This is a genomic window from Nocardiopsis sp. LOL_012 (assembly GCF_048060475.1).
GTDB lineage: Bacteria > Actinomycetota > Actinomycetes > Streptosporangiales > Streptosporangiaceae > Nocardiopsis.
In genome coordinates, this window is sequence record NZ_JBHMIV010000001.1 from 115,344 (window position 1) to 229,120 (window position 113,777).

Sequence of the window (113,777 nt, forward strand, 5' to 3'; positions counted from 1 at the left end):
CCCCTACACCGAGACGGCGCTGGCGGCGCCCGTGTCGGACTCGGACACCGACCTGCGCGACTACGTCCGCCGACACACCCAGACGCTCTACCACGCGGCGGGAACCTGTGCCATGGGCAAGGTGACCGACGCCGAGTTGCGGGTCATGGGGGTCGACGGCCTGCGGGTGGCCGACGCATCCGTGATGCCCCGCCTGGTGCGCGGCAACACGAACGCACCGACGATCGCGATCGCTGAGAAGGCTTCCGATCTGATTCTCGGCGGCTCTCTTCCTTCTCGGGAGAAGATTTCTGATCAGGTGCGATGAGTGGTCAGCAATCCGTGAGAAGAGCCTGGAGTGCGAAAATGGATACGATTATTTTTGCGAATTCAGGCATTATGTGCGCTGATCCGACCAGGAATCCGACCAGGAAAAAGAATAACCCGTCCGGTGTCGGATAATTCTTTTCCAGTTCCCTTTTCGCTTGGATGCGTGTCAAGACCCACCCTCATGATGGGAGCAGTGCTCGTGACGATCTCCCCAACGAAACCAACACAGCCGATACCCGCCCGTGAACTGGAGGAACTGGACCGGCGTCACCTGATCCACCCCCTCCTGCCGGGCGGCGCCAGTGAACGCTGCGTCGTCGTGCGCGCCGAGGGCTGCACCGTGTGGGACGCGGACGGCAACCGACTCCTGGACGCAGCGGGGGGCGGCAACTGGCTCTCGCACGTAGGCCACGGGCGGCAGGAGATCGCCCGTGCCATGGCCGACCAAGCCTCCGCACTGGGATACTTCACCAGTTTCGCCGAGTTCTCCAACGACAAATCCGTGCGTCTTGCCCAGCGTCTGGTCGAGCTGGCCCCCGAGCCCTTCGACCGGGTGTTCTTCACCTGCGGGGGATCCGAGGGCGTGGACACGGCCGTCAAGGCGGCCCGCACCTACCACCACCGCAGGGGGGAACCGGACCGCACCTGGATCATCGGCCGGAACATGGGCTACCACGGTTCCAGCTACGGCAGCGGGACCATCACCGGCTTCGACCTGATGCACGAGGCCATCGGCCCCAACCTCCCGCACGTGGAGAAGGTCTCGCCCCCCTTCCCCTTCCACCCCGAGATGTACGGCGGAGAGGACGTCACCGACTTCCTGGTGGCCGAGCTGGAGCGGACCATCGATCGGCTCGGGGCGGGCAACGTGGCGGCCATGATCGGTGAGCCGGTCATGGCCGGCGGTGGTGTAGTCGCTCCTCCGCCGGACTACTGGCCCAGGGTGCGCGAGGTCCTCCGCCGCCACGGCATCCTGCTCATCGCCGACGAGGTGGTCACCGCCTTCGGTCGGACGGGCGCGTGGTTCGACTCGGCGGAGCGGGGCATGGACCCCGATCTCATCGTCACGGCGAAGGGGCTCACCAGTGGTTACGCCCCCCTCGGGGCGGTCCTCATCAGTCGGGAGATCGGTGAGGTGCTCAACAGCGGTGAGGGCTTCGTGCACGGCTTCACCTACTTCGGACACCCCGTCTCCTGCGCCGCCGCCCTGGCCAACCTCGACCTGATCGAGGGGGAGAAGCTGCTGGACAGGTCACGGCTGATCGCCGACTGGTTCCGGAAGGGGCTAGCCCCCGCCGAAGGGCTGGCGGCCGTGGGACAGGTCCGCGTCGAGGGCGCGATGGTGGGGATCGAACTCGTCGCGGACCGCGCGACGCGTGCTCCTCTCCCGATCGAGGCCGCGGCGGGCGCGGTCGCTGAGATCCACCGCAAGCACGGCGTGGTTACCAGATTCTACGGTCCGGTCATCGTCATGGCGCCGCCGTTGGTCATCGAGGAGGACGAGGTCGCGCGAGCCTCACGTGCGGTGGTCGAGGTGCTGTCCCGGCTGGGGAACGACGGCGTCCTCTCCCCGTCCGCGACGTGACCCGACCATACCGCCTGTGAGCCCCGGGCCCGGAGCCCTCACAGGCACCCGGGACACCTCACACCCCGGACTGGCACGGTCTACGGCCCCGGTGGCGACCCAAGCGCCCACCGGGGCCGTAGGCGTGTCCGCCTGGAGTGGGAGAAAAAGTCCGCGATCCGGCCGCACGGGATGTCGAGATTCCCGCGCGGGCTCCGACGTGTTCCACGAAGGAGGCCCTTCGGGAGCACGAGCCGTACCCGGCTCTGCCGGGCCTAGCGACGAATCGAGGAGAGGACCCATGTACGAGGAAACGGCTCCGCGCACCGCCGTCGGCGCCGGGCGCAGGGAATGGACCGGACTGGCGGTGCTGGCGCTTCCCACCCTGCTGCTGTCGGTGGACGTCAGCGTGCTCTACCTGGCGCTGCCGCACCTGAGCAGGGACCTGGGTCCGAGCGCCACGGAGCAGCTCTGGATCATGGACATCTACGGCTTCATGATCGCGGGGTTCCTGATCACGATGGGCACCCTGGGCGACCGCGTCGGGCGGCGCCGACTGCTGCTGACGGGGGCGGCGCTCTTCGGCCTGGCCTCGGTGCTGGCCGCCTACTCCGTCAGTGCGGAGATGCTCATCGCCGCGCGGGCGGCACTGGGGATCGCGGGTGCCACCCTGATGCCCTCGACGCTCGCTCTGATCAGCCACATGTTCACCGACCCCCGCCAGCGAGGCCTCGCCATCGGAGTGTGGATGAGTTGCTTCATGGGCGGTCTGGCCATCGGCCCCGTGATCGGTGGGGCGATGCTGGCCTACTTCTGGTGGGGGTCGGTGTTCCTGCTGGGTGTGCCGGTGATGCTCCTGCTGCTGGTCACCGGACCGTTCCTACTGCCCGAGTCCCGTGCCGACGACGCCGGGCGGCTGGACCCGGCCAGCGTCGTTCTGTCCCTGGCCACCATCCTTCCGGCGGTCTACGGCTTGAAGGAGTTCGCGGCCAACGGGGTCGAGGCCCCGCTGATCCCCGGCGCCGCCATCGCGGTCGGTGTGCTCTTCGGTGTGCTGTTCGTGCGTCGGCAGCGGCGGCTGGCGAACCCGCTCGTGGACCTGCGCCTGTTCTCCAGCCGCGCCTTCAGCGCCGCCCTGGCCGTTCTCCTGCTCGGCTCGGCCGCATACGGCGCGATCATGCTCTTCGTCAGCCAGTACCTCCAGCTCGTCGAGGGGCTCTCACCCTTCCGCGCCGGCCTGTGGCTGATGGTCCCCGCCCTGGTGATGGTGCTCGCCTCGATCACCGCGCCGATCATCTCGCAGCGGGTGCGCCCGGGAACCGTCATCGCCGTGGGGCTCCTGGTCTCGACCGCCGGGTTCCTGCTTCTGAGCCAGGTCGGCCCAGTTTCGGCCCTGGCGTTCACAGTGGTCGGTTTCACCTTGGTCAGCATGGGTGTGGGGCCCTTCGGTGCCTTGGGGACCGACATGGTCGTCGGCTCGGCCCCGGCCGACAAGGCGGGCTCGGCCGCGTCGATGTCGGAGACCGGCAACGAGCTGGGAATCGCTTTGGGAGTGGCACTGCTGGGCAGTGCGGGTACCGCTGTCTACCGCTACCAGATGGCGGACGTGCAGGCCGCCGACGCGCCGGCGTCGGCCCTGGAGTCCGCCCGCGAGAGCCTCGCGGGCGCCGTGGAGGCGGTGGCCGACCTGCCGGCCTCGGTCGTGGCGGATCTGGCTGACCCCGCGCGTGCCGCGTTCGCGGACGGAATGAACACGATCGCGCTGCTGAGCGCCGCCCTCTTCGTGGTCCTGGCGGTGGCGGGCTGGGCCGCCCTGCGCCACGTCCCACCCATCGGTGAGGACGGGCCCGCGGACGGCGGCGCCGAGCCCGCCCCGGAGGGCGGCGACCATGCCGTGGAACGGCCCCGCCCCGCCGTGGACTGAGCCGGGCGCCCGCACCACCCCCACCCCCATTCGACCCGTAGGAACACCGGAGCGCCGTAGCGGCGGCACGACGAACAGGAGGATTGAGGATGGAGCTCCCGGAGATCGTCACCCGAGAAGAGTGGCTCGCAGCCCGAAAGGAGCTTTTGGTCAAGGAGAAGGAGGTCACACGCGCACGGGATGAGGTCAGCGCCCGTCGCCGGGCGCTGCCCATGGTGCGTGTCGAGAAGGAGTACGTGTTCGAGGGGCCCGAGGGAAGGGTCGGACTGGTCGACCTCTTCGAGGGCCGCGGTCAGCTCATCGTGCAGCACGCCATGTTCGAGCCCGAGTGGGACGCGGCGTGCACGAGCTGCACCTCCGATATGGACGACCTGGGGCACCTGCCCCATCTGCACGCCAACGACGTCACGCTCGCCGTGGTGTCCCGCGCGCCGTTCAGCAAGATCCAGGCGTACAAGGAGCGCAAGGGCTGGGACTTCCCGTACTACTCCTCGGCCGGAAGCGACTTCAACTACGACTACCACGTGACGCTGGATGAGTCGGTCGCACCGGTGCAGATCAACTACCGGAGCAAGGAGGAGCACGAGGCCGCCGTCGGCCCCTGGGACATCTGGGGACGTGAGCTGCCCGGGGTGAGTGTGTTCCTGCGCGTTGGCGGGGAGGTGTTCCACACCTACTCCGCCTACTCGCGAGGGCTGGACGCGCTGCCGTTCGTGTTCAACTACCTCGACCTGACCCCGCTGGGGCGCCAGGGGATGTAGACGGCGCCCGGGGCCGTCCGGTCACGCCGGACGGCCCCGGGCGGTGCGGGGCCGGTCAGCCGCCACCGGTGGAGACAGTGGTGGTGAGACACACCGGCAGTTCGTCGTTGCCGTTCATGATGAACGTACTCTGGGGGCGCAGCTCGTTCGGGGAGACCGCCAGGGAGAGGTCGGGGAAGCGGTCGAACAGCGCGGAGAGAGCGATCTGGGCCTCCAGCCGCGCCAGCGGGGTTCCGATGCACCGGTAGACGCCGTATCCGAAGGCCAGGTGCTCCTTGTCCGCACGCAGCGCGTCGAACCGGTCGGCGTCCTCGCCGTGCAGGACCGGGTCGCGCCCAGCGGACGCGAAGCCGATGAGGACGGGTTCTCCGCGCGGGATGGTCACCCCGCCGATCTCGACGTCCTCCACGGGGAAGCGGAAGGGCAGATGGGCGACGGGCGCCTCCGTACGCAGGGTCTCCTCCAACACCTCGTTCCAGTCCACGCGCCCTTCCTTGAGGTGCGCGAGCTGTTCGGGGTCGGTCAGCAGGGCACGCGTCGCGTTGCAGATGAGGTTTTGCACCGGTTCGGTGCCCACACCCAGCATCAGGTTGAGGGTGCCCACGATCTCGGAGTCGGTGAGCCGCCCGTGCCCCGCCTCCTGGGCCTCGATCAGGCCGCTGGTGAGGTCGTCACCCGGCGACCGCCGCTTGGCCTCTACGAAGGCCTGGATGTCCCGCTGCCACTGCTCGACGTTGGCCGCGGCCTCCTCCGGGCTGAGCGTGGTGTCGACGTCGAGTTCCAGACCGCGGAGTATCGCGGGACGGGCCTCCTCGGGCACCCCGAACAGGTCGCAGATGACCTGTGCGGGCAGCGGGTGCGCGAAACGTGCCTTGAGGTCGACGGACTCGCCGGGCGGGGTCTTCTCCAGTTCGTCGAGGAGCTGTCCGGCCACCTCCTCCACGCGCGGTCGCATCGCCTCGACCATGCGCGGGGTGAACGCCTGGGCGACCAGTCTGCGCAGGCGGCTGTGGTCGCTGCCGTGCGCGGTGGTCATGTTGTCCATCTCCACCCAGCTGATCAGCGGGAAGTCGGGGCCGAGCTCGTCGGCGGCGTAGGCCGGCCAGTGTTTGCGCGGGTCCTTGGAGAACCGCCGGTCGCTCAGCGCCTCGCGGACACTCTCGTAACCGGTGATCGACCAGGCCGCGACGCCTCCGGGCAGCTCCACACGCGTGACGGGCCCCTGTGCGCGGATACGGCCGAGTTCGCCGTGGATGTCCTCACCGGTGGGGTCGATAACGACGGGGCAGCGGTCTTCCATCAATTCCTCCTGTAGCCGACGGGGATCTCTCATCTGCGAACCGTGTCCGCTACGCCCGCCAACGGGCGCCCGGCGGTCCGCTCCAGCCACCACTGCGCGATGAAAAGGTTGAGCATCCAGCCGAACCAGCGGGCCGCCTCGAAGAGGTAGTCGATGTCGAGGCTGGGAGAGATCATCTGGCCGGCCATGACGATGGCCAGACCCCAGAAGTTGAGGCCGGTCACGATGGCGAAGCTGTAGATCATCCACCTGCGGTGCTCGGTGAAGCGGCGCTGGCGCGCCCGCACGTGGCCGATCGCGGTGGTGAGCAGCCACAGGACCGCCGCGACGCCGACACCGATGGTGCCCGCGGTCGGATGGAACGGGACCAGGACCAGGCTGGACAGCCCTGAGGGCACGACACCGCCGAAGACGTAGACGCGCCCGCCCCACCGGTGCACCACGGGGTGGTTCCGGCGCAGCCATGGCCAGACCTGGAGGAACATGGACAGCTGGGCCACGATTCCGAACGCCACGTGCACGATGACCATCGGGTAGTGGAGTGAGAAGCCCTCGTTCAGGACGACCCCCGACTGGTCTGGGTCGAGGGTCAGGTACGGCGGCACCATGATGGCCAGGAACGCCGTCATCACGATCCCCAGCGAGACCATCCAGATCCACTGGCCCAGCGCCCCTCGCTGTGTGCGTGCCCCCGGTGCCCTGCGTTCCCGCTTCCCGGGGGCGGGACCGCGGGGGTCGGTCCCTTGGTGCGCCGTGTCCATGTTCTGCGTCATGGTCGGCCCTTTCTGTTCGGTGCGCTGAACGGGGAGGGCACGGCCTGGGCGCGCACGACCCGGCCTGGCGGGCCGGACCCTGGCCGGACACGGGCCTCAGTATCTCCGGCCCCCTTCGTGGCGAACGTCTTCTGGATTGCGCTGCGGAGGGGCCCGTCTTCCGGCCCGAGCCTGCGCAATCCACGAGACGCTGTGCCCGCGAACGACTCCTGAGAATGCAGTGGTGAAGACCGGCCGGACCAGAACTCGGTGGCGGCGGCTGACCCCTGTGGACCTTCGGGGCCGGGATCTCCCGCCGGGCGACGGAGCCACGGGCCGTGCCTGGTCCCAGGAACCCAGGGAAGGGAATGCGATGGGTGAGAACGCCGGCACCCGTGCGGTCGTGCTTGGGGGGAGCATCGCCGGACTGTTCGCGGCACGCGTGCTCTCGGAGGCCTACGACACGGTACTGATCGTGGACCGTGACACACTGACCGGGGTCGAGGGGCCCCGGCGCAGCAGACCGCAGGGACGCCACATCAACGCGATGCACGTCCAGGGGCGGGTCGTGATGGAACAGCTCTTCCCGGGCATCACCGAGGAGCTGGTCCGCGACGGCTGCCCCCGGGGGGACTACGCGGGCGACTGCCGCTGGTACTTCCGGGGCAGACCGCTCAAGCGCGAGGACATCGGCTACCCGGCCATCCCGGCGACCGCGCCGCTGATGGAACGCCACATCCGCGACCGGGCCCTGGCGCTGTCCAACGTCTCCTCCCTGGAGGGGTACGACATCGTCGACCTGCGCTCCACCGACGACCACAGCCGAGTCACCGGGGTGCGTGTACAGCCGACCGGAGGCGGCCCCCTCGAAGAGGTCGACGCCGACCTGGTGGTGGACGCGACCGGCCGCGGATCGCGGACCCCGGTGTGGCTGGAGCGGATGGGATACCCGCGTGTCACCGAGGAGCGCAAGAAGATCGGCCTGGGATACGTGACCCAGCACTACCGGCTCAACTCCGACCCCTACGACGGTGACCTGGCCATCATCCCGGTGGCCTCACCCGACCTGCCGCGCGGCGCGATCTTCACCAAGACCGACAACGGGCGCACGGAGCTGACCGCCTACGGTCTGCTGGGCGACCATCCGCCCACCGACCAGGAGGGCTTCTTCGAGTTCGTCAGGACGCTGCCGGTCCCCGACATCCACGAGGCCATCGTCCGGGCCGAGCCTCTGGATGAACCGGTGGCATTCCGCTTCCCCACCACCCTGCGGCGCCGCTACGAGCGGATGACGCGCTTTCCGGACGGCCTCCTGGTGACCGGCGACGCGGTGAGCTGCTTCAACCCGGTCTATGCGCAGGGGATGACGGTCGCGGCACTCTCGGCCCTGACACTGCGCGAACACCTGCACACCGGCGCCGCGCCCCAGCCCCTGCAGTACTTCCGCGACCTCGCCCACGACGTCATCGACCCGCCGTGGGAGATGACCAACACGGTGGATCTGAGCTTCCCGGGGGTCACCGGCCAGAGAACCCTCAAGGTCCGTATCGCGCAGATCTACCTCACCCTGGTCCAGATCGCCGCCACCCGTGACGAGAAGGTCACCACGGCCTACATGAGGGCGGCGGGGATGGTGGACCGTCCCGGAGCGCTCATGCGACCAGCGATGGCCCTGCGGGTTCTGCGCGGAGCCCTGCGCGGTCCCGCCAGGGGGGCCGCCGAATCCGAGCACAGCGAGCGCCCGGTCGCGGGGCAGCGGTGAACCCACCCGGCCCGATTCCTACGCGTGTCCCGGACCACGGGCGGGCGGCTCCGAGAGGAACCGTTCGCCCGTGCTCTGGGGCGCGGGCCACGAGGAGTGCGAGGTAACTCCGTATGCGTCCTTTCCGTATCGACGTCCCGCAGTCCGACCTCGATGACCTGCGCGCCAGAATCTCCGCGACCCGTTGGCCGCAGGAGTCGCCCGACCCGGGCTGGGCTCGCGGTGTACCCCTGGACTACTTGAGGGGGTTGGCCGACTACTGGCTCCGTGACTACGACTGGCGGGCGGCCGAGAGGAGGCTCAACGGCTTTCCCCAGTTCATGACTGAGATCGACGGGGTGGACGTGCACTTCCTGCACGTTCGCTCCCCGGTCGAGTCGGCGATGCCCCTCGTCCTGACCCACGGCTGGCCCGGTTCGGTGGCCGAGTTCCTGGAGGTGGTCGGCCCGCTGAGCGACCCGGCCGCCCACGGGGGGGATCCTGCCGACGCCTTCCACGTGGTGGTGCCCTCCCTGCCCGGCTACGGCTTCTCCGGGCCGGTCCGGGAGATCGGCTGGGACGTGCCGCGCGTTGCCCGTGCCTGGGCCGAGCTGATGCGGCGCCTGGGCTACGACCGTTATGTGGCCCAGGGCGGGGACTGGGGCTCGGTGGTCTCCCTCTGTGTCGGGGAGGCCGACCCCGAGCACACGGTCGGCGTGCACGTCAACATGCTCGTCACCTTTCCGCCTGCGGACACCAGTGCGGTGAGTGGTCTGGACGCGGCCGACCTGGCCCGGCTGGACTTCGCAGCGGGGTTCGAGCAGGACGGGATGGGGTGGCAGCGGATCCAGTCCACGCGCCCGCAGACCCTGGCCTACGCTCTGACCGACTCCCCGGTCGGGCAGCTCGCGTGGATCGTGGAGAAGTTCAAGGAGTGGACGGACTCGGACACCGCGCCCGAAGACGCCGTGGACCGGGACCACATGCTCACCAACGCCACGATCTACTGGCTGACCGCCACGGCGGGCTCCAGCGCCCAGCTCTACTACGAGTCCACCCACGGCAGTGAAGCGTTCGTGAGGACCTGGGGCGGCCCCTGGAAGCTCTCCGCACCCCTGGGGGTCGCGGTCTTCCCCGCGGACGCCGCGCTGCCAGTCCGCCGTTTCGCGGAGCGCACCCTGCCCACGATCAGCCGGTGGACGGAGTTCGACAGCGGCGGCCACTTCGCGGCAATGGAGTGTCCCGAGGCGCTGGTGTCCGACATACGGGCCTTCGTGCGTCCGCTCCGTTGAGTCCGGAGCGCCGGTCCGCTTCCACCGCCCGGCGCTCTGCTCAGACCTCGGCCCAGGCCGCCCGAAGCGGCCTGGGCCGAATGCGTAAGGGCCCTGCTCAGTCGGCCTTCTGAGGGCTGTTCTGGTAGGCGGCGAGCCGCCACCCCACCTCGGTCCGCACGGCCACCCAGGTGGCCCTGATGGCGCGCTCGTTGGAGACTTCGTCCTCACCGGGGGCCAGAACGCCTCCCTGGGTCACCAGGACGGCGGCGTCGGCTCCCAGCGCCCTGGCGCTGACCGGGGTCCCGGTGACCCGGGTGCCCTTGAAGGGGCCGGCGAAGGCGTTGGCCATGAATTCCCGGACCTCTTCCCGGCCACGGCAGAGCACCCCGGGCAGGATCATGGTGCATTCCTCGGCGAATACCTCGGAGAACGCCTTCGGGTCCTGGCCGGCCCAGGCGGCGACGATCTGCCCCGGGAGGCCCGCCACGTGTGCCGAGTCCTCCGCTGAGAGCCCAGGAATGGTGGCAGCGTCTGTACTGGTCATGTCTTCTCCCACTGAGTAATCGACAGATGTTCTCCTTCAATCGTGAACGTTGGGGGAGTTCTGCGGCGTCCTCTCGATTGCTGGGCCCGGAGGAATTTTTTAATTCTCATTTCCGGGTCTCGCAAGAATGGATATGGAGCTGTGCGGAGGCGAACGGGAACCTGAAAAGCGTTCCTGTCCTCACCCGATCTCCCGCACTGGAGGAGCCCCCTGATGCGGCTCATATACCGCATGGCGACCGTGGCGCTGGCCGTGGCACTCATCGGCGCCCTCGGCGTCCTGACCGTCCGGCCGGTCGCGAGTGAGCAGACGCTCACGGACCGTGCCGCACCCTTCGCCTTCGAAGTACTCGCCCTCAACTCCGAACCCGACGACGCCCGCTCCGAGCGGGACGTGGCACCCGCCCTGCACCACTTCCGGGGATGGATCTCCGCGGTGGGTGCGGGCGGCGCCCTGACGGACCTGCGGAACCTGGGCACGTCCTCGGACGTGTGCCTGGTCGACCCGCGCGACGACAGCGTCACCCTGCGCAACGCCCCCGGCAGCGGACAGGACGACTACCCCGTGGTCGAACTGCTGCCCGAGGGCCTGCCCTACGACCACACCATGGCCCCGATGGGCTGCGTCCCCGCCGACATGGACGAGGACGGCGACCAGGACCTCATCGTCTACTACTGGGGCCGCTCACCCGTCCTGTTCCTGAACACGGCCGACCCCGGGGCGGCCCCCGAGGCCGACGGCTTCACCGCCCACGAGCTCGTCGAGCCGATGCAGGTGTGGAACACCACCGCGCTCAACGTCGCCGACATGGACGGCGACGGCGGCCTCGACGTCCTGGTCGGCAACTACTTCCCCGACGGCGCCCGCGTCCTGGACCCCGAGGCCGACGACGAGACGCGCATGGAGATGCAGCAGAGCATGGGACTGGCCACCAACGCCGGCCGCAACCGCATCCTGCGCACCGAGCCCACCGGCGAGGCCGACGCCCCGCCCACCGTCACCGACGCCTCGATCGGCCTCCCCGAGCGGGCGATGAACGCCTGGACCCTGGCGATCGGCTTCCAAGACCTGTCCGGCAACGGCCTGCCCGACCTCTACCTGGGCAACGACTTCGGCAACGACAACCTCCTCGTCAACACCTCCACCCCCGGGAACGTGCGGCTGGAGCTGGTCGAGGGCGAGCGCGACCTGACCACCCCTAAGTCCCAGATCCTGGGCAACGGGTCGTTCAAGGGCATGGGGATCGCCTTCACCTACGTGGACGGCCAGGACCTGCCCACGATGGTCGTCAGCAACATCACCAGCCCCTACGCGCTCCACGAGAGCAACTTCGCCTTCGTGCCCGACGGCGAGGGCGCCGACCTGCTGGAGGGCTCGGTGCCCTTCGACGAGACCAGCGAGGAGCTAGGCCTGGCCCGCAGCGGCTGGTCCTGGGACGTCAAGGCCGGCGACTTCGACAACGACGGCACCGAGGAGCTGTTCCAGGCCACCGGCTTCCTCCAGGGGGAGAACACGCGCTGGCCCGAGCTCCAGGAGATCGCCATGGGCAACGACCAGCTGCTCAAGTACCCCTGGGTCTGGCCCTCCTTCGCCGAGGGTGACGACCTGTCCGGGCACGAGCACAACCCCTTCTGGGTTCTGGGCGAGGACGGACGCTACGACGACCTGTCCGGACCGCTCGGCATCGCCGAGCACGACGTCTCCCGCGCCTACTCCTTCGGGGACGTCAACGGCGACGGGCTCCTGGACGCGGTGGTCGCCAACCAGTGGGAGGACTCGCGCCTGTTGCTGAACACCGCGCCCGGCGCCGAGTCCGGCGTGGTGCTGCGCCTCGTGCGCCCGGGGGCGGCCGACGGCGCGCCCACCCCGGCGATCGGCGCGTCGGTCGTGGTGGCCGACGAGGGACACCCCCCGCAGATCCGCCAGCTCTACCCGGCCAACGGCCACGTGGGGGCCTCCGACTCCATCGTCCACCTGGCCGCCCCCGAGGGTGACCTGCCGATGACCCTGACCTGGCGGGACGGCCGCGGCGACACCCACAGCGCCGAGCTGGCGGTCGAGCCGGGGACCCACACGATCATGCTGAACGACGACGGAACGGCGGTTGTCCGATGACTGTCACCAGAGACGGCGGGCCCGCCACGGGTGCCGCCGGGGAGCCGACCGCGGCGCCCACCACGTCCGATCCCGCGCCGAAGCCGCCGGTGGACCGGCGCCTGAAGGCGCTGCGCATGTTCGCCACCTCCATCACCGTGTTCACCATCGTGGGGCACGTGTTCCTGGGGTTCGAGCAGTCGCCCGTCACCCCCATCGTCGCCGTCCTGTTCGCCTACGCCTTGGACCTCGGCCTGGAGACCCTGGACGCGCGGGCCGCCTGCCGGACCCCCGGGTACAGGGGCGGTGTCGGCGCCATGGTCGACTACCTCCTGCCCACCCACATCGCCGGGCTGGCCTGCGCGATGCTGCTGTGGGGGAACACGTCCCTGTGGCCCTATCTGTTCGCCGTGTCCATCGCTGTGAGCAGCAAGTACCTCTTCCGGATTCCCGTCAACGGACGCTGGCGGCATTTCCTCAACCCGTCCAACCTGGGCATCGCGGTCACGCTGCTGGTCTTCCCGTGGGTGGGCATCGCGCCGCCCTACCACTTCACCAACGACACCTGGGGGACCGTGGACTGGCTGATCCCGCTCGGGATCCTCATGGCCGGGACCATGCTCAACGCCAACCTCACCAAGCGGTGGCCGCTGATCCTGGGCTGGGTGGGCGGCTTCGTCCTCCAGGCCCTCCTGCGGTGGCTGTTCCTCGACCACATGCTGGTGGCGGCACTGGCGCCGCTGACCGGGGTGGCCTTCATCCTGTTCACCAACTACATGATCACCGACCCGGGGACGACCCCCGGCCGCCCCCGCAACCAGATGGTCTTCGGCCTGACCACCGCGCTCGTGTACGGCGTCCTGGTCAGCCTCCACGTGGTCTTCGGGCTCTTCTTCGCCCTCGTCATCACCTGCCTGCTGCGCGGAGCGGTCCTGGTCGCCGCGCCCTGGTTCGACCGCCGGACCGGGGCCGCCGAACCGTCGGCGCCCGAGCCCGCAGCGGCGGCCCGGGACGGGGGAGCGTCCTCATGACCGTCTCCGACGTACGCACCGGTCCCCTCCGCAGGGCCGTCGCCCCCCTGAACGCCCGCTGGCACCGGATCTCCCTGCGCGTGTTCATGGTCATCGTCCTCGCCCACTGGGCGGAGCACATCGTCCAGGCCGTCCAGATCTACGTCCTGGCCTGGCCCATCCCCGAGGCCCGCGGGCTTCTGGGCGTGCCCTTCCCGTGGCTGGTCACCTCGGAGTGGCTGCACTACGGCTACGCCCTGATCATGCTGACCGGTCTCATCCTCCTCCTGCCCGGCTTCGGCGGCAGGTCCCGCTTCTGGTGGCAGATGTCGCTGCTCATCCAGGTCTGGCACCACTTCGAGCACCTGCTCCTGCTCGTCCAGACCTTCAGCGGGGCCTACATCGGCGGCGCGGCGGCCCCCACGAGCCTGGTCCAGCTGGTCATCCCCAGGGTCGAACTCCACCTGCTGTACAACACGCTGGTCTTCATCCCGATGGTCGTGGCAATGGTCCGGCACACGTGGCCCACCGAGCGGGAACTGGAGGAGATGGACTGCGACTGCGCGGTCGAGGAGCGCGCGTGAAGGCCCGCGCGCGCCGGGGCGGCGCCTTCACGGTCGTCTTCCTCCTCGTCGCCGGGATGCTGGTCTACATGGGCGCCTCCAACATGGACCGCAGTATCCGGGCGGCCCGTGCCGAGGGGGAACCGGGCACGTTCACCGCCTCCCACGTCGACTGCGTCCAGCACCCGGGGCACGAGTCGTGCACCTGCTACGGCACCTACGTCCCCGACGACGGCGGGCCCGAGCGCGGCGACATCTACCTCTACGGGCGCGACCGGGAGACCTGCCTGATCGGCGAGCCCGACGAGGCCGTGGATATCGGAGCGGCCAGCCGCGTCTACGGCCCGGAGGGGTCGAACGAGTGGATGATGACGGCGGCCGTGATCATGGCCGGCGTCGCCATGGGCGGCTGGGCGGTCCGGGGGTGGTGGACCGGCGGCGAAAAGCGCGGGTGAGGGGGTGCCGCCGCGCCGTCGACGACGCGGCGGCACCCTCCTGACGCCCTAGGATGGCGGCATGCGATTCGCCAAGGGCCACGGCACAGAGAACGACTTCGTGATCCTCCCCGACCCCGACGGGGAGCTCGACCTCACGGAGGGGGCCGTCCGCCTGTTGTGCGACCGCCGCGCGGGCATCGGCGGCGACGGCGTCCTACGGGTGGTGCGTACCCGCGCCCTGGGCGAGGAGCTGCCCCCGGCGGCGCGCTCCGCCGAGGGGACGGAGTGGTTCATGGACTACCGCAACGCCGACGGCTCCGTCGCCGAGATGTGCGGCAACGGCGCGCGGGTCTTCGCCCGATACCTGCTGCACGCCGGACTCGTCTCGGGGGGCCGGTTCGGGATCGGGACCCGGGACGGCGCCAAGGAGGTCCGGATCGCCGACGACGGCGGCGTCACCCTCGACATGGGCCGGGTGCGCAGGGGCGGGTCCTCCTCGGCGAAGCTGGCGCGGCAGGCGGTGCACGGCGTCCGGGTGTCCGTGGGCAACCCGCACCTGGCCTGCGAGGTCGAGGGCCCCGTGGCGGGGGTCGACCTCACCGCCGCGCCGGAGCTCGACGCCGAGGCCTTCCCCGAGGGCGCCAACGTGGAGGTCTACACCCAGGCCGGTCCGGGAGTGCTGGACATGCGCGTGTACGAGCGAGGCTCGGGCGAGACGCGCTCGTGCGGCACCGGGATCGTGGCGGCGGCCGCGGCGGCCACCCCCGAGGGCGAGGGCGCCACGTGGCGGGTGCGCGTACCCGGCGGCGAGTGCACCGTGTTCCTGGACGCCGACGGTGCCCGGCTGCACGGCCCGGCCGTCCTCGTCGCCGAGGGGGAGACGTCCCTGGTGTGAGGCCCCTCAGGACTGGGAGGCCCCCTCGCGGACGATCCGGCGGTGGAACACGGTGAGCGCGCCGAGGGTGAGAGCCAGACCCGCCGCCGTGATCCCCAGGGCGTGGAGGGGTTCGAGTCCGCTCGTGGGGATGTACGCGGGCAGGGGCAGCACCGTGGGGTCCCGCAGCGCCCGGAGCGTGCTCGCCGTGGTCCAAGCGGCCCAGCCGACGAAGCCGAGGGCGATCGCCGCCTCCAGGGCCAGGAACCACCGGTGGACGGCGGCGAAGGACCACCCGCTGATGTGCCGGGTGAAGATGCCCTGGGCGCGTGTCCGGACATGGATCACGCACGCGGCGACACCGGTCAGCAGCAGCACGGCGATGGCCGCGACCAGGTTGAACGCCTCCGTGCGCAGCGTGGTCAGGGTGGCGGCGTGGTCGGCGACCGCGCGGCTCTCGACGGTGGGCACCGTGTTGATGTACTCGGCCGTCGCCGGGTCCCGCCGGGCCCGCTCGACGATGCCCGGGTCGGGGAACAGGAGCGCGGCGCGGCTCGCGGCGCCGACGTAACTGGTATCGGACAGGACCGCGCCGTTGGGCAGTACGAGGACCACCGGGTCGTGGAGCAGGGGCGGTGACGTGCCGGGGGCCGGGGGCCTGGACCCGTAGGTGAACACGGACTGTCCGTCGGCCAGGGGGAGCGCCTCGACCTCGATGCCCTCTCCGCCGGAGAGCGCCCCGACCCACGCGGGCGCCGCTGAGGCGATGTCCTCGCTGAACCCGGAGTGGCGCTCCGGGACCAGGGCGCGGACCGGACCGCCGGAGGGGGCGGCGCCGTAGCGTTCGCCGGAGGGGGAGAGGAGTTCCTCCGCCTCCAGGTAGGTGTCGTTGACCACGAGCAGGTCGAAGCCGGGGCGGTCGCTGCCCAACGGCAGGACCGACTCGGGTGGGACCTGGTCGGAGAGGATGAGGCCGCCGTCGGAGTCCACCCGCCGCAGCCAGGGGCCGAGCCGTTCGTCCATGGTGCCGTGCTCGTCGAGGCTGACGCTGCCGTTGACGGTGACGAAGGAGGTGTCCTCCGTTCGCGCGAACAGTTCCAGGCCGGCCTGTTGTTCCCGTACCGTCGCCGTGTGGTGGACGACGGCTCCGAGGACCCCCAGGACCAGGAGGAGGACGGGAACCCGCACCAGGTAGACGGCGGTGTTGACGGTCCGGACCGGGATGCGCCCCTTGAGGGCGGGCAGGACGGCGGTGAGGTGGACGGCGCCGAGCGTGGCGGCGTGGGTCGCCAGGGCTGCGGCGAGCAGGGGGATGAGCAGGGTCGCCGTGGTGAGGGCGTAGGAGTCGAGTTGGTTCCAGCCGTTGTAGAGGCCGAGCACGACCAGTACGGCCGTTGCCGCGGCGGGGAGCGCCACGGCCCACAACCGTGCGATCCGGACCAGGTCGCGCATGAGGATGCGGGCGTAGGAGCGTCCCTGGAGGCGCTGGACCGCGTAGTCCCTGGAGTCGAGGAGGACGCCGACGGAGGCCGAGGTGACCACCACGAGCAGTGCGGCGGCCAGGGTGTTGGACAGCGCGCCGCCGGTCAGGAGGAACCACTGGTCGGACTCGGTGGCACCGGGTGCCTGGGAGAGTCCGTGTTCGGCCAGGGCCTCTTCGAGGGCCCGTTCGCTCTCCGGTGGCCCGAAGAGGGTGTAGTAGCCCCGCGGGGAGGTACCGGTGTACTCCTCCAGGGGGTGGACGCTCAGCTCCATGGTACGGCCGAAGGTCGGGAAGCCGTCGGTGAGCCAGTCGGCCCTGGGGGAGTCCGGGGCGCCCAAGGCGAGGTACATGTGCCAGAGCGTGTCGGGTTCGTCCACGTCGGGGAAGGTGTAGCCGATCGCGGCGCCCTGTTCGGCGGCGACCCGTGTGAGGGTGGGGGCGACGTCGGCGGCCTCGGTGCCGCGGGGGTTCTCGGTGATCCACACGACGTCGGAGTGCTCGCCCGCGGTGGGCATCCGGAGTTCGGAGCCGGACAGGACGAGTGCGGAGATGAGGGCGGCGAGCAGGAGGAGGGCGACGTGGGCGAAGGCGGTGGTCCGGTGGGGCATGGTGTCCATGGTGGGGGAGGGGTGGCCCGTCGGCACGGCGTTGGGCCGACGGGGCCGGAACGGGAAGAGGCCTCAGCACAGGTTCCAGTAGGCCTCGTTACCGCCCCACCAGCGCGGGGGCGCGTAGGCCTGGGCGGTGTACCCGGGAAGCGTTGAGGGGGTCCGGTCGGTGTAGGTGCCGACCGCCGTCGCGCCGTGGCAGCGGGTGGAGTGGTGGTAGACGGAGTAGACGGTGGTCTCGGTGACACCGTGTGACCAGGTGCCGCCGCCGACGTAGGAGGTGGCGGCCGACGCGATCCCCGCGGCTCCGAGGCCGACGCCCGCTCCGATCAACAGGGTCACGGCGGCTTTCTTCAGAAGTTTCATGTGTCCCCTTCGAGGTGTCCGCCTTTGTGCGTTTTTGTCCCATGGCGGAACCCGAGGGAAGAATATACTTGCATGTGCATTTTTTCAATGGACTAAGTGGACCATTGTCCTGTGAATGGTCTGGGAAAAGGGTATCCTGTGTCCCATATGTGGAGGGTGTAGGACGTTGATCCTGGTCATGGTGCTGGGCATATTTCGGTCAGTCGTTAATTAGAAAAGAGCATATTTCAGAGATGGCGAAAGTCCTTTTCCTGGCGTGACGGTGGAAGAAGGGGGGTGGTGGGTGTCCGGGGTCAGATGCCGCCGGTGAAACGCCCCGGAGCGAGCCGGTGTCCTGGATCGAGGGAGTCCTTGACCGCGCGCATCAGTGGCAGGCCCGGCACCGTCCCCCACAGGTCGATCCCGGCCCCGTGCACGTCGGGTTCGGCGCGCAGCACCGTCGCCGACCACTCCGGCAGGGACCGCGCACGTGCCAGGACCTCACCGACCGCGGTGGCGCCGGTCCCCGGGGCGAAGGCCGCGTAGAGCGCGCCGCTGGCAGCCGACCCCCGGACGCGCACATCCGCGCCGACGGTCCGTGCCGACTCGCACGTCCGCGCGGCCGCCGCCACCGAACCGGCCGGGGGACCCGACAGGAACACCAGGGTGCCCCGTTCGGGGACCAGCCCCCACCCCTCCGGCAGCCGCTCGGCGACCTCGCCGCCGCCCAGCGCCGCCAGGGTCTCGGCGACGCGCGCGTCCATCCCCTCGGCCGTTCCCTCCAGGACCACGGCCAGGTACGCCCGGCCCCGCGAGGTCCGGTCCAGCACCACGGCGGAGGGCACGATCGTGAGTGCGCGCAGCGCGGCCGCCATCCGCTCCCCGCGCGCGGCCGAGGGAACCGGTGCGGTGACCGTTCGCAGGGCGGGCGGGGCGGGGTGCGTCCGGAAGGTGACCGACGCCACCAGCCCCAGGGTGCCCAGGGCCCCGGTGTGCAGCTTCGCCAGGTCGTACCCGGCCACGTTCTTGACCACCCGGCCGCCGGTGCGCGCCACCACCCCGTCCGCGCGCACCACGGTCATCCCGATCACCAGGTCCCGGAGGGCGCCGTGGAGGAGGCGTCGCGGGCCGCACACCCCGGTGGCGACCATGCCGCCCACCGTGCCGCCCGCGCGCACCGGGTCGACGGACAGCTTCTGTCCGGCCCCGGCCAGCACGTCCACGAGTTCGGACACGGGTGTCCCCGCCCCGACCGTCACCACGAGGTCCTCGGCGGTGTGCTCGATCCCCCTCAGGCCGACGGTCTCCACCAGCAGGTCCGCCGAGCGCGGCGGAGCACCCCAGTCCAGGGCGGTCCCCCCGCCCCGGAACACCGAGGCCGCACCGTGCCGGTCGGTCGCGGTCAGGACCCGGGCGGCGGCAGCGGTGTCGGCAGGACGCACCACCAGGGCGGGGACGACCCCGCCCACGGCGTCCTCCGGGCCGCCCAGGCGGACAGGGGCCCCCGATTCGGCCAGGGCCGTGCGCAGGGAGCCCTCGACGGGGGCGGGGTGATCGGGCCGCACGCGGATCCTCCGGTCAGAACTGGGTCGCCCGGCCGGACCCCACCAGCGGGTGCACGCCCCTGCGGACCCCCGGCCGTTCGCCGCACAGGCGCGGCGTGGGCAGGAGCTTGTCCGGGTTGGCGATGCCCCGCGGGTCGAACGCCCGCCGGAACCGGTCGAAGGTGTCGAGGTCGTCGGGGGAGTACATGCGCGGCATGGAGCACGCCTTGTCCGTGCCCACCCCGTGCTCGCCGGTGATCGAGCCGCCGTGGGCCACGCACAGGTCCAGAATGGCCGCGGACACCTCCTCGGCGCGGCGGTAGCCGTCGGGGTCGGCGTCGTCGAACATCACCAGCGGGTGCAGGTTGCCGTCCCCGGCGTGGAAGACGTTGGCCACGGGGACCCCGGTCTCGGCGGACAGGTCGGCGATCGCGCGCAGCACCCGGGGCAGGACCGTGCGCGGGACGACTCCGTCCTGGACGATGTAGGCGGGGCTCATCGCGCCGACCGCGTCGAAGGCCGCCTTGCGCCCCGCCCAGATCCGGGCACGCCCGTCGTCGGCGGCGGTGCGGGTGGCACGGGCAGCGTGCTCCGCGCACAGGTCCCGCACCCGGGCCAGGTGCGCGTCCACGTCCGGGGCGGGGCCGTCCAGTTCGACGATGAGCACGGCGGCGGCGTCGGTGGGATAGTCGGTGTCCATCAGCGCGTTGACCGCCTCGATGGACAGGGCGTCCATCATCTCGATGGCCGAGGGCAGCAGCCCCGAGGAGACGATGGCGCTCACCGCGGCGCCTCCGGCGTCGAGGGAGTCGAAGGCGGCCAGCAGGGTCACGGTCTTCTCCGGCAGTCGGGTGAGGCCGATGGTGACCTGGGTGACGACGCCGAGCGTGCCCTCGGAGCCGACGATAGCGCGGATCAGGTCGTAGCCGGGGGCGTCGGGGGCCTTGCCGCCGAGGCGGACGGTCTCGCCTCCGGGCAGCACCAGTTCCAGGCCGCGTACGTGGGTGGCGGTGAACCCGTACTTGAGGCAGTGCGCCCCGCCGGAGTTCTCGGCCACGTTGCCGCCCACCGAGCAGACCGCCTGGCTGGACGGGTCGGGCGCGTAGTAGTACCCGTGTGGCGCCGCGGCGGTGGTGACATCGAGGTTGGGGACGCCGGGTTCGACGACGGCGCACTCGTTGTCGGGGTCGATCTCGATGACGCGGCGCATCCGCGCCGTGCTCAGCAGCACGCCCTCGCGGTGGGGGAGGGCCCCGCCGCTCAGGCCGGTCCCGGCGCCCCGGGGGACGAAGGGCACGCCGTGCTCGGAGCACAGGGCCAGGACGGCGGAGACCTGTTCGGCGGTGGTCGGCAGAACGACCACGCCGGGCAGCGAGCGCCGGTGGGTGATGCCGTCGTGGTCGAAGTCGCGGCGCTCCCCGTCCCCGGTGAGGACCGCGTCGTCGCCGCAGGCCTCCCGCAGCAGGGGGATGAGCCTGGTCAGGGCCTCGGACATGGCGCCTCCCCGGGGCTTTGTCGTCTCGGCCGCCCCTCGCTTGCAACGTACGCCGGTGCTCGCGGCGGGGCAAGGAGGGCGCGGGGCCGCCCCCGTGGGGCGGCCCCGGCGCCTGCTACGGCATGCGCTCGTAGGCGGGCAGGGTGAGGAAGTCGGCGTAGTCGTCGGCGAGGGCGACCTCGGCGAACAGTTCGCCGGCCTGCTGGTAGAGGCCCTCGTCGAAGGCCTCCCCCAGGCTCTGGCGGATGGCGGCCATCTCCTCGTCGATGATCTGCTTGACGAGGTCGGCGGTGACCTTGGGGCCGTCGTCGAGCGTGACGTCGTTGTGCAGCCACTGCCAGATCTGGGAGCGGGAGATCTCCGCGGTGGCGGCGTCCTCCATCAGGTTGTGGATGGCCACCGCGCCGGTGCCGCCCATCCACGTCGCCAGGTACTGGAGGGCGACGTTGATGTTGCCGCGCAGGCCGGCCAGCGTGACGCCGCCCTCGGTCTTGTCGACGGCCAGCAGGTCGGTGGCGGAGACCTCGACGTCCGGGCGCTGCTTGTCGATCTGGTTGGGGCGCTCGCCCAGGACGCCGTCGAAGATCTCCCGGCAGACGGGGACCAGGTCGGGGTGGGCCACCCAGGAGCCGTCGAAGCCGTCGCCGGACTCGCGGGACTTGTCGTCGCGCACCTTGGCGAAGGCGTTCTTGTTGACCTCCTCGTCCTTGCGTGAGGGGATGAAGGCGGCCATGCCGCCGATGGCGTGGGCGCCGCGCTTGTGGCAGGTCTTGACCAGCAGCTCGGTGTAGGCGCGCATCATCGGGGCGGTCATGGTGACGGCGTTGCGCTCGGGCAGCAGGAAGCGGCGGCCGCGGGTGCGGTGGGTCTTGATGATGCTGAAGAGGTAGTCCCAGCGGCCCGCGTTGAGGCCGGCGGAGTGCTCGCGCAGCTCGTAGAGGATCTCCTCCATCTCGAAGGCGGCCGGGATGGTCTCGATCAGGCAGGTGGCGCGGATGGTGCCGCGCTCGATCCCCAGGCGCTCCTGGGCGAGGACGAAGACGTCGTTCCACAGGCGGGCTTCGAGGTGGCTCTGCATCTTGGGCAGGTAGAAGTAGGGGCCCTTGCCCTTGGCGAGCTGGCGCTGGGCGCAGTGGAAGAAGTACAGGGCGAAGTCGACGATGCCGCCGCTGGTGCGCTGGCCGTCGACCAGGATGTGCTTCTCGTCCAGGTGCCAGCCGCGCGGGCGCACGATCATGGTGGCGAGTTCGGAGTCCTCCTTGAGGGCGTAGCTCTTGCCCTGGGGGGAGGTGAAGTCGATCGTGCGGTCCAGGGCGTCGCGCAGGTTGAGCTGCCCCTGGATCATGTTCTCCCACAGTGGGGTGTTGGCGTCCTCGAAGTCGGCCAGCCAGATCTTCGCGCCGGAGTTGAGCGCGTTGATGGTCATCTTGCGGTCGGTGGGGCCGGTGATCTCGACCCGGCGGTCCTCGATGCCCGGGGCGGGCGCGGCGACCTTCCAGCTCGTGTCCTGGCGGATGTGCTTGGTCTCGGGGAGGAAGTCGAGGTCCTCGCCGGCCGAGATCCGCTCCTGGCGCTCCTTGCGGGCGGCCAGCAGCTCCTGGCGGCGCTCCTCGAAGGCGCGGTGCAGCTCGGCGACGAGGGCGAGGGCGTCGTCGGTGAGGATTTCGTCGAAGCGGTCGTGCAGCGGGCCCGTGATCTCGACCCCTGGCGTGGCACCCATGTCAAACCTTCCGCAATACGAAATAAGCTTCTATTATGTGGAAAAGATACTCTCTTGCTGGGGGGCGGTCAACGTGAATCGCGTGGTGGGCGGTGGGTTAAATTTCCCTCATGTAAATATTTTCGAATATTCTCTTGATGTGTTTTCCCGTTCGTGAGTATCCCATCGCCTGTGGGGGAACCCGGCCCCGCGCGCCGGGCGCGCACCGGCCGGGATAATGACGTGCCAGGACCGCTCCGAGGTGGGAACATCGATCCATCGGCCCCGGGAAGATCCGCGGCGGCCGGGACGTTGACCCACCTGGAGGGATATGTGAGTACTGCTGATACCCGCGGAAGAGCCCGCACCGGAGACGGAACCGACACATCCACCGGTGAGGACGTGTTCCGCGAGGCGATCACCGCCGAGGGGACGTCCGACGAGCCCGGCCCCGGCCGACGGGAGGCCCCGGACGACGGCCGGGGCGCCGGGCCGGAGAGCACACCCGACCGGGGTGAGATGGAGCTGGCCGAGCGCCACGCCCTGCGCCGTGTCCAGGGGCTGTCGACCGAACTCACCGACGTCACCGAGGTCGAGTACCGGCAGTTGCGCCTGGAGCGTGTCGTCCTCATCGGCGTCTGGACCCGCGGGACCCAGGCCGAGGCCGACAACTCGCTCACCGAGCTCGCGGCGCTCGCCGAGACCGCCGGGGCACTCGTCCTGGAAGGCCTCACCCAGCGCCGCCCCAAGCCGGACCCGGCCACCTACATCGGCAAGGGCAAGGCAGCCGAGCTGCACGACATCGTCGCCGCCACCGGAGCCGACACCGTCATCTGCGACGGAGAGCTCACCCCCGGCCAGTTGATCCAGCTCGAAGACGTGGTCAAGGTCAAGGTCATCGACCGGACCGCCCTCATCCTGGACATCTTCGCCCAGCACGCCCGCAGCAGCGAGGGCAAAGCCCAGGTCGAACTCGCCCAGCTCAACTACCTCCTGCCGCGGCTGCGCGGCTGGGGCCACTCGCTGTCCCGGCAGGCGGGCGGCGCCGGCGGAGGCGGGGGCAACGGAGGCGTCGGCCTGCGCGGCCCCGGTGAGACCAAGATCGAGACCGACCGCCGCCGCATCAACGACAAGATCGCCAAGCTGCGCCGACGGCTCTCCCACATGCGCACGGCCCGCGACGTCAAGCGCGACGTGCGGCGTACCCGCGAGGTGCCCTCGGTGGTGATAGCCGGGTACACCAACGCAGGGAAGTCCAGCCTGCTCAACCGGCTGACCGGCGCCGGGGTGCTCGTGGAGAACGCCCTGTTCGCCACCCTGGACCCCACGGTCCGCCACGCGCGCACACCCGACGGCCGCAAGTTCACGCTCAGCGACACCGTCGGGTTCGTCCGGCACCTGCCGCACCAACTGGTGGAGGCGTTCCGCTCCACGCTGGAGGAGGCCTCCGACGCCGACCTCATCCTGCACGTGGTCGACGGCTCCCACCCGGATCCCGAGGAGCAGATCCGGGCGGTCCACGAGGTGTTCGCCGAGATCGAGGCGGGCGACGTGCCCGAGCTCATCGTGGTCAACAAGGTCGACTCCGCCGCGCCCGACGTGCTCAAGGCACTACGGACCCGCTACCCCGACGTCGTCGAGGTCTCCGCCCGTACCGGGGAGGGGATCCCGGCCCTGGTGGACCGGCTCGCCGGCGCACTGCCTGAACTGGCACGCGAGGTCCGCGCCCTCGTGCCGTACTCGCGCGGCGACCTCGTCACCCGGGTCTACGAGGAGGGGCGCATCCTCAGCGAGGAGCACACCGGTGAGGGGACCCGGATGCACGCCTTCGTCCCCGAGATGCTCGCCGCGAAGCTGGAGGAGTACACGCTCAGCACCGCCTGACGCGCACCCGTGGCCGGGAGCGGCCGACACCCGCCAAGGGGTCGGCCGCTCCGTCGCGTTCCGGGGCGGCCCTGCCCGCTGATCGCGAACCGATAGTGAGGGAAACCCGTATTGGTCCGCAGGGGAGGTGTACACGGGGTCGGCGGATGGACTACGGTTTTCGCAAGCACACCGGCCGTCAACGGCCGCCGTCCTCCGACGGCCTGCATTCCCCCGCAGACACGGCCCCGCGGCGCCGCAGTCCCGCCCGGCTCCGTCTGATCGCCCCAGATACGAGGTCGCCATGTCCGCCCGTGTACCCCATGACCGAGCAACCGGTCCGCACCGGCGGGCCTGACGGGCGGGCACGCCTATGGCACTGGTACTGCTCACCAACATCGGCCGACTGTGGACCGGCACCGAGATGCTGACCCAGGCGGCGCTCCTGATCAACGGTGACCGCGTGGCCTGGGCCGGCCCGTCCGCGGAACTGCCCCACCGGATCCCCGGCGTGTTCGAGGACGTCACCGACATCGACGAACTCGTCAACATCGGCGGCGGACTCGTCACCCCCGGCCTGATCGACGCCCACTGCCACCCGGTCTACGCCGGGGACCGGTACGCCGAGGTCAACATGTGGGCCAAGGGCGCCTCCAAGGGCGACATCTTCGCGGCGGGCGGTGGCGTGTCCACCACCGTCACCATCACCCGCGGAACCGATCCCTGGACACTGTGCAACGCGGTCCGAGAACGCCTCCGCCACTGGGTGATCACCGGCACCACCACCGTGGAGGCCAAGACCGGCTACCACCTCACCCGCGACGGCGAACTCGCCGACGTGCGGCTGCTGCGCTCCCTGGAGGAGGAGCCCGGCATGCCCCGCCTGCACGTCACCTTCTTCCCAGCCCACGGCGTGCCACCCGAGTTCTTCGGCCGCCCCAGGGACTACGTCGCCACCGCCGCCTCCTGGGTACACGATGCCGCCGTCGTCGGTGCCGACGGAGTGGACGTGTACTGCGACAACCAGCAGTTCACCACCGAGGACGCCCGGATGCTGCTGAGCGCCGGCCAGTCCGCAGGGCTGCGCACCACCCTGCACGCCTGCTCGCGCCCCCGGCACGGCGCCGTGCGGATGGCAGCCGAACTGGGCTGCTCGTCGGTGGACCTGCTACACGAGACCGACGAGGAGGACATCCTCGCGCTCGCCACCACCAGAACGCCCGTGGTGGCCTGCCCCACCACGTCCCTGCACGAGCGGCGCACCCCGCCCGTACGCACCCTGCTCGACCACTCCGTGCCCGTCGGCCTGGGCACCGACCACAACCCAGGCCAGTCCGGGACCACGTCGATGCCGCTGGTCATCTCCCTGGCCGTGTCCATGTTCGCCATGACCGTCCAGGAAGCGCTGGGAGCCGCCACCTCCGGCGGCGCACGGGCCCTCGGCCTGCGCGACCGCGGGGTGCTGGCCCCCGGCGCCCTCGCCGACCTCGTGCAGTGGGACGCCGACCACGAGGGCGCGTTCGCGTGGTCGATGGGGCTGAACACCCTGCGCGTGTGGCAGGGCGGCCAGACCATCCACTAGCTGGGTTTCTTGGCCCCTCACAAGTTCGGACGGTGCTCGGGCGCCCAGGAGGCCGGCGTCTTCGTCGTCGCTACCCCCCCTTGCTCGTTCCTCGCTGCGGGGGAGACTCCTCCTGCAGACACCGGCGGCGCCCTCGCCCTGCTTCCGGCCGTGGCCTGTCGGCCGGACGCTCCCGCCCGTCACCCACCACCACCCTCAATCGACGCCTGGCGGCGCGGTTCTTGCCTGCTCGTCACCCACCACCACCCTCAATCGACGCCTGGCGGCGCGGTTCTTGCCTGCCCGTCACCCACCACCACCCTCAACGGACGGCTTCCGGCCGCAGGCCTCTCCCTCACCATCACCTGTCGGTCGGACGGGCGCGTTGGGGCCCTGCCCAGCGGCAAGGGCTATCCGCGGACGCCGCGGGCGCGGGCGATCTCGATGACCGCGCGCTCCAGCGCGTACTCGGGGTCGCGCCCGGCACCCTTGATCAGCGCGTCGGTCTCGGCCACCACACCCATCGCCCGGGCGAGCCCGGCGGGGCTCCAGCCCCGAGCCTGCTGCCGCAGGCTGCGCATCTTCCACGGCGGTATCCTCAACTGCTTGGCCAGGTCCGCCTCACCGATGCCCTTCGGGGGCCGACCCGCCGCGGCGACCCCCCGCACCGCACCGGCGAGCGCGCTGTTGATCAGCACCGGGGCGGTCCCCACCGCCAGGGACCAGCGCAACTGTTCGAGCGCCTCGGCGATCCTGCCCTCGATCGCGTGGTCCGCGACGGAGAACCCCGACGCCTCGGCCTTCCCCGAGTGGTAGCGGGCCACGGCCGCGGCGTCCACCCGCCCCTCGGTGTCGGCGACCAACTGGGTGCAGGCCGCAGCGATCTCCCGAAGGTCGGTCCCCACCGCGTCCACCAGCGCCTGCGCGGCGTCCGCGGTGATCTGCCGACCCGCGCCGGAGAACTCCCCCCTGACGAACGCCACCCGTTCGGGGCCCTTCGTCGGCCCCTTGCAGTCCACCCGCCGCGCACCCGCCTTCTGCGCGGCCTGGAGCAGCACCTTGCCCTTGGCCCCGCCCGCGTGCGCGATGACCATGTGCACGTCGTCGGCCGGAGCCTTCAGGTAGTCGACGACGGTCGCCGCCAGGTCCTTGACCAGGTCCTGAGCCGAACGCAGCACCACCACGCGCCGGTCGCCGAACAGCGAGGGCGAGGTGGCCTCGACCAGAGTGGACGGCCCCACCTGGGCGGGCATGAGGTCGTGGACGTCCACGTCGGGGTCGGACCCGCGGACCTCCGCGACGGCCGCCGCCACGGCGCGGTCGACGAGGAGCTCCTCGGTGCCGACGATGAGGGTGACGAGAGCGGGTGCAGGCATAACCCGAGGATGCCATGTCCCACCGACCGGCGGGGCGCGGTCGGCGCTCACCGGCCGGGAGAGGGACCCCGGGCCACAGCCCGGACCGCCCCGCCTCCGTGGACCACCGCCACGTCCCCGTCGCGGTCGGTGCGCAGGTTGACCCGCCCGATCCGCTCCAGCAGCCGCCACGTGTGCGGGGCCGGGTGGCCGTGCCGGTTGCCGACGCCCACCGAGGTGGCCGTCACCGCGGGCGCGGTCGCCTCCAGGAAGGCCGGGTCCTGCGTTCCCGCACCGTGGTGCGGAACGGCCAGGACGGTCACCGGCAGCAGGCCGGAGTCCGCTCCGGCGAGCAGCCGCCCCTGCGCGTCCTCCTCCACGTCCCCGGTCAGCAGGACCGACAGCGCTCCGCGGTCCGCCCGCACCACCAGGGACCGATCGTTGACCGAACCGGTGTAGGCGGGCGGCGGCCACAGCACCCGCAGCCGCCACGCGCCCGCACTCAGGGCCTGGCCGCGCCCGGCCTCCACCAGCTCCACTCCGGCCCGTACCAGGTCCCGGCCGGTGGGCGTGGCGGCGAACCCCGGCGGGGCCAGGGCCGGGCCGACCCGGCGGTGCCGCAGTACGCCCGCCACCCCGTCCACGTGGTCGGCGTGGTCGTGGCTGAGCACCAGCAGCGGAACCTCCCGCACCCCGAGGCGGTCCAGGCAGCCGTCGACCGCCTCGGGCTCCTCCCCGGTGTCGTACACCACGGCCGCACCGGGACCCGCCGACAGCACGAACGCGCTGCCCTGCCCCACGTCGCAGGCGGCGAAGGCCCACCGCGGCGGCGGCCATCCGTCCGGGACGCACCGGACGGCCGTGGCAGCGAGCAGCACCACCGCCACGGCCGCCGCCAGCCAGAGACGGACCCGGCCGCGCGCGACGACGAGGACAAGCAGAAGGGCGGCCAGCAGGAGGGCGCCCGTGGCGTCGGCCCGCCACGGCACCGCGCCGTGCGGCACCAGGGCCCCCGTGTGCGCCACCTGGGCGAGCCATGCCACCCCCCACCCGGGCGGATACGCCGCCACCGCCGCCCCGGTCGGCCAGAACCAGGCCAGGGCCGTGACGCCGAATCCGGCCACGGTGACCAGGGCCACGACCGGGGCGGCCAGGACGTTGGCGGGGACCGCCACCCACGACACCTCGCCCGAGAGCAGCACCAGTACGGGCGCGACCGCCACCTGTGCCGCCACCGCCACCGCCAGCGCCTCGGCCACCGCCACGGGCATGCGTCGGGCCCAGGCCGCCGACCAGGAGGGCACCAGCAGCAGGATGCCGCCGGTGGCCAGCACCGACAGGGCGAAACCGAAGGAGGCCGCCAGTCCCGGCGCGACGAACAGCACCCCGATCACGGTGGCGCCCAGCGCGCCCAGGGCCGCGTGCGGACGCCCGGCGGCCAGGGCCAGCAGCCCCAGCGACCCCATGAACGCGGCGCGGATCACACTCGGCTCTGGGCGGCACACCAGGACGAACAGCCAGATCATCAGCGCGCCGCCCGCCACCGCGCACCACGTGGGGGCACCGGTCCAGCGCGCCAGCCCCAGGACCAGCCCCGTCAAAACGGCGAGATTGGCCCCGGACACGGTCAAGAGGTGGGTCATCCCGGTCGCCCGGAAGTCCTCGGTGGTCCCCTCCGGCACCTCCGACACGTCGCCCACCACCAGGGCGGGCAAGAGGCCGCGCTCGGGCTGGGGGAGCCCTGAAGCGGCCTCCCGCAGGCCGGAGCGCACCCGTTCGGCGAAGGTCTGGAGCCCGCTGGGAGGACCGGTCTCCCGGGGCGGCCCGCGGACCAGGACGAGCGCCGAGGTCAGCGGGTCGTCCTCGGCGGGCAGGAAGACGCCCCGGGCCCGGAACGACTGCCCGGGCAGCAGCGCCCGCCACCCCTCGCCCGAGGCCAGGAGCACGACCTCAGCGTGGGCGGCGTGCGTTCGGCCGTCCTCCCGGACCCGGGAGGTCCGCGCCCGCAGCACCCACTCCGCCCGGCCGGGGCGCGCTGTCCCGGCCCGGGCCCGTGCGGTCTCCACCACCTCCGCCTGGAACTCCGCCGTCCGCTCCTGCGCGGCGGCCCGTGCCGTGACGCCGCCGGTCGCCCGGTGTACGTGCACACCCGCCACGGCGGCCACCGTGGCGGAGCACACCAGCACCGCCGCGACGGTGAGGGCGAGGTGCCCGCGCGTGTACAGCAGCGCCGCCGCGCCGCACCCGGCGGCGGCCGCGAACACCCACGCGGCCCACGGCTGGACCTGTACGGCCCCCAGTGCCGTGAGCCAGGTCGCCACGGCCGGAACCAGCAGTCTCAGGTCGCGCGGCCGGTCCAGTCCGAGGGCGTCCGTGCCGAGCCAGGCGGTCACCGCTCACCCCGCCGTGATGTGGGGGCGCAGGGTCTCCAGGGTCCGCTCCCCGATGCCGCTCACACCGGTCAGCGCGTCGACGCTGGGGAAGGGGCCGTGGGCCTCCCGGTGGGCGACGATCTCCCGGGCGATGACCTCGCCGATCCTGGGCAGTGTCTGCAGGGTTCCCGCGTCGGCGAGGTTGATGTCCACCGGCGGCCCCGCACCGGCGGTCCCGGCCTCGACGCCCGGAACGCCCACCAGGATCCGTTCGCCGTCGGCCAGCGGCCGGGCGAGGTTGACGGTGTCGGTGTCGGCCTCGGGCAGCGCGCCGCCGGCGGCCTCCACGGCGTCGGCCACCCGGGAGCCGGGCTCCAGGGTGTACAGGCCCGGATCGGCGACCTCCCCGCCCACATGGACCACGAGATCCTCCTCCGGCGCGGCTCCGCTGCCGTCGCCGGCGCCCGTCCCGGCCTCGCTCGGCACCGGCGAACCCTGGGCCACCACTTGCGCGGCCACCGGCTCGGGCCCCTCGCGCAGGGCCATCAGGGCGGCTCCCGCGGCGAGCAGCCCCAGGACGGCCAGGACGAGGACGGACCGCCTGCTCAGGGTGGCGTGGGCCGACCAGCGCCGGGAGATCCGCTCAAGGAGCGGCGGGTCCGGGGTGAACTCCTCGTACCCCGAGGGCGGGCGTTCCGGGGCACTGTCCCCGGGTCCGCCCCGGTCCGTGGCGGCGGACCGCCCCGGACGGTCCGCGTCCTCGGAGAGCGGCTCGCCGGATGGTGCGGCCACCGCGTACGGGGCCTCCGGCAGCGGCGGGAGGCCCTCCGGCCCCGGCGGTGCGGGACCGGACGGCGGTGGGGAAGGGCTCGGTGCGAGGGCGCGCAGCCGCTCGCACGGGTCGGGTGCCGAGGGGTGGCGCCGCGCGCGGCGCTGAAGGCTCATGACCACCACGGTAGGAAGACGCGTACACCGTGTCAGCACCCGGTTTCGATCTGTGGATAACTCCGGCCCGGTCCCGCGACGCCGGGCGGCCCCGTCCGGAGGATCCGCCCCGGCGGCCGGAACCGGCTGCTCCGGCCGCGACCCGGCCGGGCGCTCACCGCTCCGGACCGTGCCCGGAGCCGAGCACCCCGCGGTCAGGCGTGGGGGCCCCGCCCCGTGGAACACGAAAGGCCCGGTCCGGCGTGGAGCACGCCGGACCGGGCCGCACCGGTCCGTCCGTCAGGAGGCGGACTGGAGCTGGTGCAGGCGCTTGGCGATCGCGCTCTTGCGGTTCGCGGCCTGGTTCTTGTGGATGACGCCCTTGCTGTGCGCCTTGTCCAGTGCGCGAGCGGCGGTGCGCTGCGCGACGACGGCCTGCTCCACGTTCCCGGACTCGGCGGCCTCGCGGAACCTGCGGATGGCGGTCTTCAGCGAAGAGCGCACCGCCTGGTTCCGGACACGGGCCTTCTCGTTCTGCCGAATGCGCTTCTTCTGCGACTTGATGTTCGCCATGCGAAAACGTGCTCCAGTTGATCTTGGTCATCGCGCCGGCCGGACAGGCGGCCCCGCCCGCGGGCAGCCGTTCCGCGGGCGGCCGGCATGGACGCCGGCGCAGGGTGTGTGAGCAAGGGCTCAGATTCGAACGTGGACAGTCCGAGACACGGACTCCCAGTATGCCGCACCCGCCGGACCACTTCGTGCAACCGCTCCGGGCCACTGCGGTCACGGCACAGGGCGGCGGGCTCCGTGCCAGTGCGGCTCGTCCGCCCGGCCCTCGCAGCGGTCTCCAGGGCCTGCTCGTCCTCCCACCGGCGATCTACGGGGAGAGCCACTCCGAGGTGTAGGCCGCCAGGTCGTCGTCGCGGGTCTCGTCCGCGAGGTAGAGCGCCACCCCCAGGACCATCCCCTCCGGGGGCTCGGCACGCGTCAGCCCCAGACGGACACCGGACAGCGCGGTCTCCAGGGACTCGGAGGCGGCGCCGGGCCCCCACCGGCCGCTCCTGTAGGCGGGCAGGCCGAAGCGCACGGCGACCCCCTCCCGGTGGGCGAGCGCCGACACCCCCTCGGTCGCCTGGCGTACCATGAACCCCTCGTACAGCAGGCCCATCGGCATCCCCGAGTCCACGCCCGGCAGCACGACCTCGTCCGCGTGCCCGGTCACCCGGTCCAGGTACCCCTTGGACCAGTACTTCTCCTCGCGGCCGAACACGAACGACGGCACGCGCGCACCGGGCACCAGTTCGACGTGCTGGGCCTGTACCGACAGCACCGCCTCCTCGCCCAGCCCCTCGTCCACCATGCCCACCAGTTCGGGAAGGGACGGATCGTTGACCGTCACCGGCCTGATCTCCAGGTGCAGCCCGTCGAACCCGTCCGCGGCGACCGCGGGCGCCTCCGAGGCCAGTACCTCACGGGCGTCGGCGTCGAACCGGTCCCGCAGCAGCGACGAACCCGTCACCTGGTGCCGCAGCCACGCCAGCGCCCGCACGTCCGGGTATCCCCGCGCCAGCCACGACAGTAGGGCTCCGGTGTCGGGCACCCGTTCGACGGATCCGTCGGCGGCGATGTCCCCGGCGTGCACGTACACCGTGTCCACACCACCGGTGTCCAGAACCGCCGCCAGTGGGCCGGTGTCCTCCCACGAGCCCACCCACGCCGCGTCCGACCCCTGCGACACCGCCCACTCGGCGGGCCGCCCCGCGGCCTGGAAGCCCAGGAGCGCCCCCGCCCCCACCAGCACGGCCACGACCGCCGCCACCCCGGCCAGCACCCGGGTCATCAGCCACTTCAACGGACGGTTCCCCCCTCGGACGAGCACACGGGGGTCCGCCGCGCTCCCGAGGCACGCCGCCGCCCGCGCGTCGCATAGCCTGGAGCCGGTCCCGGACCCGCGCCCCATACTGTCGCACGCGCCGCGGCCGTCCACGGAGAGGGCGCCGTCCCGGCCGTGGGATGATGGACGCTGCCGTCGGCCCGAGCCGCGGCGGGGCGGGGCCGAGAACCCGCCCGCAACCCGGACCCGAAACCTGAACGGAGCACGGTGGCACAGTCGAAGCAGCCGAACTGGACCGATCCCGCGCTGATCCGCAACTTCTGCATCATCGCGCACATCGACCATGGCAAGTCGACGCTGGCCGACCGGATGCTCCAGATCACCGGTGTCGTCGAGGACCGCCAGATGCGCGCCCAGTACCTGGACCGCATGGACATCGAGCGCGAGCGCGGCATCACCATCAAGTCGCAGGCGGTGCGCATCCCCTTCACCGCCCTGGACGACAGCACCTACACGCTCGACCTCATCGACACCCCTGGCCACGTCGACTTCACCTACGAGGTGTCGCGCTCCCTGGCCGCGTGCGAGGGCGCGATCCTGCTGGTGGACGCCGCGCAGGGCATCGAGGCGCAGACCCTCGCCAACCTGTACATGGCGCTGGAGAACGACCTCACCATCATCCCGGTGCTCAACAAGATCGACCTCCCGGCGGCCCAGCCGGAGAAGTACGCCGAGGAGCTCGCCGGCATCATCGGCTGTGAGCCCTCCGACGTGCTCAAGGTCAGCGCCAAGACCGGTGAGGGCGTGGAGGACCTGCTCAACGAGATCGTCGTGCGCATCCCGGCCCCGGTCGGCGACGCCGATGCCCCGGCGCGCGCCATGATCTTCGACTCGGTCTACGACACCTACCGCGGCGTGGTCACCTACGTGCGCGTGGTGGACGGCCGCCTCGGGCCGCGCGAGCGCATCCAGATGATGTCGACCCGGGCCTCCCACGAGATCCTGGAGATCGGGGTCAGCTCGCCCGAGCCCAAGAAGTGCGACGGCCTGGGCGTGGGCGAGGTCGGCTACATCATCACCGGGGTCAAGGACGTGCGCCAGTCCAAGGTGGGTGACACCATCACCGCCCTGAACCGGCCCGCCGAAACCATGCTCGCCGGGTACCACGACCCCATGCCGATGGTCTTCTCCGGCCTGTACCCGATCGACGGCACCGACTACCCCGTGCTGCGCGACGCGCTGGAGAAGCTCCAGCTCAACGACGCCTCCCTCGCGTTCGAACCGGAGACCTCCGCGGCCCTGGGCTTCGGCTTCCGCTGCGGCTTCCTCGGCCTGCTCCACCTGGAGATCACCCGGGCCCGCCTGGAGCGTGAGTTCAACCTCGACCTCATCTCCACCGCGCCCAACGTCATCTACCAGGTGCGGATGGAGGACGGCACCGAGCACGTGGTGACCAACCCCAGCGAGTTCCCCGCGGGCAAGATCGACGCGATCCACGAGCCCATGGTCAAGGCGACACTGCTCAGCCCCGCCGACTACATCGGGCAGATCATGGAGCTGTGCCAGGACCGCCGCGGTGAGCTCCACGGCATGGACTACCTGTCCGAGGACCGTGTGGAGATGCGCTACACGCTGCCCATGGCCGAGATCGTGTTCGACTTCTTCGACGCCCTCAAGTCCCGCACCAAGGGCTACGCCTCCCTGGACTACGAGCCCACCGGCGAGCAGGAGGCCGACCTGGTCAAGGTGGACATCCTCCTCCAGGGCGAGGCCGTGGACGCCTTCTCGGCGATCGTCCACAAGGAGAAGGCCTACGCCTACGGCGTGGAGATGACCAAGAAGCTGCGCGAGCTCATCCCCCGCCAGCAGTTCGAGGTCCCGATCCAGGCCGCCATCGGTGCCCGCGTGATCGCGCGCGAGAACATCCGCGCCATCCGCAAGGACGTGCTCTCCAAGTGCTACGGCGGTGACATCAGCCGTAAGCGCAAGCTGCTGGAGAAGCAGAAGGAGGGCAAGAAGCGCATGAAGATGGTGGGCCGAGTGGAGGTCCCCCAGGAGGCCTTCATCTCGGCGCTGTCCACCGACGGGGGCGGCGACGACAAGGACAAGAAGAAGAAGTAGCCGCACGGCTGAGGGGCGTCCGCGCGCGGACGCCCCTCAGCCGTGGAACGGTGTCGGCGTCCTACCCCTTCACGGCCCCCGAGGTCAGGCCCTCGGTGATGTAGCGCTGGAGGAACCAGAACACCATCAGGGTCGGCAGGGACAGCATGATCGCCCCCACAGAGAACATCCCGAAGTTGGCGTTGCGCTGCGAGGCGACCAGTTGGTACAGGCCCAGCCCGAGCGTCTTGGCGTCGGTGTCGCGCAGGAACACACTCGCCAGCAGGAACTCGTTGACGGTGTTGATGAACACCAGTAGCCCGACGATCGCCAGGACCGGGGTGACCAGGGGAAGCATGATGCGGAAGAACACCTGCGCGTGCGTGGCCCCATCCATCTGCGCGGACTCGTCCAGCTCCTTGGGCACGGTGTCGAAGAAGCCCTTCATCAGCCACGTGTTGATGCTCAGCGCACCGCCCAGGTACACCAGCAGCAGCCCCCAGCGGGTGTCGAAGCCCAGTTCCGGCCGGTACTCGCCGATGGAGGAGAACATCAGGTACAGGGCGACGATCGCGAGGAACTGCGGGAACATCTGGATGACCAGCAGGCCGACGAGCCCCACCCTGCGCCCGCGGAACCGCATCCGGCTGAAGGCGTAGGCCGCCAGCGCCGACAGCAGGACCGTCACGGCCGCGTTGGCGAGCGCGAAGAACAGCGAGTTGGCGTACCACGTGGTGAAGGGCGTGTTCCGGAACAGGTCCAGCGCGTTGTCGGCGCTCGCCCCCGTGGGCCACAGTTGGGCGCTGCTCAGCGTGCCCAGCGGGTTGAGCGCTGCCGAGACCACGAACAGTACGGGGAAGACCGCGAAGACCGCGACCACCCACATGAACGCGTGGCGCCAGCCCAGGCGGGCGGCCCACAGCGCGAACCTGGTCGCCGCGGTACGCCGGTAGCGGGTCGCCGCCGGGTCGACGGTGTACGCCGTCATCGGTCCACCTCCATCAGGGCCTTGCTCCGCCGCAGGCTCACCACGGAGATGAGCGAGACGATGACGAAGATCATCACCGACAGGGCCGCGGCGTATCCGTACTGGGCGGTCGCCTCGTTGAAGGCCAGCCGGTAGGTGTAGGTGATGAGCAGGTCGGTGGCCCCGGCGGTGGAGTTCTCCGCCGATAGCGGACCGCCGCGGGTCAGCAGCCACACCGCGTTGAAGTTGTTGAAGTTGAACGCGAACGTGGCGACCAGGATCGGGCTCATAGCGACCATGAGCAGCGGCAGCGTCACGTGTCGGAAGGCCTGCCAGCGGCCCGCCCCGTCGATCTGTGCCGCCTGGGAGAGCTCGCGCGGGACGGCCTGGAGGGCCCCGGTGGCCACGAGGAACATGTAGGGGTAGCCCAGCCACACGTTGGCGAGGATGACCGCGGCCCGCGCGCTCCAGGCGTCGCCGAACCAGTCGATCTGGAGCCCGAGCATCCGGTTGATCAGGCCGAAGTCGGTGTTGAACATGTCCCGCCACAACAGGTACATGGCCAGCGAGCTCATGGCGTAGGGCAGGACCACCAGGATCCGGTACAGCGCCTTGCCACGCATCCTCGGCACGTGCAGGGTCATCGCCACGGCCAGGCCGACCACGAACACCAGGCCGGTCACGGCGACGGCGAAGGCGATGTTCCACGCCAGGATGCCGAAGAACGACGACGCGAAGGTCGGGTCGAACAGGAACCGGGCGAAGTTGTCGAAGCCGACGTTGACCTTCCAGCCCTGCGGGAGCCGGTCGCCCTCGGGGCCGTAGAAGGCGCCGCGCTCGTCGTCGGCGGTGTACACGGTTCCGGTCTCCGTGTCGGTGACGCAGTCGCACGAGGCGTCGTAGGAGCGGACCGCGGTCCCCTCGAAGGCCGTGGACAGCCCGCTGGAGCGGATGCCGGCGCCGTTACCCGTGGGGACGGCGAACTCCTCCAGTTCCGCGCTGCGCGCGTTGACCTGCGCCGGGGTGAGGACCGTGTAGCCGAAGGCCCCGGTGATCCTGCCCGATGCGTTCACGGTGGCCGTGGGGAGCGGGTCGAGCCCCTCCTCGTCTCCCGCGTAGGTCCGGCCCTCGGGGCCGGTGAGCAGGAACACCAGCGAGCCGGTCTCCGGGTCGCCCGTGGTGGCGACGGTGAGGGTGTACTCCTCCGAGTCGGGGGCGCGGGTCACGGACAGGGACTCGATGGAGGCGATCGCCTGCCGCTTGTCGACGCGGTGGCCGTCGCTCATGTTGGTGACCGAGGTGCTCATCGTGTAGAGCACCGGCAGGATCTGGAAGGCGACGAGGAACAGCACTCCGGGGAGCAGGTACTTCGCTGGGACGGTGCGTTTGGAGAGGTAGACGTAGTAGACGAGCGCCACCACGCCGACCGCCACGGCCAGGCCGAGCCAGTTGCCCGCGAGGTAGAGCGGGAGCACGGCCCACACGCCCAGGGCGGTGAACAGGCCCAGCAGGCCGATCTTGACGACTTGGGCGGTCAGCGAGGTCCCGGGTGCGAAGCGCCCTCCCGGGAGGGGTGGACGGGCGGGCGCCCCGGTGGGGGCGCCCGCGCTGTCGTGTTCGGAGGCCGCCACGACTACTCGCCGATCTGGTCGGAGATCGTCACGGCCGCGGACTCCATGGCCTCGGCGGGGTCGGTACCGCCGATGATCTCGGCCTGGGCCACGCCCAGCGGCTGCCAGGTCTCGCCCATCTCCGGGATGGAGGGCATCGGCATGCCCTCGGCGCCGGCCTCGGCGATCGCGCCGATGTTCGGGTCGTCGGCGGAGACGGTCTCCAGCGCCTCGGCCTGGACCGGGGTGCGCGGGTCGGCCGCGTACAGGTCCAGGATGAAGTCGGTGTCGGTGACGTAGTTGGTCACGAACTCCTCGGCGAGTGCGGTGTTGGCGCTGCCCTCGGTGACGAAGAAGGACTGGTAGCCGATGTAGGGGCTGGCGGGGCCGCCGTCCTCGAACCCGGGGATGGGGCTGATCGCGTAGTCGACTCCGGAGGCGTCGGCGTCGGCGATGTTCCAGGGCCCGGCGACGAAGAACGCGGTCTCCCCGTCGAAGAACAGCGCGGCGTCGTTCTCCGTGGTGATGGAGCGGCGCAGCACGCCCTCGCCGGCCTCACCGTACTCGGCGATCCTCTCCATGGCCGCGACCGAGGCCTCGGTGTCCACGCCGAGGTCGGCGGGGTCCCAGGTCCCGGTGTCGTCTTGCCCGAACAGGTAGCCGCCGGCGGAGGTGAACAGGGCGTTCATCCGGTAGGGGTCGCCCTCCTGGCCGACCGCCATGGACAGGACCTCGCTGACCTCGCCGTCCTCCTTGAGCGCGCTGCCGGTCTCCACGAGCTCCTCGAAGGTCCGCGGTGCCTCCGGCGCCAGCTCCGTGTTGCGCATGAGGAAGATGTTCTCCTGCGAGTACGGAACGCCGAAGAGCTGGCCGTCGTAGGTCATCGCCTCCAGGGAGGTGGGGTCGAGCAGGTCGGCCCGGTCCTGGGGGAGCTCGATCGGCTGTACCGCGCCGTTGCGCACCAGGTTGCCGGTCCAGTCGTGCGCTCCGATGAAGACGTCCGGCGCGTTGCCCGCCTGGTAGGCGTTGAGCACGTCGCCCTGCATGTCCTCGAAGGCCACGGCGTTGACGCTGACGTCGATGCCGTTGGTCTCGGCGAACGCGGCGGCGGACTGCTCCACCGCGTCGGCCCGCTCGGGGTCGGTCCAGATGACGAGGGTGCCGGCGGCCGCCTCGCCGCCGCTGTCGCCGGTGCCCTCGCCGCCGCAGGCGGTCGCCGCCAGGGCGACCGCGGTGATACCGGCGAGCGCCGATGCTGTACGGAGTCTCATAGGGGAGTCCTTCCGGGAGGCAGATGGGTGGGGTGCGCACACGGGACGCCCCCCGGCCGTCGTCAGTGTGCGCGGTGGTGTGACATTAGCAATTAATTGCAGGCTTTGAAAGGTCTTGCGAAACTCGATGGTAAAGATACGGAAACGCCCAGAAGCGGTCCGGTGTCCTCGGACCCGGACGCGTCTCCTGGACGTGGTGCCTACACGCTCAGCCACACCGTGGTGTCGGCGGGCAGCGTGAGGGAGCCCTCCGCAGGGGCGTCCACCGGGACGCTGCTCAGGAGCACCGTGCCCTCGGCCCCGATCTCCACCGGCTCCCGCCGCAGGTTGACCGCGCACCGGAAACCGGGTTCGCGCTCGAAGTGCAGTACGCCCTCGGGAGCGTCCAGCCAGGTCATCGTCCCGTCGCCGAGCGCCTCCAGCTCACGGCGCGTCCCTAGGGCGGCCGTGTACAGCTCCAGCGTCGAGCCCGGCACCCCCTTCTGGGCGGCCCGCGAGAGCTCGCCCCAGCCCTCGGGGACCGGCAGCCACGGCTCGGACCCCTCCGGACCGAAACCGCACGGCTCCGGCCCCCGCTCCCAGGGGAGCGGCACGCGGCAGCCGTCCCGCCCGCGGTCGGTGCGGCCCGAGCGCTCCCAGGTCGGGTCCTGGAGCGCGTCCTCGGGCAGGTCGGTGACCTCCGGCAGCCCCAGTTCCTCGCCCTGGTACAGGTAGACCGAACCCGGCAGCGCCAGCATCAGCAGTGTCGCGGCGCGCGCCCGGCGCAGCCCCTGCTCGCCCCCGCCGAAGCGGGTGACGTGGCGGTGGATGTCGTGGTTGGACAGCACCCACGTGGTGGCGGCGCCCACCGCGCCGTTGGCGGACAGGGACCGGTCGATCACCTCCCGCAGGCGGGCCGGGTCCCAGGGCGAGGTCAGGTACTCGAAGTTGAACGCCTGGTGCAGCTCGTCCGGGCGCAGGTAGCGGGCGACCCGCTCGGCGTCCTCCACCCACGCCTCGGCGACCAGCGCCCGGCCGCCCGGGTACTCCTCGACGAGCGCACGCCATCGGCGGTAGATGTCGTGCACGCCGTCCTGGTCGAAGTAGGGCAGCGAGGTGTCGCCGTCGAGGAGGCCCGCCTGGGCGCCCTCGGGCAGATCCGGCAGCGCTTCGTCCTTGACCATCCCGTGCGCCACGTCGATCCGGAACCCGTCCACGCCGCGCTCCAGCCAGAAGCGCAGGACGTCGTCGAACTCCTCGTGCACCTCCGGGTTGGTCCAGTCCAGGTCGGGCTGCTCGGCGTCGAACAGGTGCAGGTACCACTGCTCGGGGGTGCCGTCGGGACGCTTCAGGCGCGTCCACGCCGGGCCGCCGAAGATCGAGTTCCAGTTGTTGGGCGGCTCCTCCCCGTGCGGGCCGCCGCCGTCGCGGAACAGGTAGCGGGCGCGCTCGGGGGAGCCCGGTTCGGCGGCGACGGCCTCGCGGAACCACCGGTGCGCCGACGAGGTGTGGTTGGGCACGATGTCGATGATCACGCGGATGCCCGAGGCGTGCGCGGACTCCAGGAGGGCGTCGAAGTCCTCCAGCGTGCCGAAGCGCGGGTCGACGTCGCGGTAGTCGGCCACGTCGTAGCCCCCGTCGGCCAGGGGGGAGACGTAGAAGGGGGTCAGCCAGATCGCGTCGACGCCGAGCTCCAGGAGGTGGGGGAGGCGCTCGCGGATACCGGCGAGGTCGCCCTCCCCGTCGCCGTTGGAGTCGGCGAAGCTGCGTACGTAGATCTGGTAGATGGCGGCCTCACGCCACCAGTGCTCCCGGGGCTTCATGCAGGGGTTCCTTCCGTCAAGCATGTGAAATCTCTTGCGCAAGATTACCTTCTTCTTGCATCTCTGTGTCAGCGATTTCGGCTAGAGTTGCCCCATGGGTCCACGACTTGCCGACATCGCGCGGTACGCAGGCGTCAGCGAAGCGACGGTCTCGCGCGTGCTCAACGACAAAGCCGGGGTCGGCGGCGACACGCGCAAGGCCGTCCTGACGGCACTCGACGTCCTCGGCTACGAGCGGCCCGCACGGCTGCGGCAGCGCTCCGCAGGGCTCGTCGGGATGGTCATCCCCGAACTCGGCAACCCCGTCTTCCCGATGTTCGCCCAGGCCGCCGAGGGTGCCCTGGCACAGCGCGGCTTCACCCCGGTCCTGTGCACCCAGGCCCCGGGCGGGATCACCGAGGACGAGTACGTGGAGCTGCTGCTGGAGCGCAACGTCTCCGGCATCCTCTTCGTCTCCGGGCGCCACGCCGACACCACCGCCCCCCACGACCGCTACCGCACCCTGATCTCCCGGCGCCTGCCGATCGTGCTCGTCAACGGCTTCGCCGACGCCGTCGACGCCGCCTTCATCTCCTGTGACGACCGCGAGGCCGGGCGCCTGGCCGTCGACCACCTCGTTGCCCTCGGGCACACCCGGATCGGCCTCACCAGTGGACCGGAGCGCTACGTCCCGGTCCGGCGCAGGATCGAGGGGTACCGAGAGGCCCTGGCCCGCCACGGGCTCGACGGCGAGAACCTCGTGGAACTGTCGCTCTTCGGGGTGGAGGGCGGCCACGCCGCCGCGTGCGCCCTCATCGAGCGCGGCGTCACCGCCATGGTGTGCGGCTCCGACATGATGGCCCTGGGCGCTGTCCGCGCCGCGCGCCAGCGCGGCCTGCGGGTCCCGCAGGACTTCTCCGTGGTGGGCTACGACGACTCCCAGCTCATCGCGTTCACCGATCCGCCGCTGACCACCGTGCGCCAGCCGGTCAACGCCATGGCCCTGGCAGCCGTGCGCGCCCTGTGCGACGAGATCTCCGGGCACACCGTCTCCCGCACCGAGTACGTCTTCGACCCCGAACTCATCGTGCGCGGCTCCACCGCCGTCGCCCCCGGCCGCGCGGTCCCCGAAGCGACGGCCGTCGTGGTACAGGGGAGGGCCGCCGCCGGCGGCTGAGGCGCGGACGGCCCCGTCCGAGGCACGCCGACCCGTCGGTGACACTGGGTGCATGCCTTCCGTCGACCTCGGCGGCGACCCGGTCCCCACGACCGGGGAGCTGCCCGCCGCCTCTCTCGCCGAACTCGGCGACCGGCCCCTCGGCTTCTATGTCCACGTGCCCTTCTGCGTCACGCGGTGCGGCTACTGCGACTTCAACACCTACACGGCCGACGAACTCCTCTCGCGCGACGGAACGGCCACCGCCTCCCGCGAGACCTACGCCGACCAGGCCATCGGTGAGGTGGTCCTCGCCGACCGGGTCCTGACGGGGGAGCGCCCGCCCGTGAGCACCGTCTTCGTCGGCGGCGGTACGCCCACCCTGCTGCCCGCCGAGGACCTGGGGCGGATCGTCGCCGCGATCGGTGACCGGTTCGGTCTGACCGCCGACGCCGAGATCACCACCGAGGCCAACCCCGAGACCGTCGGCCCCGACGACCTGGCGCGACTGCGCGAGGCCGGGTTCACCCGCGTGTCCTTCGGCATGCAGAGCGCCCGCCCGCACGTGCTGCGCGTCCTGGAGCGCGGACACACCCCGGGGCGTCCGGAGCGGTGCGTGGAGTGGGCCCGCGCCGCCGGGTTCGAGCACGTCAACCTCGACCTCATCTACGGCACCCCGGGAGAGAGCGACGACGACTGGGCCGCCTCCCTTGAGGCGGCGGTGGCCGCCGGAGTCGACCACGTCTCGGCCTACTCGCTGATCGTGGAGGAGGGCACCCGCCTGGCCGCCCGTGTCCGCAGGGGTGAACTGGTCGAACCCGACGGCGACACCATGGCCGACCGCTACCTCATGGCCGACCGGGCACTCACCGGGGCGGGGCTCACCGCCTACGAGGTGTCCAACTGGGCCCGCGGCGACGCGGCACGCAGCCGCCACAACCTCCTGTACTGGGCCGGCGGCCACTGGTGGGGGGTCGGACCGGGCGCCCACAGCCACGTGGGCGGCACCCGCTGGTGGAACGTCAAGCACCCCGCCGCCCACGCCGCCAAGCTGGCGCGGGGCCAGAGCCCGGGACAGGCGCGCGAGGTCCTCACCGCCGACGAGCGCCGGTTCGAGCGCGTCCTGCTGGAGATCCGCGTGGCCGGGGGCTGCCCGCTGGACCTGCTGGAGGGGTCCGGCCGCGCGGCGGCCGAGCGGGCGGTGGCCGAAGGGCTGCTCGACCCCGCCGCCCACGCCGAAGGCCGCGCCGTGCTCACCCTGCGGGGCCGTCTGCTCGCCGACGCCGTGGTCCGCGACCTCACCTGAGGGCGGACACGACGAAGGCCCGGCACTCGGCCGGGCCCCCGATCGCGCGTACGCGTGCCTACTTCACCCAGTCGACGTTGAACGGGTAGGGCTTGGCCTGCTCGCCCCGGTTCACCGCCACGCCGCGCTGGATACCGCAGATGAGCGAGAAGACGAAGAGCCCCGCCCAGAGCAGGACGCCGATGAAGATGATCGACAGCACACTGGAGATCATGTACCCGATGAGCAGGAGGAGCTGGAAGTTCAGCGCCGCCGCCGACTCCTGGCGGACCCACGGGGACTGGTCCTTCTTCACCAGGTAGACGATCAAGGGAACGATGAAGCCGAGGATGCCGCCGCCCAGGTGGGCGAAGAAGGCCATCTGCCGGTCGTCGGAGCCGCCCTGCTGGGGCCCGTAGCCGGGCTGCGGGCCGTAACCGGGCTGGCCCTGCTGGGGGCCGTAGCCCGGCTGGGGCTGGCCCTGCTGCGGGTAGCCGCCCGCGGGAGGCGGGGGGTAGCCGCCGCTCTGGGCGTCGTATCCGCCGGTTCCCTGCTGGTAGCCCGGCTGCTGGCCCTGGTTGTAGGGGTCCTCGGGCGGGGGTGTGTTGGGGTAGGCCATGCGCATTCCTTCGTATGGACGGTTGGGGGCGTCCGGTGGGGTGCCTGCCAGAGCAGACGCACGCGCACCGTGAATCGGTTCCATGCGGTCCGCGTCACAAGCGGCCGCACGCCGAACTTTCCGTGGCGTCCGGGACCGGAACAGGGGCAGGGACGGTTCCACGGCGCCGCCGACGAGGGAAGTCCCTGTCGAGGGAAGCCTACAGGTGGGCGAAAGGGGCAGATGTCCTACTTGACCCAGTTGACGTTGAACGGATACCGGTACCACTCGCCCCGGTTGGCCGCCACCCCGCCGAGGATGCCCATGACCAGGCAGACGATGGCCACGACCGCCCACGTCAGCAGGCCGATCAGCACGAACGCCAGTACCCACGACACCACGATGCCGATGGTGACCAGGATCTGGAAGTTGAGCGCCTGCGCGGACTGGTCGCGGACGAACGGGGACTCGTCCCGCTTCACCAGGTAGACGATCAGCGGGACGACCCAGCCGAACCCGGAGAAGAAGAACCCGGCCAGCCCGCCGCCCAGGTGGGCGATCATGCCCATCTGCCGCTCCGACGCGTTCGGCTGTCCTGAGGTCGCCGACGAGGGTTCGGGCCCGCCCGGCGCGTACCCGCCCTGCGGCGGGGTGCCCGGCGCGTACCCGCCGGGCGGCGGCTCGTAGCCGGGACCCGGCTCCGGCGGCGGTCCGCCGGCAGCGGACCCGTTGCCGGGCTCGGGGCCGGGCCGCCGCCGGCCCCGGTCGTCGGGGTCCTCGGGAGGCGGTGTGTTGGGGTAGGCCATGGGGTGCCCCCTCCGTGTCCGGTTCCGCTCGGCCCCGGGCCGGGGTGCTACTTCAGGAGTCGGATGCTCACCGGGTAGCGGTACCACGTTCCCCTGTTGGCGCCGGAGGCGCCCAGGACCCCGAAGACGATCGCCACCACCCAGATCAGGGCGATGAACAGGGATCCCACCCAGGACAGCTCTGGGAAGAAGATACCCAGACCGATCAAGGCCACACAGGCGAACAGGTATGGGATCAGCAGGGTGAGCTGGAAGTTCGCCGCCTCCGACGCGTGATGGCGCACGACCGGGGATCGGTTCCGCTTGGCGAGGTAGATCGCCAGCGGCGGGATCCACCCCAGGAAGGCGATCACGAAGCCCGACAGGTGCGCGAGCATCGACACCAGGGTGCCGTCGTCGCCCGGCTGCCGCTGCCCGTAGGGGCCGGGCTGCCCGTAGGGCGGAGGCGCGGCCTGGGGGCCGCCCGGGAAGTCGGCCGGAGGGCCGGGAGGGAAGCCGGGGCCGGGGCCCTGCGGAGCGAACCCGGGCTGCTGGGGCTGGGGCGCCCACCCCTGGGGCTGCGGCGGGCCCTGCGGAGGCTGCCCCGGCTGTGGGGCGTACCGCGGCTGGCCGGGGTGGCCGTAGGGGGGCTGCGGCGGTACGGGCCGCCCCTGGGCGTCCTGCGGGGGAGCGAACGCGGGCTGTCCCGGCCGCTGCCCGGGATCGGGCTGCGGCGCGTAGGAGGGCTGGGGCGCGGACTGGGGGCCCGCGTCGGCGTGTGGCACGGCCGGACCGTACTGCTGCGGCTGCCCCGGTTGGGAGGCGGCCCCGGGCTCGTACGGGGACGGGGCGTTCGCGGGCGGCCCCTGGACCTGCTCGGGCGGCGGTCCGCCCTGCGGGTTCTCCGGGAACGGGGGGTTCGTCGGGGTCTCGCTCATGTTGTCCTTCGCTCCGCTGCTGTGGGGCGTGTGATGTCAGGGGATACACCGACGACCATGGGGCCGTGGTCCGGCGACGGCGCGGGCGGGCACCCGCGCCCCCTGCGATCCTAGGCCGGGTGCGGTCCGGTGACGAAGTCGATGAGCTCCTCCACCCGCCCCAGCAGCGAGGGCTCCAGGTCCGCGTAGGAGCGGACCGAACCGAGGATGCGCCGCCAGGCCTCACCCGTCTCCATCCGCCACCCGAGCGCGTCCACGACCCCCTCCTTCCAGGGGACGCCGCGCGGGACCTCGGGCCAGCGCGCGATCCCCACCGCGCGGGGGCGGACCGCCTGCCACACGTCCACGTAGGGGTGCCCGGCCACCAGCACGTCCCCGCCCCGGACCCGCGCGGCGATCCGGCTCTCCTTGGAACCGGGCACGAGGTGGTCCACCAGCACCCCCAGGCGGCGGCCGGGGCCGGGCGCGAACTCCGCCACGATCGCGGGCAGGTCGTCGACCCCCTCCAGGAACTCGACGGCCACGCCCTCCACGCGCAGGTCGTGGCCCCAGACCTTCTCCACCAGCTCCGCGTCGTGCGCGCCCTCGACGTAGATCCGGCTCTCCCTGGCGGTCCGCGCACGGGCGCCGCGCACCGCGATCGAACCCGACGCGCTGCGCAGGGGCCCCCTGGACGCGCCGTCCGGGCGCACCAGCGTGACGGGGCGCCCGTCGATGAGGAACGCGGCCGGGGCCAGGCCGAACACCCGGCGGCGCGCCGCCCGGTCCTCCAGGGTCACGGTCGCCTTGTCCCAGGCGACGACGGCACCGCAGAAGGTCTCCTCGGCCGTCTCCACGACCAGGTCCCGGCTCAGGGGCACCTCGCGGACTTCTCTCCTCTTCGGCCGCGGTCCGGCCGCCAGTACGTCGCGGCCGTAGCGGTCGGTTCCCTTGTTGGACACGGTCGTGCAGTGTACTGGTAGGGGTCCCCCCGCGGTGCGGACCACCGGCGGGGCGCCGAGCGGGTTTGCGGCCGGGCATAGAATTGGCACTGTGGACCACGGAGTGCCAGGGAGGTGGCGAGTTGCTGGATGAGCGCAAGCTCGCGGTCCTGCGTGCCGTCGTCGAGGACTTCGTCAATACCAACGAGCCCGTCGGCTCCAAGGCCCTCGCGGAGCGGCACCCCCTCGGTGTCTCCCCCGCGACCATCCGCAACGACATGGTCGCCCTGGAGGAGGACGGCTACATCACCCAGCCGCACACCAGCGCGGGACGGGTCCCCACGGACAAGGGCTACCGGCTCTTCGTCGACCGGCTCTCCTCGGTCAAGCCGCTCTCGGCCGCCGAGCGCAGGGCCATCGAGTCCTTCCTCACCGGAGCCGTGGACCTCGACGAGATCGTCACCCGCACGGTGCGGCTGCTCGCCCAGCTCACCCACCAGGTCGCGATCGTCCAGTACCCGTCCCTCACCCGTTCGTCGGTGCAGCACGTGGAACTGGTGCCCCTCGGCGGACCGCGGCTGATGATGGTCGTGATCACCGACACCGGCCGGGTCGAGCAGCGCGTCATCGACGGGTTGGGCGACATCAGCGAGAGCGCCGTCGACGACCTGCGTTCCATGCTGAACCGGGCCACCGCCGGGCGCTTCCTCAACGACGTCCCCCGCGTGGTGGGCGACCTGCCCGCCCAGGTCGACCCGGAGCATCGCGACATGGCCGTCGCGGTCCTCTCGGTCCTGCTGGAGAGCCTCGTGGAGCGGCACGAGGAGAAGATCGTCCTGGCCGGCACCGCCAACCTCGCCGCGGTCGACTTCGCGGCCAGCCTGCGGGACATTCTGGAAGCACTGGAAGAGAACATGGTCCTCATCCGTTTGCTGGGTGAGGCGAAGGACCCGTCGATGCTCACGGTCCGCATCGGCGCGGAGAACTTCCATGAGGGACTGCGGTCCACCTCCGTCGTATCGGCCGACTACGGCGTGGGAAACCAGTCGTTGGCCAAGATCGGCGTGGTGGGCCCCACCCGGATGGACTACCCCGGGACGATGGGAGCCGTCCGCGCGGTGGCTCGGTATGTCGGACAGATTTTGGCAGGACAGTAACTCAGTGGCCAGAGACTATTACCAGGTGCTCGGAGTGCGTCGCGACGCCTCCAAGGACGAGATCAAGAAGGCGTACCGGCGGCTCGCACGCGAGCTGCACCCGGACATCAACCCGGACCCCGCCACCCAGGAGCGCTTCAAGGAGGTGACCCAGGCCTACGAGGTCCTCTCCGACGAGAACAAGCGCCGGATGTTCGACATGGGCCAGGACCCCTTCGCGCCGGGCGGCGGCGGGGCCGGCGGTTTCGGCGGAGCGGGTGGCTTCGCCTTCGACGACATCATGAACGCGTTCTTCGGCGGCGGACAGCCCGGCGGCCGGGGGCCGCGCGAGCGGGTCCGGCGCGGGCGCAGCATCAAGATCCGCGTCGAACTGGACCTCGCCGAGACCGCGTTCGGGGTCAGCAAGGAGATCACCTTCCCCACCGCGATCCTGTGCGAGACGTGCCAGGGCGAGGGGACGGCGCACGGCTCGCACCGCACCACCTGTGAGATGTGCCACGGCCAGGGGGAGGTCTCCCAGGTCACCCGTTCCTTCCTCGGTCAGGTGATGACCTCGCGCCCCTGCCCGCAGTGCTCGGGGCAGGGCACCGTCATCACCGACCCCTGCGCCGACTGCGCGGGCGAGGGCCGGGTGCGCGAGAAGGTTACCCGGACCGTCAAGATCCCCGCCGGTGTCGACGACGGCACCCGTATCCAGCTCGCGGGCGAGGGCGAGGTCGGCCCCAACGGCGGACCGCGCGGCGACATCATCCTGGAGATCATCCAGAAGCCCCACCCCACGTTCGAGCGCCGGGGCGACGACCTGCACTGCACGGTGACCGTGCCCATGACGGCCGCCGCGCTGGGCGCCTCGTTCGCCTTCGACACCCTCGACGGCACCGAGAACATCGACCTGCGCCCGGGAACCGACTCCGGACACGTGATCACCCTGGCGAACAAGGGCGTCAACCACCTCGACGGCGGCGGCCGGGGCGACCTGCGCATCCGGGTCGACGTGGAGACCCCCTCCAAGCTGGACGAGGAGCAGGAGGCCCTGCTGCGCAAGTTCGCCGAACTGCGGGGTGAGGACAAGTCGCCGGGCCGGTTCAGCCCCGGGCACGGCGGGTTCTTCGCCAAGATCCGCGACGCCTTCAGCGCCAAGTGACACCGGCCCTCTTCCTGGTCGGCTCCGGTGAACTGGACGCCGGCCAGGTGGTCGTGTCCGGCCCCGAGGGCCGACACGCCGCCGTGGTCCGCCGGATCCGCGAGGGCGAGACCGTCGACCTGGCCGACGGGCGCGGGCGCCGCGCCCGGTGCACCGTGACCGGCGTCGACGGGGAGCGGATCGTCTGCCGGGTCGAGGAGCGCCGGGACGAGCCCGCCCCGAGGCCGCGCCTGACGGTCGTCCAGGCCCTGCCCAAGGGCGACCGCGGAGAGTTGGCCGTGGAGATGATGACCGAGGCCGGTGTCGACGCGCTCGTGCCGTGGGCGGCGCAGCGGTGCGTCACCCGCTGGAAGGGCGCCCGGGCCGCCAAGTCACTGGACAAGTGGCGCGCCACCGCCCGCGAGGCCGCCAAACAGGCCCGGCGGGCGCGGCTGCCGGAGGTCGCCGACCCCGCCGCTACCGGGGCGGTGGCGGACCTGCTGGCCGCGGCGGACCTGGGCGTCGTCCTGCACGAGGACGGGGCTCGGCGGCTGGCCGAGATCGCCCTGCCCGAGGGCGGGAACGCGGAGATCGTGCTGGTGGTCGGCCCCGAGGGCGGTTTCTCCGACACCGAACTCGACGCCTTCACCGAGGCCGGGGCGGTGCGGGCCCTCCTGGGGCCCACCGTCCTGAGGACCTCCACGGCCGGGGTGGCGGCGCTGTCGGTCCTCCAGGCGCGCACCGGCCGCTGGTAGCCGGGGCGGACCGGCCGGTCCGCCCCGCACGTCGGCTCCCCGCCTCAGGGAGCGATCGACCGTGCGCCGTCGTCGGAGAGGGTGCCCGCCGTGGCCGGCCCGGTCTCGGAACCGCCTTCGACGGGGTCCTCCGCGTCGTCTGTGGAAGTGTCCGATCCGCCGTCGGTGGCGCTGTCCGAGGGCTCCTCGGAGGCGGGGCAGCCGTCGCCGCCCGAACCGCCCTCCCCGTCCTGGTCCGCGGGCGTGTCCGTTCCGGTGGGAGGGCAGGTGGGGGAGGCTTCGGGAGCGGGCTCGGGAGCGTCTCCCGGGGCGCTCTCCTGCCCGGGCGCGGGTTCCGGGGACGGGGACCGCGTGGGATCGGCCGAGGGTTCGGGTTCCCCGTTCCCGGGGCCGGGGCTGGGAACGGAGACGTCGACGCCGGGCTCGGAGGACTCGGGCGGGGCGGTCGTGCCCTCGCGGTCGGCGCCCGCCGGCACGATCTCCAGTACCTGCTCGCGGACCTGGGGCGTGGAGAGGACGACGGAGGTGGCGATCATCACCGCGCCCGCCACGGCCGCCGCGGGCCGCAGCCAGGGCAGGCCGAACCACGCGGTGACTCGACGCTGCTCGGTGCGTTCGCGTATCAGGTTCAGTCCCTCGGCGGAGGGTCGGCACGAGTCCGCCTCCGCCGCGAGGATCGCGCGGAGACGGTTCTCGAACTCGTCGCTGGGGTCGGGCTGACTGGTCATGTCGTCTGCTCCAGAACAGAGCGCAGGGCGGAGATGCCACGCGAGGTGTGGCTCTTCACCGCCCCCTTGCTGATACCCATGGCGCTGGCGATCTGTGCCTCGGACAGGTCACCGTAGTACCGGAGCACGATCGCCTCCCGTTGGCGGGTGGGGAGCTTGCGCAGCGCCCTGATGACGGCCTCGCGCTCCAGCAGGTTCATGGCGCCGTGCTCCGCGCTGGGGGCGTCGGGCAGTGCCTTGGGTGCGTGCTTCTCCACGACGGCCCGGTGGCGCAGTACCGACCGCGCCTTGTTCACCACCGCCTGGCGGAGGTAGGACAGGGCCTTGTTGGGGTCGCGCAGACGGCGCCACGCGGCGTGCATCGCCACGAAGGAGTCCTGCACGACTTCCTCGGCGGTCGCGTGGTCCCGGACGAGCAGGGAGGCGAGGCGGACCAGTGGGCGGTAGTGCTCCCGGTAGAGCTCGGTCACCGCGTGGTCGGCGTCCCACTCCATGGAGAGCGGAGCCGTGGCGGCTCCGGCCACCATGGTTTCTGTCGTCACACCGGTTCGACGCACACCCTTGTCGCGGGGTTTACGAAAGGGCATACCTCATTCTTTTCCACGTAGACGTGCGTTCCGTTCCGAACACGATGGGGGGGCAGGGTCGGCGGGAGGCCGACGTGCCCGACGCGCACGGGTGCAAAGCCTATCGTGTCCGAACCGTCGGGTACGCGGTACCAGCGGATTTGGGGGCCTCTCCACCGGCTTGTCACGGGGCGGACCTGCGGCATCATGGGGTCCGCGACTTTTCCGAACGGGACGGGCTCGCACACGGCGCGCGGTCCCGGGAAAGCGAACCCACGGTGCCCTGACGGAGGTACGTAGATGGCTGAGGCCGACTGCCTGTTCTGCAAGATCGTGTGTGGGGAGGTGCCCGCGGAGATCGTCCGCGAGGGGGAGCGCGTCGTCGCCTTCCGCGACATCAACCCCCAGGCCCCCACCCATGTGCTGGTGATCCCGCGGGAGCACCACACCGACGCCGCCGCGGCCGCGGCGGCCGGGTCGGGCCTGCTCGACGAGGTCGTGCGGGAGGCCCACGAGGTGGCGAAGGCGGAGGGGATCGACGAGACGGGGTACCGCCTGGTGTTCAATACCGGCAGCGGTGCCGGACAGACGGTCTTCCACCTCCATGGCCACCTTCTCGGCGGACGCGGGCTGAACTGGCCCCCCGGATAGACGGCCGTTCCGGCCCGGCCGACCTCGAAAAAGCGATCGAGGTCGGCCGGGCCGCGTTGGTAGACTCGTGCCGTGGTCCGATGGGGCCGGTGAGCCGAGCGGGAAACCGGTGAAGGGCCAGGTCGGTGCCGGTTCCGGTACCACACGCAGGCGATCCCCGCCCACCGGGGCGGGGCCGGATCGAAGGGTGGGACGCTGGCCGCAAGGCCGCACCATGGCCGAGTCAACGCACACGCAACCGCGACAGGACACGCAGGTCAAGGTCGTGGTTCCGGACGAGCACACGATGGTCAGCCTGCTGGGCTCGGGGGACCAGCTCCTCAGGGCGCTGGAGCGGGCCTTCTCCAGCGACATCCACGTGCGCGGCAACGAGTTCACCATCACCGGGGAGCCCGAGGAGACCGCGATCGTGGTCCGCCTCGTCGAGGAGCTCATCGAACTCGCCAAGAGCGGAACGCACGTCACCCCCGACACCGTCGAGCGCATGGTCCACATGCTCCGCACACCGGGCACCGAGCGCCCCGCGGACGTGCTCACCACCAACATCCTCTCGAACCGGGGCAGGACCATCCGCCCCAAGACCCTCAACCAGAAGCGCTACGTCGACGTCATCGACCGGCACACCGTGGTCTTCGGCATCGGTCCGGCGGGTACCGGCAAGACCTACCTGGCCATGGCCAAGGCGGTCAAGGCGCTCCAGGAGAAAGAGGTCAACCGGATCATCCTGACCCGCCCCGCGGTGGAGGCGGGCGAGCGGCTGGGCTACCTTCCGGGCACCCTCTACGAGAAGATCGACCCCTACCTGCGGCCGCTCTACGACGCGCTGCACGACATGCTCGACCCCGACTCCATCCCCAAGCTGATGTCGGCCGGGACGATCGAGGTCGCCCCCCTGGCGTACATGCGGGGTAGAAGCCTGAATGATTCCTTCATCATCCTCGACGAGGCCCAGAACACCTCGCCCGAGCAGATGAAGATGTTCCTCACACGGCTCGGCTTCGGGTCCAAGATCGTGGTCACCGGCGACGTCACCCAGGTCGACCTCCCCGGCGGCCAGGCCAGCGGGCTGCGCACGATCGAGAACATCCTGCGTGACATCGATGACATCGCGTTCTGCCGACTGACCAGCGAGGACGTGGTCCGGCACCGGCTCGTCGGCCAGATCGTCGACGCCTACGGCCGCTACGACGCCGCGCGGACCGGCCGCCCCCGCGGCCCCTCCGACCGGCGCGGGCGGTCCGACGCCCCCGACGCGTCGGGCGAGGCACCGGCGTCGGACTGAGAGCATAGGGTCAGCGACACCCGGGCCGGCGGGGCCGTCGGCCCGGGCTCGCGTGCACCGGGCGGACCGGCCGTCCGGACACCACGATCCCCAAGCGAGGCAGAAACCGAAGATGAGCATCGACGTCGCCAACGAGTCGGGCTTCACCACCGTGGACGAGGCGCGGCTCTCCCGCCTGGCGCGGCACGTGCTCGACGCCATGCGCGTCCACCCGCTGGCCGAGCTGTCGGTCGTCCTGGTGGACGAGGAGCCGATGACGGACCTGCACGTGCGCTGGATGGACGAACCCGGCCCCACCGACGTCCTCTCCTTTCCCATGGACGAACTGCGCCCCGGCGGCCCCGGGCGCACCAGCGAACCCGGTGTGCTCGGAGACGTGATCATCTGCCCCCAGGTGGCTGAGCAGCAGGCCCGGAAGGCCGAGCACTCCACCGAGGCGGAGATCGACCTGCTGTGTACGCACGGCATCCTGCACCTGCTGGGCTACGACCACGCCGAACCCGACGAGCACAAGGAGATGTTCGGCCTCCAGGGTGAGATCCTCGCCGCCTGGCGCGAGCGCGAGGCCGCCGACGAAGGGGGAGCGGGGCGATGAACCTCGCCTCATCGCCAGGCGCGCTGCCGTCGGCCGCCGCGGACCCGGTCCTGTGGGCCGGCGTGTGCGCGGTGGCCGCCGTCCTCACGGCCGGGGCCGGGTTCCTGGCCGCCGCCGAGGTCGCCGTGACCAGGGAGGCCCCAGTCGGGGTGGCGGGTCCCCCCGCCGCGCGGGCCGCCCGCTCCCGCTGGGAACGCGTGTCCGCCGATCCCACCCGCCACCTCAACGTCCTGCTGTTCCTTCGCGTGGTCGCGGAGGTGGGCGCGGCCCTGTTCGCGGCCCTGGCCGCCGTGCTCCTGTTCGGGGTCGGCTGGCCCGCCTTCCTGCTGGCGCTCGCGGTCCTCGTGGTGGGCGACTACGTGTTCGTCGCGATCGCCCCGCGCATCCTGGGCCGCCAGTTCGCCGCGCCGATCTCCCGTGCCAGCGCCGCCGTCCTCCACCCCGTCCAGGTCGTGCTGGGACCGGTCGCCGAACTGCTGGTGGGCCTGGGCCGGGCGCTCACCCCGGCGGGCAAGGGCGACCGCGAGGGCCCCTTCAGTACCGAGGTCGAACTGCGCCAACTCGTGGACCTGGCCGAGCAGGGGGAGGTCATCGACCCCGAGGAGCGGCAGATGATCCACTCGGTGTTCAAACTCGACGACACCTCCGTGCGGGAGGTGATGGTGCCGCGTCCCGACATCGTGTTCACCGGACGCGACGCCGAGGCCGATGCCGTCCTGTCGCTGGCCCTGGCCAGCGGCTACTCGCGCATCCCCGTTACGGGCGAGGACGAGGACGACGTGGTCGGCATCGTCTACCTCAAGGACGTGGTGGACCGGCTGCACGACCGCTGGACCGCCGCGCCGGGCGAGGCGGGCGCGGGCCTGGTCGCCGCGGACGTGATGCGTCCCGCCACCTACGTCCCCGACACCAAGCCCATCGACGAACTCCTGCGCGAGATGCAGCAGCAGCGCAACCACGTCGCCGTGGCCATCGACGAGTACGGCGGCACGGCGGGGCTGGTGACCCTGGAGGACATCGTCGAGGAGATCGTCGGGGAGATCACCGACGAGTACGACCACGAGATCCCTCCCGTGCAGTGGCTGGACGCCGACCGGGTGCGCGTGACCGCCCGGCTGCCGCTGGGGGAGCTCGACGAACTCTTCCCCGACCACGACCTGGACGCCCCCGACGTGGAGACCGTCGGCGGACTCGTCGGGTTCGTTCTGGGCCGGGTGCCGGTGGGCGGCGCCCGGGCGCAATACGCTGGACTCAGACTCACCGTGGAGGGCCGCGGGGGACGGCGCAACCGGCTGACCACGGTGCTGGTCGAACGGCTGCCGGAGGAGACCGGCGGCCAGGACGAGGACGTAAGGAGCACGGAGCAGTGACGGACACGACGGGGCTGGGGCCCGAGGACGGTAAGCTCATCACCCTCGCACGGGCCTCACGGGCCCGCAACGCCGCGGCCGAGGGTGCGGCGGTGCGCGACGAGACCGGGCGCACCTACGTCGCCACGACCGTGGAGCTGCCCTCGCTCCGCCTCTCCGCCCTCCAGGCCGCCGTCGCGGCGGCGGTCTCCGGCGAGGCCGCGGCCCTGGAGGCGGCGGTCGTCGTGACCGCGGCGGGCGAACTGACCGAGGACGACCGCGCGGTCGCGGAAGACCTGAAGACCCAGGTGGTGGTGATCGCCGCCCCCGACGGGGTTCCCGCGAGCATCACCCGGCGCTGAGAAAAGACGACATGAACGACCTCGACCTGGAGAAGCTGCGGCTTCCGCTGGAGATGCCCCCCCATCCGGAGGGCTTCCGCAGCGGGTTCGCCTGCTTCGTGGGCCGCCCCAACGTCGGCAAGTCCACACTGATGAACGCGCTGGTCGGCCAGAAGGTGGCGATCACCAGCAACCGGCCGCAGACCACGCGGCGCACGGTGCGCGGGATCGTCCACCGGCCGGACGCGCAGTTGATCGTCGTGGACACGCCCGGCCTGCACAAGCCCCGCACCCTGCTGGGGGAGCGGCTGGACTCGCTGGTGCGGTCCACCCTGGTCGAGGTCGACGTGATCGCCTTCTGCCTGCCCGCCAACGAGCCGATCGGCCGCGGGGACACCTACATCGCCAGGGAACTGGCGGAGCAGACCGACACCCCGGTGGTCGCGCTGGTCACCAAGACCGACCTGGCGGGCAAGGAGGCCGTGGGGGAGCAGCTCATGGCGGTCAGCGGACTGGGGGACTGGGACGACATCGTCCCGGTCTCCGCGCGGGGCGGCTTCCAGGTCGACACCGTCGCCGACGTCCTGTGCTCGCACCTGCCGGAGGGGCCGCCGCTGTACCCGGAGGGCGACCTCACCGACGAGCCCGACGAGATGCTGGTGGCCGAACTGGTGCGGGAGGCGGCGCTGGAGGGCGTGCGCGACGAGCTTCCGCACTCCATCGCCGTGGTCGTGGACGAGATGAGCGAGCGCGAGAACACCAGGCCCGACAAGGACCTGGTGGACATCTACGCCTCGCTGTACGTGGAGCGCTCCAGCCAGAAGGCGATCGTCATCGGGTCGAAGGGGTCGCGCCTGCGCGACGTCGGCTCGCGGGCGCGCAAGCAGATCGAGGCCCTGCTCGGCCGGAAGGTCTTCCTCGACCTGCGTGTGCGGGTGGCCAAGGACTGGCAGCGCGACCCCAAGCAACTGCGCAGGCTGGGCTTCGACCAGCAGACCTAGCCGTGTTTCTTTGTCCCTCGCAGGCTCGGGACGTGCTCGGGCGCCAAGGAGGCCGGCGTCTTCGTCGCCCACCCGCCAGCCCGCCGCCGCCCTCAACGGACGCCTGCGGCGCGGTCCCTCCCGGCTCGTTCCTCGCAGTGGCGGAGACTCCTCCGGCAGAGACCGGTACGCCGCTCGCGCTGCTTCCAGACGTGGTCTGTCGGCGGGACGGCTGTGTTTATGGTCCTTCGCAGGCTCGCGCTCTAATGCCTTTGGGTGAGGTCGGCGGCCAGTGCGCGGGCGGCCTCCTGGACCAGCGGGGCCGCGCGCTTGACGAAGTCCCAGGTCACCCGCCGGTCGGGGCCGGAGACGGACACGGCCACCCGGGAGGGCGCGCCCTCCACCGGGGCCGCGACGCAGCGCACGCCGAGCTCCTGCTCGCCGTCGTCGATGGCGTAGCCGCGCTCGCGGATGCGCCGGAGTTCGACGGCGAACGCCTTGGGGTCGGTGATGGTGCGGTCGGTGGCCGCGGGCATGCCGGTGCGGTCGACGGTGGCCAGCGCCTCGTCCTCCTCCAGCTGCGACAGCAGCGCCTTGCCCACTCCGGCGGAGTGGGGCAGGACGCGTCGGCCGACCTCGGTGAACATGCGCATGGCGTGCGGTGAGGGCACCTGTGCCACGTAGACCACCTTGTCGCCGTCGAGCATGGCCAGGTTGGCGGTCTCGCCCAGGGCGTCGACCAGGCGGGACAGGTGGGGGCGTGCCCAGGTGCCGAGCATCTGGGCGGCCTTGTCGCCCAGGCCGATCAGCCGTGGCCCCAGGGCGTAGCGGCGCGAGGGCAGCTGGCGTACGTACCCGTCGCCGACGAGGGTACGTATGATGCGGTGGATGGTCGGCAGGGGCAGGCCGGAGGAGTCGGCGAGCTGGCTGAGGGAGGTCTCGCCGCCCGACTCCGCCATGATCTCCAGCAGGGTGAAGGCCCGTTCGAGGGACTGTACACCGCCGGGGCGCCCGCGCCCGCCGGTGTCCTCGGTGCGGGTCGGGGGGTCCGTCCGGGGGGTCTGCGAGGCTGGCACGAGTCCTGCTCCCTGTCGAAGGCCGCGTCAGGTCAATGGTGGTTATTCTGCGATACGAAAACCACATCCCATCACCTGAGTCTTCTATAGCACGGAGCGTCATGGCGGGGTAACGGATTCCGTGGACCGTGGCCCACCGGGCGCCGCAGAGAGGAGCAGTGACGTGGCAGTGGACGATCCCCTGTCCCCGGACGAGCTCGCCGCCGGGCTGGACACGCGCCTGGCCGAGGCCGACGCGCGGCTCGCCCGCGACTACCCCGGCGCCCCCACGCGGCGCCAGCCGGTGCACACCGTGTACGTTCCCGCCGACCGGGTCCGCCCCGGCCTGGCCGCCGACTGGGGGCGGCGCGCCCTGGCCGCACTCGACGAGTACGCGCCGACCGTCGACGACCTGGCCGCGGCCACCGGACTCAGCGGCCCCGCCGTCGCCGAGGTGCTGCCGCGGGTCCGCGCCAAGCTCGCCGACGAACCGGTGGAGGACCTGCGCGCCGACCTGGAGGACGGGTACGGCGCCCCCGGCGACGGGGTCGAGGACGCCGACGCGGTCGCGGTGGCCGAGGCCCTCGCCGCGGACGTCGCGTCGGGCACGGCCACCCCCACCTTCGGCATCCGCGCGAAGGGGATGGAGGCGGCCGGGCGCCGCCGCGGGGTCCGCAGCCTCACCCTGGTCCTGCGCACCCTCCTGGACCGGCTCGGGGCGCTGCCCGAGCAGTTCGTCCTCACCCTGCCCAAGGTCACGTCGGTCGAGCAGGTCGAGGCGATGGTCTGGCTGTGCGGGCGCCTGGAGCGGGGGCTGGGCCTCCCCGAGGGGAGGCTGCACTTCGAGGTTCAGGTCGAGACACCCCAGTCGGTCCTGCTTCCGGACGGGACCGCCGCCGTGGCCCGCATGATCGGCGCGGGTGGGGGCCGGGTGAGCGCCCTGCACTACGGCACCTACGACTACAGCGCGGCGTGCGGCGTCACCGCCGCCCACCAGGGACCGGCCCATCCGGTGGCCGACCACGCCAAGGCGGTCATGCAGGTGGCCGCGGCGGGCCGCGGGGTGTTCCTCTCCGACGGCGGCAGCAACGTCCTGCCGGTGGGGGAGCGCGCCGAGGTGCACCGTGCGTGGCGGCTGCACGCCGGGCTGGTCCGGCGTTCGCTGGAGCGCGGCTACTACCAGGGCTGGGACGTGCACCCGCACCAGTTGCCCACCCGCTTCCTGACCGTCTACGCCTTCTACCGCGAGGCGTTCGCACCCGCGGCGGCCCGGCTCCGGGACTACCTGGGGCCGGAGCGGGCGGGTTCGGCGGTGGTGGACGAGCCCGCCACCGCGCAGGCCCTGGCCTCGACGCTGGTCAACGGGTGGCGCTGCGGCGCCCTGGACGAGGACGAGATCGCCGCCGCCGGTGTGGACCCCGCACTCCTGCTGGGCCTGGCCACCCGTCGGGTGGGACAGGAGGAGGCGTGACCGCCTGCGAACTGGTCGTCCACGCGCCCCGCGCCGTCACCCCCGAGGGGGTGCGCCCGGTCACCGTGCTGGTGGGGGACGGGATCATCCTCGACGTGCTCGACTGCGACCCCGCCGAACCGTACGACTTCGAGGGGACCCGGCGCCGGTTCCCGGGTTCGAGGGAGATCGTCCTCGCCGACGACGAGGTGCTCATCCCCGGGCTGGTCGACTCCCACGTGCACGTCAACGAGCCCGGCCGCACCGAGTGGGAGGGCTTCGCCAGCGCCACCAGGGCCGCCGCGCTGGGCGGCGTGACCACGATCGTGGACATGCCGCTCAACAGCGTGCCGCCGACCACCACCGTGGAGGGGCTGGCCGCCAAGCGCGCCGCCGCCGAGGGCAGGGTGGCGGTGGACGTGGGCTTCTGGGGCGGTGCGGTCCCCGAGAACAGTGTTCCGGGGGCGACCGGGGTGCTGGAGGCCCTGCACGCCAGCGGGGTGTACGGGTTCAAGGCGTTCCTGTCGCCGTCGGGGGTGGCGGAGTTCGGTCACCTGTCGCCCGAGCAGCTGCGCACCGCGGCCGAGGCACTCGCCGGGTTCGGCGGGCGGCTCATCGTGCATGCCGAGGACCCGGCGGTGCTGGACGCGGCCCCGCCCGCCGCTGGGCGCGACTACGCCGCCTTCCTCGCCTCGCGGCCCGAGGAGGCCGAGCACGAGGCGATCGCGCTGGTCATCGAGACTGCGCGCCGCACGGGCGTGGTCGCGCACGTCCTGCACCTGTCCAGCGCCGGTGCGCTCCCGCTCATCGCCCGTGCCAGGGAGGAGGGCGTGCCGCTCACGGTGGAGACGTGCCCGCACTACCTGGTGCTGGAGGCCGAGGCGATCCCCGCCGGGGACACCCGGTTCAAGTGCTGCCCGCCCATCCGGGGCCGCGCCAACCGGGACCTGCTGTGGCGGGCGCTGGCGGACGGGTTGATCGACTGCGTGGTCAGCGACCACTCGCCCAGTACGCCCGATCTGAAGGACCTGGACACGGGGGACTTCGGGACCGCGTGGGGCGGGGTCTCCGGGCTCCAGGTGGGCTTCCCTGCGGTGTGGACCGAGGCCCGGCGCAGGGGGGTGCCGCTAGAGGACGTGGTCCGGTGGATGTCCTCGGGGCCGGCCCGGGTCGCCGGGGTGGCGGGCAAGGGCGCCCTCGCCCGGGGGTGTGACGCCGACTTCGCGGTGGTGGCCCCGGAGGCCCCGGTGCGGGTGGAGGCGCGCGGACTGGCGCACCGGAACCCGGTCAGCGCCTACGACGGCCTGGAACTGTACGGGCGGGTGCGCCGCACCTTCCTGCGCGGTGGGGAGATCGTCGCCGGGGTCGCGGCCGGGCGGCTGCTGGAGCGCGGCTGAGCGCGCGGTCCCGGGGGCGGTGCGCGCTTCCGGGACCGCGCTTTCTACCGTGGGACCAGTGGGAGAATAGTCCCTTTCCTTACCTTCTGGAGAAGCTTTGAGTGACTTGTTCCACCCCGTCACTATCGGCCGGTACGAACTGTCGAACCGCCTGTTCATGGCGCCGATGACCCGTTCGCGCGCCGACGAGCGCGGGCGCGTCGACGGCGTGGTCGCCGAGTACTACGCGCAGCGGGCCTCGGCCGGCCTGATCATCACCGAGGGCATCCAGCCCACCGTGCGCGGCCAGGGCTACATCCTCACGCCCGGACTGCACTCCCAGGAGCAGGTGGAGGCGTGGAAGGGCGTCACTGGCGCGGTGCACGACCGGGGCGGCCGTATCTTCGCCCAGCTCATGCACTCGGGCCGGATCGGCCACCCCTGCCTGTACGAGGACGGCGGGCTCCCCGTGGGACCCTCCGCCATCGCCTCCGGCCAGTCCCTCTTCGACGGCTCGGGGATGGTGCCCCACCCGGTCCCACGCGAGATGACCGCCGACGACATCCGCGAGGCGGTCGACGGCTTCGCCGCCGCGGCGCGCAACGCGGTCGCCGCCGGGTTCGACGGTGTCGAGGTGCACGGCGCCAACGGCTACCTCATCCACCAGTTCCTGGCCGACGGCGCCAACCACCGCACCGACGCCTACGGCGGCAGCGCCGCCGCGCGGGCCCGCTTCGCGGTGGAGGCCGTCGACGCCGTGGCCGACGCGATCGGGGCCGACCGCACGGGCCTGCGCATCTCCCCGGGCAACACCTTCAACGGCATCACCGAGAGCGACCCCGACGAGCAGTACCTCACCCTGCTCGCGGCGCTGGCGCACCGCACCGACCTGGCCTACCTGCACATCATGGAGACGGGCGCGCGCGAACTCACCGAGCGGCTGCGCAAGGAGTGGAAGGGCACCCTGGTCCTCAACACCGGCTCCAAGATGGACACGGCCCCCGCCGCGAAGGTCTTGGAGGAGGGGCTGGCCGACGCGGTCGCGCTGGGCACGGCGTGGCTGGCCAACCCCGACCTGGACGCCCGGATCAGGGCGGGCGGGCCGTTCAACGAGCCGCACCGCGCCACCTTCTACGGCGGCGACCACCGCGGTTACACGGACTACCCCACCCTGGCCGGAGCCTGAGCCGCCGGCGGTCCCGGGCCCGCCCGGGACCGCGGCCCCGCTCCGGTGTCCCCCCGGAGATCACCTTCGGTAGTTCCTCTTGTCCATGAGCAGGTTCAGGTCGACCGAGCCCTCGTCCACGGGCTCACGTATCCGGTTGAGGGCGCGTGCCCTGTCGGACCGTGCCGCCACCTGCCGCAGCGCGGTGTTCACGGTGTCCTCCGCCGTCGTCGTCCCCAGGAGTTCCGAGGCTCTGCACAGGGCCTCGTCGTCGATGTCGATCAGGGCTTGGCCATCGCGGCCTTCTCCTCACACGGGTGATGGATCTCTTCGAAGGCGGCGGGGCCCCGCCCAGGGTCAGACGAAGCCGGGGACGGACCGCCACGCCTGACCGGGATCCGGGGCGTCGTCGCGTTCGACGGCGGCCTCGATCCTGCCGTAGGGCCGGTCGGCGGCGAAGAACACCTCGTTCGGGTTGTCCAGGCCGAACGGCTCCAGGTCCACCAGGATGTGGTGGTTGTTGGGCATGGAGAAGCGGATCTCCGCGATCTCGGGACGGCGCTCCAGGACCGCCTCGCCCATCGCGTACAGCGTCTGCTGGAGGGCGAGGCTGTGGGTGTCGGCGAACGCCTCCAGACAGGCCGCGCGCACGGACGCGTAGAGCTCGTCGAAGGGCAAGCCGGTGCGGGTGTAGCGCCACCGCGCCGTGACGTCCGTGGCCAGGACGCGGTCGCCCGTCTCCGGGAGCGTCGTGTACCTCGTCTTCGGATAGCCGCGAAACTCCGAACCGGTGGTCTTGAGCACCGTCAGCCCCTCGAAGCCGGAGACCACCCACTCCCGGTCGCCGTCCTTGGTGACGACGGTGGTCCGCGTCTCGCCGCCCCGGCGCGTGAACGCGTGGCCGTGCGGCCCCTCGGGGGTGGTGATGCGGTCCCACGAGTACTCGTGCACCTCCTGGCGCGCGCCGTGCACGTAGGGGTGCTCGTCGACGAAGTGCCGGGCCAGACGCAGTGCGAAGTCCTCGACCGCCCCCACGCCGCCCCACTCGCGGGCCTTGGCGTAGACCGTGTTCTTCTGTGTGTCGGTGGGCAGGCAAGTGCTGTTGTCGCCGACCGTGTGGACCGCCTCCAGGTCGCCGCGCAGTTGCGAGGTGACACTGACGTCCTTGATCCGGTGGACGGCGGTCGAGCGGTCCACGTGGACGAGGCGGACCTCCGCCTTGCCGTACTGGTTGTCTCCGAGTCTGATCCCCATAGGGGCGTGCTCCGTTCCGGTGCGTACGCGGCTGGTGGTGCGCGGCTCTAGGAACCCCGGTAGGTGGAGTAGGAGAAGGGGCTCAGCAGGAGCGGCACGTGGTAGTGCTCCTCCGCCTCGGCCAGTTCGAACACCACCGCCACCTCGGGGTAGAAGCCCCGCTGGCCGGTGGCGGCGAAGTAGGCCGCGGTGTCGAACACGATCCGGTAGCGGCCCGTGGGCAGCCGGCCGGGGCCCAGGTCGGCGACGCGGCCGTCGCCGTCGGTGCGCCCCTCGGCGACGCCTTCCCACGGGGCGTGCCCGGCCGCCGACTCCAGGCGGACGGGCACGCCGCGCGCGGGCCGCCCCAGTGCGGTGTCGAGGATGTGCGTGGTCACGTGGCTCATGTAGCGTCCAGGAGTTTGTCGACCCGCAGGCCGGCGATCTTGCGCAGTTCGTCGCCGACCACGGAGAGTTCGGTGTCCTCGTCGTTCTCCAGCCGTGCGACGAGGTCGGAGAGGAGCTCACGGGGCGAACGGCCGCTCGCGCAGACCAGGTAGATCCGCCCGAACCGCTCCTCGTACTCGCCCTGCGCGAAGGCGAAGATCCGCTGGACCCGGCGCGCGGCGTCACCGGGGTCCGCGGCGAAGGCCGACTGCTCGCCCTTCGACCACGCGGCCTCGATGCCCTCACCGCGCGGCCGCTCCCCGATCCGGGGGTGCCGTGCGAGAGCGGCCGAGACCTCCCCGCCGGTGAGCGTCCCGGCCTGCCGGTCGGCCAGCTCCCGCAGGGAGTGCCGGTCGCGGTAGGGCGCTGCGGCGGCGACCGCCGCCACCCAGCGGTCCACGTCCAAGCACCGCGCGAGCTCCGCGCGCAGCCTCTCCGGGGGCAGGGCGTTGAGGCGGGCGAGGCCGGGATCGGTCCGCGGTCTCGCGGCGGGCTCGGGCATGCTGGTCTCCATCCTCCGGATGGGTTGGATGATCCCACAGAGTGTTCCGCCGGAAAAGGGCGCGGTCGGGGGGTCACACCGAAGGCGCGTGCGGCGCGCACCGTTTCGTGTGGAATAGGCTTTCCGTTGAACGGAAGGCTTGGCGGGGAGGGCGGATGGGCCGCACGCTGGACTACACGGTGAACTGCTCCCTGCTGTTCACCGAGCTGCCCCTGGCCGAACGCCCCCGGGCGGCGCGCGAGGCCGGGTTCTCCAACGTGGAGTTCTGGTGGCCCTTCGCCGACGCCGTGCCGCCCCGCGGCGAGGTCGACGCCTTCGTCACCGCGATCGAGGCCGCAGGGGTCCGCCTGACCGGCCTCAACCTCTTCGCCGGCGTCCTGCCCGGACCGGACCGGGGCATCCTCTCCCACCCCGGCCGCGGAGCCGAGTCCGAGGCCAACGCCGAACTCGTGGCGCGCATCGCCCAGCGCACCGGCACCACCGCGTTCAACGCCCTCTACGGCCTGCGCCTGGCCGGAGTGGACCCGGCCGAACAGGACCGCCTCGCCCTGGAGAACACCGTCGCCGCCGCCCGTGTCCTGGCCGCCGTCGGCGGGACCGTCCTGGTCGAACCCCTGAGCGGTGTCGAGGGCTACCCGCTGCGGACCGCCGCCGAGGCCCTCGCCTTCGTCGCGCGCGCCAGGGAGGCCGGGGCCGACAACGTCGCCCTCCTCGCCGACCTCTACCACCTGGCCGTCAACGGCGACGACGTCGCCGCCGTCGTGCGCGACCACGCCGCCGAATTCGGGCACGTCCAGATTGCCGACGCTCCGGGCCGCGGGGAGCCCGGGACCGGGGCGCTGCCCCTGGAGCGGCTCGTCACCGACGCGCGGGCCCACGGGTATCGGGGCCTGGTCTCGCTGGAATACCTGCCGACCGTTCCCACCCGGGAGAGCTTCGGGTGGCTGGACTCCTGGGAGTGAGAAGCCGATCCGGGCGCACGGAGCGCCCGGCAGATGAGTTCCCGCCGGCGGTACCGGCCCTGCCGCACCCACGGCTTACGTGTGATCCGCGTGGCTGACGGCGGGCTCGGGTGTTGGCCGCACCCAGGGTCCCGCCGGCGGAATCCTCTACAACCCCCCTAGCACTGAAGGGTTCGTCCTAAATGGTACAGACCCTTCCGGTGAGCACCGCCACCGAGGGGGGCGGAAGCAGGACGGCCCCTCGGGCGTTGTCCCAGCATGTGGACGTCGGCTTAGGAGATCCGAGGCCGTTCTGCTAGCGTGAACCCCGTTATGCTGCGCGAGCTGCTTCTCCTTAGTGGCCGCGGCGGGGGTCGTTAGAAGGTCGGCTCCCTCGCCGCGGGACTTCGGCTTGCCCCGGTCGACCACGGACCACATGCCAGCATCCCACTGAGGAGACAACACCTATGGTGCCCCAGCAGCAGCCCGGACCCATGCCCTTCCACCGCTACGCGCCCTTCGCGCCGGTGGACCTGCCCGACCGCACCTGGCCGTCCAAGACCATCACCGAGGCGCCCCGCTGGCTGTCCACGGACCTGCGCGACGGAAACCAGGCCCTGATCGAGCCGATGGACCCCGCACGCAAGCGCGAGATGTTCGAGCTGCTGGTGCGGATGGGCTACAAGGAGATCGAGGTCGGCTTCCCCGCGGCCAGCCAGACCGACTTCGACTTCGTGCGGTCGCTGATCGAGGACGGCCTGATCCCCGACGACGTACAGATCTCCGTCCTCACCCAGGCCCGCGAGGACCTGATCGAACGCACCGTGCAGAGCCTGGTCGGTGCCGAGCGCGCCACCGTGCACCTGTACAACGCCACCGCCCCCACCTTCCGCCGCGTGGTGTTCAAGGTCGACCGCGAGCAGTGCAAGGACATCGCGGTCCAGGGCACCCGCCACGTCATGCGCTTCATCGAGCAGTACCTGGGCGAGAGCGCCTACGTCGGCTACGAGTACTCGCCCGAGATCTTCGTCGACACCGAGCTGGACTTCGCCCTGGAGGTCTGCGAGGCCGTCATGGACGTCTGGCGGCCCGGACCGGGCCGCGAGATCATCCTGAACCTGCCCGCCACGGTCGAGCGCGCCACCCCCAACGTCTACGCCGACCAGATCGAGTGGATGAGCCGCAACCTGAGCCGCCGCGAGCACGTGGCGCTGTCGGTGCACCCCCACAACGACCGGGGCACCGGCGTGGCCTCCGCCGAACTCGCGGTCATGGCCGGGGCCGACCGCGTCGAGGGCTGCCTGTTCGGCCACGGTGAGCGCACCGGCAACGTCTGCCTGGTCACCCTGGGCCTGAACCTGTTCAGCCAGGGCGTCGACCCGCGGATCGACTTCTCCCAGATCGACGAGATCCGCCGCACCGTCGAACACTGCACGCAGCTCCCGGTCGCGCCCCGCCACCCCTACGGCGGCGACCTGGTCTACACGGCCTTCTCCGGCTCCCACCAGGACGCCATCAAGAAGGGCTTCACCGCGCTGGAGGCCGAGGCCGAGGCGGCCGGGACGCCCGTGGACGAGCACCCGTGGGACGTGCCCTACCTGCCCATCGACCCCAAGGACGTGGGCCGCAACTACGAGGCGGTCATCCGCGTCAACAGCCAGTCCGGCAAGGGCGGCGTCGCCTACATCATGCACCGCGACCACGCGATGGACCTGCCGCGCCGCCTCCAGATCGAGTTCTCCAGGGTCGTCCAGGAGCACACCGACGCCGAGGGCGGCGAGTTCGCCGCCGAGCGCATCTGGGAGATCTTCTCCGGCACCTACCTGAAGGACGGCGGCCCCGTCGCGGTCCTGGCGCACCGCTCGGCCACCGGTGAGGACGGCGTCCACCGCATCGAGGCCGACGTCCGCGTCCACGGCGAGATCCGCGAGCTGTCCGGCACGGGCAACGGACCCATCTCCGCCTTCTGCGACGCCCTGACCGACGTCGACCTGAAGGTCCGCGTCATCGACTACGTGGAGCACTCCCTGGGCGAGAGCGGAGACGCCCGGGCCGCGGCCTACGTCGAGGCCGAGGTCGACGGCCGCGTCCTGTGGGGCGTGGGCGTGCACAACAACATCACCACGGCCTCGCTGAAGGCCGTGTGCAGTGTCATCGGCCGCGCTTGACCGGAACCGGCCCGACGCCGCGGCCCCTGACCCCGCAGCGGGGTCAGGGGCCGCGGCGCGCTCACACCCAGCCGAAGAGCTGGGTCCAGGCGTAGCCGGACTCCCCGACGCCGATGGCGACCAGGCCGCAGTTGAGGATGTTTCTGCGGTGCCCCTCGCTGTTCATCCAGGACTCCACCACCTGTGCGGCGCTGGTCTGGCCCTTGGCGACGTTCTCCGCGCCCCAGGAGTCGTAGCCGTGGCGGGAGGCCCGGCCTCCGGGGCCCTCACCCTCCGGGCTGTAGTGCGACATGTAGCCGCGCGCGTCCATGTCCTCGCTGTGCTCCTGAGCGGCGGCCGTCAGGCGCGCGTCCACGCGCAGCGGGTCGCACCCGGCGGCAGCCCGTTCGGCGTTGGTGAGATCCACGACCCGGTCGGTCAGGGTGCTCGAACCCGTGCCCGCACCTCCGCCGCTGTTGCCCCCGCCGGCCGACGAGCCGCCCCCGGAGCCCCTTCCCGAGCCGTCGGTGCCCTCCGCGCGCGCCGAGTCCGCCGACGGTTCCCCGTCCTCCTCGGCAGGAGAGGGTGAGACGGTGGCCTGGGCGCTCTGCCGTGCGGGCTCGGGCCGGGCGGTCGGTGCCGGGCCGGTGTCCGAGGGCGCCGCGAAGAAGTCGTCGTCGATCTCCGCGTCGGGCACCGCGGCCTGTTCGGGAGGGGCTTCCCCGGAGCCCCCGGAGGGCAGGAGCCCGGTGGCGGCCGTCTGGATCAGGTCGAGTCTCTCCCCGGCTCCGGTGAAGATCAGGGTGGCGGCCAGGGCCAGCCCGACCGGAATGGCGGTCAGCGCCGTCAGGAGAGGCAGACGCGTGCGTCTGCCGTGCTGCCTGCGGGCCTGCGCCCTGCCCTTGCGTCGGCGGCCTCGGGCCATGTCGCTGTCCCTCCGTGCGGGTTCGGGCACATCGCGGCCGCGTGGGTGCCGCGTGTGTTGGGAGCGTTCTCCCGGGACCGCCCTGGCCGATGGGGCCGGGGCAAATGTCTGAGAAAGGGAATCCAAATCGTAACAAAGAATACTGCGTTGTGGTTTGTGATGGGCGCGCGTGTGGAAGGTCCGAGCGATCCGCGACAATGGGGGTTGTGAGTCTCTACCGCGACGAGGGCGTCGTCCTGCGCACCCAGAAACTGGGCGAGGCGGACCGCATCATCACCCTCCTGACCCGGCGCACCGGCCTGGTGCGTGCCGTCGGCAAGGGGGTGCGCCGCACCAAGTCGCGGTTCGGCGCCCGCCTCGAACCGTGCACCCACGTGGACGCGCAGTTCTACACGGGCCGCACCCTGGACGTGATCACCCAGGCCGAGACGGTCCGCGCCTACGGCGAGGCCGTCGTGTCCGACTACGCGGGCTACACCGCGGCCACCGCCATGCTGGAGACGGCCGAGAAGATCGTCGCGGTGGAGAAGGACCCGGCACTGCGCCAGTTCCTCCTGCTCATCGGTGCCCTGCGCGTCCTGGGGGAGGGGACGCACGACGCGCGGCTGGTCCTGGACGCCTACCTGCTCCGCTCGCTGGCCGTGGCCGGATACGCGCCGGCGCTGAGCGGGTGCGCCCGATGCGGCAGCCGCGGCGAGCAGCGGGCGTTCGCGGTCCACGCCGGCGGTATGGTCTGCTCGGTATGCCGTCCCCACGGCGCCGTGCACCCGCACGCCGAGACGCTCCGACTGATGTCGGCCCTGCTCGAAGGCGACTGGCCGGCCGCGGACGCCAGTGAGGGAGGGCACCGCTCCGAGTGCAGCGGGCTGGTCGCGGCCTACCTGCAATGGCACCTGGAGAACGGCATCCGATCACTGCGCCACGTGGAGCGTTCTTGAGTCTGTTCAGTTTCGACCCCGGACACCGGCGGGACTACACGCCGCCTGCCGCGCACCCCAGCGGCGCCCGCCCTCCGCGGCTGCCGGCGGCGCTGGTGCCACGGCACGTGGCCGTGGTCATGGACGGCAACGGGCGCTGGGCCAAGGAGCGCGGCCTGCCCCGGACCGAGGGTCACAAGGCGGGCGAGTCCTCCCTCTTCGACGTGATCGAGGGCGCGCTGGAGCTCGGTGTGGAGCACCTGTCCGCCTACGCCTTCTCCACGGAGAACTGGAAGCGCTCCCCCGACGAGGTGCGCTTCCTCATGGGGTTCAACCGCGACGTCATCCGCCGCCGCCGCGACGAGCTGCACGCCCGGGGGGTGCGCGTGGTCTGGGCCGGGCGCACGGGGCGGCTGTGGAAGAGCGTGCTCAAGGAGCTCGCCGACGCCGAGGAGATGACGAAGGACAACACCGCGCTGACCCTCCAGTTCTGCGTCAACTACGGCGGCCGGGCCGAGATCACCGACGCCGTGCGCGAGCTGGCCCGCCAGGCCGCCGACGGGCGGCTGAAACCTGACAGGATCGACGAGGACGACATCTCCGGCCGCCTGTACGCGCCCGAGGTGCCCGACGTGGACCTGTTCGTGCGCTCCTCCGGTGAGCAGCGCCTGTCCAACTTCCTGCTCTGGCAGTCCGCCTACGCCGAGTTCGTGTTCCTGGACACGCTCTGGCCCGACTTCGACCGCCGCGACCTGTGGCGGGCCTGTGAGATCTACGCGAGCCGGGACCGCCGCTACGGCGGAGCGGTGCCCAACCCGGTACCCGAGGAGGACAAGTGACGGATCGTACGGGGGAGAGGGAGACGCCCCTGGTCAGGCCGGGGATGTCGTTCCTGGCCCTGGGGGACAGCTTCACCGAGGGCGTGGGGGACCCCTCCCCGGACGGGGAGGCGGAGTTCCGCGGCTGGGCGGACCGGGTGGCCGGGCACCTGGCCGACCACGTGGGCGAGGTGCGCTACGCCAACCTGGCCGTACGCGGCAAGCTCATGCGCCAGATCGTCACCGACCAGGTTCCGGCGGCCGTGGAGATGGCGCCGGACCTGGTCTCGCTGTGCGCGGGCGGCAACGACCTGCTGCGCCCCGGCGGGGACCCCGAGCGCATGGCCCGGGTGCTGGACCACACGGTGGCCCGGCTGCGCGCCGCCGGGAGCCGGGTCATGCTCTTCACCGGGGTGAACGTCTCCACCGGCTACATGCGCACCACGATCGGCCTGTTCGCGCGCTACTACATGAACGTGCGCGCCATCGCCGACCGGCACGACTGCCTGCTGGTCGACCAGTGGCCGATGCGCGTCCTGACCGACCCGCGCGCCTGGGACGAGGACCGGCTGCACATGTCCCCGGAGGGCCACCGCAGGCTGGCGCTGCGGGTGGCGGAGGTGCTCGGCGTGCCCACGGAGCGGCGCTGGGACGAACCGTGGCCGGAGGCGGAGCCGGTCGGGTGGCGCCAGGCGCGCAGGGAGGACCTGGTGTGGGTGAAGGAGTCGCTGGGGCCGTGGATCGGGCGCCGGCTCACCGGCAGGTCCTCCGGTGACGCGGTGACAGCCAAGTTCCCCGAGCCGATCACGGTCAAGGGCACGGCTGCGCCGGTGACCCCCGCCTCAGACAGGAATGTGACATAAGGCGCAAAAGCAGCGAAAAGCTCAACCTACTGTCGCGTAACTATGGCCCTCAGTCGCATCATTGCGTACTATGAGCGGCTTTCGGACCAGTGAACTCACCCAGAAGGACATCCTGTCCTACGTGGCCCTCGGTGACAGCTTCACCGAGGGCATGAGCGACCCCTACCCGGACAGCGACACCGTCCCCGAAGGGCGCTACCGCGGCTGGGCGGACCGGGTGGCCGGGCACCTGGCCGACCACGTGGGCGAGGTGCGCTACGCCAACCTGGCCGTACGCGGCAGGCTCATCGCCCAGATCAGGGACGAACAGATGGAGCCGGCGGCCGAGATGGCGCCGGATCTGGTCACCCTGTGCGCGGGCGGCAACGACATCATCCGCCCCGGAGCCGACCCCGACCGGACCGTGGAGCTGTTCGAGGACATGGTGGCGCGCCTGTCCGCCACCGGTGCGCGCGTGGTCGTCTTCACCGGGTTCGACACCAACTGGCAGCCGGTCATGCGCCACCTGCGCGGCAGGATCGCCACCTACAACATGCACATGCGTGCTGTCGCCGACCGGTACGGCTGCGACGTCGTGGACCTGTGGAGCATGGGCTGCCTGTCCGACCCGCGGGCGTGGAGCTGGGACCGCCTCCACCTGTCCCCGGAGGGGCATCGCAGGGTGGCGCTGCGCACCTGCGAGGTCCTGGGCGTCCCGGTTGCGGGCCGGTGGGACGCCCCTTGGCCGCCGCCCGAACCCCGCGCCTGGCGCACCGCGCGCCAGGAGGACCTGCACTGGGCGCGCGAGTTCCTGGTGCCGTGGATCGGGCGCAGGCTCAGCGGCCGCTCCTCCGGCGACGGCCTGGGCCCCAAACGGCCCGTGCTGCGGCCGTGCCGGCGCACCGACCACCGCGACGAGCCCTGACCGGCCCGGCGCCCACACGGTTCCGGGGCCCGGACGGTCTCAGGGAGGCACCGCTCAGCGGGAGGCGCAGGAGGCGCAGGTGCCGAACACCTCGACGGTGTGCGTCACCCCGGTGAAGCCGTACCGGGTGCCCACCTCGGCGGCCCAGGCCTCCACGGCGGGCCCCTCGATCTCCACGGCCGTGGAGCACACCCGGCACACCAGGTGGTGGTGGTGCTCCACGGTGTCGCACGCCCGGTAGATCGCCTCTCCCTCGCTGGTGCGCAGCACGTCCACCTCGCCCGTCTCGCTCAGCGCCTGGAGCGCCCGGTAGACGGTGGTCAAGCCGATCTTGGAGCCCTCGGCGCGCAGGTCCGCGTACAGGTCCTGGGCGCTGCGGAACCCGGTGGACCCGGTCAGTGCTCGGCGGACCGTCTCACGGCGCGTACTCATGACTGTTCCACCCTTCCCCCGGTCGTGGTCGCAGGCATCGTATCCGCCAGAGGGCCGACTACCGGACGGCGGGTGGCCGCCGACCGGCGCTTGGAGAGGCGGTTCAGCACACCCCCCGCGGCGACCGCCGCGCAGAAGACCGCCAGCGCCAGGATGACGATCGTGGCCCCCGGCGCCAGGTCTCCGTAGAAGGCGGTGGTCAGACCGCCCACCGAGGAGGCCAGGCCGATCACCACGGCCAGGACCATGGTCACCCGGAAGCTGCGGGTCAACTGCTGTGCCGCGGCCACCGGGACGATGAGCAGCGCGCTGACCATGAGCACACCCACGATCCGCATGGCGATGACCACCGTCAGCGCCGCCGTCACCGAGAGCAGGACGCTCAGGAAGCGCACCGGCAGCCCGTGGGCGCGCGCCACCTCCTCGTCCTGGCACAGCACGAACAGTTCGCGGCCGAACAGTGCCACGACCGCGAACACGCCGAGGGCCAGACCGGCCACGAACCACAGGTCCTCCTCAGCGACGGTGCTCACCGAACCGAAGAGGTAGGACGTCAGGGTCGCGTTGCTCGCCCCGGGGGTGAGGTTGATCAGCAGCACGCCCCCCGCGATGCCGCCGTAGAACAGCAGGGCCAGCGCCACCTCGCCGCTGGCGCGGGTCCGCACCCGCACCAGTTCCATGAGCACGGCGCCCGCCGTCGCCACCAGAGCGGCCGTGAGCACGGGGGAGGTGCTGGTGAGCAGGCCCAGGGCCACACCGGTGAGCGCCACGTGCCCGATGCCGTCGCCCAGCAGCGCCAGGCGGCGCTGGACGAGGAACGTGCCGATGACCGGGGTGACCAGGCCCACGAGCACGGCGGCGATGAGCGCGCGCCGCATGAACTCGTACTGGAGCAGTTCAGTCACGACCGGGAACCTCGAATCGGATCAGGTCCGTCGCCGAGGCGGCCCGGGGGTCGGGGTCGTTCGGGTCGGGGTGGGGGTGCTGGTGCTCGTGGCCCGGGCGCGCGCACGCGCCGGTCACCGCGGGGACCGGGCCGTCATGGACGATCCGTCCGCTGTCCAGTACCACCGAGCGCTCGATGACCTCCTCCAGCGGGCCCGGCTCGTGCAGGACCAGGACTACGGTGGACCCCTGTTCGCGCAAGAGGGCGACGGTCCGGGCGAGTGCCCGCTGGTTCTCCGCGTCCACCCCGGCCATGGGCTCGTCCATGACGAAGGTGTCGGGCCGTCCGGCCAGGGCGCGGGCGATGAGGACGCGCTGCTGCTGGCCGCCGGAGAGTTCGCGCACGGCGTCGCGGGCGCGGTCGGTCAGGCCCACGGCCTCCAGGGCCTCGTGCACGGCGGCCCGGTCGGAGCGGCTGGGGAAGAACGAGAGGCGGCCGCGCGTCGCGACCTGCCCGGAGGCGACGATCTCGCGGACCGTGGCGGGGACGGCGCCGCCCGCCGTAAGCCGCTGTGGGACGTACCCGATGCGCCGCCACTGCCGGAACCGGTGCAGGGGGGTGCCGTGCAGGAGGACCTCGCCGGAGGCGAGCGGCACGATGCCGAGCATGGCGCGCATGAGTGTGGACTTGCCGGAGCCGTTGGGCCCCAGGACGGCCGTGGTCCGGCCCGCGTGGAGGTCCAGGCTCACCCCGTCCAGGACGGGGACCCCGTCGTAGGTGACACGGGCGTCGGCGACCCGGAAGGCGGGAGGGGCCGACGGGTGGCGCGGTGGCGGTGCGTCCGCTGCCGCCGGGGACGGGTCTGCGGGCCGCGGCGCGTCCCTCCTGAACTGGTCTGACACACCACCAGTATCGGGAAAATGAAAACGATTGTCAAAATGTGTCCGGGTGCTCCCAGAGCGGGACCCGCGCGCTCAGAACCCCAGGAGTCTGGCGGCGGTCAGGAACGCCACGACCACGATCATGAGCACGCGCGGGGCGCGCCCGCTCCGGTCCAGGGCCGGCCAGCCCAGGTAGGCCAGCCACACCAGGAACACCAGAACCAGCACCAGGCACGGCGCGCCGACCCACCAGGGGGCCATCAGCCCCGAGACGAACAGGGCGCCCAGCACCAGCGGTGTGAACCAGCGCGGCATACGGCTCAGCCACACCAGGAGGACCGCGCTGCGCCGCTCCACCGCGTGCCGCAGCCGGGAGGACCCCGCGCCCGGACCGGGTTCGTCGTGGGGCAGGGACCGTTCGGGGCCGTGCCCCGGCCCGCTGCCGTGTTCGGGGGAGACCATCGCCGTGCGCTCCTCGTTCCAGTGCGGCCTGCGCGAGCCGGATCGACCGGCGCCCAACGGGCACGGTACCCGCGATCCGCCCGATCCATGTGTGCGGGGCCCGAACCACGCCCCGGATTCTCGCCGACACGGAATCACCGATCCACTGCAAGCGATCCACTACATTCATGGGACGGGTGTCCTGAGAGTAAGAACCAGGTCATCCGATGTCAGAGTGCCGCCCCCGCGACGGGGATCCCTCGGAGGATGCCGCTTCCCGTGCCCCAGATCACAGTCATCGTGGCCTTCGACGCCACCGAACCGCACCTGCAGGACTGCCTGGACTCCCTGGCGCGCCAGGACGGTACGGACCCCGAGGCCCGGGCCGAGGCCGTCCTCGTTCCCGTGCGCCAGCCCGGCACCGGCGTCCCGGGCACCGGGACGGCGCACCCCGACGGCGACGACGAGTCGGTCGAGTCCGCCCCGCGCGACGCCCTGGCCGTCGCCAGGGCGTTCGCCGCCGCACCGCCCCCCGGGCTCGCGGTCCGCCTCCTGGACGGCGCGCCCTGCTCCGACCGCTCCGCCGCACGCGCCCGGGGGGCCGAGGCCGCCACCGGAACCCACCTCCTCTTCCTGGACGGGGCCGACGCCCTCACCGGATACGCGCTCGCCTACCTGGCCCGCGCGGCTCGCGACAGCCGCTCCGACCTCGTGGTGGGCGGTGCCCACCGGTTCAACGAACTCGGAGCCTCGCCCTCCCGGGCCCACCGCGCCTACGGTGCCCGCCCCCGCACGGCCGAGGACCCCCGCCACGTCCCCGGCCTGCTCACCGACCCCGCCCTGGGCAACAGGCTCTGGCGCGGGGAGTTCTGGGACGCGCTGCCCGACCACGGCCTGCACCCCGACGACGTCGACCTCGCCCTGCGCCGGGCCGCCCTGTCCGCCCACACCGTGGACTACCTCCCGGCCCCCGTCCTTCTCATCCGCGAACGCGACGCCGACCCGGCCGTGCCCGACGCCGACCTCCTCGCCCGCCGCCTCGTCGCCGCGGGCGCCCTCGCCGCGAGTCTGGCCGCCACCGACCGCGACCTGTGGGACCGCACACTCCTCGAAGGCGAGCTCGCCAGAGCGCTCAAACACCTCGACGAGGCCGCCCCCGACGTTCGCCGCGCCCTGGTCGAACTGGTCGGCACCTACCTCGAACACGTCTCCCCCGAGACCGTCGACGGCCTGCGCGCCCTGCACCGGCTCATGTACCACCTCGTGCGCCGGGGCCGGGTGGACGACCTCGCCGAACTCGCCGTCTTCGCGCGCAGCGTCGAGATCAAGAAGGCCCCCGCCGTCCGGCGCGGCCTCACCTACTACCTGCGCTACCCCTTCTTCGAGTCCACCGACCCGGACAAGGCCGTCCCCCGCCGCGTGTACCGGCTCGACGACCACCTCCACGCCAGGCAGAAGACCGAGGACGTGCGCTGGAAGGACGGCCGCCTGCACATCAGCGGCCGGATCGGCCTGCCCCACCTGCCCGCCCGCAAGCGGTGGCAGCAGTACGTGACCGCCCATGCCGTCGATACCCGGGGCGCCCGCCGCGTCCGCCTTCCCGTGCGGGTGCGGCGGGCCGCCGAGTACCGCCTGCCCGACGTCCCCGAGGCCGCCCGTCACGACTGGGGCGGGTTCACCGTGGTCCTGGACCCGGCCCGGCTGCGCACCGGCGGCCGGTGGGAAACGGGCGAGTGGACGGTGGAGATGACGGTGTTCAACCGGGGCCTGGTCCGCCACAAGACCCTCTCCCACCCCGTGCCCGGCCCGCCCGAACGGCCCGGATGCCATGAGGCGGCCGAGGACCTGTGGATCCGCCCCCGCTGGGACGCGGCCCGCCGCCTCGTCGTCGCCGTCGAACCGGTGCGCGCCCGGATCACCGGCCACGGCCACGACGCGGACACCGGTGTCCTGGAACTGCGTGGGGAACTGCTCGGTGATCCGGAGGCCACACAGGGTGAGATCCGCCTGACCCGCGCGCCCGGCACCGCCGAGACCGTCCACCCCGCCACCGTCGCCGACGGCCGCTTCACCGCCCGGGTCGACACCCGCGCCCTCTTCGACCGCGCCGTGGACGAGTGCGGCGGCGCGATTCTCCAGGAGGAGTGGGAGGCCCTCCTGGTCCTCGACGGCACGGAGGCGGTTCCCCTCGTCCTGCCCGACGGTGTGGCCGCCACCGCCTACGCCCTGCGGGACGCCCGGCGCGAACTGGCAGTCCAGCGCACCCCCACCGGACACGTGCGGCTGCGCGCCGGACGGGCACGCCCGATCGTCGACAGCGCCCGCTGGGAGGGGCGCGACCTGGTCCTGGAGGGGGAGTTCGGCGCCGCCACCGAACTGTGGATCGTGGCCAGGGCCCGCGGGCGCGACGAGGAGCACGTGTTCGACACCCGCCAGGACGGCCACCGCTTCACGGCCCGGCTCTCCCCGGCCGACACCGCCACACTCTCCGGCCCCCTGTCCCTGCCCGCGGGCTCCTACCGGCTGTGGGGCAGGACCACCGGGGCCGGCCCCGTGCAGCCGGTGGACGCGGGCGTGGAGTACGGCGAGGACCTCATCGCCGAGCCGCCCATCGCGATGAGCACCGACCAGCGCGACTACACCCTCACCTACCAGGGCCGGGGTATCCCCGTCCTCACTGTCGGCAGCGACCTGCGCCCCGCCGAGCGCGGTACGTTCGCCCAGCGCGGCCTCCGGGAGACCGACTACCCCCGCTGGCGCGGCGAACCCCTCACCGAGGGCGTCCTCTTCGACTCCTACACCGGCCGCCAGTACTCCGACAGCCCGCAGAGCATCTGCGCGCGGCTGCGCACCGACGATCGGTGGGAGCACTACCCGATGTCCTGGCTGGTCGCCGACGGTCAGGTGAACCTGCCCGAGGGCCTCGCCCCGGTCCGCCTCAAGGGGCGCGAGTACTACGAGGCCCTGGCCCGCACCCGCTACCTGGTCACCAACTCGCGCCAGCCCGCGTGGTTCCACAAGCGCCCCGACCAGGTGGTCGTGCAGACCTGGCACGGGTCGATGCTCAAACGTATCGGCTTCGACGTGGAGAACGTCGGCGGCAAGTCGCGCGACTACTTCGACAAGCTCGCCTGGGAGACGCGGCAGTGGGACTACCTGGTCTCCCCGAGCCCCTGGGCCACGCCCATCCTGCGCAGCGCGTTCCGGTTCGAGGGGGAGATCCTGGAGACCGGCTACCCGCGCAACGACATCTTCTTCTCACCCGACAGGGACCGGATCGCCGCACGCGTCCGCCGCCACCTCGGCCTGCCCGAGGGCAAGAAGGTGGTGCTGTACGCGCCCACCTGGCGCGACGACAAGTACTACACCCGCGGCAAGCACAAGCTCGACCTGCACCTGGACCTGCAGCGGATGTACGACAAACTCGGCGACGACCACGTCCTGCTGGTGCGGCGCCACCCGCGGGTCGTCGACAGCGTGCCCGTCGTCGGCGAGGGGTTCGTCCACGACGTCTCGCTCTACCCCGAGATCATGGAGCTGTTCCTCATCACCGACGTGCTCATCACGGACTACTCGTCCATGATGTTCGACTTCGCCAACACCGGGCGGCCCATGCTCTTCTTCACCTACGACCTCGAAAGCTACCGGGACCGACTGCGCGGGTTCTACTTCGACTTCGAACAGACCGCCCCCGGGCCGCTGCTGACCGAGTCCGACCAGGTGATCGAGGCCCTCCTGGACATCGACGAGACGGCCGCGCGGCACGCCGACGGCTACCGGGCGTTCGTGGAGCGGTTCTGTCCCCTGGACGACGGACACGCCGCCGCGCGTGTCGTGGACCGGGTCTTCGGCTCCTCCTGAGCGGCCGCCGCGGGCTTGCGGTTGAATGGGGCGGTGATCGTCATCACCCGATACTCCGTGCCCGAGGCCGACACCGAGGCCTTCCGAACCGACGCCGACGCAGCCGTGGCGGCGCTGTCGCGACGCCCCGGGTTCCGGGGCCACCGGATCGGCCGCGCCGCCGACGACCCCCTCCTGTGGACCGTGGTCACCGAGTGGGACGGAGCGGGGTACTACCGCCGTGCACTGTCGGACTTCGACGTGAAGGTGAACGCCGTGCCGCTGCTCTCGCGCGCCATCGACGAGCCCACCGCCTTCGAGATCCTCGACGGTGGAGCCTGAGCACGCCTGTGGATCCGTGCGCGAGCGGAGCCCGTGTGCTCTAGCCTGGGAGGGCGGGCACATGGCGCACCCCGCCCTGGTCGCGCCGCGGCCCGCACTTCCCTGATCAGCACCGATGTATCGCGCACCGCGATCCACCGACCGCCAGCCGGATGGAGAGTCACCCATGGCCGCCAAGTCAGAGGCAATGGACGCACTGGTCAACCTCGCCAAGCGGCGGGGCCTGGTCTACCCCTCCAGTGAGATCTACGGGGGTCTGCGCGCCGCCTGGGACTACGGTCCCCTGGGTGTGGAGCTGAAGGCCAACGTCAAGCGCCAGTGGTGGCGCACGATGGTGCAGGAGCGCGAGGACATCGTCGGCCTGGACTCCAGCGTCATCCTGGCCCGCGAGGTCTGGGAGGCCTCCGGCCACGTCAAGGCCTTCGTCGACCCGCTCACCGAGTGCCAGTCCTGTCACAAGCGCTTCCGCGCCGACCACCTCATCGAGGCCTACGAGGAGAAGCACGGCCGCGAGCCCGAGGGCGGCCTGAACGCGCTGGCCTGCCCCAACTGCGGCGCGAAGGACTCCTTCACCGAGCCGCGCATGTTCAACGGCCTGCTCCGCACCCACCTGGGCCCGGTCCAGGACGAGAAGGGCCTGGCCTACCTCCGTCCGGAGACCGCGCAGGGCATCTTCGTCAACTACAAGAACGTCGAGCAGTCCGCGCGGCGCAAGGTGCCCTTCGGCATCGGACAGATCGGCAAGTCGTTTCGCAACGAGATCACCCCGGGCAACTTCATCTTCCGCACCCGCGAGTTCGAGCAGATGGAGATGGAGTTCTTCGTCAAGCCCGGCAGCGACGAGGAGTGGCACCAGTACTGGATCGACACCCGCCTCCAGTGGTACGTCGACCTCGGTATCGCCAAGGACAACCTGCGGCTGTACGAGCACCCGCAGGAGAAGCTCTCGCACTACTCCAAGCGCACCGTGGACGTGGAGTACCGCTTCAACTTCCAGGGCAGCGAGTGGGGCGAGCTGGAGGGCATCGCCAACCGGACGGACTACGACCTCCGTACGCACAGCGAGGCCTCCGGCCAGGACCTGTCCTACTTCGACCAGGAGAACAACGAGCGCTACATCCCCTACGTCATCGAGCCCGCGGCCGGTGTGGACCGCACGGTGCTGACGTTCATGCTGGACGCCTACAACGTCGACGAGGCGCCCAACGCCAAGGGCAAGATGGAGAAGCGCGCCGTGATGCGCCTGGACCCGCGCCTGTCGCCGGTCAAGGCCGCCGTGCTGCCGCTCTCGCGCAACGCCGACCTCTCGCCCAAGGCCCGCGACCTGGCCGCCGCCCTGCGCAAGCGCTGGAACGTGGAGTTCGACGACGCCGGCGCGATCGGCCGCCGCTACCGCCGCCAGGACGAGATCGGTACGCCGTTCTGCGTGACGGTGGACTTCGACACCCTGGAGGACAACGCGGTGACCGTGCGCGAGCGCGACACCATGTCCCAGGAGCGCGTGTCCCTGGACCGGGTGGAGACCTACCTGGTGGAGCGCCTGCCCGGCTGCTAGTGCCGGTGGGCTGAACCGACGACGGCCGCCCGTCCCCGTGTGGGGGCGGGCGGCCGCGCGCTGTCCCCAGGGTGGTCAGCGGGGCGGCCGGACCTCGCGACGCCGGACGGCGGCAGCGGCACCGAACTCGTCGAGGATATCGGTGAGCAGGGAGCGGAGGGTGTGCAGCGCGTCGTCGCCCAGGCGTCGGCGGAGCCGTTCCTCCGTCTCCGTCCGTGCGGCGCGGGCGGCCTCGACGGCCGCGCGGCCGCGCGGGGTCAGCCTGACCCGGCGGACTCGGGCGTCGCCGGGGGAGGGGAACCGCTCGGTGTAGCCGAGTCGTTCGAGCTCCACAACCGCCTTCGAGGCGCCCTGCGGGGTCATGTCGAGCTTCTCGGCCAGGTCGCCGATGGTGGGCTCGGCTTCGACGAGGTGCTGGAAGACGTAGCCGTGGGACGTGCGCAGGTCGGCGAAGCCGTGTGTGGCGAGCGCGTCCTGGACGGATGAGGCCGCGGCCGACCCCACGAAGAGGGCGAGCGTGCCGGTGTCCAGGTCGTCGGGTTCCAGTGGTTGCGGCATACCGCCATTGTGTATTGACAACCTTGGTTGCGCAACTATGGTTGAAGATATGTCGAGCATCGATGACCACCCCAACGTCACGACGACCGTCCGCTATCACGAGGCGGTCTCCCGCTTCGCCGACACCGAGGAGCTCGCCTCCTTCTTTCATCCGGATGCCGTCCACACCCAGTTGCCCAACGTCCTGTTTCCCGAGGGCACCGTCCGCACCATGAAGGAGGTCGCCGCCGCCTCGGAACAGGGCAGGGCCATGCTCTCCGAGCAGTCCTTCGAGGTGGTCGAGGCGTTGGCCTCCGGGAACCGGGTCGCCGCGGAGGTCGCCTGGTCGGGAATGCTGGCGGTGCCGATGGGCGCACTGCCCGCCGGACACGTCCTGCGCGCGCACGTCGCCACGTTCCTGGAGTTCCGCGACGGGAGGATCATCGCCCAGCGCAACTACGACTGCTACGAGCCGCTGCGCCCCGCCGGCTCCGAGGGGGAGGGCACTGGCGAGGAGGGTGCGGACGGAGTCTGAGGGCGGGCGGCCGTGTGCCGGGCAGTGGTGAGGCGGCCGGCTCCGGGGGGAGGGCCGACCGCCTCTGGTCCCGGGCCGCACACAGCCGCAGGCTCCTGCACTCAACGTAGCGGTAGGGCGTGTGCGGTACGGGGTCGTTTGGGGTCCCTTGTCCTATCGCGTGAGCCAATTGTGATCTGTGACACAGAGTCCGCCACTGATTCGTTGTCCCCTGTGGGGGTTCGACGAGACACCTAGCTCTTCAATGCCTAGCTCTGTTAGGGTAGCGATCCCTAGCGGAACTAGGTATGGGGAGTGCGCGTGCACATAGACAAGGACCTGGTCGCGGCGTCGGCCACCCCGCTCGTCCTGGGCATCCTCGCCGAGGGCGAGTCCTACGGATACGCCATCGTCAAGCGGGTCAACGAACTCTCCGACGGACGGATGCAGTGGACGGACGGGATGCTCTACCCGCTGCTGCACCGCCTGGAGCGCAACGGTTACGTGCGGGCGTCCTGGGGCACCTCCGACGCGGGCCGCCGCCGCAAGCACTACGCGATCACCGAGGCCGGGCTCCGGACGCTGGCCGAGCGGCAGGCGCAGTGGAGCGTGGTCGCCGACGCGCTCAAACAGGTGTGGCAGACCGCCGCGCACCCGCCAGTCCTCGGCGACGCACCGGCAGGGGGGATCGCCTGATGAGTGAGACCCTGCGCTCGGACGTCCTGGAGGACCAGATCGACCAGTGGCGCGGATTCGTGCGCCGCCGCCGGGCGATCGACGCCGCCGACGTCGAGGAGATGGAGGACCACCTGCGCGAACAGATCAACGACCTGGAGGCCGGCGGCCTCGACCACGAGGAGGCCTTCCTCGTCGCGGTCAAGCGCATGGGCAACCTGGACGAGGTGTCCCGCGAGTTCGCGCGCGAGCACTCCCACCGGCTCTGGAAGCAACTGGTCCTGGTCCCCGAGGCCGACGACGGCGCGGGCGGCCTGGCGCGCTGGCGCGACCTCGGTACGGCGCTGGCGTGCGCACTCGGCGCGGGCGTGGCCGTGAAACTCCTGTTCACGCTGGTCGACGGCGACATGGCGCTGGTCCGCAACATCGCCTTCGCGGTGCTGCCGTTCCTGGCGGGCTGGTTCGCCTGGAAGCGGCGCGTCACCTGGCGGGTGTGCGCGTCGGTGGCGGCCGTCGCGCTGGTCCCGGCGCTGGCGGTGAACCTCTACCCCTTCGAGGCGACCCCGGGGCCGTACCCGGTGCCGGGGATGACGGCCGTGCTCGCGTTCACGCACGTCCCGGTCCTGCTGTGGCTGCTGGTGGGCGTCCTGCACACCGGTGGGGCCTGGCGCTCCCACGATCGGCGGATGGACTTCGTGCGGTTCACCGGCGAGCTGGTGGTGTACCTGGCGCTGATCGGGCTGGGGTCGATGGTCCTGGCTGGACTCACCTTCGGCGTGCTCGCACTGGTCGGCGTCGACCTCGAACCGTTCTTCGAGGACTGGCTGGTGCCCTTCGGCCTGCCCGGCGCGCTGCTGGTCGGCGCGTGGCTGGTGGAGGCCAAGAAGAGCGTGGTGGAGAACATCGCGCCCGTGCTGACCCGGGTCTTCACCCCATTGGCGGTGCTGATGCTGCTCGCCGACCTGGTGGCGCTGCTGGTGAACGGCCCGCTGACCACGGTCGACCGCGACTTGCTCATCCTCATGGACGCGGTCCTGGTGCTGGTGCTGTTCCTGCTGCTGTACTCGATCTCCGCCCGCGACCCCCTGGCCCCGGCGGGGGTGTTCGACTGGCTCCAGCTCGTGCTGGTCGGCGCGGCGCTCGCGGTGGACGCCGTGGCGCTGACCGCGATGTTGACCCGCATCGCCGAGTTCGGGTTCACCGCCAACAAGACCGCCGCGCTGGGGCTCAACCTGGTGCTGCTGGTGCACCTGGTGTGGTCGGCGTGGCTGATGGCCGGGTTCGTGCGGGGCAAGCGGCCGTTCGCGGCGGTCGAGCGCTGGCAGACGGCCTACCTGCCGGTGTACGCGGTCTGGGTGGGGCTGGTGGTGCTGGTGTTCCCGCCGCTGTTCGCCTTCGCCTGAGGCGGGACGGCGGTCGGCGCCCCCGTGCACCGGGTCCCTTCCTGGAGCGCGGGGGCGCGGGTGTGGTCTCAGTGTTCTTTTTCGAGGTTCGCCCCAGGGCGAAGGTGGGCGTGTCATCTCGCACTGGGGCGAACCTCGGCGGTCGTGTGCGGGCTCAGCCGGAGGTGTAGACGACGAAGGACACCGCGATGTACTGGCACACGAACGCGGCGATGGTCAGCGAGTGGAAGATCTCGTGGAAGCCGAACCAGCGCGGCGCCGGGTCGGGCCACTTGAGGGCGTAGACCACCGCCCCGACGCTGTAGAGCACCCCGCCCACGAGGACGAGGATCCACGTCGCCGGGTGCGTGCCGCTGATCAGTTGCGGGATGAACAGCACCGCCACCCAGCCGATCGCCAGGTACAGCGCCGTGGACAGCCAGCGCGGCGCGCCCAGCCAGAGCAGCTTGAACCCGACCCCGGCGATGGCTCCGGTCCAGATCAGGGCCAGCATCGCCGCGCGCAGGCCGCCGTCGAGCACCAGTACCACGAACGGCGTGTAGGTGCCCGCGATGATGAGGTAGATGTTGGAGTGGTCCATACGCCGCAGGACCTTCTGCGCGCGCGGCGACCAGCGGCCCACGTGGTAGACGGCCGAGGTGCTGAACAGCATCACCGAGCTGAGCGCGTACACGGCGCTGGCCACACCTGCGGGCCAGGTGGGGGAGAGGCAGACGAGCACGATCCCGGCTGCCAGGGCCAGGGGTGCCGTACCCAGGTGCAGCCACCCGCGCAGGCGGGGCTTGACCGCCTCCAGCAGTTCGCCGGCGGCCGCGGCCGCCCGTTCGGGGACGGAGGCCTCACCGGTTCCGGTTCCGTCCGTTCCCGTGGTCCCGCTCTTCCGTGCCTGCTCCTCGGACACCGCCGTACACCCTCCCTCGCGTGTACCCGCCCCGCGGCGGGGGTTCTGTGCGAAGCCTAACCTACGGATCCGTAGGTTACTCACTGGTATAGGGGTGGCGCCAGCCACAGGTCCTCACGGGCGCAGGGCCGTGTGAGTGAGTGGTCGCAGGGCCTCCGCTGGGGCTGATGTGTGGTTCCGGGATTCCCACCGTCCGAACGCACCTGCTGTGACCAGCGGTGCAACCGATACGTGAGCCGCTGCCCCCGTATTCTGGGGGAGCGGGTTGCCTGTGCCGGCGCTGAACCATTGGTATAGACCTCTTTGAGGGTTGTGAACTGCAAAAACTCGGAAAACTACGGCTCATGAACAAGGGGTTTCGCGCGGTCTGGATAGAGTCGCGCCCGTCCAGTCAGGGTCGGCTCGACGCGGAGCCGCCGACACGACCGAGGGAGCACCCCCGTGACCAAGTACGTCTACAAGTTCACCGAGGGCAACAAGGACCTGAAGGACCTCCTCGGCGGCAAGGGTGCCAACCTCGCCGAGATGACCAATCTGGGTCTGCCGGTGCCGCCGGGGTTCACGATCACCACTCAGGCCTGCCGCCACTACCTCGACAACGGGGAGATGCCCGCCGGGCTCGACACCCAGATCGAGGCCGCGCTGGAGGAGCTGGAGAAGGCCATGGGCCGCCGACTCGGCCAACCCGACGACCCGCTCCTGGTGAGCGTACGCTCGGGCGCCCGCTTCTCCATGCCCGGCATGATGGAGACCGTCCTCAACATCGGACTCAACGACGAGTCCGTCGAGGGCCTGGCCGCCCAGGGCGGTGACGCGCGCTTCGCCTGGGACTCCTACCGGCGCCTCATCCAGATGTTCGGCAAGACCGTCCAGGACATCGACGGCGAGCTCTTCGAGGACGCCATCGACGAGGCCAAGGCCGCCAAGGGCATCACCGACGACCTCGACCTCGACACCGACGACTTCCGTGCGCTGGTCGACCGGTTCAAGGCCATCGTCGCCGAGCAGACCGGCCACCCCTTCCCCACCGACCCGCGCGAGCAGATGAACCAGGCGGTCCGGGCGGTCTTCGAGTCCTGGAACGCGCCGCGCGCCGTGCTCTACCGCCGCCAGGAGCGCATCCCGGCCGACCTGGGCACCGCCGTCAACATCTGCTCCATGGTCTTCGGCAACCTCGGTATGGACTCCGGTACCGGCGTGGCCTTCACACGCGACCCCGCCAGCGGCCAGCAGGGCGTCTACGGCGACTACCTCCAGAACGCCCAGGGCGAGGACGTCGTCGCCGGCATCCGCAACACCGTGCCGCTCGCCGACCTGGAGGACATCGACGCCTTCAGCTACCGCGAGCTGATGGGCATCATGGAGACCCTGGAGAACCACTACAGGGACCTGTGCGACATCGAGTTCACCATCGAGCGCGGCAAGCTGTGGATGCTCCAGACCCGCGTCGGCAAGCGCACGGCCGCCGCCGCCTTCCGTATCGCCGACCAACTCGTCGACCAGGGCATGATCGGCCTCGACGAGGCGGTCCAGCGCGTCACCGGCGACCAGCTCGCCCAGCTCATGTTCCCGCGCTTCGACGAGACCGCCACCGGCGGCTCCCACCGCATCGGCGGCGGCATGAACGCCTCGCCCGGTGCCGCTGTCGGCAAGGCGGTCTTCGACTCCTACACCGCCGTCAAGTGGTCCCGCAGCGGGGAGAAGGTCATCCTGTGCCGCCGTGAGACCAACCCCGACGACCTGGAGGGGATGATCGCCGCCGAGGGCATCCTCACCAGCCGCGGCGGCAAGACCTCGCACGCCGCCGTCGTCGCCCGAGGCATGGGCAAGACGTGCGTGTGCGGCGCCGAGGAACTCGACATCGACACCAAGAACCGGCGCCTGACCGCGCCCGGCGGCGAGGTGGTCGAGGAGGGCGACGTCATCTCCATCGACGGCACCAGCGGCGCGGTCTTCCTCGGCGAGGTGCCCGTCGTGGACTCGCCCGTCGTGCGCTACTTCGAGGGCGAGATCGACCCCGCCTCCGATGAGGCCGACGACCTCGTGCGCGCCGTGGACCGGCTCATGCACTACGTCGACGCCGCCCGCCGGATGTACGTGCGCGCCAACGCCGACACCCCCGAGGACGCCGCGCGCGCCCGCCGCATGGGCGCGCAGGGCATCGGCCTGTGCCGGACCGAGCACATGTTCCTGGGCGACCGGCGCCAGTTGGTGGAGCGCCTCATCCTCGCCGACACGGAGAAGGAGCAGCAGGAGTCCCTCGACACCCTGCTCCCGCTCCAGCGCGAGGACTTCGGCGGCATCCTCGGCGCCATGGACGGCCTGCCCGTCACGGTGCGCCTGCTCGACCCGCCGCTGCACGAGTTCCTGCCCGACATCACCGAACTGTCGGTGCGGGTGGCCGTGGCCGAGGCCCGCGGGGAGAGCCACGAGAACGACCTCCGGGTCCTCCAGGCGGTCCACAAGCTGCACGAGCAGAACCCGATGCTGGGCCTGCGCGGCGTACGGCTGGGACTGGTCGTACCGGGCCTGTTCACCATGCAGGTGCGCGCCATCGCCCTGGCCGCCGTGGACCGGATCAAGCAGGGCGGCCGCCCCCGCCCGGAGATCATGATCCCTCTCGTGGGTACGGTGCAGGAGCTGGAGATCATCCGCGACGACGCGCTGCGGGTGCTGCGCGAGGTGGGCCAAGAGCACGGGATCGATCTCGACTTCCCCGTCGGCACGATGATCGAGCTGCCCCGGGCCGCCCTGACGGCGGGCCAGATCGCGGAGAACGCCGCGTTCTTCTCCTTCGGCACCAACGACCTCACCCAGACGGTGTGGGGCTTCTCCCGCGACGACGTGGAGGCCTCCTTCTTCTCCGCCTACTTGGAGAAGGGCGTGTTCGGGGTGTCGCCGTTCGAGTCGCTGGACGTCGACGGCGTCGGCCGCCTCGTCCGCATCGCGGTGGAGGAGGGGCGCGCCGCCCGCCCGGGGATCAAGCTCGGCGTGTGCGGTGAGCACGGCGGCGACCCGGCCTCGGTCCACTTCTTCCACGAGGTGGGGCTTGACTACGTGTCCTGCTCCCCGTTCCGGGTCCCCGTGGCCCGCCTGGAGGCGGGGCGCGCCGCCCGGCGTACCGAGGTCTGAGCCTTCGGAAGGGGGCCGCGGGGACACCCGCGGCCCCCTTTCCCATGCGCGGTGGGGCCGGCACGCTCTAGACTCCTCTCTAGAGAATCGTTTACCGCAAAGGTGAGATGTGACTCTTTCGTGATACAATCTTGACCATTGGTCCGTCCGTCGCCCCCTCTCGTCCCCCAGCACCCGCCCGGTCACTGGGCGCAGCGACCCTTCCGTTCCGGTCGTCGCCCGTGGCACTGTTCGGTGGTGGTGGCGAACCATCGGGGATCGGTGGCCGTCCCAGTGGGGTACGCATTCTCCAGGCAGCGATTCGTGCGGAGGTGGGCCGGTGCGAGCGGCAGGCGACGGGCGCGGCGACGAACCACAGGAGGCCCCGGCCTCCGCGTCCCCGGCGGACGACGAGAGCACACGGGTCTTCGTGCGCGGCGGCCCCGCCGCGCACACCGAGCCCGGGGCCGAAGCCACCCTGGAGTTCTCCAGGGGCACCGCGCGGTCCGCCGACACCGCCGACGCGGCCACCCGGGTGTTCAGCCGTGAGGACACCGCCGACAGCGGCGTCTACGTACCCGTCGAATGGGAGGAGCCCCGGCTGCCGACCGACGAGCGCCCCCGGCGCGGAGCCCGTGCCCCCAAGAGGCCCGCGGTCCGCACGCGCCGCCCCCGCAGGAGCCGGTTCCGGCTGCGCTGGGTCCTCGCCCTGCTGCTGCTCACCGCGCTCGCACTGCCCTCCGGGACCTGGGCGTGGGTGTGGTACACCGCCCGCCAGGACGACCGCGCCACCACGGACGCCATCGTGGTCCTGGGCGCCAGCCAGTACAACGGCGTCCCCTCGCCGGTCTTCGAGGCCCGCCTGCGGCACGCCCAGAGCCTGTACCAGAACGGCGTCGCCCCCGTCATCGTCACCGTGGGCGGCAAACTCCCCGGGGACAACTTCACCGAGGCCGCCTCGGGGCGCAACTGGCTGGTCGAGGTCGGCGTCCCCGCCGAGCAGATCATCGCGGTGGAGGAGGGCAGCGACACCCTCCAGAGCATCCAGGCCGTCTCCGAGGTCTTCGACACCAACGGCTGGCAGGACGCCACCCTGGTCTCCGACCCCTGGCACAGCCTGCGCTCCAAGATCATGGCGGCCGACTTCGGTATCGAGGCGGGCACCTCGCCCTCGCGCTCGGGCCCCGCGGTCATCGAACGCAGCACCCAACTGTGGTACATCACCAGGGAGACCGCCTCGCTCTGGTACTACTGGATCTTCAACGACAGCAGTGAGATCCGTGTGAACGCTGCCTGAAGACGAGTTCCGTGCCGTTTTTCGGACCCTTGGTCGAGTAACGTCGGAAAACGATGGACACTGAAACCGCAGCCGAGGGCGATGAACCCGGCTACAGTCGGGCCGACACCGAACGCCGTGAGCCCGAGCCGCGCAAGAGCCGCTCCCGCGGCCCCTTCGAGCGCGACCGCGCCCGGGTCCTGCACAGCTCCGCGCTCCGCCGCCTGGCCGCCAAGACCCAGGTCGTCCAGCTCGGCGTGAGCGACTTCCCCCGCACCCGCCTCACCCACTCCCTGGAGTGTGCCCAGATCGGCCGCGAACTCGGCAAGGCCCTGGGCTGCGACCCCGACCTCGTCGAGGCGGCCTGCCTGTCCCACGACCTCGGACATCCGCCTTTCGGCCACAACGGCGAACGCGCCCTGGACGAGGCCGCCGCCGCGTGTGGCGGTTTCGAGGGCAACGCCCAGAGCCTGCGCCTGCTCACCCGCCTGGAGGGCAAGGTCGTGGCCCCCGACGGCCGCAGCGCTGGGCTCAACCTCACCCGGGCCACCCTCGACGCCACCGTCAAGTACCCCTGGCGCAGGGGCGAGGGCGGCGACACCCGCAAATTCAACTGCTACCCCGACGACACCGAGGTCTTCACCTGGTTGCGCGAGGGTGCGCCCGCCGGGCGCACCTGCTTCGAGGCACAGGTGATGGACTGGTCCGACGACGTCGCCTACTCCGTGCACGACGTCGAGGACGCCCTGCACGCCGGGCTGGTGAGCATGGCCGCCCTGCGCAGCCCCGCCGAGCGTGCCGAGGTGTGCCGCACCGCCGCCGGGCGCTACTGCGACGCCGACACCGCCGAGCTGGAGGAGACCCTCACCGGCCTGCTCGCCGAACCGGTCTGGCCCCGCGAGTTCACCGGCGACATCGGTTCCCTCGCCGCGCTCAAGAACCTCACCAGCGAACTCATCGGCCGGTTCTGCCGCGCCGCCGAACGCGCCACCCGCGACGTCCACGGCCCCGGACGGCTCACCCGCTACGGCGCCGAACTCGTCCTGCCCCGCCGCACCCTGCTGGAGTGCGCCCTGCTCAAGGCGGTGGCCGCGCACTTCGTGATGGCGCGCGAGGAGGCCCTGCGCTACCAGGTGGAGGAGCGCCGGATGGTCACCGAACTGGTCACCGCCCTGCGCGCGGGCGCCCCCGAAGGCCTCGACCCGCAGTTCCGGGCCCCCTACGAGCGGGCCCGTGACGACGCCGCCGCGCTGCGCGTGGTCGTCGACCAGGTCGCCTCGCTCACCGACACCTCAGCCACCGCCCTGCACCGCCGTCTCGTCGGCTGAGAGCCCTGAGCGGCCCCGACACCGAGGAACGCGGATGCCCTTCACCCCGGCCCACGCGGCCGCCGTGCTGCCGCTGGCGCGCACCCGGCTGCCCCTGCCCGCGCTCGTGGCCGGGGCGGTCGCCCCCGACCTCCCCTACTACCTGCCCCTGCCCTTGCCGCTGGCGAGTGCGTTCACCCACAGCCCGCTCGGGCTGGGGGCCGACGTGCTGCTCGGGGCCCTCGCCCTTGCCGTGTACACCTACGCGGTCCGAACGCCCCTGTGGGCACTGGTCGGCCACGACCCCGGTCCCGCGCCCCGGCCGGGCGTGCGCGAGGCGGCGTTGACGGCGGCGGCGCTGGCGGTCGGCGCGGCCACACACATGGCGTGGGACGCCTTCACCCAGACCGGTGGGGCCGCGGTGCGCGCCTGGCCGGTGCTGAGCATCCCCGTGGCCGGCCCGCACCTGCTCTACAACGTGCTCATGTACGCGAGTTCGCTGCTGGGTCTCGCCGTCTTGGCCTGGTGGGCCGCCGCCCGGTGGCCGGCCGCCCGGGGCCGTGTACGGACGGCCGCCCGGGGCCGTGTACGGACGGCCGCCGTGTCGGCGATCGGAGTGTGCGCCCTGGCCGGAGCGGTGGTGGGCGGCCTGTCCGACCGGGCCGCCGTCAGCGGCTACGACCTGGTGCGGTGCGTCCTGGTGGGAGCGGTGACCGCCGGGGGCGCCGCTCTGGCGGCATGGGTGCCGTGGTGGCATGCCGGGCGGGTGCTCCGGCGCGGGGACGCGCCGGAGCACACCGGTCACTGGTAGCCGCGGATCTCCCGGAAGACCTGTTCCAGCTCCTGCTCGCGCGCGTCGAAGACCCGGCCGCCCGTCATCTCGGCCAGGTCCTCCATCTCGCCCGCGTTGGACTCCCCGAACAGCACGGTGAACACCGGGGCGGCGGCCACCTCCTGCGGTAGCCCCTCCCGGAAGGCGCGGAACTCCTCCAGGGTGGAGCCCAGGTTCACCTCTCCGTCGGTCATCAGCACCACCGACGTCAGGTGGCCGTCGTCGGGCGCCCGGTCCAGGAGCGTGTACGCACCGCGCAGCGCGTCGTAGGCCGCGGTGTCCCCGTCGGCCTCCAGGGAGCGCACCTCCTCCACCAGGTCCGCGAGCACCGACTCGGCGTCCCCCGGCTCCATCACGAACGTGCTCGGCTCGTGCGCCGTGGTGGAGAATGGCAGCAGGGTCACCTCCTCCCGCTCCTGGAAGGCCTGGGTCCGCTCGGTGAGCGAGCCGCCGTCGGCGCCCGTCAGCGCCTCCAGCGCCGATTTCAGGTCCTCCAGCCGGTCGCCGTCCATCGACCCCGACGCGTCCAGCACGTACACCGTGCGGGCCGGCCGCCGCAGTTCGCTGACGTACTCGGCGACCAGGCCGTCCACCACGTCGAGTCGCGCGGGGAAGGGCAGTTCCACCAGCGGCGGCACGTCGACGGACAGTGCGGCGTCCGGGGAGGCCGGGCGGCGCAGGGTGTCGTCGGCGATCCGCTGCTGGGTCTCCTCCGACAGCAGGTCCCCGACCAGCCGGTCGTAGGCCGACCGCACCTCCTCGGAGGGGGCGGCCAGCAGCGTCAGCGGATAGTTCGCGGTGACCGCGCCGTCCGCCGGGTGGACGAGCGTGAGCGGCTCCTCCAGCACACCGGCCCCGTTCATCGACAGCAGCACGGACTCGTAGTTGATCATCGCGTCCACCGGGCGGCCCTCGCGGGCGCGGCGCTCGAAGGCGTCGGCGAGCCACCCCGATGAGCCGGAGAAGACCTCCTGGCCCTCGAAGAACTCCACGAGCTCGGGCCGGACCCGCTCCACGTCCCCGTTCTCCAGGGCCGCGCCGGTGTCGGCCAGCGCCGAGGCCACCCCGATCAGGGCGGAGAACCCGGAGTTGGAGGCGCCCGGGTTGGTCATGCCGTAGGTGAGGCCCTCCTCCTGGACCGCCTCGGCGACGTCGGCCCAGGTCACCTCGGCTCCGTTCGACCAGCCCAGCTCCTGGGCGCGCGACTGGGCCACGCCCAGGATCACGGGGGAGACCATGACCGGGGTCTCGGTGTCCACGGCGTCGCGTCCGCCCGGGTGCAGGTGGAGGTACCGGTTGGAGGCGAACCACACCGCGTCGTAGTCCCCGGTATCGCCCGCGGCGACCCGGTCCAGGCCGTCCAGGGTCCCGCTGTAGTCCAGTTCCACCGTCACGCCGGTGCGTTCGCCGACCTCCTCCAGCAGCGGCTCTAGGTCGGCGACCTCGCTCCCGGCCAGGATGCGGAGGGTGTCGGAGAACGGGGCGGGGGCCGAGCAGCCCGCCGCCGTGAGGGAGAGCGCCAGCGCCGCGGCCGGAAGAAGGCGCCTCATGCCTCGCCACCCCCCGCCGCGCCGCCCGTATCTGCCTCGTCACGGGCCGGGGGAAGTCCGTTGGCTCCGTAGGTGTCCTCGATGCTGGTCAGCAGTGCCTCCAGTGCCTCGTAGGCCGGCGGGTGGACGACGTCGGTGATCCGGTCGCGGACCGACAGCCCGTTCTCCCGCACCAGTTCGCCGAAGGCGTCGGCGCTGGCCGTGCGGAACCCGTGGGCCGCGGCGAGCTCCTGGAGTTCGCCGTCCTCCGCCAGGAGGCGGCCGACGGCGTTGCCGGGTGCGGAGAAGGCGACGACGGCGTGTTCGGAGTGCACGGTCGGGGTGGGGTAGAGCACCCGCGCGTCACCGGCCAGGGCCGGGCCGTCCAGCATGGCGTGCACGTACTGGGCCTCGTACACCCACACCAGAGGGGTGTGGCCGGCCCCGAGGTCGCGGAACTGCTCGAAGGGCTGCTGCGAGGACTCTGGGGGCTGCCCCTGTGAGAGGAAGAGCCGGGAGACGCGCTCGACGATCCCGGGGTCCGGGGCGCCCGGTCGCAGCACCTCCTCGTCGTTGAGCAGGTAGGAGAGCACCACCGCGTACATCGCCGCGGAGTTGGACGTGCGCGGGTCCGTGGTGCGCACCAGGACCTCCTGGCGGTTGCTGGAGCTGACGGAGTCGCCGGGCAGGTCGCGCCAGCGGGTCCGCTCCTCGGTCAGGTCCAGGTAGGCCTGCATGTCGAAGGACCACGTCCCGTCCTCGGCCACCCGGGTGACCCCGGCCGACTCCAGGGCCTCCACCATGGACTCGTAGCCCAGCAGCACCATGGGTGTGCTGAAGGGCTGGTAGACGGTGGCGCCCTCGTTGAGCTCCTCGGCGCGCTGGGCCAGGTGCCGGGAGCCGGGGGAGACGAAGTCGGCCCCCTCCGCGTCCTCCGCCAGGACCCGCGACCCGCGTGCGCGCACGGTCACCTCGTAGCCCAGTTCGGCGAACCGGGCGCGGACGCGCTCGTCCTCGAAGTAGGCGACCTTCTCCGAACCGACGATTCCGGTGACCGCGGTCAGCTCGCGGGGCCACAGGACGATCCCGGCCGCGACGATCAGTGCCGCGGCGAGTGCTCCCGCGGCGGCGGCGAGCCAGGGGGCTCTCCGGCTGGCGGAGCGGGGAAGGCCAGGCACCGTTGTGGTCCTCCTCAGACAGGGGGTGCGCCCGACATTTCCACGTTCCGTGGACTTTCATCTGACACTCTGGTATCGCCGGGGTGGACGGAAACCGAACGCGGCGGACTCCGGGGGCAGGGGCGAACGGTCGCTGCGGAGAACTAGGCTGAGGCCCGTGGCAGGACGGATCAGGGACGAAGACATCGCACTGGTGCGCGAGCGCGCCCCCATCGCGGACGTGGTCGGCGAGTACCTTCAGTTGCGCAACGCGGGAGGGGGCTCGCTCAAGGGGCTGTGCCCCTTCCACGACGAGAAATCTCCCTCTTTCAACGTCACCCCGTCGAAGAACCTCTACTACTGCTTCGGCTGTGCCGAAGGCGGCGACGTCATCTCCTTCGTGCAGCGGATCGACAGTCTCAGCTTCGCCGAAGCCGTCGAATCGCTCGCCCGCCAGGCCGGTGTCACCCTCCGCTACGAGGAGGGCGGCCGCAGCACACGGCGCGACGAGGGCAGGCGCCAGCGCCTCCTGGAGGCGCACCGCGCCGCCGCGGAGTTCTACGCCGGGGCGCTGCTGTCCCCCGATGCGGTCGCCGCGCGCCGCTTCCTCACCGACCGGGGCTTCGACCGCTCCCACGCCGAACGCTTCGGCCTGGGCTTCGCCCCCGCCGGATGGGAGAACCTCACCGCACACCTGCGGCGCAAAGGCTTCACCGACCAGGAACTCATCGACGGCGGGCTGGCCAGCCAGGGCCGCCGGGGCGCCTACGACCGCTTCCGCAACCGGCTGCTGTGGCCGGTGCGCGAGGTCACCGGCGAGGTCGTGGGGTTCGGCGCCCGCAAACTCGACCCGGACGAGGACGGACCCAAGTACCTCAACTCCCCCGAGAGCCCCATCTTCCACAAGGGGCGGCTGCTGTACGGGCTCGACCTGGCCAAGCGCGACATCTCCCAGAAGAGCGAGGCGGTGGTCGTCGAGGGCTACACCGACGTCATGGCCTGCCACGACGCCGGGGTCACCACCGCCGTGGCCACCTGCGGCACCTCCTTCGGCGAGGACCACGTGAAGATCCTGCGCCGCATGCTGCTGGGCAGGAGCAACCAGGGCGGCCGCGTGGTCTTCACCTTCGACGGCGACAAGGCCGGGCAGAAGGCGGCCGTACGGGCCTTCGCCGAGGAGCACGGGTTCACCTCCGAGACCTACGTCGCCGTGCAGGCCGACGGCCTCGACCCCTGTGACCTGCGCTTCCAGCACGGCCCCCAGGCCGTGGCCGACCTCGTCGACGGTGCCGTCCGGCTGTACGAGTTCATGATCCGCAACGTCATGGAGGGCTACGACCTCGCCTCCCCGGAGGGGAGGATGGCCGCCCTGGACGCCGCCGCGCCCATCGTCGCGAGCATCCGGGACGAGGGCGTGCGCCGCAACTACGGCGCCAGTCTGGACCGCTGGATCGGGACCATGGACGAGGCCTTCGTCCAGCGCCGCGTCGCCCAGCACATGCGTTCGAACGCGCGCGGGGGCGGGCCTCCGCGGGCCGGCAACCGCCCCGTGCCCACCCCGGACGCGGGCGAGGCCCCCTACGACCTGCGCGACCCGTCGGTGCGGCGCGAGCGCCAGGCCCTCAAGATCGCCCTCCAGCACCCCGGTCTGGCCGCCGCGTTCGACGCCTTCACCGAGGAGGACTTCACCGTCGCCCAGCACAAGGCGGTGCGCGCGCTCATCGCCGAACGCGGAGGGGTGGCCGCCGCCCACGACCCCCAGGCGTGGCTGAACGGGCTCCGCGAGGCCGCGCCCAGCGAGGCCCAGCGCGATTTCCTCACCCGGTTGGCCGTGGAACCGATCGAGTTCCACGGAGAACTCGACGGGCATTACGCCATGCAAATGCTGGGCACAATAAGAACTCATTCCATCAATCGTCGGGAGTCAAACCTCAAGTCCGAACTCTCTCGACTTGAAGGTACTTCCCAGATAGAGGAACAGCAGCGCGTATTCACCGAACTCATGGCGCTTCAACAGCAGAAACGTGCTCTCCAAGAGTCCCTGAGGGGCTGAATGTAGCACCGGGGTGACAATAATAAGTCTCCCTCCGAAGGTGCCCTCAAGTGCACAATGGGGGAGTGTCTCCCACAGTTGTGAGCAATGTCGTTCCGCCGGTGCGGCGCCTGGTTCGCCTCCTTCCGGACGCGGAGCGGGCGGCGGTCAGCCGGGGCGAGGTCGCCTCGGCGCTGGAGCGTTTGGGCGCGCACCCCGGCACCCTGGACCAGGCGGTGGCCGGCCTCGTCCGGGCAGGGGTACCCGTCGACGACACCGACGCTGACCAGGACGTCCAGGAGGGCAGACGCTCGGGGGCGGACCTGGTCCGCCTCTACCTCAGCGAGATCGGCCGGGTACCGCTGCTCAGCGCCGAGCAGGAGGTGGACCTGGCCAAGCGCGTCGAGGCCGGCCTGTACGCCCGGCACCGGACCCCCGACGACGGGGTGTGCACGGCCGAGGAACTCGCGGAACTGGCCGAGGCGGGCCTGCGCGCCAAAGCGTGCCTCATCGAGTCCAACCTCCGCCTGGTGGTCTCCATCGCCAAACGCTACATGGGTCGGGGCATCCTCTTCCTCGACCTCATCCAGGAGGGCAATCTCGGCCTGATCCGCGCGGTGGAGAAGTTCGACTACGCCCGAGGGTTCAAATTCTCCACCTACGCCACCTGGTGGATACGCCAGGCCATCACCCGGGCCATCGCCGACCAGGCGCGGACGATCAGGGTTCCCGTGCACATGGTGGAGACGATCAACAAGGTCCTGAAAGCGCAGCACCGACTCCACCAGAGACTAGGCCGTGAACCCAGCCTCACCGAGATATCCGCCGCCGTGGGACTGTGTGGGGAGCGCGTGCTGGAGATCCAGCGGATCGCCCGTGACCCGGTCTCCCTCCAGACACCGGTCGGGGAGGAGGAGTCCGACTTCGGCGACTTCATCGAGGACCGCGACGCGGTAGCCCCCGTGGAAGCGGCCTCCTTCACCCTCCTCCAGGAGCGGCTGCGCGCCATCCTGGGGGACCTGTCCGAACGGGAGCGGCGCGTCATCGGACTGCGCTTCGGCCTGGCCGACGGCCGCCCCCGCACCCTGGAGGAGGTCGGACGGGAGTTCGGGGTCACCCGGGAGCGCATCCGCCAGATCGAGGCCAAGACCCTGACCAAGCTGCGCCACCCCTCACGGGCCGGAACCCTACGGGACTATCTGACGCACGACTGACCCGTCCCCTACGGTCGGAATGTGACGCGCCCTCCCATCCCCGAGGCCGGTTCCGGCCCACCCGCGAAACGCACCCTGACCGTCCTCGGCGCCCTCGCGGGCGCCGGCCTGCTGATCGGCGGACTCCTCGTGCTCCTGCCCGCACGCCCACCCGAACGCATCGCCTACTTCGCCGACTGGAACGTGGCGGGCCGCGGCTTCACCGTCGCCGACCTGGAGCGCAGCGGTGCCCCCGAACACCTCACCCGCCTGATCTGGGCCTTCGGGGACGTCGGCGAGGACGGCCTGTGCCGCGTCCCCGCGCACGACCCCTACCAGGCGTGGGAGCTCTACCAGCGCCGGTACACCGCCGGGGAGAGCGTCGACGGCGAGGCCGACACCTACGGCCAGGAACTCGCCGGAAGCCTCAACCAGCTCCGCAAGCTCCGCGAGAGGTACCCGGACCTGGACGTCAGCCTCTCCCTGGGCGGATGGAACCTGTCCGCCCACTTCTCCACCGCGGCCCGCACACCCGAGTCACGGCGGGCGTTCGTGGACTCCTGCCTGGACCTGTGGATCCGCGGCGACCTGCCCGTGGTCGGCGGAGAGCCGCAGGGCGGCGACGGTGCTGGGGCGGGCCTCTTCGACGGAATCGACATCGACTGGGAGTGGCCCGGGGGACAGGGGCGCCCCGGCAACACCGTCCACCCCGACGACCCCGGCAACTTCACGCTCCTGGTCGCGGAGTTCCGCCGCCGGTTCGACGCACTGGAGGAGGAGACAGGACGCCGTTACACGCTCTCGGTGTCCCTGCCCGGCGGGACCGACACCGGAGCGGCCTACGAGGGCCGGGTCTTCGACCTGGTGGACTTCGCCACGGTCCAGGGCTACGACTTCTCCGGCCCCTGGAGCGAGCGCACCGCCCACCACTCCAACCTGTACGCGCCCGCCTACGCCCCCGACTCCGCCAGTGTGGACCGGGCCGTCCGCCACTACCTGGACCTGGGTGCCCCGCCCGGGAAGCTCGTCGTGGGTGTGCCCGCCTTCGGTCGCGGCTGGCAGGGCGTGGACGGCGGCGGCGACGGGCGCGACCAGGTGGCGTCCGGGCCCGCCGACGACGCCTACGACGGCCCCACGATGGCCTTCTCCGACCTGGAGGACCTGGCGGGCGAGCGCTTCCTCGACGAGGACGCCGGCGCCGCCTGGGTCTACGACGGCGACCGGTGGTGGACTTACGACACCCCCGAGGTGCTCGCCCTCAAGGGCGCCTACGTGCGCCGGAACGACCTGGGCGGGCTCATGGTGTGGAACCTGGACATGGACCCCGACGGCGTCCTGGTCCGGGCCGTGGACGAGTCACTGCGCTGACCCGCGCCTCCGGAGCGCCCCGCCCGGGGATCGTCGACAATCCGACGATCCCCGGGCGTGCCGGGGTTGCCACGGCGGTCCCCGGGCACCACGCTGAGGGCCATGGCCCACGCGCAGCACACGACCGCCCGTCCGGTCCCCGCCGACCTCCGCCGCGACCTGGAGGCCCGGATCACGGGCACGGTCGCCTTCGACGCCGGCACCCTCGCCCTCTACACCTCCGACGCCTCCAACTACCGCCGCGTCCCGCTCGGCGTCGTCATCCCCCGTACCGTCGACGACTGCGTGGCGGCCGTGCGCACCTGCGCCGAACACGGCGTCCCGGTCGTGCCCAGGGGAGGGGGCACCTCCATCGCGGGCAACGCGATCGGCACCGGCATCGTCATCGACACCTCCCGCCACCTGCGCGCCATCGAGGCCATCGACCCCGTCTCCCGCACCGCCACCGTGCAGCCCGGCGTCATCCTGGACGACCTGCGCGCCGCCACCGCCGAGCACGGGCTGACCTTCGCCCCCGACCCCTCCACCCACAGCCGGTGCACGATCGGCGGCATGGTCGGCAACAACTCCTGCGGCTCCCACTCCGTGGCCTGGGGCACCACCGCCGACAACATCGTCTCCCTCGACGTCCTGCTCAGCGACGGCACCCGGATGACCGTCGGCTCCCGCCACAGTGCCGAGGAGTACGGGGAACTGGCCCGGCGCCCCGGACGCGAGGGCGAGATCTACACCGCCCTCGCCCGGATCGTCGAGGCCCACCGCGCCGATCTGCGCACCGGCATGCCCGAATTCCGGCGCCGCGTCTCCGGATACGCCCTGGACCGGCTGCTGCCGGAGAAGGGGCGCGACGTGGCAGCCGCGCTGGTGGGGACCGAGGGCACCTGCGTGTTCGTCCTTGGCGCCACCGTGCGCCTGGTGGAGCCGCCGCCCGCCCGGGCCCTGGCGGTCCTGGGCTACACGGACGCCGCTACCGCCGCCGACGCCGTGCCCGACCTGCTCGGCCACGCGCCGCTCACCGTCGAGGGCATCAACGACCACATGGTCGCCGCCCTGGACCGCAACGCCTCCTCCACCCGCGTCCCCCTGCCCAAGGGGGGCGCCTGGCTCCTGGTGGAGATCGGTGGCCGGGACCCTGAGGGCGCCGCCGCAGCGGCCGAGCACATGCTCTCCGGGCTGTCGGGGGCCTCCCGGCCCGAGGAGGCCGCCGTGGTCGCCGACCCCGCCCACCGGCGCGCCCTGTGGCGCATCCGCGAGGAGGGCGCCGGGCTCCTCCAGCGCACCCCCGACGGACACGACGCCTGGTCCGGCTGGGAGGACGCCGCGGTCCCCCCGGACCGCCTGGGCTCCTACCTGCGCGAGTTCGACCGCCTCATGGAGCGCCACGGACGCTCCGGGGTCGTCTACGGCCACTTCGGCGACGGCTGCCTGCACGTGCGCATCGACTTCGGGCTGGAGCACGAACAGGGGCGCCGGGAGTACCGGGCCTTCATGGAGGACGCCGCCGACCTCGCCGTCCGCCACGGCGGCTCCCTGTCGGGGGAGCACGGCGACGGACAGGTGCGCTCCGAACTCCTCGACCGCATGTACCCGGCACCGGTCCTGCGGGCCTTCGCCGAGTTCAAACGGGTGTGGGACCCCGAGGGACTCATGAACCCGGGCATCATCGTCGACCCGCTGCCCCTGGACGCCGACATCCGGGCGGCCTCCGGCACCCGGCTGCCCCTGCTGACCGAGACCGCCCTGGCCTACACCGAGGACGGCGGCGACTTCGCCCGGACCCTGCGCCGCTGCTCGGGGGTGGGCAAGTGCCGACGCCAGAGCGGACCCGGGGTCATGTGCCCCAGCTACCAGGTCACCCAGGAGGAGAAGCACTCCACCCGGGGCCGCGCCCATCTCCTGTTCGAGATGGCCTCCGGGGAGGTGCTCACCGACGGCTGGCGCTCGGAGGAGGTACGCGAGAGCCTGGACCTGTGCCTGTCCTGCAAGGGCTGCCTCAGTGACTGCCCGGTCAACGTGGACATGGCCTCCTACAAGGCGGAGTTCCTGCACCAGCACTACCGGGGCCGCCTCCGCCCGGCCGCGCACTACTCCATGGGATGGCTGCCCCTGTGGGCGCGTCTGGCCGCCCTGGCACCGGAGGAGGCCAACCGGGCCGCCCGGCTGCCCGGGGTGTCCCGGCTCGCCAAGCGGCTCGCCGGGGTCGCCGCACAGCGCGACCTCCCCTCGTTCGCGCCCACCACGTTCACGCGGGCCTTCCGCCGGCGCGCGCGCCGGGGCGAGGCGCGCACCGACGGCCCGCAGGTGGTGCTGTGGCCGGACACCTTCGGCGACCACCTCACACCCCGGGTACCCGCCTCGGCCGTTCGGGTGCTGGAGGACGCCGGGTTCAGCGTCGTGCTCCCCAGAGGACAGGTGTGCTGCGGCCTGACCTGGGTGTCCACCGGACAGTTGGGCGTGGCGCGGGCGGTGATGCGCCGCGCGGTCGCCGCCCTGGCGCCGCTGGTCGAGCAGGGGCTGCCCGTCGTGGGGCTGGAGCCCAGTTGCACCGCCGCGCTCCGCCACGACCTGGTGGAACTGCTGCCCGGCGGTGAGAGCGAGCGGGTGGCCGCCTCCGTCCACACACTGGCGGGTTTCCTGCGCGCTCGCGCCCCGGAGTGGCGTCCGCGCCCCCTGGGGGCCAGGGCGCTCACCCAGGTGCACTGCCACCAGCACGCGGTGCTGGGGTTCGACGCCGACCGCGAACTGATCGAGCGGGCCGGGATCGACGGGGAGGTCCTGGATTCGGGCTGCTGCGGTCTGGCCGGCGACTTCGGCTTCACCGAGGGCCACTACGAGGTCTCCAGTGCCATCGGCGAGCGCGAACTCCTGCCTCGGGTGCGTGAGGCGGCCCCCGACACCCTGGTGATGGCCGACGGGTACAGTTGCCGCACACAGATCGGCCAGGGCACCGGGCGCCGGGCCCTGCACCTGGCCGAGGTCCTCGCCCGGGGACTGGAGCCCTAGACCCCCATCTGCTCCCGGAGCGTGTGCAGCGTGCGCGAGACGGTGTCGGCCAGCCGGGGGTCGTCGGGGTCCAGCCCCTCGCCCAGGTGTACGCGCCAGTGCGCCTCGCTGCCCTGCGGGGATCTGCGCGCCACGAGGCGGAACCCGCTGGAGGAGTCGGGCCCGGGGTAGGGGACGAACCGGTTGACCAGGATGGTGGCGGTGACGCGTTCGGCGACCGTCTCAGCCAGGCGCCGGTAGTCGACCGCCTCGGGTCCTGAGCGCAGCGCAACGGTGCGTTCGCCCCCGCCCTCCTCCTGGAAGGTGAGGGTGCCGGGGGTCCAGCGGGCCTGGTCGATGTCCTGCCAGGGCACGGAGCGGCCGTCGGGCAGGTACAGGGCCCGGGTCGTGGCCACCAGGGGCGCGCCGGGGCCCGCCTGGGCGGGCGCGTGGGCGAGCACGCGCTCGCCCCGCTCCAGCCGGGTGCGGACCGCTTCGGGCACGCCGCGTCCGAACGGGGCCACTAGCGGCCCTGGACGTCGTCGGGCGGGCCGCCCGCCCCCTCCTTGGCCGTGCCCTCCTCCCAATCGACGAACTCCATCTCCTCCTCGGTGGGCCGACGCAGGAAGTCGCGGACCGAGGAGACCGGCAGGGTGTGCACGGCCTTGTCGTAGACGGTGCGGCCGGCGTTGCCGACCTGGGCGCCGACCAGTCCGGCCGCCTCCTGCACGGCCGGGTTGTCGGCGACCTTGCGGGCGGAGCGGACGAGCTGGTCGTAGCGGGCCCTGCCCGCCTTGGCTCCCAGGACGTAACCGATGGCGAGTCCGGCTGCGAACGTGATCCGGTAGCGCATGGGCTCCCTCTCAGGCCGTGGTGGACGATGGGGTGGTCCGTGCCCCGACGTTACCCTGTCGCGACCCGCACCACACGGCTCGACACCGGTCGCGAGCACTGCTCGGGAGACGCTAGGCTGTGGGTGTCGCCGCGGCTCGCAGAGGCGCGGCGCGAGTGTGATCCCGCGTAGCTCAATCGGCAGAGCAGCCGGCTGTTAACCGGCAGGTTACTGGTTCGAGTCCAGTCGCGGGAGCCCTCACCGGGAGCCGGGCCGTCGTGCCCGGCTCTTCGTGTGTCCGGGGGCCGTCGTCGCTCAGGCTGATGGGGCGCTTGGGTGGGGCCCGGCCCTCATCGCGATCTGCGGCCGTAGCGGCTCCTGAGCACAGTGAGCCGTGCGCGCACGGGTCCGCGCGGCCATCTTGCTCAGATTGAGCGGCGGATCCAGAGCGGCGAGCACGGCGGTCTCCAGACGTTCCAGTGTGTCGGTGTCGTTGACCGGGACGGTGACCACCCGCAGGTGCCGGTGCATCCACGCGGTCAGGTGGTTCTCGTCGATCTCAGGTGTGCCGTGGGCACGGGCCAGAACCGACCCGAGGCTGAGGCGGAAGGTGGAGAACTCGTGGCGACCGCCGAGGTGCGTGCCCTCGATGCGCTTCCACAGGGTGTTTCTCGATGGACGGCCACTGCGCGACCTGGTCGCCCCGGCGAGTCCGGCGTAGATGAGTCCCGGCTCGACCGACTGTTCCAGGCCCACCGTGAGCGCGGAGGCACCGTCGCGGTCGACCCACCGACTGCAGAGGCCGGGCAGGCGAAGGCCAGCGCCGCCGGTGGCTAGGAGGTCTGCGGGCGTGATCGCGTTCGCGTGGGTGCCGAGCCGCTCGGCGAGGACCGAGACGTCCAGAGGAGAAGGGGCTGCCGAGAGCGCCGTCGGATCGCCGCCGCCGTACCAGGCCAGCCGTTCGCCTTGGCGCAGCCCTTGGAGGGGTTCGAGGACCTCGGCGCCTTCGGCTTGCAGAGGGCCGCGGACGGCGTCGGCGTCGGCGGCCCCGGCATGCACTTCGACGACTTTCGCGGCCAGCGGTCCGAACCCTGCTTTGAGCTGATCGACGACGCGCTCCCCCCGTTTCCGCCGGTACTCGCGGGGCTTCGTGGACAGTCGGCGGTCGTAGGGCCGCAGGACGGTGGTGGGAAGGGCGAGTCCGTGTTCCGTCGACAGCACGAACCAGGGAGCGCCGGTCACCTCGGCGTAGGAGCGCTGCTTGCGGAAGAGCGGTGAGGTGTAGAGGTCACGTGCCGGAGCGGAACGGTCGAGCTTCGTCTTCACGCATCCGACCAGAACGACGTCGGCGGCTGCGCCTCCCGGCCGCCGACGCGGCACGGCTTCCGCGGTGGTTCGCCGCACGGCCCTGCGGGAGCCTTCGGCTCGGTGGACGAACGTCACCGATCGGTTGACCTCGACGTCCACCGTGGTGAACCCGGGCCATCCAGATCTGCTGCCTTTCCAGAAGGCGCTGTGATCGTACGCCGACTGCGGCAGTCCGCCGACCAGCTTGTCGAGTTCGGCCCACGTGAACGTGACACGGTCGTCGACCGACGCCAACACTTTCCGGAGCGGAGACCAGTGCGCCATGTGCGGAGTAGGGTGCATACGGCCGACGTTCGAGGCGTGAGCCGGTCGTTTGCCGACACTGCACCAGCGAACCTCTGAGGTGCGATGCGGGGGTCTTTCCCGTGGCCGCCGAGCGGCGCGGAAGGTCGAGCGGGCAGGGAAAGAGCGTCGCGAGCACTGCTCGGGAGGCGCTAAGCTTACTGCTGTCGCCGCGGCTCACAGAGGCGCGGCGCGAGTGTGATCCCGCGTAGCTCAATCGGCAGAGCAGCCGGCTGTTAACCGGCAGGTTACTGGTTCGAGTCCAGTCGCGGGAGCCATAGAGGTCTTACTAGAACCCTTACCCAAACGGTTAACCCCTAGTAGCACCTCTACGGAGTTCAACGACGTAGGGCTCTTCCCCACCTGGGGGAGAGCCCTACGGTCGTTTCGGGCCTGCTCATCCAAGACGGGTGAGGGCGCACTGGCCAGCGCGTGCAGTCGGCCGAACGGCTCCTTGAGGTCATGGCCACCGATCTGGTCCTCCTCCACGTAGAGGGCGTGGAAGACGGCCTGATTGAGCATGCGCCGCTGCTGGTCGTCGCAGCGCAAGTACAGCTCCTGCGGGTTCTCCAACAGCTTCAGACATACCTCGATCAGTCGAGCGGCCTGGCTCAGGTCCTCGTTGGTGCGGCCGAGGCGTTCGCCAATGCTGGCGCGTCGCTGTTCGATCTTGCGCAGCCGCACCTTGATCTTCCCCTGCGGCAGGGTGCCGTCGGCCGCCAGGTCGAGGAGGTTCTCCTCCTGGTCGTCCAACGCCTTCAGCTCGGCGGTGAGCTGCTGCTTGAGCAAGGTCGCCGCCCGCTGCTCCTCGCCCACGGTCTCGTCCAGGTGTGCGCGCATCTCGTCAACAAAGCCGGAACGGAAGCGGATGGTCGCGTAGTGCCGCTCGACCGCCTCCTCCAGCCTGTCGACGTGGATGTGCGGAGTGTCGCAGGTGCCGTTCTGCCTGCCTCGGCAGAAGAAGTACAGGTAGAGAGCCCCAGCACGGCCTTTGGTCTGCTGCATGATCATGCGCTGGGTGATGCCCGCGCTCTTGCAGCTGCCGCAGAACAGCGACCCCTTGAGGTAGTGGTGGTGTACCCGGCGCTTCTCCTGCGCCGCAGCCCGGGACTCGATGATGTCCTGCACCCGCTCGAACAGGTCGAGCGAGATCAGGGGCTCGTGTCGACCTTGGTATTCCTCGCCCTTGTAGGTGACGATGCCGATGTAGTAGCGGTTCCGGAGCAGTTGGGAGAGCTTCTTGATGCTCACCTGTTGGGCTGGTCCGCCGCGAGGCCGGTTGCGCAACCCCCGGTCGTAGAGTTCGTCGGACAGGTCGGCCAGGGTGTAGTCGCCCGTGGCGTACAGCTCGAAGGCCAGCTTGACCAGCGGCCCCCGCTCGGGGTCGATGACGACCGTGCGGAACTTGCGCCCCTGGGTCGTGTCCTCCACATTGAGGTAGCCCAGCGGAGCGCGTCCGACAGTTCCGCCGTTGCGTGCCTTGTTGGCCATCTTGGCACTGGTGTCCGCGCCGTTGGAGCGTGACTGGAGTTCGTTGAGGATGGCCATCATGCCCTGCATGGCATCGCCCAGGTAGCCGTCGCCGAAGTTCTCCTTGGCGGACACGAGCGTGATACCCAGCTGTTGGAGCTGGGCCTTGGTCATCAACTCTTCCAAGGTGTTCCGAAACGCGCGGCTCATCATGTAGACGATGACGTACTTGATGGGGCGACCCTGGTGCTTGAGCTCACGGAGGTCGTGCATCATCTGCTGGAAGGCGGGCCGCTTGTCGATGCTGGTGGCTGACCGTCCGGGTTCGATGTATTCCTTGACGACCGCTGCGCCGAGCGCGTCAGCCTTTTTCGTGCTGTGGTCCCGCTGGGTGGGGATGGAGTTGCCCTCGGGGTCGTAGTCGGCATCGGTGTCCATCTGCTTCTTGGTGGACACACGCAGGTAGAGGATAGCTTCCTCGACCTCGGCGAAGTCCTGCTCTACGGCGGTAGCAGGGCGGGGGACGACCGAGGAGAGGTGATACGTATCGCCGTCATGAGTGTGACGGTTATCGTAGGCGCTTTCCGATGTGTTTTCTGTGCTCATACTAGTGCGCCTCCTTTCTGTGTTAGTGCTTGTATAGACGGGATGTCTCGGAGGTGTTATTCGGCGCCTGTGTGCGGTGTTCGTCTTCTTCGATACGGCACACAAAATCCTCTATGGCCGCAATCGTCCGCTCGGAGAGATGCCCGTAGCAAGCCCGCAGATGCGCCCCAATACACGACGAGGCCCCGCATGGATCGGTGTAGCCCGCTGCCGCGAACACCTCGGCCGAAGGAACATCAAGTGTGCTGGCCAGGGCCTTCAACGTGTCAACCTTCGGCCGCTGGTAGCCCTGCTCCAACAAGCTGATCAGCGCCGGGCTCACGCCGCTGCTTCGCGCCAACTCCCGCACGCCCCACCCCTTCGCCGTGCGCAGCCGCCTGATATATTCTCCAAACTGCCGAGCTTGTTCTTCCGTCATATCTCCTTGGGTCTCCGTTAGTTACGACCCATTTTACCTCCGAATTGCCTAAATTCCTAGCGTAGCCAAATGGCTACGGAAAGGAATGTCTGAAATGTGGCATTCACCGATAGAAAAACCTAGTCGGCTTTTATCTCCGAACTCTGGGCAACCGCGTCGCCCACAACCAGGGTGTTGAACTCGGCTTCGGTCACCACCTGGTGCCGCTCGGGTGTCAGCCGCCGCTCAGCAGCAAAGGCGGCCTGGAGCGCCTTCTTGCGGTCATCGCTCGGCACTACCCACGCCACCGCTGGGAAGAGCCCGTGCTCGGCCTGGTGGCTGCCGCTGGCGGCGTAGCGCTCGTACACCTGCGCCTTGCGCACCACCGTCGAGGGGTGCTCGGTGCCCCGGTCCACCTCGATAAACCAGTGGTCCTCGAACTCACCGCTGGCCGTGATGGCGAACAGATCCGGTTTGAGCCACGACCGCGCCCCGTGGGGTGCGATGAAGGAGCGCCAAGCGGCGGGTTCGGCTTCCAGAGCGAGCAGCTCCACCACACCACCCCGCTCCAGTTCACGCAGCCGGACGGCGATCTCGGCCACCGCCAACGTGTGGTCGATGAAGCCCCGTGAGGGTTCCAGGTAGCGCTTGCGCTTGGGGTCGCCGTGGATCACCCGCAGCAGCCGCTCACCGGTCGCACCCAACTGCCACACGATGCCGGAGGAGCCAGCTCGCACGCCCCCGATGCGCCGGGTCAGCCGGGCGACCAGCCCCCGGCGCTCCAGCCGCCCCAGCACCCGCATCGCGGCGATGGCCGCCGCTGCCTCGGTGGCGTGCTTCTTGGCACCGTCTTCTTCGGCCTCCTCGGTGTGGTGGATGAAGTGCAGCCGTCGCAGTAGCGCGGTCGTCATGAGCCGCAGCTCACGCAGCGACTCCAAGACGGCCCGATCACGGTCGGAGAGCTGGAACAGTAGATCAGCAACGTTGTCTCTGGTCATGGAAACCTCCTTTGCATTGGTTCGGTGCTGTGGGTGATGCCGGGAGCCGAGCCGTCGCGCAGATGATGACCAGCAGAATGCCGGTCAGTCCCATCCCGGAAGGGGCGAGAAGGCCAAAGCCACCAGGGCAAACGGAAATCCGTGCTCAACGTGAAGACAGGGGCGAATCCACGGGCGAGGAAACGACCGCCGCCTCTGTCGCGGGGGAGATGTGGACACCTCATCGCCTGCCCCTCCGGCGGCGCTTACGCCCAATCCGCTCGCCCTGCGGCTCCTCCTGGTGGGCGTCGTTGGCCGCTGCCTCCGGCTCCGGCGGCGTGGGTACTTCGGCCGCTGGCTCCTCGGCGGGTGGTGGGGCGAAGTTGGTGCGCACCCGCGCCCGCATCGCTACCGGATCGTGCCGAGGCGGTGTCGGCGGCAACGTCTTCACCAGTGCCCAGCCGGACGGCGCACCGTCGGCGACGAGGTTGGCGTAGGCGTGAAAACGCGGCAGAGCGATGAAGTCCTCGACGCTCAAAGCCGGGGCGAGCTGCGCGGCGGCCTGGGCGTCGCCGTACTCGGTGGCGAACTGGATCTTGCTCCGGGCGTTGATGTCCACCGCGCTTCTGAGGGAGGGTGGGAACTGCTCGCGGAACTGCGAGGCCAGGAACCAGCCCACGCCCAGTGAGCGCGACACCGCCAGGGCGTCGGCCAGCCCTACGGGCAAGTGGAGGAAGCGCGGCGCCTCGTCGATGTAGACCACGCCTGGTCGCATGCTGGCGCTTACGTCGTTGGCGCGTTCCTGGGTGGCCTGCCAGATTTCGGCGATGATCAGGCTGCCCAGTAACGATGCTGTCCCCGGCCCGATGAGCGCCTCGTTGAGCGGCACGAGCACGATCTTGTTGCCTTTGAAGACGTCACGCAGCCGGAAGCCGCCCACCTTCCGCACCGCCGTCCTGCCGTCTGGCGCAGCCAGCCGCCTTGACGGCTCGTGGCGCAGTGCGTCGTCACCGTCTCCGGTGCTCGTGCGGCGTACTTCCGTGTACGCCTTACTGTGCTCCTCGTCGCTTCCTCGCACTGCATCCACGTGCGAAACGTGGGGGTCTGTACCTCCTCGGTAGTCGAGCATCTGGATCAGGGCGGGGCGGAGGAGGAATTGCCTCAGCTTGTTCAGCGGTGGCGCGATGGCCGCTGCCTGCCCAGCCGGGGACTGTTCCTCGTACCAGGCCCAGAACCCGGCCAAGGCGACGTCGCCCTGTACCCGTCCGACGTAGGAGCGACGGAAGGCGGCGTCGGTGAACAGGCGCAGCAGGTCGACCAGGGTGGCCGGTGCCTCGGGTTGGCTGGCGCGCGCCAGCGTGCGCAGTCCGGCCGAGAAGATATCCGCTGTCCTCGGCCCCCAGCCGTCAGCGAAGACGGCTTGGAAGACGGCGAGGATACCATCCACGACGACGTCCGGATCACGGCCGGAGACGTCGAGTGGGTTGAAGCCGACCGGGGCGGCGTCGGCGGCGTTCAGCTCAACGACGTCAGATAGGCGATGTTCCGGCAGTCGGGCGAGAAAGTCGTCGATCAGCTGCCGCTTAGGGTCGAGCAGCACCACTGGCCGCCCGGCCTCGGCATCGGCCAACGCCAGATGCAGCAGCGCATTCGACTTCCCCGACCCACTCGGCCCGTAGGCGATGGTGTGAAACGTCTGGTCTTGGGCAGAGATGCCGAGCAGACGCTCATCACCTGGTGCCGCGCTCTGGGCGAAGACCTGTTCACCGCTGTGCACCCGAGACGATGCCCGTAGCGGTTTGGGATGCAGCGGTGGCAAGCCCGGAAGCTCACCGTCGCCGAGCGGCCACGCCAGTAGGCCGACGAGTTCCGAGACGCCCAGCGACAGCGGCCACAGACGCGGCGTCCGCGCCTCGTTCAGGCGGGAAGCCGGTTCGCGTACCAGCTCCAGGCGCACGCCCGGCCCCTGGGCGGTGGTGAGCGCCCCGAGCAGGCTCATCACGAAGTGCCGCCGTCGCTCAGGGGAAGGGCTGGCCGCACCGAGCCGGATCGTGGCCGACAACCCCACCTGTCCGAGCCGCTCCTTGATACGAGACCGCAGCTCAGCGTCAGCCGGACGGACGCCCTTGGTCAGCAGTTGCCACACTGACGTCTGCGGATCCGGCACCTCACGGGGCACCAGCTGCGGTGAGCGGCGCGGCCCGAGCACGACTTGCAGAGCGATAGCTTCACCGCTGCCCAGTCGCCGCGCCACGGCGGACAGCAGCGCTCGCGTGGTTGCCTCGGCCATATCCGACCGCAGCGGCACCCCCGAGGGGCGTAGCCGCAGCCGAGCCGAGGCCACCATCTCTGGCCGCAGCGCAGGCTCACCGGCCTTTGCTGCCACCAGCACTGCGCCGGGGAGGAGATCCCCGAGCAGCCGGCGCAGCCGCGGCAGATCTGACGCACGGCTCCCGATCACGTGCCGCACCCCAGCGGCGTCGGCGCGTACCTCCAAGACGACGGGCGACAGGCCGGGTTCGGCCGCTATCCGCCCCAGCGCCGCACCGACTGACTCCTCCGCCAATGGGCGGGGCAGGTGCAGCGTCCTGAAGGTGAGGGGAGGCTGCTTAGCTGCCGCTTTCAGCATCCCGCCCCTCCTCGCGCTGCTCGTTACGGGCTTCGTGGTCGGCTTCGGCCTGCCGCTCGGCCTCTGCCTGGGCGAGGCTGAGCAGGGCTCGGCCCAGCTTGCGCACGTCCGGCGGATCGCGGCGCTCGCCACGGACGACGAAGCGTCGGTCGCGCTTGGAATTACGCTTGTTGCTGCTGTTCTTTCGTTTCGGCATAGGGTCACTCCTTCCTCTGCGAGTGCCAGTGTTTAAAAAGTTAAACACCAGCGTTCGGCTCTAGTTATTAAACATTTCTGTTTGCGCGTCAAGGTCAAATGTTCATTCCACAACGCGCCACCTCTGTTATTGAATGAGGGTGAGCGTGGTTGTTCCTACCACTGCGACCGGCGCCACCGGATGACGGCGACGATCGCCCAGACCACACCAATGACGAGCGCGATACCGACCAACCACGGCAGCAGGTCACGCAGCAAATCCACCGAGTAGGTCAGCGCCAACATGGCGAACAAGACCAGCAGGCTGGAGCGGAAGAACCACTGGACAGGGTTCTTGAAGGGACTCGGCCCGTCGTCGCTCACCGCAGCTCACCACTGTGGCCGCGACGTCGGTCACTCGGCACCGGGTAGCCGGGAATGGTGAGGTCGCTGTCGACCTCGTTGCCCCAGACGAACCATGGCGCGTTGCTCGGCGGTTGCCTGCGGGCGAACAGCTCCAGGTACGGGCCGGAGGAGAGCCGCTCGATCATGGGGAACTGCTCTTCCGGCTTGTGGCTGTGCTCCTGCACTGGTGCCACCATCCAGGTCGGCTGTGACCGGAACTGCACTGGTGCTTTGCCCCTGGTGGCGAACAGTATGTGTTCGGTGCTGTTACGCAGCCAGTGCCCCAACCCGAGCCGGAACTTCACCCACGTGATTGGGCTGCGTACCGAAAACCCCCAGGCTTCGGCCACCTCGTAGCCTTCACGGATAGTGGCGTTCGTCGTCCACAAGTAGAGGTGGGCGTCTGCCTCGGCCAGGTCGGCCACCGGCATCGCTTTGATGCGCTCCAGGGTCATGAGTCGGTAGTGCCGACTGGCCCCCTTTTCGCCCTGCTGCTGGATATTCCACGGCGGGTCGGCCAGGATGGTCGCGAAGCGCTCCGGAACCGCATTCGGCGGTCGCGCCGGTTGGCTGTCGTCGATGGTCATGAACGTTCCTCCTTTCTGCCCCAGCATCTTTTTTGGCGTGCCGGGTACAGGCGTAGTTATGACGGATAGGGAGAGGTGTGGAAACCGTCTGTTCGGGTGAACCCTCGCCCGGTACTCCGAGCGAACACAGCCCCACACCTCTCTGTTAAACAGATTTCTGATTGAGGCCCACTGCTACGAGGGAATCCGTTGTGGAATGTGCAGCGTCGGGCATCTGGAGATGGTTATCTGGGGTCAGCGACCGAACTCCCCGGTCGCCGGGCGACCAGGCTGGCGAACAAGGCGCGTGCTACCGCGCCGGGCGGATCGTCACGTTCAATGGGCGTCACGGTGATGCGCTCATTGAAGGCGTCCGCGCCCATCCAGGAGCCGAGCACCACGGCATGCACCTCGCCGGGGAACGCCGCCAGCTCGGCCAGAGCTGCGGCCGGGTCGCTGTCCATGAGCAGGAAGTCGGAGAGCACCACCAGCGTGCTTGCGTGCTCGGGGTGCGCTTCGGTCAAGCGCACGGCCTGACGCAGGCTCGGCAGCAGACAACTACTGCCCGCCCCATCCGAGGGCACCGCCAGCCCCGAGCGCAGCGACACCAGTCCACGTCGAGAGATCGCCACTGGCGCCACGTCCCCCCGACACGGCGAGTCGAAGTGCAGCACCGCTCCCAGTTCGTGCGGTGCGGCTCGTCGCGCCACCGCACGGAAGGCGTGTTCGACTTCGGCGAAGCGGTTACTGAGCGGATCGGTACCCGTGGGGCTGATCACCGAGCCGGAGTTGTCGAAGAGACAGATCAGGAGCGTCGGGAAGGAGGCGGGAGCGCCCGGCGACCCGAGCCTGAAGCCCTGGACAGAGGCACGATCGCCTCCGCCCGCGGGCGCCGGCCCGAGCAGCCGCCCCGGTCTCAAGGCGCTGGGAAGGAGCGTCATCGCGCACCGTTCCCGATGTAGCCGTTCGACTCCGACCGAACCCGACGACCAACCCCAGTCCGCTCGTGGGCCGGGAAGCCGTGCCCGAGCACCTGCGGGTTGTTGCGCTGGATACGCCAGTTCAGCGACTCCACCCGCTTGGCCGCCGCCTGCCCACGCGCCGCGTGCTCGGCGTACACCGACCGCGCCGCCGCATCGGCCGCGGCACGCTGGCGGATCGCCCGGTCACCGGCCAGCCTGCGCAGACGCGCCTCAGCCTGCGAAGCCCGCTTCTTGTAGCCCGAGAGCAGGTCGGCCACCTCGTCGGCCGCGTGGTAGCCGAGCAGGAACGACCCCAGCGCCGTTGCCGCCGCCAGACAGCCGAACGTCAACCCCGAGGCTGCCCCTTCGAGACTGCCGCGCAGCAGGAACACCCCGACGGCCAACAGCGCCACTACGAGCAGCGACACCACACTGACGAGTCCCACCAGGCCCAAGCCCTTGTCCGGCGATCCGGAGAACAGCCGCCGGAAACGGAACTCCTCCTCGCTCAAGGTCTCGGGGTCACGCTGGCGCGCACGGGCATTGCGCAAGTGCTTGACCTCCGCCCCGATAAGCCCCGAGCACCCAGCCGCCATACCGGCCGCCACCGCCACGCCCAGGGCGACCGACGGCGCATCGCCGAAGGCCACCGCCGACATGAGGATGCCCGCCGAATCGCCGACGACCAGCAGCGGCCAGCACACCCAGTAGCGCACCTTCGCCCCCACCTCACGCCGCACATCCGGCCCGAGCACCCGCGCCGCCTGCTGGTAGTCGTCACGCGCCTGACGGACGGCCCCCTCCTGGTGGACGAGCAACATCTCCTTCACCGTGGCCGCCCGCTCCAGACCACGCGCCCGCATCACATGCGCCCGCGCCGCCTGCTCACCCTCGGCCGCCCACGAGGCGAGCTGTTCCTCGCCCAAAGCGCGGTATTCCTGCTCGGCGTAGGTAGTACCGATATTCGTCGGCCGCGTGAGCGCCCCGATCTCGTCCAGCCGAGGAAGGGACACCACATCGGCCTCAGCCGTCCACGCATCCACCGACGACGCCGAAGAGAACGGCGAACCAGCACCCGCGAAAGGCTTCCTCATGCCGACTCACCACCCAGGGCGTAGTCGGTCACGGCGAGGCACTTCGCAGCACCCGTCCGCGCGCACAGTTCCTCGTAGTAGAAGACGAGCCCCTCCACCACGGCGGATTCCGGAGCATCGTCGGCCACACGGCCCAACCCGGCCACCGTCACCGACGCGCCGGCCAGGTCGGGCACACTGGTCTCGGCCGCCAATGCCTCGGCTTCCGGCTGGGTGAGCGCCTCGTCGCCGGGCTTGTGCCCGACGGTGTGGAAGCCGTCCGTGAACACCACCAGGTTGAGGCGGTAACCCTCGCCCAACTGGGCAGCCCACTCCGCACCGAGCCGCAACTGCGCCGTGATGTCCGAACCGCCCCCGGGCAGCTCGGCCAAGGCGGGCGCGTAGCCGTCACGGATCTCGCCCATCGCCTCGTCCACCAGGGCGGGCACGCGGCGGATCCGGGCGTTCGGTGTGGCACCGTGCGGGTGCAGCGAGTCGTCGTAGAGCACGGTTGTTGCCGCGCTGGACGAGGAGAACAGCGCCACCCGGAGCCGGGCGCCGTCCTCACCCGCACACACGGCCGTCTGGCGGACGATCCACTCGATAGCGTCCAGGCGCTCGGTGGTGATGGCCTCGCTGTTGCTGGAACCGGTACCGTCCACCAGCATCAGGGAGGCGGGCGGCACGTCACCGCAGGCGGTGAGCATGGCCTGGTGTTCATCCATGACGGTGGGGTCGGGGGCGTCGTCGAGAAGGCCGCAAGCGGAGACGGCGAGCGTCACCGCACCCACGGCGGCAGCCACCACCATGAGCCGCGAGCGGCGAGAAGGCCGGCGCCGCGGCCCAAAGTTGATCTTGAATGACATACCTGATTGCTCCTTTTAGAGAAGGAAGGTTGAGGGGGTGGGCCGGACGCTTCGCACGTCCGGCCCGAGGGAGCCGCTACCAGAGGAAGTCCGCCTCGTTGACGGGCGGCACGACGTCGACGGAGGCCAGCTCGGCGCGCAGGCGCTGGCGGCGGGTGGCCGTGGCGGCTTCCTGCTGCGTCTCGAGGGTGCGGAGGACGTCGACGAGGGAGAGATAGGCGGTGGCGAGGTTGCCGCGCAGGGCGGTGAATTCGCCGACCGTTTCGGCGTTGAAGATGCGGGTCACTTGTTGCCACCCTCTTCCATGCCGAGCATGCGCCGGAGGGCGGCGTTCTCGTCGCGCAGTTCCTTGTTCTCGATGGCCAGGGCCAGGCGGCTGGTCTGCTTCCAGTTGCCGGTCATGACGCGCAGCGTCGCACCGAGCACAACGCAGAGGACGAAGCCGGTGATGAATGCTGCCGTCATCGGGACGAGACCGATGAGGTTTGCTGCGATGCAGCCTTCCATGGGGAGTTCCTTCCGCTGCGAAGCGGAGGGAGGCGCCTCTCTCCTGCCGCCGTTGTTGGCGACAATTCAAGTCAAGCCGGGAGCCCCGTGGCCGTGAAAGGTCGTAGACGGCCAACTTGGCGGCCAATCCGTGGCCGTGAGAGTGGCCGCCAACCTGGCCGTGTAGTTCTTGCAGGTCAACGAGCCTAAGGGTGCAAGGGTCGAGTCATATGCTCATAGGATGACTGTTGATTTAAATGTTTTATTGTCGTTAAATAGAAGTACTATGACAGAGTATAATCAATCGCCAGAAAAGAAGGAGGGGCCTGATAGTCGACGTGGAATCTTTGGGCTCGGAAAACTAACCAATGAAGAGATAGTTGACTTGGGGCGTGGGCTTGTAATGTCTAATGAATTTTATGACGCCGTCCTTGATGAAAACCCGCTGTCGTCGCGAGGATTCCATAGTCTGGATGTAGTATTTCTTAACGACTTGTCAGATCTTGCAGACGAAGACCCTCTTCGGGCTGAGGATTTGATATGGGCCTTCAAAGAGCACGGAACTCCCGAAGCTCTAGACATGGCTGTCATGTTTGCTCCTAAGGTTGGAGAAGCAAACTACCCACTGGCGCGATCTGTGATAATCAAAGGAGAGTTGAGTGATGACACAGGTACTGCAGAGACAGCAATGCAAGCAGCGGCAGAGTTCGCAGCGAATCTCCCGCCTGACTTGAGGGAAGACTTCCAGAGTCATCGACGGGCAGCCAAGGAGTCTCAAGAGCTTCAGTAGACATAGGATGATGGGCTAATAGACCTACAGTTACCAGCTAGTAGAAGTACGGAATCGCTAGCGAGAGGGTCGCAACTCGGTCATACTGTCCATGGAGAGCTGGGTTAAGTGCTGGATGGGGCAGTTGTGAATCTTGAGGAAGAGCTTCTGACTGCGGCAGATCGGCCGCTGCGTGGAGTCTTCAACCGAAAAGAACAAGAAGACAAGGAGAAGCTCGAGAATCTCGTTCGCATTTGTTACACGGTGCGAGCTGAAGCCTGGGGTGATGATCCGACACGGGCGTTGAGGCTTGTTGTCCGGGATGGTGTTAATAAACTCCCTGAAGAATACATAGAAGGGATGAACAATTTCACCTGGCGTGACCTCGGTCTTATTCTTTATGCTCTTCGAGATGACTTGTCTATAAATCCAAAGACGGGGCAATCGTATACCTATAATGACTTGATTCAGTTGGCCAAAGATGAAGGTGAATTTAGAGGATCGAAGAGAACGTGGGGTCGGACGACACAGAGTTTGCGAAAGTCGCTGGCCCATGTTCTTGAGGAGATGGAATCTGAAGCTCTTCTGAAGATAAATAAGCAAGCCATTGAAAGCGATCAGGAAACTTCAAAGGGCGCTGATTCGGGACTGTCAGGTAATGAAGATGAGCCGACTGGGCAACAGTCAAGCCAAAGTGAAGATGGTCCGGCAAGCTATAGTAATTATGGGCTCTTCAACTTCGTTTTCCATGGACCAATAGCTGTCAAAACAATATCTACTACTCTAGCGCTCGTGCTTGTGGCAGGTGGA

101 protein-coding genes, 2 tRNA genes and 1 pseudogene (2 of these 104 cut by a window edge) are annotated in these 113,777 nt (G+C 70.9%); 52 read left to right on the forward strand and 52 right to left on the reverse strand.

The genetic code is table 11. The features are described from left to right. The 4 genes from ACFHWE_RS00480 to ACFHWE_RS00495 all read left to right on the forward strand — a co-directional run. On the forward strand, positions 1-307 hold the final stretch of the coding sequence (locus ACFHWE_RS00480) for a GMC family oxidoreductase (protein WP_416598518.1). Its footprint begins 1,277 nt before the window's first position; 307 of the gene's 1,584 nt are visible here — the last part of the coding sequence; its start codon lies beyond the left edge, outside the window; the stop codon is at positions 305-307. Between the two features lie 201 nt (positions 308-508). Then, entirely contained in the window at positions 509-1,894 is a 1,386-nt protein-coding gene (locus ACFHWE_RS00485) for an aspartate aminotransferase family protein (RefSeq protein ID WP_416598519.1), read from the forward strand. 280 nt (positions 1,895-2,174) lie between these two features. Continuing rightward, a complete protein-coding gene (locus ACFHWE_RS00490) occupies positions 2,175-3,797 on the forward strand; it encodes an MFS transporter (protein ID WP_416598520.1) in 1,623 nt (540 codons plus the stop codon). An 89-nt stretch (positions 3,798-3,886) separates the two neighbouring features. Next, positions 3,887-4,558: a DUF899 domain-containing protein gene (locus tag ACFHWE_RS00495; protein ID WP_416598521.1), complete on the forward strand. Its 672-nt coding sequence runs from the start codon at positions 3,887-3,889 to the stop codon at positions 4,556-4,558. Positions 4,559-4,613: 55 nt separating this feature from the next. On the opposite strand, the gene ACFHWE_RS00500 is transcribed toward ACFHWE_RS00495, so the two are convergent. Together ACFHWE_RS00500 and ACFHWE_RS00505 are read right to left on the reverse strand one after the other, a co-directional pair. Then, entirely contained in the window at positions 4,614-5,858 is a 1,245-nt protein-coding gene (locus ACFHWE_RS00500; protein WP_416598522.1) for a cytochrome P450 family protein, read from the reverse strand. 29 nt (positions 5,859-5,887) lie between these two features. Further along, positions 5,888-6,631: a DUF2306 domain-containing protein gene (locus tag ACFHWE_RS00505; protein ID WP_416598523.1), complete on the reverse strand. Its 744-nt coding sequence runs from the start codon at positions 6,629-6,631 to the stop codon at positions 5,888-5,890. Positions 6,632-6,983: 352 nt separating this feature from the next. Between ACFHWE_RS00505 and ACFHWE_RS00510 the strand changes: the two genes are divergently transcribed. Further along, positions 6,984-8,372 (forward strand): FAD-dependent oxidoreductase, encoded by a 1,389-nt coding sequence (locus ACFHWE_RS00510; protein WP_416598524.1) that lies wholly within the window; start codon positions 6,984-6,986, stop codon positions 8,370-8,372. A 113-nt stretch (positions 8,373-8,485) separates the two neighbouring features. Then, the gene (locus tag ACFHWE_RS00515) at positions 8,486-9,643 is read left to right on the forward strand and encodes an epoxide hydrolase family protein (RefSeq protein ID WP_416598525.1); all 1,158 of its coding nucleotides are present in this window, start codon (positions 8,486-8,488) and stop codon (positions 9,641-9,643) included. Positions 9,644-9,740: 97 nt separating this feature from the next. On the opposite strand, the gene ACFHWE_RS00520 is transcribed toward ACFHWE_RS00515, so the two are convergent. After that, the gene (locus ACFHWE_RS00520; RefSeq protein ID WP_416598526.1) at positions 9,741-10,169 is read right to left on the reverse strand and encodes an SgcJ/EcaC family oxidoreductase; all 429 of its coding nucleotides are present in this window, start codon (positions 10,167-10,169) and stop codon (positions 9,741-9,743) included. Between the two features lie 213 nt (positions 10,170-10,382). Here ACFHWE_RS00520 and ACFHWE_RS00525 point away from each other — a divergent pair, with 213 nt between their 5' ends. The 5 genes from ACFHWE_RS00525 to dapF all read left to right on the forward strand — a co-directional run bounded on the left by ACFHWE_RS00525 (position 10,383) and on the right by dapF (position 15,168). Continuing rightward, positions 10,383-12,284, forward strand: coding sequence for an FG-GAP repeat domain-containing protein (locus ACFHWE_RS00525; protein ID WP_416598527.1), 1,902 nt, complete (start codon positions 10,383-10,385; stop codon positions 12,282-12,284). Continuing rightward, positions 12,281-13,294 carry an enediyne biosynthesis protein UnbU gene (locus tag ACFHWE_RS00530; protein WP_416598528.1) on the forward strand — a complete coding sequence of 338 codons (1,014 nt, stop codon included), beginning with the start codon at positions 12,281-12,283 and terminating at the stop codon, positions 13,292-13,294. Before ACFHWE_RS00525 ends, ACFHWE_RS00530 begins: the two co-directional genes overlap by 4 nt. Continuing rightward, positions 13,291-13,857 (forward strand): hypothetical protein, encoded by a 567-nt coding sequence (locus ACFHWE_RS00535; protein ID WP_416598529.1) that lies wholly within the window; start codon positions 13,291-13,293, stop codon positions 13,855-13,857. Before ACFHWE_RS00530 ends, ACFHWE_RS00535 begins: the two co-directional genes overlap by 4 nt. Next, positions 13,854-14,291, forward strand: coding sequence for a hypothetical protein (locus tag ACFHWE_RS00540; protein WP_416598530.1), 438 nt, complete (start codon positions 13,854-13,856; stop codon positions 14,289-14,291). Before ACFHWE_RS00535 ends, ACFHWE_RS00540 begins: the two co-directional genes overlap by 4 nt. Positions 14,292-14,352: 61 nt before the next feature. Further along, positions 14,353-15,168, forward strand: coding sequence for a diaminopimelate epimerase (dapF, locus tag ACFHWE_RS00545; protein WP_416598531.1), 816 nt, complete (start codon positions 14,353-14,355; stop codon positions 15,166-15,168). A 6-nt stretch (positions 15,169-15,174) separates the two neighbouring features. On the opposite strand, the gene ACFHWE_RS00550 is transcribed toward dapF, so the two are convergent. The 5 genes from ACFHWE_RS00550 to aceB all read right to left on the reverse strand — a co-directional run bounded on the left by ACFHWE_RS00550 (position 15,175) and on the right by aceB (position 22,342). Then, positions 15,175-17,238, reverse strand: coding sequence for a hypothetical protein (locus ACFHWE_RS00550; RefSeq protein WP_416598532.1), 2,064 nt, complete (start codon positions 17,236-17,238; stop codon positions 15,175-15,177). A gap of 72 nt (positions 17,239-17,310) precedes the next feature. After that, positions 17,311-17,604: a lactococcin 972 family bacteriocin gene (locus ACFHWE_RS00555; RefSeq protein WP_416598533.1), complete on the reverse strand. Its 294-nt coding sequence runs from the start codon at positions 17,602-17,604 to the stop codon at positions 17,311-17,313. Between the two features lie 293 nt (positions 17,605-17,897). Beyond that, positions 17,898-19,112, reverse strand: coding sequence for an FAD-binding oxidoreductase (locus tag ACFHWE_RS00560; protein ID WP_416598686.1), 1,215 nt, complete (start codon positions 19,110-19,112; stop codon positions 17,898-17,900). Between the two features lie 49 nt (positions 19,113-19,161). After that, the gene (locus ACFHWE_RS00565) at positions 19,162-20,622 is read right to left on the reverse strand and encodes an FAD-binding oxidoreductase (RefSeq protein WP_416598534.1); all 1,461 of its coding nucleotides are present in this window, start codon (positions 20,620-20,622) and stop codon (positions 19,162-19,164) included. A gap of 115 nt (positions 20,623-20,737) precedes the next feature. After that, positions 20,738-22,342 (reverse strand): malate synthase A, encoded by a 1,605-nt coding sequence (aceB, locus tag ACFHWE_RS00570; protein WP_416598535.1) that lies wholly within the window; start codon positions 22,340-22,342, stop codon positions 20,738-20,740. Between the two features lie 312 nt (positions 22,343-22,654). Here aceB and hflX point away from each other — a divergent pair, with 312 nt between their 5' ends. Beyond that, a complete protein-coding gene (hflX, locus tag ACFHWE_RS00575; RefSeq protein ID WP_416598536.1) occupies positions 22,655-24,205 on the forward strand; it encodes a GTPase HflX in 1,551 nt (516 codons plus the stop codon). A gap of 352 nt (positions 24,206-24,557) precedes the next feature. Then, a complete protein-coding gene (locus ACFHWE_RS00580) occupies positions 24,558-25,766 on the forward strand; it encodes an amidohydrolase family protein (protein WP_416598537.1) in 1,209 nt (402 codons plus the stop codon). Between the two features lie 389 nt (positions 25,767-26,155). Here the strand turns inward: ACFHWE_RS00580 and holA are convergent, their stop codons facing one another. From holA to ACFHWE_RS00605, 5 genes are all read right to left on the reverse strand, one after another. Beyond that, a complete protein-coding gene (gene holA / locus ACFHWE_RS00585) occupies positions 26,156-27,121 on the reverse strand; it encodes a DNA polymerase III subunit delta (protein WP_416598538.1) in 966 nt (321 codons plus the stop codon). Between the two features lie 47 nt (positions 27,122-27,168). Continuing rightward, positions 27,169-29,493 (reverse strand): ComEC/Rec2 family competence protein, encoded by a 2,325-nt coding sequence (locus tag ACFHWE_RS00590; protein WP_416598539.1) that lies wholly within the window; start codon positions 29,491-29,493, stop codon positions 27,169-27,171. Between the two features lie 3 nt (positions 29,494-29,496). Beyond that, positions 29,497-30,417, reverse strand: a complete 921-nt coding sequence (locus ACFHWE_RS00595; RefSeq protein WP_416598540.1) for a helix-hairpin-helix domain-containing protein — start codon at positions 30,415-30,417, stop codon at positions 29,497-29,499. Between the two features lie 279 nt (positions 30,418-30,696). Next, positions 30,697-30,969 carry a 30S ribosomal protein S20 gene (gene rpsT, locus ACFHWE_RS00600; protein WP_416598541.1) on the reverse strand — a complete coding sequence of 91 codons (273 nt, stop codon included), beginning with the start codon at positions 30,967-30,969 and terminating at the stop codon, positions 30,697-30,699. A 304-nt stretch (positions 30,970-31,273) separates the two neighbouring features. Then, positions 31,274-32,248 carry a hypothetical protein gene (locus tag ACFHWE_RS00605; RefSeq protein WP_416598542.1) on the reverse strand — a complete coding sequence of 325 codons (975 nt, stop codon included), beginning with the start codon at positions 32,246-32,248 and terminating at the stop codon, positions 31,274-31,276. A gap of 249 nt (positions 32,249-32,497) precedes the next feature. Here ACFHWE_RS00605 and lepA point away from each other — a divergent pair, with 249 nt between their 5' ends. Continuing rightward, positions 32,498-34,351 (forward strand): translation elongation factor 4, encoded by a 1,854-nt coding sequence (gene lepA, locus ACFHWE_RS00610; protein WP_416598543.1) that lies wholly within the window; start codon positions 32,498-32,500, stop codon positions 34,349-34,351. Between the two features lie 61 nt (positions 34,352-34,412). Here lepA and ACFHWE_RS00615 read toward each other — a convergent pair whose 3' ends face one another. The 4 genes from ACFHWE_RS00615 to ACFHWE_RS00630 all read right to left on the reverse strand — a co-directional run bounded on the left by ACFHWE_RS00615 (position 34,413) and on the right by ACFHWE_RS00630 (position 39,980). Further along, the gene (locus ACFHWE_RS00615; RefSeq protein ID WP_416598544.1) at positions 34,413-35,318 is read right to left on the reverse strand and encodes a sugar ABC transporter permease; all 906 of its coding nucleotides are present in this window, start codon (positions 35,316-35,318) and stop codon (positions 34,413-34,415) included. Beyond that, positions 35,315-36,928, reverse strand: coding sequence for an ABC transporter permease subunit (locus ACFHWE_RS00620; protein ID WP_416598545.1), 1,614 nt, complete (start codon positions 36,926-36,928; stop codon positions 35,315-35,317). Before ACFHWE_RS00620 ends, ACFHWE_RS00615 begins: the two co-directional genes overlap by 4 nt. Before the next feature lie 2 nt (positions 36,929-36,930). Continuing rightward, on the reverse strand, positions 36,931-38,178 hold the full coding sequence (locus ACFHWE_RS00625; RefSeq protein WP_416598546.1) for a sugar ABC transporter substrate-binding protein: 1,248 nt from the start codon (positions 38,176-38,178) through the stop codon (positions 36,931-36,933). Positions 38,179-38,378: 200 nt separating this feature from the next. Further along, on the reverse strand, positions 38,379-39,980 hold the full coding sequence (locus ACFHWE_RS00630) for a glycoside hydrolase family 13 protein (RefSeq protein ID WP_416598547.1): 1,602 nt from the start codon (positions 39,978-39,980) through the stop codon (positions 38,379-38,381). Between the two features lie 94 nt (positions 39,981-40,074). Between ACFHWE_RS00630 and ACFHWE_RS00635 the strand changes: the two genes are divergently transcribed. Together ACFHWE_RS00635 and hemW are read left to right on the forward strand one after the other, a co-directional pair. Then, positions 40,075-41,136 (forward strand): LacI family DNA-binding transcriptional regulator, encoded by a 1,062-nt coding sequence (locus ACFHWE_RS00635; protein ID WP_416598548.1) that lies wholly within the window; start codon positions 40,075-40,077, stop codon positions 41,134-41,136. A 52-nt stretch (positions 41,137-41,188) separates the two neighbouring features. Then, a complete protein-coding gene (hemW, locus tag ACFHWE_RS00640) occupies positions 41,189-42,421 on the forward strand; it encodes a radical SAM family heme chaperone HemW (RefSeq protein ID WP_416598549.1) in 1,233 nt (410 codons plus the stop codon). A gap of 58 nt (positions 42,422-42,479) precedes the next feature. Here hemW and ACFHWE_RS00645 read toward each other — a convergent pair whose 3' ends face one another. The 4 genes from ACFHWE_RS00645 to ACFHWE_RS00660 form a co-directional block, all read right to left on the reverse strand. Then, the gene (locus ACFHWE_RS00645) at positions 42,480-43,019 is read right to left on the reverse strand and encodes a DUF4870 domain-containing protein (RefSeq protein ID WP_416598550.1); all 540 of its coding nucleotides are present in this window, start codon (positions 43,017-43,019) and stop codon (positions 42,480-42,482) included. Between the two features lie 227 nt (positions 43,020-43,246). Further along, on the reverse strand, positions 43,247-43,804 hold the full coding sequence (locus ACFHWE_RS00650) for a DUF4870 domain-containing protein (RefSeq protein WP_416598551.1): 558 nt from the start codon (positions 43,802-43,804) through the stop codon (positions 43,247-43,249). A 47-nt stretch (positions 43,805-43,851) separates the two neighbouring features. Further along, on the reverse strand, positions 43,852-44,721 hold the full coding sequence (locus ACFHWE_RS00655; RefSeq protein WP_416598552.1) for a DUF4870 domain-containing protein: 870 nt from the start codon (positions 44,719-44,721) through the stop codon (positions 43,852-43,854). A 110-nt stretch (positions 44,722-44,831) separates the two neighbouring features. Next, positions 44,832-45,662 carry a DUF3097 domain-containing protein gene (locus ACFHWE_RS00660; RefSeq protein ID WP_416598553.1) on the reverse strand — a complete coding sequence of 277 codons (831 nt, stop codon included), beginning with the start codon at positions 45,660-45,662 and terminating at the stop codon, positions 44,832-44,834. 122 nt (positions 45,663-45,784) lie between these two features. Here ACFHWE_RS00660 and hrcA point away from each other — a divergent pair, with 122 nt between their 5' ends. From hrcA to ACFHWE_RS00675, 3 genes are read left to right on the forward strand one after another with little or no spacing between them, the layout of a single operon-like run. Continuing rightward, complete coding sequence (hrcA, locus tag ACFHWE_RS00665) at positions 45,785-46,798, forward strand: heat-inducible transcriptional repressor HrcA (protein WP_028647221.1); 1,014 nt, start codon at positions 45,785-45,787, stop codon at positions 46,796-46,798. Positions 46,799-46,802: 4 nt separating this feature from the next. Beyond that, entirely contained in the window at positions 46,803-47,942 is a 1,140-nt protein-coding gene (dnaJ, locus tag ACFHWE_RS00670; RefSeq protein ID WP_416598554.1) for a molecular chaperone DnaJ, read from the forward strand. After that, positions 47,939-48,676: a 16S rRNA (uracil(1498)-N(3))-methyltransferase gene (locus tag ACFHWE_RS00675; protein ID WP_416598555.1), complete on the forward strand. Its 738-nt coding sequence runs from the start codon at positions 47,939-47,941 to the stop codon at positions 48,674-48,676. The genes dnaJ and ACFHWE_RS00675 overlap by 4 nt, the downstream gene beginning before the upstream one ends. A gap of 44 nt (positions 48,677-48,720) precedes the next feature. Here ACFHWE_RS00675 and ACFHWE_RS00680 read toward each other — a convergent pair whose 3' ends face one another. Together ACFHWE_RS00680 and ACFHWE_RS00685 are read right to left on the reverse strand one after the other, a co-directional pair. Beyond that, the gene (locus ACFHWE_RS00680) at positions 48,721-49,404 is read right to left on the reverse strand and encodes a hypothetical protein (RefSeq protein WP_416598556.1); all 684 of its coding nucleotides are present in this window, start codon (positions 49,402-49,404) and stop codon (positions 48,721-48,723) included. Further along, a complete protein-coding gene (locus ACFHWE_RS00685; RefSeq protein ID WP_416598687.1) occupies positions 49,401-49,931 on the reverse strand; it encodes a SigE family RNA polymerase sigma factor in 531 nt (176 codons plus the stop codon). Before ACFHWE_RS00685 ends, ACFHWE_RS00680 begins: the two co-directional genes overlap by 4 nt. Positions 49,932-50,270: 339 nt before the next feature. Here ACFHWE_RS00685 and ACFHWE_RS00690 point away from each other — a divergent pair, with 339 nt between their 5' ends. The 6 genes from ACFHWE_RS00690 to era all read left to right on the forward strand — a co-directional run bounded on the left by ACFHWE_RS00690 (position 50,271) and on the right by era (position 55,189). Further along, positions 50,271-50,621: a histidine triad nucleotide-binding protein gene (locus tag ACFHWE_RS00690; protein ID WP_416598557.1), complete on the forward strand. Its 351-nt coding sequence runs from the start codon at positions 50,271-50,273 to the stop codon at positions 50,619-50,621. A 214-nt stretch (positions 50,622-50,835) separates the two neighbouring features. Further along, positions 50,836-51,903: a PhoH family protein gene (locus tag ACFHWE_RS00695; protein WP_416598558.1), complete on the forward strand. Its 1,068-nt coding sequence runs from the start codon at positions 50,836-50,838 to the stop codon at positions 51,901-51,903. A gap of 112 nt (positions 51,904-52,015) precedes the next feature. After that, positions 52,016-52,498, forward strand: a complete 483-nt coding sequence (gene ybeY, locus ACFHWE_RS00700; RefSeq protein WP_416598559.1) for an rRNA maturation RNase YbeY — start codon at positions 52,016-52,018, stop codon at positions 52,496-52,498. After that, complete coding sequence (locus tag ACFHWE_RS00705; protein ID WP_416598560.1) at positions 52,495-53,868, forward strand: hemolysin family protein; 1,374 nt, start codon at positions 52,495-52,497, stop codon at positions 53,866-53,868. The genes ybeY and ACFHWE_RS00705 overlap by 4 nt, the downstream gene beginning before the upstream one ends. Continuing rightward, entirely contained in the window at positions 53,865-54,209 is a 345-nt protein-coding gene (locus tag ACFHWE_RS00710) for a cytidine deaminase (protein ID WP_416598561.1), read from the forward strand. The genes ACFHWE_RS00705 and ACFHWE_RS00710 overlap by 4 nt, the downstream gene beginning before the upstream one ends. 11 nt (positions 54,210-54,220) lie before the next feature. Then, on the forward strand, positions 54,221-55,189 hold the full coding sequence (era, locus tag ACFHWE_RS00715) for a GTPase Era (RefSeq protein WP_416598562.1): 969 nt from the start codon (positions 54,221-54,223) through the stop codon (positions 55,187-55,189). 242 nt (positions 55,190-55,431) lie between these two features. Here the strand turns inward: era and ACFHWE_RS00720 are convergent, their stop codons facing one another. Continuing rightward, on the reverse strand, positions 55,432-56,127 hold the full coding sequence (locus tag ACFHWE_RS00720) for an IclR family transcriptional regulator (RefSeq protein ID WP_416598688.1): 696 nt from the start codon (positions 56,125-56,127) through the stop codon (positions 55,432-55,434). 280 nt (positions 56,128-56,407) lie between these two features. Between ACFHWE_RS00720 and ACFHWE_RS00725 the strand changes: the two genes are divergently transcribed. From ACFHWE_RS00725 to ACFHWE_RS00735, 3 genes are all read left to right on the forward strand, one after another. Further along, entirely contained in the window at positions 56,408-57,694 is a 1,287-nt protein-coding gene (locus ACFHWE_RS00725) for a DUF6986 family protein (protein ID WP_416598563.1), read from the forward strand. After that, positions 57,691-59,070, forward strand: coding sequence for an allantoinase AllB (gene allB, locus ACFHWE_RS00730; protein WP_416598564.1), 1,380 nt, complete (start codon positions 57,691-57,693; stop codon positions 59,068-59,070). The genes ACFHWE_RS00725 and allB overlap by 4 nt, the downstream gene beginning before the upstream one ends. Positions 59,071-59,167: 97 nt before the next feature. Further along, positions 59,168-60,235: an alkene reductase gene (locus ACFHWE_RS00735; protein WP_416598565.1), complete on the forward strand. Its 1,068-nt coding sequence runs from the start codon at positions 59,168-59,170 to the stop codon at positions 60,233-60,235. A 60-nt stretch (positions 60,236-60,295) separates the two neighbouring features. Here the strand turns inward: ACFHWE_RS00735 and ACFHWE_RS00740 are convergent, their stop codons facing one another. From ACFHWE_RS00740 to ACFHWE_RS00755, 4 genes are all read right to left on the reverse strand, one after another. Beyond that, a complete protein-coding gene (locus ACFHWE_RS00740) occupies positions 60,296-60,499 on the reverse strand; it encodes a type II toxin-antitoxin system VapB family antitoxin (protein WP_416598689.1) in 204 nt (67 codons plus the stop codon). 72 nt (positions 60,500-60,571) lie between these two features. After that, complete coding sequence (gene pucL / locus ACFHWE_RS00745) at positions 60,572-61,468, reverse strand: factor-independent urate hydroxylase (RefSeq protein WP_416598566.1); 897 nt, start codon at positions 61,466-61,468, stop codon at positions 60,572-60,574. A gap of 47 nt (positions 61,469-61,515) precedes the next feature. Next, entirely contained in the window at positions 61,516-61,854 is a 339-nt protein-coding gene (gene uraH / locus ACFHWE_RS00750) for a hydroxyisourate hydrolase (protein WP_416598567.1), read from the reverse strand. Further along, entirely contained in the window at positions 61,851-62,396 is a 546-nt protein-coding gene (locus tag ACFHWE_RS00755) for a 2-oxo-4-hydroxy-4-carboxy-5-ureidoimidazoline decarboxylase (RefSeq protein ID WP_416598568.1), read from the reverse strand. The genes uraH and ACFHWE_RS00755 overlap by 4 nt, the downstream gene beginning before the upstream one ends. Before the next feature lie 155 nt (positions 62,397-62,551). Here ACFHWE_RS00755 and ACFHWE_RS00760 point away from each other — a divergent pair, with 155 nt between their 5' ends. Next, positions 62,552-63,358 carry a hydroxypyruvate isomerase family protein gene (locus ACFHWE_RS00760; protein WP_416598569.1) on the forward strand — a complete coding sequence of 269 codons (807 nt, stop codon included), beginning with the start codon at positions 62,552-62,554 and terminating at the stop codon, positions 63,356-63,358. A gap of 446 nt (positions 63,359-63,804) precedes the next feature. Then, positions 63,805-65,505 (forward strand): 2-isopropylmalate synthase, encoded by a 1,701-nt coding sequence (leuA, locus tag ACFHWE_RS00765; RefSeq protein WP_416598570.1) that lies wholly within the window; start codon positions 63,805-63,807, stop codon positions 65,503-65,505. Positions 65,506-65,566: 61 nt separating this feature from the next. On the opposite strand, the gene ACFHWE_RS00770 is transcribed toward leuA, so the two are convergent. Further along, complete coding sequence (locus ACFHWE_RS00770; RefSeq protein WP_416598571.1) at positions 65,567-66,409, reverse strand: CAP domain-containing protein; 843 nt, start codon at positions 66,407-66,409, stop codon at positions 65,567-65,569. Between the two features lie 206 nt (positions 66,410-66,615). Between ACFHWE_RS00770 and recO the strand changes: the two genes are divergently transcribed. From recO to ACFHWE_RS00790, 4 genes are all read left to right on the forward strand, one after another. Next, positions 66,616-67,347 (forward strand): DNA repair protein RecO, encoded by a 732-nt coding sequence (gene recO, locus ACFHWE_RS00775; protein WP_028647242.1) that lies wholly within the window; start codon positions 66,616-66,618, stop codon positions 67,345-67,347. Beyond that, positions 67,344-68,165, forward strand: a complete 822-nt coding sequence (locus ACFHWE_RS00780) for an isoprenyl transferase (protein ID WP_416598572.1) — start codon at positions 67,344-67,346, stop codon at positions 68,163-68,165. The genes recO and ACFHWE_RS00780 overlap by 4 nt, the downstream gene beginning before the upstream one ends. A gap of 44 nt (positions 68,166-68,209) precedes the next feature. Further along, a complete protein-coding gene (locus tag ACFHWE_RS00785) occupies positions 68,210-69,007 on the forward strand; it encodes an SGNH/GDSL hydrolase family protein (RefSeq protein ID WP_416598690.1) in 798 nt (265 codons plus the stop codon). Positions 69,008-69,077: 70 nt separating this feature from the next. Then, positions 69,078-69,911: an SGNH/GDSL hydrolase family protein gene (locus ACFHWE_RS00790; RefSeq protein ID WP_416598573.1), complete on the forward strand. Its 834-nt coding sequence runs from the start codon at positions 69,078-69,080 to the stop codon at positions 69,909-69,911. A 54-nt stretch (positions 69,912-69,965) separates the two neighbouring features. Here ACFHWE_RS00790 and ACFHWE_RS00795 read toward each other — a convergent pair whose 3' ends face one another. The 4 genes from ACFHWE_RS00795 to ACFHWE_RS00810 form a co-directional block, all read right to left on the reverse strand. Next, on the reverse strand, positions 69,966-70,343 hold the full coding sequence (locus ACFHWE_RS00795; protein WP_416598574.1) for a Fur family transcriptional regulator: 378 nt from the start codon (positions 70,341-70,343) through the stop codon (positions 69,966-69,968). Beyond that, positions 70,340-71,248, reverse strand: coding sequence for a metal ABC transporter permease (locus ACFHWE_RS00800; protein ID WP_416598575.1), 909 nt, complete (start codon positions 71,246-71,248; stop codon positions 70,340-70,342). The genes ACFHWE_RS00795 and ACFHWE_RS00800 overlap by 4 nt, the downstream gene beginning before the upstream one ends. Beyond that, positions 71,241-72,131 carry a metal ABC transporter ATP-binding protein gene (locus ACFHWE_RS00805; RefSeq protein WP_416598576.1) on the reverse strand — a complete coding sequence of 297 codons (891 nt, stop codon included), beginning with the start codon at positions 72,129-72,131 and terminating at the stop codon, positions 71,241-71,243. The genes ACFHWE_RS00800 and ACFHWE_RS00805 overlap by 8 nt, the downstream gene beginning before the upstream one ends. A gap of 72 nt (positions 72,132-72,203) precedes the next feature. Beyond that, positions 72,204-72,629: a DUF6703 family protein gene (locus ACFHWE_RS00810; RefSeq protein WP_416598577.1), complete on the reverse strand. Its 426-nt coding sequence runs from the start codon at positions 72,627-72,629 to the stop codon at positions 72,204-72,206. Between the two features lie 201 nt (positions 72,630-72,830). Here ACFHWE_RS00810 and ACFHWE_RS00815 point away from each other — a divergent pair, with 201 nt between their 5' ends. The 3 genes from ACFHWE_RS00815 (at position 72,831) to ACFHWE_RS00825 (ending at position 78,288) form a co-directional block, all read left to right on the forward strand. Next, positions 72,831-76,412, forward strand: a complete 3,582-nt coding sequence (locus ACFHWE_RS00815; protein ID WP_416598578.1) for a CDP-glycerol glycerophosphotransferase family protein — start codon at positions 72,831-72,833, stop codon at positions 76,410-76,412. Positions 76,413-76,445: 33 nt separating this feature from the next. Then, positions 76,446-76,733 (forward strand): antibiotic biosynthesis monooxygenase family protein, encoded by a 288-nt coding sequence (locus ACFHWE_RS00820; protein ID WP_416598579.1) that lies wholly within the window; start codon positions 76,446-76,448, stop codon positions 76,731-76,733. 166 nt (positions 76,734-76,899) lie between these two features. Continuing rightward, complete coding sequence (locus ACFHWE_RS00825) at positions 76,900-78,288, forward strand: glycine--tRNA ligase (protein WP_416598580.1); 1,389 nt, start codon at positions 76,900-76,902, stop codon at positions 78,286-78,288. Positions 78,289-78,363: 75 nt separating this feature from the next. On the opposite strand, the gene ACFHWE_RS00830 is transcribed toward ACFHWE_RS00825, so the two are convergent. Next, complete coding sequence (locus ACFHWE_RS00830; protein WP_416598581.1) at positions 78,364-78,846, reverse strand: MarR family winged helix-turn-helix transcriptional regulator; 483 nt, start codon at positions 78,844-78,846, stop codon at positions 78,364-78,366. 49 nt (positions 78,847-78,895) lie between these two features. Here ACFHWE_RS00830 and ACFHWE_RS00835 point away from each other — a divergent pair, with 49 nt between their 5' ends. The 3 genes from ACFHWE_RS00835 (at position 78,896) to ACFHWE_RS00845 (ending at position 81,417) form a co-directional block, all read left to right on the forward strand. Further along, entirely contained in the window at positions 78,896-79,360 is a 465-nt protein-coding gene (locus tag ACFHWE_RS00835) for a nuclear transport factor 2 family protein (RefSeq protein ID WP_416598582.1), read from the forward strand. 300 nt (positions 79,361-79,660) lie between these two features. Beyond that, a complete protein-coding gene (locus tag ACFHWE_RS00840; RefSeq protein ID WP_416598583.1) occupies positions 79,661-80,035 on the forward strand; it encodes a PadR family transcriptional regulator in 375 nt (124 codons plus the stop codon). After that, positions 80,035-81,417: a permease prefix domain 1-containing protein gene (locus tag ACFHWE_RS00845; RefSeq protein WP_416598584.1), complete on the forward strand. Its 1,383-nt coding sequence runs from the start codon at positions 80,035-80,037 to the stop codon at positions 81,415-81,417. Before ACFHWE_RS00840 ends, ACFHWE_RS00845 begins: the two co-directional genes overlap by 1 nt. 154 nt (positions 81,418-81,571) lie before the next feature. Here the strand turns inward: ACFHWE_RS00845 and trhA are convergent, their stop codons facing one another. Next, positions 81,572-82,318 (reverse strand): PAQR family membrane homeostasis protein TrhA, encoded by a 747-nt coding sequence (gene trhA / locus ACFHWE_RS00850; RefSeq protein ID WP_416598585.1) that lies wholly within the window; start codon positions 82,316-82,318, stop codon positions 81,572-81,574. A 441-nt stretch (positions 82,319-82,759) separates the two neighbouring features. On the opposite strand from trhA, the gene ppdK reads away from it, so the two are divergent. From ppdK to ACFHWE_RS00870, 4 genes are all read left to right on the forward strand, one after another. Continuing rightward, positions 82,760-85,450: a pyruvate, phosphate dikinase gene (ppdK, locus tag ACFHWE_RS00855; RefSeq protein ID WP_416598586.1), complete on the forward strand. Its 2,691-nt coding sequence runs from the start codon at positions 82,760-82,762 to the stop codon at positions 85,448-85,450. 319 nt (positions 85,451-85,769) lie between these two features. Then, complete coding sequence (locus tag ACFHWE_RS00860) at positions 85,770-86,726, forward strand: YdcF family protein (protein WP_416598587.1); 957 nt, start codon at positions 85,770-85,772, stop codon at positions 86,724-86,726. Between the two features lie 53 nt (positions 86,727-86,779). Then, positions 86,780-88,033 carry a deoxyguanosinetriphosphate triphosphohydrolase gene (locus ACFHWE_RS00865; RefSeq protein WP_416598588.1) on the forward strand — a complete coding sequence of 418 codons (1,254 nt, stop codon included), beginning with the start codon at positions 86,780-86,782 and terminating at the stop codon, positions 88,031-88,033. Between the two features lie 34 nt (positions 88,034-88,067). Then, positions 88,068-88,823, forward strand: a complete 756-nt coding sequence (locus ACFHWE_RS00870) for a DUF4184 family protein (protein WP_416598589.1) — start codon at positions 88,068-88,070, stop codon at positions 88,821-88,823. Here ACFHWE_RS00870 and ACFHWE_RS00875 read toward each other — a convergent pair. Both ACFHWE_RS00875 and ACFHWE_RS00880 read right to left on the reverse strand, forming a co-directional pair. After that, positions 88,814-90,394, reverse strand: coding sequence for a VWA domain-containing protein (locus tag ACFHWE_RS00875; RefSeq protein WP_416598590.1), 1,581 nt, complete (start codon positions 90,392-90,394; stop codon positions 88,814-88,816). The genes ACFHWE_RS00870 and ACFHWE_RS00875 overlap by 10 nt on opposite strands. Beyond that, the gene (locus tag ACFHWE_RS00880) at positions 90,391-91,551 is read right to left on the reverse strand and encodes a hypothetical protein (protein ID WP_416598591.1); all 1,161 of its coding nucleotides are present in this window, start codon (positions 91,549-91,551) and stop codon (positions 90,391-90,393) included. The genes ACFHWE_RS00875 and ACFHWE_RS00880 overlap by 4 nt, the downstream gene beginning before the upstream one ends. A gap of 157 nt (positions 91,552-91,708) precedes the next feature. On the opposite strand from ACFHWE_RS00880, the gene dnaG reads away from it, so the two are divergent. The 4 genes from dnaG to ACFHWE_RS00900 all read left to right on the forward strand — a co-directional run bounded on the left by dnaG (position 91,709) and on the right by ACFHWE_RS00900 (position 99,126). Continuing rightward, a complete protein-coding gene (gene dnaG, locus ACFHWE_RS00885; RefSeq protein WP_416598592.1) occupies positions 91,709-93,583 on the forward strand; it encodes a DNA primase in 1,875 nt (624 codons plus the stop codon). A gap of 110 nt (positions 93,584-93,693) precedes the next feature. Next, the gene (gene rpoD, locus ACFHWE_RS00890; protein ID WP_416598691.1) at positions 93,694-94,776 is read left to right on the forward strand and encodes an RNA polymerase sigma factor RpoD; all 1,083 of its coding nucleotides are present in this window, start codon (positions 93,694-93,696) and stop codon (positions 94,774-94,776) included. Between the two features lie 21 nt (positions 94,777-94,797). Further along, complete coding sequence (locus ACFHWE_RS00895; RefSeq protein WP_416598593.1) at positions 94,798-96,123, forward strand: glycoside hydrolase family 18 protein; 1,326 nt, start codon at positions 94,798-94,800, stop codon at positions 96,121-96,123. A gap of 102 nt (positions 96,124-96,225) precedes the next feature. Continuing rightward, on the forward strand, positions 96,226-99,126 hold the full coding sequence (locus ACFHWE_RS00900) for an FAD-binding and (Fe-S)-binding domain-containing protein (RefSeq protein ID WP_416598594.1): 2,901 nt from the start codon (positions 96,226-96,228) through the stop codon (positions 99,124-99,126). Here the strand turns inward: ACFHWE_RS00900 and ACFHWE_RS00905 are convergent. Together ACFHWE_RS00905 and ACFHWE_RS00910 are read right to left on the reverse strand one after the other, a co-directional pair. Further along, positions 99,123-99,629: a hypothetical protein gene (locus ACFHWE_RS00905; protein ID WP_416598595.1), complete on the reverse strand. Its 507-nt coding sequence runs from the start codon at positions 99,627-99,629 to the stop codon at positions 99,123-99,125. The two genes, ACFHWE_RS00900 and ACFHWE_RS00905, sit on opposite strands and share 4 nt — an antisense overlap. Next, positions 99,629-99,958 (reverse strand): hypothetical protein, encoded by a 330-nt coding sequence (locus ACFHWE_RS00910; RefSeq protein ID WP_416598596.1) that lies wholly within the window; start codon positions 99,956-99,958, stop codon positions 99,629-99,631. Before ACFHWE_RS00910 ends, ACFHWE_RS00905 begins: the two co-directional genes overlap by 1 nt. A gap of 161 nt (positions 99,959-100,119) precedes the next feature. Between ACFHWE_RS00910 and ACFHWE_RS00915 the strand changes: the two genes are divergently transcribed. After that, positions 100,120-100,192: transfer RNA gene (locus tag ACFHWE_RS00915), tRNA-Asn, on the forward strand. Positions 100,193-100,252: 60 nt separating this feature from the next. Here ACFHWE_RS00915 and ACFHWE_RS00920 read toward each other — a convergent pair. Continuing rightward, entirely contained in the window at positions 100,253-101,542 is a 1,290-nt protein-coding gene (locus ACFHWE_RS00920; RefSeq protein WP_416598597.1) for a DUF6884 domain-containing protein, read from the reverse strand. Positions 101,543-101,789: 247 nt separating this feature from the next. Here ACFHWE_RS00920 and ACFHWE_RS00925 point away from each other — a divergent pair. Continuing rightward, positions 101,790-101,865, forward strand: a tRNA-Asn gene (locus tag ACFHWE_RS00925). 661 nt (positions 101,866-102,526) lie between these two features. Here ACFHWE_RS00925 and ACFHWE_RS00930 read toward each other — a convergent pair. The 12 genes and pseudogenes from ACFHWE_RS00930 to ACFHWE_RS00985 all read right to left on the reverse strand — a co-directional run. After that, positions 102,527-103,663, reverse strand: a pseudogene (locus ACFHWE_RS00930) (recombinase family protein); the annotation flags it as partial. A gap of 22 nt (positions 103,664-103,685) precedes the next feature. Then, on the reverse strand, positions 103,686-104,081 hold the full coding sequence (locus ACFHWE_RS00935) for a helix-turn-helix domain-containing protein (RefSeq protein WP_416598598.1): 396 nt from the start codon (positions 104,079-104,081) through the stop codon (positions 103,686-103,688). A gap of 119 nt (positions 104,082-104,200) precedes the next feature. Further along, the gene (locus ACFHWE_RS00940; RefSeq protein WP_416598599.1) at positions 104,201-105,058 is read right to left on the reverse strand and encodes a replication-relaxation family protein; all 858 of its coding nucleotides are present in this window, start codon (positions 105,056-105,058) and stop codon (positions 104,201-104,203) included. Positions 105,059-105,278: 220 nt separating this feature from the next. Further along, on the reverse strand, positions 105,279-107,666 hold the full coding sequence (locus tag ACFHWE_RS00945; RefSeq protein WP_416598600.1) for a type IV secretory system conjugative DNA transfer family protein: 2,388 nt from the start codon (positions 107,664-107,666) through the stop codon (positions 105,279-105,281). Further along, positions 107,647-107,862, reverse strand: a complete 216-nt coding sequence (locus tag ACFHWE_RS00950) for a hypothetical protein (protein WP_416598601.1) — start codon at positions 107,860-107,862, stop codon at positions 107,647-107,649. The genes ACFHWE_RS00945 and ACFHWE_RS00950 overlap by 20 nt, the downstream gene beginning before the upstream one ends. A 155-nt stretch (positions 107,863-108,017) precedes the next feature. Next, complete coding sequence (locus tag ACFHWE_RS00955) at positions 108,018-108,224, reverse strand: hypothetical protein (RefSeq protein WP_416598602.1); 207 nt, start codon at positions 108,222-108,224, stop codon at positions 108,018-108,020. Beyond that, positions 108,221-108,832 carry an MT-A70 family methyltransferase gene (locus ACFHWE_RS00960; protein WP_416598603.1) on the reverse strand — a complete coding sequence of 204 codons (612 nt, stop codon included), beginning with the start codon at positions 108,830-108,832 and terminating at the stop codon, positions 108,221-108,223. Before ACFHWE_RS00960 ends, ACFHWE_RS00955 begins: the two co-directional genes overlap by 4 nt. A 224-nt stretch (positions 108,833-109,056) precedes the next feature. Further along, positions 109,057-109,752, reverse strand: a complete 696-nt coding sequence (locus ACFHWE_RS00965) for a hypothetical protein (RefSeq protein ID WP_416598604.1) — start codon at positions 109,750-109,752, stop codon at positions 109,057-109,059. Continuing rightward, a complete protein-coding gene (locus tag ACFHWE_RS00970; RefSeq protein ID WP_416598605.1) occupies positions 109,749-110,867 on the reverse strand; it encodes a hypothetical protein in 1,119 nt (372 codons plus the stop codon). Before ACFHWE_RS00970 ends, ACFHWE_RS00965 begins: the two co-directional genes overlap by 4 nt. Further along, the gene (locus ACFHWE_RS00975) at positions 110,864-111,712 is read right to left on the reverse strand and encodes a hypothetical protein (protein ID WP_416598606.1); all 849 of its coding nucleotides are present in this window, start codon (positions 111,710-111,712) and stop codon (positions 110,864-110,866) included. The genes ACFHWE_RS00970 and ACFHWE_RS00975 overlap by 4 nt, the downstream gene beginning before the upstream one ends. Before the next feature lie 76 nt (positions 111,713-111,788). Then, a complete protein-coding gene (locus tag ACFHWE_RS00980; RefSeq protein ID WP_416598607.1) occupies positions 111,789-111,998 on the reverse strand; it encodes a hypothetical protein in 210 nt (69 codons plus the stop codon). Then, positions 111,995-112,219: a hypothetical protein gene (locus ACFHWE_RS00985; RefSeq protein WP_416598608.1), complete on the reverse strand. Its 225-nt coding sequence runs from the start codon at positions 112,217-112,219 to the stop codon at positions 111,995-111,997. The genes ACFHWE_RS00980 and ACFHWE_RS00985 overlap by 4 nt, the downstream gene beginning before the upstream one ends. Before the next feature lie 220 nt (positions 112,220-112,439). On the opposite strand from ACFHWE_RS00985, the gene ACFHWE_RS00990 reads away from it, so the two are divergent. Together ACFHWE_RS00990 and ACFHWE_RS00995 are read left to right on the forward strand one after the other, a co-directional pair. Beyond that, complete coding sequence (locus ACFHWE_RS00990; RefSeq protein ID WP_416598609.1) at positions 112,440-112,988, forward strand: hypothetical protein; 549 nt, start codon at positions 112,440-112,442, stop codon at positions 112,986-112,988. 126 nt (positions 112,989-113,114) lie between these two features. Beyond that, positions 113,115-113,777: the 5' end (the start) of a hypothetical protein gene (locus ACFHWE_RS00995; RefSeq protein WP_416598610.1), read on the forward strand. It continues 792 nt past the right edge of the window; 663 of the gene's 1,455 nt are visible here — the first part of the coding sequence; the start codon lies at positions 113,115-113,117; its stop codon lies off the right edge, out of view.

What these genes read in the sequence shown, in the direction of transcription:
- ACFHWE_RS00490 (WP_416598520.1), top strand. Translation starts at nt 2,175, where the DNA reads ATGTACGAGGAAACGGCTCCGCGCACCGCCGTCGGCGCCGGGCGCAGG.
- ACFHWE_RS00495 (WP_416598521.1), top strand. Translation starts at nt 3,887, where the DNA reads ATGGAGCTCCCGGAGATCGTCACCCGAGAAGAGTGGCTCGCAGCCCGA.
- ACFHWE_RS00500 (WP_416598522.1), bottom strand. Translation starts at nt 5,858, where the DNA reads ATGGAAGACCGCTGCCCCGTCGTTATCGACCCCACCGGTGAGGACATC.
- ACFHWE_RS00505 (WP_416598523.1), bottom strand. Translation starts at nt 6,631, where the DNA reads ATGACGCAGAACATGGACACGGCGCACCAAGGGACCGACCCCCGCGGT.
- ACFHWE_RS00510 (WP_416598524.1), top strand. Translation starts at nt 6,984, where the DNA reads ATGGGTGAGAACGCCGGCACCCGTGCGGTCGTGCTTGGGGGGAGCATC.
- ACFHWE_RS00515 (WP_416598525.1), top strand. Translation starts at nt 8,486, where the DNA reads ATGCGTCCTTTCCGTATCGACGTCCCGCAGTCCGACCTCGATGACCTG.
- ACFHWE_RS00520 (WP_416598526.1), bottom strand. Translation starts at nt 10,169, where the DNA reads ATGACCAGTACAGACGCTGCCACCATTCCTGGGCTCTCAGCGGAGGAC.
- ACFHWE_RS00525 (WP_416598527.1), top strand. Translation starts at nt 10,383, where the DNA reads ATGCGGCTCATATACCGCATGGCGACCGTGGCGCTGGCCGTGGCACTC.
- ACFHWE_RS00530 (WP_416598528.1), top strand. Translation starts at nt 12,281, where the DNA reads ATGACTGTCACCAGAGACGGCGGGCCCGCCACGGGTGCCGCCGGGGAG.
- ACFHWE_RS00535 (WP_416598529.1), top strand. Translation starts at nt 13,291, where the DNA reads ATGACCGTCTCCGACGTACGCACCGGTCCCCTCCGCAGGGCCGTCGCC.
- dapF (WP_416598531.1), top strand. Translation starts at nt 14,353, where the DNA reads ATGCGATTCGCCAAGGGCCACGGCACAGAGAACGACTTCGTGATCCTC.
- ACFHWE_RS00550 (WP_416598532.1), bottom strand. Translation starts at nt 17,238, where the DNA reads ATGCCCCACCGGACCACCGCCTTCGCCCACGTCGCCCTCCTCCTGCTC.
- ACFHWE_RS00555 (WP_416598533.1), bottom strand. Translation starts at nt 17,604, where the DNA reads ATGAAACTTCTGAAGAAAGCCGCCGTGACCCTGTTGATCGGAGCGGGC.
- ACFHWE_RS00565 (WP_416598534.1), bottom strand. Translation starts at nt 20,622, where the DNA reads ATGTCCGAGGCCCTGACCAGGCTCATCCCCCTGCTGCGGGAGGCCTGC.
- aceB (WP_416598535.1), bottom strand. Translation starts at nt 22,342, where the DNA reads ATGGGTGCCACGCCAGGGGTCGAGATCACGGGCCCGCTGCACGACCGC.
- ACFHWE_RS00580 (WP_416598537.1), top strand. Translation starts at nt 24,558, where the DNA reads ATGGCACTGGTACTGCTCACCAACATCGGCCGACTGTGGACCGGCACC.
- holA (WP_416598538.1), bottom strand. Translation starts at nt 27,121, where the DNA reads ATGCCTGCACCCGCTCTCGTCACCCTCATCGTCGGCACCGAGGAGCTC.
- ACFHWE_RS00595 (WP_416598540.1), bottom strand. Translation starts at nt 30,417, where the DNA reads ATGAGCCTTCAGCGCCGCGCGCGGCGCCACCCCTCGGCACCCGACCCG.
- rpsT (WP_416598541.1), bottom strand. Translation starts at nt 30,969, where the DNA reads ATGGCGAACATCAAGTCGCAGAAGAAGCGCATTCGGCAGAACGAGAAG.
- ACFHWE_RS00615 (WP_416598544.1), bottom strand. Translation starts at nt 35,318, where the DNA reads ATGACGGCGTACACCGTCGACCCGGCGGCGACCCGCTACCGGCGTACC.
- ACFHWE_RS00625 (WP_416598546.1), bottom strand. Translation starts at nt 38,178, where the DNA reads ATGAGACTCCGTACAGCATCGGCGCTCGCCGGTATCACCGCGGTCGCC.
- ACFHWE_RS00630 (WP_416598547.1), bottom strand. Translation starts at nt 39,980, where the DNA reads ATGAAGCCCCGGGAGCACTGGTGGCGTGAGGCCGCCATCTACCAGATC.
- ACFHWE_RS00635 (WP_416598548.1), top strand. Translation starts at nt 40,075, where the DNA reads ATGGGTCCACGACTTGCCGACATCGCGCGGTACGCAGGCGTCAGCGAA.
- hemW (WP_416598549.1), top strand. Translation starts at nt 41,189, where the DNA reads ATGCCTTCCGTCGACCTCGGCGGCGACCCGGTCCCCACGACCGGGGAG.
- ACFHWE_RS00645 (WP_416598550.1), bottom strand. Translation starts at nt 43,019, where the DNA reads ATGGCCTACCCCAACACACCCCCGCCCGAGGACCCCTACAACCAGGGC.
- ACFHWE_RS00650 (WP_416598551.1), bottom strand. Translation starts at nt 43,804, where the DNA reads ATGGCCTACCCCAACACACCGCCTCCCGAGGACCCCGACGACCGGGGC.
- ACFHWE_RS00655 (WP_416598552.1), bottom strand. Translation starts at nt 44,721, where the DNA reads ATGAGCGAGACCCCGACGAACCCCCCGTTCCCGGAGAACCCGCAGGGC.
- ACFHWE_RS00680 (WP_416598556.1), bottom strand. Translation starts at nt 49,404, where the DNA reads ATGACCAGTCAGCCCGACCCCAGCGACGAGTTCGAGAACCGTCTCCGC.
- ACFHWE_RS00685 (WP_416598687.1), bottom strand. Translation starts at nt 49,931, where the DNA reads ATGGTGGCCGGAGCCGCCACGGCTCCGCTCTCCATGGAGTGGGACGCC.
- ACFHWE_RS00690 (WP_416598557.1), top strand. Translation starts at nt 50,271, where the DNA reads ATGGCTGAGGCCGACTGCCTGTTCTGCAAGATCGTGTGTGGGGAGGTG.
- ACFHWE_RS00695 (WP_416598558.1), top strand. Translation starts at nt 50,836, where the DNA reads ATGGCCGAGTCAACGCACACGCAACCGCGACAGGACACGCAGGTCAAG.
- ybeY (WP_416598559.1), top strand. Translation starts at nt 52,016, where the DNA reads ATGAGCATCGACGTCGCCAACGAGTCGGGCTTCACCACCGTGGACGAG.
- ACFHWE_RS00705 (WP_416598560.1), top strand. Translation starts at nt 52,495, where the DNA reads ATGAACCTCGCCTCATCGCCAGGCGCGCTGCCGTCGGCCGCCGCGGAC.
- era (WP_416598562.1), top strand. Translation starts at nt 54,221, where the DNA reads ATGAACGACCTCGACCTGGAGAAGCTGCGGCTTCCGCTGGAGATGCCC.
- ACFHWE_RS00720 (WP_416598688.1), bottom strand. Translation starts at nt 56,127, where the DNA reads ATGGCGGAGTCGGGCGGCGAGACCTCCCTCAGCCAGCTCGCCGACTCC.
- pucL (WP_416598566.1), bottom strand. Translation starts at nt 61,468, where the DNA reads ATGGGGATCAGACTCGGAGACAACCAGTACGGCAAGGCGGAGGTCCGC.
- uraH (WP_416598567.1), bottom strand. Translation starts at nt 61,854, where the DNA reads ATGAGCCACGTGACCACGCACATCCTCGACACCGCACTGGGGCGGCCC.
- ACFHWE_RS00755 (WP_416598568.1), bottom strand. Translation starts at nt 62,396, where the DNA reads ATGCCCGAGCCCGCCGCGAGACCGCGGACCGATCCCGGCCTCGCCCGC.
- ACFHWE_RS00760 (WP_416598569.1), top strand. Translation starts at nt 62,552, where the DNA reads ATGGGCCGCACGCTGGACTACACGGTGAACTGCTCCCTGCTGTTCACC.
- leuA (WP_416598570.1), top strand. Translation starts at nt 63,805, where the DNA reads ATGGTGCCCCAGCAGCAGCCCGGACCCATGCCCTTCCACCGCTACGCG.
- ACFHWE_RS00770 (WP_416598571.1), bottom strand. Translation starts at nt 66,409, where the DNA reads ATGGCCCGAGGCCGCCGACGCAAGGGCAGGGCGCAGGCCCGCAGGCAG.
- ACFHWE_RS00785 (WP_416598690.1), top strand. Translation starts at nt 68,210, where the DNA reads ATGTCGTTCCTGGCCCTGGGGGACAGCTTCACCGAGGGCGTGGGGGAC.
- ACFHWE_RS00790 (WP_416598573.1), top strand. Translation starts at nt 69,078, where the DNA reads ATGAGCGGCTTTCGGACCAGTGAACTCACCCAGAAGGACATCCTGTCC.
- ACFHWE_RS00795 (WP_416598574.1), bottom strand. Translation starts at nt 70,343, where the DNA reads ATGAGTACGCGCCGTGAGACGGTCCGCCGAGCACTGACCGGGTCCACC.
- ACFHWE_RS00825 (WP_416598580.1), top strand. Translation starts at nt 76,900, where the DNA reads ATGGCCGCCAAGTCAGAGGCAATGGACGCACTGGTCAACCTCGCCAAG.
- ACFHWE_RS00830 (WP_416598581.1), bottom strand. Translation starts at nt 78,846, where the DNA reads ATGCCGCAACCACTGGAACCCGACGACCTGGACACCGGCACGCTCGCC.
- ACFHWE_RS00835 (WP_416598582.1), top strand. Translation starts at nt 78,896, where the DNA reads ATGTCGAGCATCGATGACCACCCCAACGTCACGACGACCGTCCGCTAT.
- ACFHWE_RS00845 (WP_416598584.1), top strand. Translation starts at nt 80,035, where the DNA reads ATGAGTGAGACCCTGCGCTCGGACGTCCTGGAGGACCAGATCGACCAG.
- ACFHWE_RS00865 (WP_416598588.1), top strand. Translation starts at nt 86,780, where the DNA reads ATGGACACTGAAACCGCAGCCGAGGGCGATGAACCCGGCTACAGTCGG.
- ACFHWE_RS00870 (WP_416598589.1), top strand. Translation starts at nt 88,068, where the DNA reads ATGCCCTTCACCCCGGCCCACGCGGCCGCCGTGCTGCCGCTGGCGCGC.
- ACFHWE_RS00875 (WP_416598590.1), bottom strand. Translation starts at nt 90,394, where the DNA reads ATGAGGCGCCTTCTTCCGGCCGCGGCGCTGGCGCTCTCCCTCACGGCG.
- ACFHWE_RS00900 (WP_416598594.1), top strand. Translation starts at nt 96,226, where the DNA reads ATGGCCCACGCGCAGCACACGACCGCCCGTCCGGTCCCCGCCGACCTC.
- ACFHWE_RS00910 (WP_416598596.1), bottom strand. Translation starts at nt 99,958, where the DNA reads ATGCGCTACCGGATCACGTTCGCAGCCGGACTCGCCATCGGTTACGTC.
- ACFHWE_RS00935 (WP_416598598.1), bottom strand. Translation starts at nt 104,081, where the DNA reads ATGACGGAAGAACAAGCTCGGCAGTTTGGAGAATATATCAGGCGGCTG.
- ACFHWE_RS00940 (WP_416598599.1), bottom strand. Translation starts at nt 105,058, where the DNA reads ATGACCAGAGACAACGTTGCTGATCTACTGTTCCAGCTCTCCGACCGT.
- ACFHWE_RS00945 (WP_416598600.1), bottom strand. Translation starts at nt 107,666, where the DNA reads ATGCTGAAAGCGGCAGCTAAGCAGCCTCCCCTCACCTTCAGGACGCTG.
- ACFHWE_RS00950 (WP_416598601.1), bottom strand. Translation starts at nt 107,862, where the DNA reads ATGCCGAAACGAAAGAACAGCAGCAACAAGCGTAATTCCAAGCGCGAC.
- ACFHWE_RS00960 (WP_416598603.1), bottom strand. Translation starts at nt 108,832, where the DNA reads ATGACCATCGACGACAGCCAACCGGCGCGACCGCCGAATGCGGTTCCG.
- ACFHWE_RS00965 (WP_416598604.1), bottom strand. Translation starts at nt 109,752, where the DNA reads ATGACGCTCCTTCCCAGCGCCTTGAGACCGGGGCGGCTGCTCGGGCCG.
- ACFHWE_RS00970 (WP_416598605.1), bottom strand. Translation starts at nt 110,867, where the DNA reads ATGAGGAAGCCTTTCGCGGGTGCTGGTTCGCCGTTCTCTTCGGCGTCG.
- ACFHWE_RS00975 (WP_416598606.1), bottom strand. Translation starts at nt 111,712, where the DNA reads ATGTCATTCAAGATCAACTTTGGGCCGCGGCGCCGGCCTTCTCGCCGC.
- ACFHWE_RS00985 (WP_416598608.1), bottom strand. Translation starts at nt 112,219, where the DNA reads ATGGAAGGCTGCATCGCAGCAAACCTCATCGGTCTCGTCCCGATGACG.
- ACFHWE_RS00990 (WP_416598609.1), top strand. Translation starts at nt 112,440, where the DNA reads ATGACTGTTGATTTAAATGTTTTATTGTCGTTAAATAGAAGTACTATG.